A 115,343-nucleotide genomic window follows, 5' to 3' on the forward strand; every position below is an offset into this window, starting at 1 on the left:
GGGCAATCAAAATATGATGGGTAATCAGAATATGGTGAATAACCAAAATATGACGAGTAATCAGAATATGATGAATAACCAAAACATGATGGGCAATCAAAACATGATGAGTAATCAAAATATGATGGGTAATCAAGGTATGATGAATGGATATGGTCATCAGCAAACAACTCAAGAAACTAATATTATGGAAAATGCAGAAGCATATAAGAATAGATTGAGACAATTACCAGAAGTTCAAGCTTTAACAAGTGAAGTTGAAATAGCTAATCCTAATTCAATAATTCAATTTGGTCAACAAGCTAGTTCAAACATATCAAAAGTTTCAGATGAGCTTTTAAGTTCTATGAAAGAAGTTAAATCAGAAGAAGTTAGTGAAATGCTAGTTCATTTAACAAAAATAATGGACAAGTTCGATGTGAAAGAACTTGAAGATATAAAGGAACCATCTTTTATTGGAAAGATATTTAAAGCTGCTCAGACAAGCGTAGCTAAACTTTTCCAAAAATATGATACTATGGGGTTGGAAGTTGAAAAAGTATATGTGTTATTAAAGAGATATGAATCTGAAATAAGAGAGTCAAATAATAAGCTTAAAAGATTATATGATGGAAACATAGAGTTTTATCAATTACTAGAAAAGTATATAGTTGCTGGTGAAATGGCAATAGAAGAAATTAATTTATATATAAATCAATATGAATATAATAATCAAATAAACCAAGAAGAAAAACAAATGATGGTACAGAAGCTTGAGACAGCAAAAGAGATGTTAGATCAACGTGTGTATGATTTAAGAATAGCTGAAAATGTTGCAATACAGGCTGTACCTATGATTCAAAATATTCAAATGTCAAACTTTAATTTAATGAGAAAAATAAATTCATCATTTATAATAACATTGCCAATCTTTAAGCAATGCTTAGCTCAAGCCATAATATTAAAGAGACAAGAAATACAAGCTAAGTCAATTAAACAATTAGATGATAAAACAAATGAGCTTATACAAAGAAATGCTGCAAATACAGCTACTCAGTCAGCTAATATTGCAAGGATGGCATCTACAAGCTCAATTAGCATAGAAACTCTTGAAAAATCTTATAATACTATTATGAAAGGTATTGAAGAAACAAGAGCAATTCAAGAAGCGAATAAGCAACAAAGAGGTCAAAATGTTGTAAAACTTGAAAGCATTAAAGAAGATATGAAAAAGACTATAAAACTATAATTTATATAAAAGAGACCTAAATTATAGGATATATATAAATTTTAAGAGTAAGGTAAGTTATATAATATATACCTTACTCTTTTTTGTATCTATAATTATGAATATTATATTCTAGATTGATTTACTTATATAAGTCTGCTGCAAGGGTTATTAACATATTATGATTTACAACTTCAAAGTAAGAGTCTTTCTTTTTAATAACACCGTTTTTGCAAAGTGTTTTTAATGTCCTTAAAAGATGCCTATAACTTGTACCTAGTAACTTTGCTATTTCAGTCAAGTTTTCATCAAATATTGGTACCTTTATCCCATTAACATCAACACTTGTTCCTGTGGCTAAAATGTAGCTAGCTAATCTATTTTCCAAGGGATAAAGCAAGTTAATGGAACTATTTTTAGATAATCTATTTAATTTTTGGCTTAAAGACTCACACATAAAACGTAGAAATTTAGCATCATCTAGTAAATATTCTCTAACTTTTTGCAGAGAAAGTGCTATGCAGTAACTATCTTCTATAACCTGAATATTTGAATTAGCTGGTTCTAATTTCATAAATTCAACATCACCAATTATTTTTCCTGAATTGTAAAAGCATAGTAACATAGTTTTACCATTACTTAATGATGAATAAACTTTCCCTTTTCCTTCTACCAAGAAAAAAAGATAGTTTATACTCTCACCTTCTTTACAAATATGCTCACCTTTCTTAAATAAGAACAGTTCTACATAAGGCTGTATATCTTTACTAAAAAGCTCATTGATATTGAACTCTTCTATGTATTTGCTTACAGTTTGAGAGTTATATATTTTTTTCATAATTTTATTTATTTACCCCCTTATAAGATTTAAAAGATAATTTTTTCTTATTATTGTGACATATGTCATAATTACTTTCAACAATTTTATGGTAAATTAAGTTTAAAAGTTAAAGGAGGTACTAAAATGAACAATAAGTATGATAAAGTTGTAGAATCTGCAGAATATATAAGAGATAAAGTTACTAAATTCAAACCAAAAGTTGCAGTTATTCTTGGTTCAGGATTAGGTAACTTAGTTGATGTATTAGAGGATAAAGAATATATAAATTATAAAGATATTCCAAATTTCCCTCAATCAACAGTGGAAGGTCATGAGGGGAGATTGGTATTTGGAAAGATAAAAGGAATAGATGTATTAGCAATGCAAGGAAGATTTCATTATTATGAAGGATATACAATGAAAGAGGTTACTTATCCAGTATATGTAATGCAACAATTAAATATAAAAAAACTTATAGTAACTAATGCTTGCGGAGGAATAAATACTGATTTTAATCCTGGCACATTAATGCTTATAAAGGATTTTATAAATCTATTTGGTGATAATCCATTAATTGGAGTTAATGATAAAAGATTTGGCGTAAGATTTCCTGATATGTCTGAACCTTATAAACTAGAATTGATAAACAAAGCAAAATCATTAGCTGATGAAATTGGTATTGACTATAAAGAGGGGATTTATGCTGGGTTTATGGGTCCTTATTATGAAACTGCTGCAGAAATAGTAGCTATAGGTGGACAAGGGGCCGATGCTGTTGGGATGTCAACTGTTCCAGAAACAATAGCCGCTAATTATTTAGGGATAGATGTGCTTGGAATAGCATGCATTACAAACATGGCGACAGGAATACAAAAACAAAAACATTCACACAAAAGAGTTGTAGAAACAGCTGAAAAAGCTTCAGTTAATTTGTGTAAATGGGTAGCTAAGATAATAGAAAATATAGAATAAAAATTTATTTTGGAGGAGTTTTCAAAATAGTAAAAAGTGATGAATATTTTATGAAAAAAGTCCTCGAAAACCAAAAGTTATCAACAGATTAAAAATAGTAAGAAAATAAAACAAATCCTATATCTTAAATTATAAGATATAGGATTTGTTTTATTAAGTAGATAGAATCACTATATATTTTTAACCTTACTAGCCTCTTTTCCGAATAATTATTACAATAATGTATATTTATTTATTAATATATAAAAAATGTTATAAATTGCAATATATTGACATGGAGATACTATATGTTAAAATGAAATTAGTTATTAAATATAGTTATTATGTATGATAAAACTAGTAGTTAATAATAAATTTTATATTATGTATCTAATTTGGGAGGGATATTATGGCTATAAACTTAGGTGGAAATTTTAATCCGGGAATGACAAATAATCAAAATTCAGCAGGAGCATTAAATTTAAAGAAAAATGACGTTTTAAATTTAACTAAAAAAGAACCAGGACTTGAACAAGTAATACTAGGTGCTGGATGGGATGTAGCAGAAACGGGTAATAGTTTTGATTTGGATATATCAGCATTTTTATTAAATGCAAATGGAAAAGTAACTGATGTACAACAAAATGTTATTTTCTTTAATAATATGCAAGGACAAGGTATCCTTTTAGAAGGAGATAATAGAACAGGAGCTGGAGATGGGGATGATGAAAGAATTCAGATTGATTTATCACAAATAAGTCCAGCAGTTCAAAAAATAGTTTTCGTAGTAAGTATATTTGAAGCTATGAGCAAGAGACAAACTTTTGGAATGGTTGAGAATTCTTTTGTAAGATTATTAGATGCAAAAAATGGTGAAAGAGAAATCTGTAGATTTAATCTAAAAGAAAATAGTTCAACTGCAACTTCAGTAATATTTGCAGAACTTTACAGAAATAATGGGGAATGGAATTTTAAAGCTATAGGAGAAGGTAAAATAGCAGACTTAAATGGTATATTAAATTTATATATGTAATATAAGATTGGAGAATGTGAGATATGTTTGGACTTTTTAAGAAAAAATTAAATGAAATAGAAAATAAGCCTATCGAAAATACAAACACTCAAAATGTAAATACTCAAAATATGGGACAAGGTATATTAAATCTTCAAAAGAATGACATTCTTGATTTAACAAAAAGAAATCCATCCCTTAATAATGTGATAGTTGGTGCCGGATGGGATGTTAGTAGAAGAGGAGCAGATATAGATTTAGATTTAGTAGCTCTACTATTAGATGAAAATGGTAAGCTAATCAAGAGAAAAGGATTAGTATATTTTGGGTCAAAGAAATCACAAGGGATATATTTAACAGGAGATAACTTAACTGGAGAAGGTGATGGTGATGATGAGAGAATAATAGTTACATTATCAGATCTTCCACAAGAGTGTACAAAGGTTATTTTTTCAGTAGTTATATATGGTGCAAAAAGAAGAAGACAAAATTTTGGAATGGTACAAAATTCTTATGTTAGATTATTAGATGCAGATAACAGAGAAAAAGAAATTTGTAGATTTAACTTAATGGAGAATGGCGGAGATAATACAGGAATATTATTCGCAGAGTTATATAGAGAAGGATCAGATTGGAACTTTAAAGCATTAGGAAATCTATTACAGGTAACTATAGAAGATTTAGAAAGAGAATATAGATAATTTATTAAGGAGTGGAATAGATGGGAATAAATTTAGGTAACTTAGGTGGTAATTCACCTTTAAATAATAGTAATAATCAAGCAGCAAATATTTTAAATTTAGAAAAGAATACAGTTTTAGATTTAACAAAAAGAAATCCAGGTCTTGAAAAAGTAATACTTGGAGCAGGATGGGATATAGCAAGTGGAGGAACAGACTTTGATTTAGATATAGCGGCATTTATGCTTGATGCTAACAATAAATTCAATACTGTATCTAATGTAATATTCTTTAATAATAAAGTAGGACAAGGAATTCAATTAGGAGGAGATAATAGAACTGGAGCTGGAGATGGAGATGATGAAAGAATATCTATTGATTTAGGCGCCATAAGTCCAGAAATACAAAAAATTGTATTTGTAGTTACTATAGATAAGGCTAGAGAAAAAAGACAAACATTTGGAATGATTAATAATTCATATGTTAGGCTATTAGATGTAAATAATGGAGAGAGAGAAATCTGTAGATTTAACTTAAAAGAAAATGGATCTACAGCAACTTCAATAATATTTGCAGAACTTCATAGAGATGCTGGAGAATGGCAATTTAAAGCTATAGGAGAAGGAAAAATAGCAGATTTAAATGGAGTTTTAGCATTATATCAATAACATTATAATAATTATGAGGGTTTTGAGTGAAAATACTATGTTGATCTGACAAGATTGACATAGTATTTTATATAAGATTAAAAGATAGGAGTATAGAGAATTGTATAGTGGGTTAAATAAAAAAGAGGTAGAGAAAAGTAGGGATAAATATGGTCGCAATATAATCGTAGAAGCTGAACCAGAGACGTTTTTCCATAAATTCAAAGAGGCATTTGGAGATCCTATGATTAAACTTTTACTAGCAATTGCAGCAATACTTGCAGTAATGGCTTTTATGGGATATGCAGAATGGGGAGAGCTTGTTGGTATTGTTATATCCGTATTTTTAGTAACATTTATATCAGCTAAAACAGAAATGGCATCTGATAATGAGTATAGAAAGCTTAAAAGCAGTGCTGAAAAAGATATTTGTAAAGTCTATAGGGATGGTAAGGCTATAGAAATACCAGTTGATGATGTAGTAGTTTCTGATTTAGTGATTCTTGAGTTTGGTGATAAAATACCAGCTGATGGTATCTTAATAAGTGGTGATTTAAGAATTGATAATTCCGCTTTAAATGGAGAAGCGGAAGAGTGTGAAAAAATTGCTGTATCTAAAGATTATATATATGATGGAGAGGTTGCAGTTACAGGAGATATTTTTGTAGATAAATCATCTTTATTTAGAGGTGCTGTTGTATTTAACGGATATGGAGTAATGGAAGTTAAAAAGGTTGGAATGAATACTGTTATGGGTTCTATGGCAGAGGATATGGCTGAAGAAGATGTTGATAGTCCACTTAAGGTTAAGTTAACAAGCTTAGCTGACAAAATATCAAAGTTTGGTTATATTGGAGCTGTTGTTATTGCTTTAGCATTGGTATTCCATAAGGTACTTATAAGCGGAGGTATTAGTGCTTATTTAGATACTGGATTTGCATTTGTACTTAAAGATTTTCTTGAAACTATAATGCTTGCTGTTGTAATAATAGTAATGGCAGTTCCAGAAGGATTACCTCTTATGATTGCTATAGTTCTTATGAGGAATACAGCGAAAATGCTTCAAAGAAATGTATTAGTTAGAAAGCCAGTTGGAATCGAAACTGCAGGATCACTAAATATATTATTTAGTGATAAGACAGGTACAATAACAAAAGGAAAGCTTGAAGTTGTAGAATTTTTTGATGGTAACTTAGAGAATAGTTATAATAAAAGTAAAACAATTAAAGAACTAGTTTCTCTATGTATAGGTAAGAATACTACAGCAATGTTTGATGCAGATAATCGTGTTATTGGTGGTAATGCAACAGATAAAGCTTTATTAAACTTCTTAACAAAAGAAGAAATGGATAAGTATTCTAATATAGTAGTAGAAGAAACTCAACAATTTAATTCAAAAAATAAATATTCGGCAGCTCAATTAAAACATACAACTGTATATAAAGGAGCACCAGAGAAATTATTGGCTAATGCTAATAGATATGTTGATAGAAATGGAGAAATACAAGAACTAAATAGAGATAAGATAGAGAAAAAAATAGATCAATTAGCAGAAAAGGCAATGAGAGTACTTGCCTTTGCATGCAGCGACAGTGAATTAGTGTCTGATGAACTTCCAAATGATTTGGTGATTGTAGGGTTTGTTGGGATAAGAGATGATGTAAGACCAGAAGCAAAGATAGCCATAAAAGAAGTTCAAAATGCAGGTATACAAGTAGTTATGATTACTGGAGATAGGAAAGAGACTGCTGTAGCAATAGCTAAAGATAGTGGCTTAATAAATAGTAGTGATGATATAGCTTTAACATCAGATGAATTAAATAGTATGACAGATGAAGAAGTTAAAGAGATACTTCCACGTTTGAAGGTTATTTCAAGAGCTCTTCCAACAGATAAATCTAGAATGGTAAAATTGGCACAAGAATTAGATTTAGTTTGCGGAATGACAGGTGATGGAGTAAATGATGCTCCGGCTCTTAAGAGGGCAGATGTTGGATTTGCTATGGGATCTGGTACAGATGTAGCAAAAGAAGTTGGAGATATAGTTATATTAGATGATAACTTTAAATCAATAGAGAATGCGATACTATATGGTAGAACAATATATAATAATATATTGAAATTTATAAAATTCCAATTAACTATAAATGTAGCAGCGGTTGCTGTCTGTGCAATTGCACCATTTTTAGGAATAGAACAACCTTTGGGGATTACTCATATTTTATGGATAAACCTTGTAATGGATGGTCTTGGAGCCTTAGCATTAGGTGCAGAACCACCTCTTAAAGAGTATATGGAAGAAAGACCAAAATCAAGAAGTCAAAGTATTGTTTCTAAAAAGATGATGACTCAAGTTTTATTTGCAGGATTCTGGGTTACTTTAATTAGCTTTATATTCTTAAAAACACCATTCTTCTTAAGTTATTTTGGAAGTGAAGCAGAACTTATGACAGGATTCTTCTCAATGTTTGTATTTATGGCTGTAGCAAATGGATTTAATGTTAGAAATGAAGGCGTTAATATATTAGAAAATATTAATGAAAATAAAGGTTTCTTAAAGGTTATGGGAATAATAGTGTTAGTCCAAATTGGATTAACATATGTTGGAGGAGATTTCTTTAAATGTACTCCAATAAGCCTAAAGGGATGGTTATTAGTAGCTGGTATAGCGTTAACTATTATTCCATTTGATATGATAAGAAAAATTATAGTAAAAGCAAAAAATAACGGTAAGGAAAGAGATGAAGAAAAAGAATTTGCTGTTAGATAAAATTAGGTAAATAAAAAAGGGTGCTTATTAGCACCCTTTAGCTTGTCTTAAATTATTCTGCTATTTCGTTAGCCATAGCTTCTAATTGATCGTCAGTATATATAACTCTATGTACAAATTTTTCTAATCTAGGCATAAAGAATTGTATTAAAGGTCCTTGAAGTAATGCAGCGATTACAGTACCTATACCAATTACTCCTCCTAGTAAGTATCCAACAACAAAGAATGTTATATCCATAGCTATACGAACTACACGATATTGAAGTTTTGTCTTATCTGATAGTAAAAATGGTATTACATCATTTGGAGCAACTCCAAGCTCAGTAGCTTTAAGTAATGAAAAACCTATAGCGATTATTACGCAGCTAAGAACTAGTAATAACATTTTAAATACGATATTTAGGTCTTCAAAGTGCATGTCTCTAAAAACTTTAATCATTAGATCAATAAATGGACCTGCAGATATCATAGCAAGAACTGTACCTATATTTATGTAGTGTCTTGCAAAAATTAATATTATAACCAAGAAAGTAAATGTAATAACCATGTTGCCTATTCCAGGGGTTATACCTACAACCTTAGCTAATCCCTGAGTAAATACTGTAAATGGGTCAGAACCTATATTAGTTCCTATAAATATTGCTACACCTATTTGAATTATCCATACACCAAGAAAGAAGAATACTAGTTTCTTAATTAATTGTTTACAATCAAGCTTTTTCATCACTTAACCTCCGTATTAAAAAATATATAGTGCTCAAAATCACTCAAGCACGAAATAAAGAATATCACAAAAGTTTTAATAAATGAAATTAAGAAAATTTCAAATGTGCATGTTTACATATATCATTTACATAAAATATTTCAATGTAACAAGCATTTACATAAGTTTTTGTTAAGAAAATAATTGATTTATTAAAATAATGATAAATTTATTCTTGTATTTTATCTGTCATAAAATGTCCATAAACATTCATTTTCTGTCATAAGTTGCTGTGACAGAAACAACAAGTGTCACTACCTGGAAATTATGTAAGTAAAAAATATCTACTATAATATAATATATAAAAGTAAACATATAGATTGACAATGATTACATAACAGAGTATATTTTTTTATATACACAATGAAGTGTATAAGAGAGCAAAGGAGCTCCATAGATATCTATGGGGCTCCTTGTTTTTTTATATGGAAAAGTATAGGAGGATGTAAAATGAAAAACTTTGGGATTAAAACAAATATATATTTCGGTGAGGGTTCTTTAGAGTATCTACAAAATATAAAAGGTAAGAAAGTATTTGTAGTAACAGATCCATTCATGGTTAAGTCTGGAACAATTAACAAGGTTACTGATAATTTAATAGGAAGAGAATATAAAATTTTTAGTGATATAGTACCAGACCCACCAATAGAACTTATTGTAAGTGGGATAGAAGAGATTGGTAAGTTTTCTCCAGATACTATTGTAGCTTTAGGTGGAGGTTCTGCAATTGATGCTGCAAAAGCTATAATGGATTTTTCAAAAAAGATAGTAAATATTAAGGAAATAGAGTTTATTGCAATACCAACAACAAGTGGGACAGGTTCTGAAGTTACTTCTTTTGCTGTTATAACAGATAAGGAAAAGGGAGTAAAATATCCATTAGTTTCAGATGAACTATTACCAAACTCAGCAATATTAGATCCAGAATTAGTTAAAAGTGCACCAGATTTTATAACTGCAGATACTGGAATGGATGTTTTAACTCATGCAATTGAAGCATATGTATCAAAAAATGCAACAGATTTTTCAGATGCACTTGCAGAGAAGGCTGTAAGTTTAGTATTTAAATATTTAATTAGAGCATATAAAGATGGAAATGATATAGAGGCTAGAGAAAAAATGCATAATGCATCATGTCTTGCGGGACTTGCTTTTAATGCAGCATCTTTAGGAATAAATCATAGTATAGCACATGTCCTTGGAGGTAAATTCCATATTCCACACGGAAGAACAAATGCAATTTTATTACCTCATGTAATTGAATATAATGCTAATATTTTAGGATATACTTCTACAAATTATTCTCTTGCTGCAGATAAGTATGCAAATTTAGCAAAAATTGTAGGAATATCAAATTCTAATATAAGAGGAAATGTTAAGAGCTTAGTAAATGAAATAAAGAAAATGCAAAAAATTATGAATATGCCAACAACCCTTTCAGAATGCGGAGTTAAGAGTGATGAAGTTCTAAGACTGAAAAATGAAATAGCAGAAGTTGCACTTAAAGATGCTTGTACAATTACTAATCCAAGAGCTCCAAAAGATGTGGAAATAATAGACATTTTACAAAAAATTAAATAATATAAAAAAATATTGACAACTATTTACTTAAGCAATATAATTTAATTATCACAAAGGTGTGATATTTAAATTGAAAGCAACGGGGCTTCTTAAAAGATACTCTATCCAATGAAGGATTTATCTTTAAGGAGCTTTTTTTGAACAATGGATGAAAAGGTTTTATAGAAATTTAAATTTATTCAAATATATTTAAATTTCTAAGATAAAAGGTGGTATAAGTATGGGGAATGAAGAAAAGCAAAGAGTTGTCCAGGAATATGTTCCTGGTAAGCAGGTTACTCTTGCTCATATAATAGCAAATCCAACAGATGATATATTTAAAAAGCTTGGATTAGTCTTAGATAATAAAGATGCAATTGGTATTTTAACAATAACACCAAGTGAAGCATCAATAATAGCAGCTGATGTTGCAACTAAAGCTTCAGGAGTAACTTTAGGATTTATTGATAGATTCAGTGGATCAGTAGTTTTTACTGGAGATATAAGTTCAGTTGAATCTGCGTTAAGCGAAGTTTTAGATGTTTTAGGAAACTTACTACAATTTACATCAACTGTGATAACGAGGACTTAAGATATGAGCAGAGTTATATTTATAGGAAAAACAGGAAGTGGAAAGACCACTCTTTGTCAAAAATTAAATGAATTAGAAATTAAATATAAAAAAACTCAATCAGTAGAAATATATGATAATTCAATTGATACTCCAGGTGAATATTTAGAAAATAGAAATTTATATAGTGCGCTAATAGTAACAGCGGCAGATGCTGACATTATAGCACTTGTATATGATTCTACAGAAGATGAAGGATATTTTGCTCCTGGCTTTGCAAGTATGTTTTGCAAAGATGTTATAGGAATTATAACTAAGGTAAATAAAGTTTCTAAAGATAGAATAGAACTTGCAGAAGATAGAATAAAGCAAGCTGGAGTCTCAAGAATTTTTAAAGTTGATACTTTAGATGATGTAGGAGTAGAAGAATTAAGTAATTATTTAAAAGCGTTTTAATTTGAGGTGAATGGTTAAATGGAAAGAAACATAGTAATAGTCGACGATGAGCCTATTACAAGGATGGATATAAGAAGCATCCTAGAATCTAAAGGCTACAATGTAGTAGGTGAAGCAAATGATGGATTTAATGCAATAGAAGTTTGTAAAAAGTACAAGCCTAATCTAGTAATAATGGATATAGATATGCCAAATTTAGATGGAATAAGAACAAGTAAAATAATTACTAAGGACAATTTAGCTGGAGGAGTAATACTATTAACTGCCCATGAGGGTGATGAGTATTTAGAAAAAGCTAAAAGTGTAGGAGCATTTGGATATTTAGTTAAACCTATAGAAGAGAAATCTTTTATAAGAAATATTGAAATGTGTTTATCTAAAGTTTCAGAATTTGAAAAGTTAAAAAAAGATTTAGACAATGTAAGTAATAAATTAAATGAAAGAAAAATAGTTGAAAGAGCAAAAGGTATATTAATAAAGGAATTTAATATATCAGAAGACGAGGCTTATAGAAGAATTAGAAAACTTTGCATGGATAAAAGAACTACGATGGCAGAGATTGCTAAGGTAATAATATTAGGCTATGAAGATTAGTAATACAATTTATGATCTATGTAAAAAAAACACATATCTAAAGCCAAATGATATAGAAAAAATTATAGAGGTATCCAAAACAATAGGTGTTATGGCAGACTTTTATGATGGAGATGTGTTTATAGATGTTTTATCAATGGATAAAAATAAAGCAATTGTAGTATTTCATGCAAAACCAAGCACTGTAGAATCCATGTATGTAGAGGATATAACAGGTAAAGAAGCACTAAGAGAAAATGAGCCAGGTGTATTAAAAACTTTAGAAACTGGAGTTCCTTGCAAAGATATAACAGCAGTAACTCAAGAAAATAAAATCGTAAAGCAAAAGATACAGCCTATTATAAATGATAATAAAGTTATAGGTGTAATAATTGCAGAGAAGGATATAAGTGAAGAGGTTAAAGAAGATTTCAGAATAAAGAGTTCCAATGGAGAACTTGTTGATTTAATGAAGAATAACGATATTTTAACAGATAGCCTAGATGATGCTGTATTAATATTTGATAATACAGGCAAATTAATAATTAGCAATAAGAATGCTAGTGACATATATAAAAAATTAGGATATCTTGAAGATATAAAAAATATGAGTTATGATAATTTATCATTAAGTAAAATTAAATATGATGAATTAGTTAAAGAGCTTAAAGAAAAAAATAAAGTGATAGAAGAAATAAAATTTTCTGATTATTACTTTAAAATAACAAGAACCTTTATAAATAACGAGGGAGAATTTCAAGTTCTTAGTGTAATAAAAGATATTACATATATAAAAAGAAAAGAAAAAGAAATGGAACTTAAAGAGGTTGAAGTTAGGGAAGCTCATCATAGAATAAAAAATAATCTTCAAACAACTGTGGCTTTACTTAGAAGACAAAGTAGAGATTGCATTTATGATGAATCAAAGGAGACTCTAGATGAGAGCATAGGTAGAATATTAACAATTGCTACAACTCATGATTTATTATCAAGATGCAAAAATAATAAAGTAAGTATTAAAGAATCTATAAATTCAATTATAGATAATATAAATTCAATAGAATATAATAGTAAAATTAAAATTTCGATACAAGGACAGGATTTTGAAATTTATGGAGAGAAGGCAACGGCGCTATTACTTGCCATAAATGAAATAATACAAAATGCATATAAGCATGCATTTAAAGGTAGAGATAATGGAAATATTAAAATAATTCTAGATAAAGAAGATAATAATATTACAATAACTATCTTAGACGACGGAGTAGGATTTAATTTAAGCACTGTAAACTTAGGAGGCCTTGGAATGGGTATAATAAATAGTTATATCACAGAGGTATTAGGAGGACAGATAGAATTATATTCTGGACATGATGGCACAAAAACAATAATAAAATTTTTAAACAATTAAATATAAAGAATAACTATGAATTACGAAGACGTAGTTTGAATTGAGCAAAGAGGCTTAAGGTTATAGATAGATTAAATGGGAATTATAAATATTCCAATTTATTTACTGTAACTTTAAGCCTTTTTAGTTCCATAAAAATAGGAGGTGATTATATGAGAGAGGAAATGTTAAGTGTTGGAATAGATATAGGTACGAGTACAACTCAGCTTATATTTTCAAAATTAATAGTTGAAAACACAGCATCAAGTTTTTCAGTCCCAAGAATTTCAATAGTTGATAAAGAAGTTATATATAGAAGTGAAGTTTATTTTACTCCATTAGTATCTAATAATGAAATCAACGGAGAAAAGATAAGGGAAATAGTAGAAAAAGAATATAAAAAAGCTTGCGTAAATAAAGAAGATATACAAACTGGTGCAGTAATAATAACAGGAGAAACAGCAAGAAAAGAAAATGCAAATGATGTATTACATACATTAAGTGGATTTGCTGGTGACTTTGTTGTTGCAACAGCAGGACCTGATCTTGAAAGTATAATTGCAGGAAAAGGTGCAGGTGCTCATATATATTCAAAAGAACATTCAACTTCAGTTGTAAATATTGATATTGGTGGTGGAACAAGCAACCTTGCACTATTCACAAGAGGAGAAGTTAAAGAAACAGGATGCTTAGATATTGGTGGAAGACTTATAAAATTAGATAAAGTAACTAAAGAGATAACTTATATTTCACCTAAAATAGAAAAGATTATTAAAGATAATAATCTAGGATTAAAGATTGGAACAAAAGGGACAGTAGAAAATATTAAGCCTGTAGTAGATATAATGGTTAGACTTTTAGAAGAAAGTGTAGGCCTTAGGGAAAAAGAAGATTTGTTTGACTTTATAGTTACAAATAAATCAATTGCTTTAAATGAAAAAATAGAATGTATATCATTCTCAGGAGGAGTTGCAGATTATATATATAACGAATCAGAGATTGATGACTATTTTAAATTTGGAGATATTGGAATAATACTTGGAGAGGCAATTAAGACTTCAAGGTTATGTAGCAATTTAAAGGTAATAAAAGCTATAGAAACAATAAGAGCTACAGTTGTTGGTGCAGGATCTCATACAACAGAAATAAGTGGAAGTACTATTACTTTTACTGAAGATAATTTTCCAATAAAGAATTTACCAATATTAAAGCTTTCAAAGGAAGATGAAGAAAATGGACAAGAGTCTATAAAGAAAGCAATAAAGGAAAAGCTTAATTGGTTTAAATTAGAGAATGATATTCAAAGAGTTGCAATAGCTGTAGATGGAAAAAAGAGTCCTTCTTTTAAAGAAGTTTTAGAATATGCAAATGGACTTATAGAAGGAATGGAAGAATTAGTAGAGAGAGAGTTGCCACTTGTAATAGTTGTTGAGAATGATATGGCAAAGGTACTTGGGCAAACTATTTATTCATTATTAAATTTTAAAAAGGATGTAATCTGCATTGACAGCATTAAAGTTGACAATGGGGACTATATAGATATTGGAGGGCCAATAGCTGAAGGTAAGGTATTACCAGTAGTTATAAAAACTTTGGTTTTCAATTAGGATGAGAGGAGAACAACAGATGATTTTAAAAACTAAATTATTTGGACGTACTTATGAGTTTAAGAACTTATATGATGTAATGGCAAAGGCTAATGAAGAAAAATCTGGTGATAAGTTAGCTGGTTTATCAGCTGAATCATCAGAAGAAAGAGTTGCAGCTAAAGTTGTTTTAGCTAGTATAACTTTAGAAGATTTAAGAAATAATCCAGCAGTACCTTATGAAATAGATGAGGTTACAAGAATAATCCAAGATGGAGTAAATGAAAAAATTTACGAAGAAATAAAGTCATGGACAGTTTCAGATTTAAGAGAATGGATTTTAGATGATAAAACTACTTCTTTAGATATAAGAAGAATTTCAAGAGGATTAACTTCAGAGATGGTAGCAGCTGTAACTAAGCTTATGTCAAATATGGATTTAGTTTGTGGTGCTAAAAAGATTGAAGTTACAGCACACTGTAATACAACAATAGGTAAAAAGGGAACATTATCTGCAAGACTTCAACCAAATCATCCAACAGATGATCCAGATGGAATACTTGCATCTTTATTAGAAGGATTAACTTATGGTATTGGAGATGCAGTTTTAGGACTAAACCCAGTTGATGACTCTGTTGAAAGTGTTGTTAAAGTATTAAATAGATTCCAAGAAATAAAGGAGAAATTTAATATTCCAACTCAAAACTGTGTACTTGCTCATGTAACTACACAAATGGAAGCAATAAGACAAGGAGCACCAACTGACCTTATATTCCAATCAATAGCAGGTTCAGAAAAGGGAAATGAGGCATTTGGATTTAATGCAGCTACTATAGAAGAAGCTAGACAATTAGCATTAAAACAAGGTACAGCTTCAGGACCAAATGTAATGTATTTTGAAACTGGACAAGGATCAGAACTTTCATCAGAAGCTCACCATGGAATAGACCAAGTTACAATGGAAGCTAGATGTTATGGATTTGCTAAGAAATTTGAGCCATTCCTAGTTAATACAGTTGTTGGATTTATAGGACCTGAATATCTGTATGATGGAAAGCAAGTAATAAGAGCAGGCCTTGAAGATCACTTCATGGGTAAACTTTCAGGATTACCAATGGGATGTGATGCTTGTTATACAAATCATATGAAAGCTGATCAAAATGATATAGAAAATTTAGCTGTATTACTTACAGCAGCTGGATGTACTTACTTCATGGGAATTCCTCATGGTGATGATGTAATGCTTAATTACCAAACAACAGGATATCATGAAACAGCAGCACTTAGAGAAATGTTTGGATTAACAGCAATAAAAGAATTCGATGAATGGATGCAAAATATGGGCTTTATTAAAGATGGTAAATTAACAGATAAAGCTGGAGATGCATCAGTTTTATTAGGATAGGAGGATCATACGCCATGAATGAAAAAGAATTAAAATTAATGGTTGAGCAATTAGTAAGCCAGATGGTTGGAAGTGGTAATACTGACATAATAAATGAAGCTATAAATAAAGTTTCTAAGACAGTTATAGATACAGAAGGATGCCTTGATGACATTACTGAAATAGATTTAAAGAAGCAGCTATTAGTAAATAACCCAAAGGATAGAGATGCTTATTTAGATATGAAAGCTAGAACACCAGCTAGACTTGGAACAGGAAGAACTGGATGTAGATACAAAACTATAACTGCTTTAAGAGTTAGAGCTGACCATGCAGCAGCACAAGATTCAGTATTCTCATATGTAGCAGAAGATTTTGTAAAAAAGAATAATATGCTTTCACTTGAGACTTTATGTGAAGATAAAGATACTTATTTAACTAGACCTGACCTTGGAAGAAAGTTCTCAGAAGAAACTCTAAAATTAGTTAAAGAGAAGGTTGGAACTAACCAAAAGGTTGTAATAATGGTAGGTGATGGACTAAGTTCAGCAGCTATAGAAGCAAATATAGAAGATATTATTCCTTCAATAAAACAAGGGCTTAAGATGTATGGAATTGAACCAGCAAAGGAAATAATATTTGTTAAACATTGTAGAGTAGGAGCTATGGATCAAATTGGAGAAGCTACTGGAGCAGATGTTGTTTGCTTATTAGTAGGTGAAAGACCAGGACTTGTAACTGCGAAATCAATGTCAGCATATATAGCATATAAGCCAACTATAGGTATGCCAGAAGCAAAGAGAACTGTTATATCAAATATTCACGAAGGTGGAACAACAGCAGTTGAGGCAGGAGCTCATATAGCAGAATTAATTAAAACTATGCTACAGAAGAAAGCTTCAGGAATCGACCTTAAATAGATATTTAGGAGGAAAAAGTTTTGAAGAATGATGCAATAAAAGTAAATGTATTAAGTACAAAAATAATATCAAATGTTAGTCCAGAAATGGCTAAAAAGCTTAATTTAGAATCACATCATAAAAGTCTTGGATTAATAACTTCAGATTGTGATGATGTTACATACACTGCTTTAGATGAAGCTACAAAAGCTGCTGAAGTTGATGTTGTATATGCAAAGTCAATGTATGCAGGAGCAGGAAATGCTTCAACTAAACTTGCAGGGGAAGTAATTGGTATAATTGCAGGTCCAAGTCCAGCAGAAGTAAGAAGTGGACTTAACGCAGTTATTGATTTTATAGAATTTGGACCAAGCTTTATAAGTGCAAATGATGATGATTCAATAGTGTACTATGCGCACTGTGTATCTAGAACAGGTTCATACCTTTCAAAGGTTGCAAACATAAGAGAAGGAGAAGCATTAGCTTATCTAGTTGCTCCACCTCTTGAAGCAATGTATGCATTAGATGCAGCACTTAAGGCAGCAGATGTTGAGTTATGTGAATTCTTTGAACCGCCAACAGAAACAAACTTTGGAGGAGCATTACTTACAGGATCACAATCAGCTTGTAAAGCAGCTTGTGATGCATTTGCAGAAGCTGTAAGAAGTGTTTCAGAGAATCCATTAGGATTTTAGTAGGCAAAACTTATGAATGAAGCATTAGGCCTTATAGAAGTAATAGGATTAACTCAAGCTATTGTTGCTGCTGATGAAGCTGTAAAGTCTGCAAGTGTCAATATACTTGGCATTGAAAAAGTTACAGGTGGAATAGTAACAGTTAAGATTATAGGAGATGTAAGTGCTGTAACTGCTGCTGTAGAATCAAGTAAGTCAATGATTGAACATAGTGGAAACTTAAGAAGTGCACATGTAATCTCAAGACTTCATGAAGATGTATTTAGCATAGTAGAAGAAATAAATACTAATAATAGGATTTTTAAAGATCAATTAGATATTAATAAAAAAGAATCTAATGTTGTAGACAATGTAGAGATTCAAGGATTAGAAGTTGAAACTTTAATTACACAATCAGATATAGAGATTGAGAATGTTAAAGAAGATCTAAAAATTGAAGAAATACAGGTTGAAAACTTAGATATAGAGATTGAAAAAGTCCAAGAAGTAGATGAAATAGAAAAATTAGAAGTTATAGATGAAAAGGAAGATAAGGAAGATGTATTAGTTAATTCAGTAAAAAAAGAAGTGCCTAATACAGTAAATCAACTTAGCAGAGAAGAATTATTAAAAATGACTGTTAAAGAACTTAGAAGATTAGCCTTAACTTTAAAACCAGCAAAGACTTCAAGTAAAATAAAATATCTTAAAAAAGAAGAATTAATAGAGTTACTATTAAAACTAAGCAAAGAAGAGGGGCGTAATTAATGGAACTTTTAGATAAAGATTTATTATCCCTGCAAGAAGTTAGAACTTTAATTAAGGATGCCAAGGAAGCTCAAGAGAAACTAAGCAATATGAGCCAAGAAGAAATAGACAGAATTGTTAAAGCTATTGCAGACGCAGGATATGAAAATGCAGAAAAGCTAGCTAAAATGGCAAATGAAGAAACTGGATTTGGAAAATGGGAAGATAAAGTTATAAAGAATGTTTTTGCATCAAAGATGGTATATGAATCACTTAAAGATACAAAGACAGTTGGAATAATCAATGAAGATAAAGAAAATAAAGTTATGGAAATTGGTGTTCCAGTAGGAGTAGTTGCAGGACTTATTCCTTCAACAAATCCAACATCAACAGTAATTTATAAAGCTATGATAGCTCTTAAAGCTGGAAACTCAATTGTATTTTCACCACATCCAAATGCAAAAAATGCAATTTTTGAAACTGTTAGAGTTATAACAGAAGCTGCAATTAAAGCAGGATGTCCAAAAGGTGCAATTGGTTGTATGACAATTTTAACAATGCAAGCTACAGATCAATTGATGAAACATAAGGATACAGCATTAATTCTTGCAACTGGTGGAGAGGCAATGGTAAAGGCTGCATATTCATCAGGAACTCCAGCTATTGGAGTAGGTCCAGGAAATGGTCCAGCATTTATAGATAAGAGTGCTGATATAAGACTTGCAATTAAAAGAATAATTGATTCAAAGACTTTTGATAATGGAACAATATGTGCTTCAGAGCAATCAATTGTAATTGAAAGAGCAATGGAAGCTGAAGTTGTAAGAGAATTAACTTCTCAAGGAGCTCATATATTAAGCGAATTAGAAAGCAAAAAACTTTCAAAGTTTATAATGAGAGCAAATGGAACTATGAATCCTCAAATAGTAGGTAAGAGTGTTGAAGCAATTTGTGCTTTAGCAAACCTTGAAGGAGTTCCAAGTGGAACAAAAGTTTTAGTAGCTAGAGAAAGTAAAGTTGGACATGATGTTCCTTTCTCAAGAGAAAAACTTACACCAATACTTGCCTTCTATGTTATGGACAACCTAGAAGAAGCTATCAACATATGTAGAGATATTCTATTAAATGAAGGTGCTGGACATACATTTAGTATGCATGCTAATAATGATGAATTAGTTAAGAGATTTGCTCTTAAAATGCCAGTATCAAGAATGGTTTTAAATACACCAAGTACTCTTGGAGGAATTGGTGCAAGCACTGGACTAATACCTGCATTAACATTAGGTTGTGGTGCAATCGGTGGAAGTTCAACTTCAAACAATATAGGACCACTTGATCTTCTAAACATAAAGAGAGTTGCAGTAGGAACTTTAGAGTTAGATGATTTAAGAGGAAATGCACCAAAGAGTGCTGAGAACATTAGTCTAGATGACAAAGAAGAATTAATAAACTTATTAGTTAAAAGAATACTTAAAGAATTAAATTAATTTACCAAAATAAAAATAGCTTACAATAAAAAAATTATTAATAAAGAATAAAAAATAAAGTATATGAAAATTTAGGAGGAATTTATTATGGCAAACGCAAACGCATTAGGAATGATAGAAACTAAAGGATTAGTAGGAGCAATTGAAGCAGCTGACGCAATGGTTAAAGCAGCTAACGTACAATTAGTAGGAAAAGAACAAGTAGGTGGCGGATTAGTTACTGTAATGGTAAGAGGAGATGTTGGAGCAGTTAAAGCTGCAACAGATGCAGGAGCAGCAGCTGCTGAAAGAGTAGGAGAATTAGTATCAGTTCACGTAATCCCAAGACCACACTTCGAAGTTGATGCTATATTACCAAAGGTTACTGAATAGTTTAAATAAATCTTTATAAGATGTGCTACCTGAAATTAAGGTAGCATATTTTATAGATTTTTGATAGGAGATGTTAGTAATATGGCAGTATTAACGGAAAGTGAAATCAGAAACAGATTAAAAAGAGCAGATTTAAATGAGGTTAAGGAATTTGTCATAGAAAAAGGACAGATAATAACACCTTCTGCAAAATCATATTTAGCTGAAAAAAATATAGTTTTAAAATATAAGGGTGAAGAAGAAAAGAATAATTCATCTAAATATAGAGAGCAAAAAAGAGTTGAATTTAAAGAAATAAAATCAGAAGAGCCTAAAGAAAAAAAGTACAAGTATGTTACAGTTTTTGGGACAAAGCTTGATTATAAACCTGAGCATATGACACATTTAAAAGGAAATCTTCTAGTATTTAAGGACCATAAAAGAATAGCCTTTAGAGGTAAGATGGATACACTAGAGTCAAAAATTTTAGAGAGTCAAATTTTATGTCAAAAAAATGGGATACCAAAGCTTGTAGATGAGCTTCAAGAGATATTAATATTTGTAAGAAATATAGTAAGAGCAGAAGTTTTAGATGAAGATCTTAATGAATTTATTCTTTTAGGACTTAAAGAAGATGAATTAAGAGCTCAATCACATAATCCTAAAAAATACTTTGGTATAGGACATGAATTTCCAGATTACAGAATGGGTGAAGTAGTTGTTTCAATAAATAGCTTAAGAGCCTTAACTAGAGAAGTAGAGCTTGCTGCATTTGAAGCATTTAAAGGCGAATATGGAAGTGTTAATAGAGAAGATATAATAAGAGGATTAAATAGATTGTCATCAGCATTCTGGATTATGATTTTTAAAGTTAGAACAAATAAGTACAAGTAACCAGGAGGACGAAATGAAAGATCTATTAAATAGCATTATAGATGAAGTTGTAAAGAGAGTTAAAGATGAAGCATTTATAGAAGTAGAAGCTTCAGGAAGACATGTTCATTTAACTGAAAGAGATGTAGAAAGATTATTTGGAGCTAATTATAAGCTTACTAAGATAAAAGATTTATCTCAGCCAGGGCAATTTGCATGTAAAGAGAGAGTTACAATTAAGGGACCTAAGGGAAGTATTAAAAATGTTATTGTACTTGGACCTACAAGACCAGAATCACAGGTTGAAGTTTCTCTTACAGATGCGTTATCACTAGGTGTTAAACCACCAATTAAAATAAGTGGTGAACTTTTAGATACTCCAGGTATTACAATCGAAAGTGATAGAGGATCAGTTAATTTAGATAGAGGATTAATAGCAGCAAAGAGACATATACACGTCTCAAAGGAAGATGCTAAAAAATTTGAAGTTAAAGATAACGATTTAGTTAAAGTTAAGGTTTTTGGAGAAAGGCCACTAATATTTGATGATGTAGTTATTAGAGTAAGCGATAAGTACAATACTTTTATGCATATTGATTACGATGAAGCAAATGCATGTGGATTTAAATCAGGAACATTTGCAAGAATAATAAAATAGACACCTCATAAAGGAGGGAAAATATATGAATTATGATGATTTAATCAATTCAATAGTTGAAGAAGTATATAAAAAATTAAATGAAAAAGCTAATTCAATTATTAAAGATAAAATTATAGATAAGAAAAAAGCTATTGTGCTATGGGATGATAATTTAGATAATTATTCAAAGTTAAGCTCTAAGTATGAAGTAATATCATATGAAGAGGGAATAAGAGAATATGATGTAGTTATAATTTCATCATTATGTCTTAGAGGATTATCAAACTTAGCACAAGGTTCAAGTATATCAAGTGAAGAGAGATTTATCTTAAAAGCTATTATGCTTGGAAAAGAAGTATACGTAATGGAAAATGGTATAGAATACAGAAGATACAAGGATACTGCACCAGAAGAATTATATAAGAAATTTATTTCATTTGAAAGAGAATTAATAAGTTATGGTGTACATGTTATAGAAGATGTAGAGACTTTGTTACTAGATAAAAATAGTAAAGTTATTAAAGAGAGAGAAATATCAAATGTAGATATTGAGGAAAAAGTTATAGAACTTAGAAATAAGAAGCTTATTTCTGAAGGAGATTTAAAAAAGCCTCATATAAATGGAGCAAAGAAAATTATTGTTGATAAAAAGACAATGATAACTCCGCTAGCATCTGATTATATAAGGATACATCATTTAAAAGTAGAAAGAGTTTAAGAGAGGTACTACTATGGAGATAGGAAGAGTTGTAGGAAATTTATGGGCTACAAGAAAAGATGAAAAACTTAGTGGTCAAAGATTTCTAGTTGTAAAAATTTTAGAATCTAAAGATACTGTAAAAAATGGGTTATATGTAGCTTGTGATAGCGTAGGAGCTGGGAATGGAGATTTAGTTTTAATAACTAAAGGTGGTGCAGCAAGACAAGCTGTTGGTTCAAAAGATGTACCAATTGATGCGACGATTGTTGGCATAATAGATTCCCTTGATATAGACGATGAATAAGAGTATAGGGTCAATTGAATTTAGAAGTATAAGCAAAGGGATAGAAATTGCTAATGAGATGGTTAAGAGGGCGGATGTAGATGTAATTTACGCAAAAAGTATATGTCCTGGAAAGTTTATTATAATGATAAGTGGGGATGCTTCTGAGGTTCATGAGTCCGTTAATTATGGGTTAAAATTTGATAAAAAGTATATAGTTGATTCTTTTATTTTAAATAGAGTTCATGATGATATAGTAAATGGTTTAAAAAGTAAGTATAAATCAAAGGAGATTGAAGGCTTAGCTATTGGAATTATGGAGACAAATAAAGTTTGCGCTGGATTAGAAGCATTAGATAAAGCTTTAAAATCTGGAGATGTTAACTTAGTTAAGCTTCAATTGGCATTTGCAATTGGTGGGAAATTAGTTTATATATTATCAGGTACGTTAAGCAGTGTAGAGCATTCTATTAATACAGCTATTGAGGAAATAGAAGCTAAAGATATAGTAGCAACTTCAATTATTCCATCTCCAGAAGTGGAGTTTATTAGACACATAATATAATTTGAGGGGGAAAGCAAAATGAGTATTAATGAAATTATCATTTACATAATGGTATTCTTTATGGCTTTAGGAGCTATAGATAAATGTTTAGGAAATAAATTTGGGTTAGGTGAACAATTTGAAGAAGGAATAATGGCTATGGGTTCACTTGCAGTTGCAATGGTTGGAGTTATTTGTTTAGCGCCTGTACTTGCAAATGTATTAAGACCAGTAGTTGTACCAATTTTTAATGCATTAGGTGCAGACCCTGCTATGTTTGCAGGATCAATACTTGCAAACGATATGGGTGGAGCTCCTCTTGCTATGGAACTTGCAACTAACCCAGAAGCAGGTTTATTTGGAGGATTAATAGTAGGAGCAATGATGGGACCTACTATAGTATTTACTATACCAGTAGCACTTGGAATTATTGAAAAAAGAGATCAAAAGTATTTAGCTACAGGAATATTAGCTGGTGTTATAACTATACCAGTTGGGGCTTTTGTTGGAGGATTAGTTGCAGGCTTCCCAGCAATGATGGTTCTTAAAAACTTAGTTCCAATAATAATCTTTGCAGCAATAATTGCTCTAGGACTTATGAAGTTTGAAAAAGCTATGATAAAAGGATTTACTTACTTTGGTAAAGGTGTTGTAGTTGTTATAACTTTAGGTTTAGCTGCAGCTATTATAGAAGCATTAACAGGATTAGTAATTATTCCAGGAATGAATCCAATTAGTGAAGGAATTGCGATAGTTGGAGATATTGCAATAGTACTTGCAGGGGCATTCCCTCTAGTTTACGTAATAACAAAAGTATTCAAGAAACCTTTAATGGCACTTGGAAAAGTTTTAGGTATGAATGAAATTGCAGCAGCAGGAATGGTTGCAAGTTTAGCTAACAGTATTCCTATGTTTGGAATGATGAAGGATATGGATAATAGAGGTAAGATTATAAATGTTGCATTTGCAGTTTCAGCAGCCTTTGTATTCGGAGATCATTTAGGATTTACAGCAGGATTTAATCAAGATATGATTTTCCCAATGATAGTTGGAAAGTTAGTTGGTGGGGTAACAGCTGTTATCTTAGCTATGTTTATAGCAAATAAAGTATTATCAAAAGAAGAAGTTACTAAATAGAGGGTAAGGAGAAGAAGTAATATGGATATGAATAACTTAGATAAATCATTATTAGAGAAATTAGTAAGACAAATAATAGAAGAAAAAATTAATGGATCAAATGATTCAGTAGATTTTGAAAGACATAAAGACATAAGTGGAATAACTTCAGTAAAGCTTCAAACAGTTAAAGTTGATGAATCAAATAGATTAGATACAGGTAACCCAAATGATGTAGTTTATACTAAAGATGTATTCAATCTTAAAGAAAGTGAAAGATTAGGTTGTGGAATGATGGAAATGAAAGCTACAACTTTTGATTGGACTTTAAATTATGATGAAATAGATTATGTTATTGAAGGACATTTAGATGTAATTATTGATGGAAGAAAAATATCAGCAGATGCAGGAGAAATAATTCTTATACCTAAGGGTTCAAAGATACAATTCTCAGTTCCAGAATTTGCAAGATTTATGTATGTAACATATCCAGCAGATTGGGCATCACAAAACTAGAGTTATAAATTAAAAGCATTTATAAATAACACTTCTTTAAAAATCCTCTTTGAATAAAAGTCAAAGGGGATTTTTTAGCTTTACTTAATGAAACATACTATATTATATAAAAATAAAGCATACTATATTATATATATCTATAGTTAGTGGAAGGAATTATTATGAAAAGAATAAAAAATTTTGTTATAATAATATTATTACTGACAGTTTTTGGAGGATGTTATTATATATCATATGCTAATGATGATGGTGTTATAAAGTTTAAAACTTATAAAAATGAAAGATATGGGTTTTCTATAAATTATCCTAATTTTCTAGTGGAAGATAAGCCATCTACAAATAATGATGGAGTACTTTTTAAAAATAAGGATGGTACAGAAGAGTTAATAGTATTTGGATATAATAATATTGAAAATAAAAGCTTAAAGGAAACTTATGATGAAGAAGTTAGTTTAATAAATGATATAAAATATAAGAGTATGGGTGATAATTGGTATGTTATATCATGGGAAGAGGATGGAAGTATATATTATAAGAAGGTAGTAACTGGGAAAAGGTCAACAAATATATTTTCTTATAAATATCCAAGTAATAAAAAGAAATTATATGATGGAATAATAGAAGAGGGAATAAGAAGTTTTAAGACACCTCTTATTAATGAATATAACTAATTTATTATAACTAATGAATAGAGATTAATTTACTATATAGTTGGAGGGGTTTATGAAGAGAAAATTAAAGGAAATAGTATTTTCTTTATATATGTTTTTATTTGCATTAGTAACAAGTGTATTATTTGTATTAAATGCAACTATAATATATAGGATATGTATATCAGCTTTTAAATTAGAAGCGAGTACTGGAATTTCAGCAAATGCGCTTATGGAGGATTATACAAGGGTTATTAATTACTTAAGGAATCCTTTTAATAATAGTCTTAAGTTTGAGAATTTTCCTATGAGTGAACAAGGAGCATATCATTTTTTTGAAGTTAAAAACATATTTTTCGTAATAGAAATTTTGTTTGTTATATTTTGTATTATAGCTATAATACTTTATATAATGAATAGGATGAATGTTTTTAGTTTTCCAATGAGAAGTCTGAGCTACTTATTTAATACTACAATAATAATATTTGGATCACTTTTAGTAGGATTTTACATTAATTTTAATTATGTATTTAATAAGTTCCATGAAATATTTTTTAATAATGATTATTGGATATTTGATGAAAGAACTGATCCTATAATTACGGCATTACCAGAAGAATTTTTTATGATTTGTGGAATAGCATGCATAGTATTTACTATAGGAATTGCATTAGTTTCAAAATTAATATATATAAAATATAAAATATAAAAGAAAAACTCTAAAGTTATAGTACTTTAGAGTTTTCTTTTATATTATGTTAAAATCCTTCAAGCATTTATATATGGATTCTTCAGTAGATTGGAAATATACAGAATTATTTCTTAATTTCTCATTTGATATTCTAAGATCTCTATCTTTATCTTTGAATCTTTCAAAATCTTTAATAAGAAGTGAGGTTTCTCTATCTTTAATATTAAGGAATTCTAATACTTTAAGAGCTACATCATATGTTGAAAGATTATTTTCACTTCCAAAATTATAGTCTCCATAAGGTGCTTCAAGTAATTTTTCAAAATTTGATATAACATCATAAGCATAACTTATTCCACGAAATTCATCTGGCGAAAAGGCTAGAGGTTCATTTTTAATAAAACTATTTAAAATATTACATAGAATATTCTTGTTAATCTTTTTATCCTTTTCAGGTAATGAGAATAACCAAGTTAATCTTAGATTATAATAGGTATCTAAGATTTCTTTTATTGATTTTTCAGACCTAAGTTTAGATAATCCATAAACATTATTTGGAGAGGGGATAGTTTTCTCTGTGTAGGGCCCTTTCTCTAAATTACCATTATAAATTTGGTCACTACTTGCAAATACAAGAGTAGAGCCATTTAAGCTACATCCTTTAGCTATATTAAATGTACCTTCAAAATTTACTTTTTCACAAAGAAGGGGATCACTTTCACAAACACCAGTATCAGAAATAGCAGCAGAATGAAAGACTATATCAATTTTATTATTCTTAAAGAAATTAAATACTTTATTTTCATCTGTAATATCTAAAAAATTATGAGATCCCTTTATTACTTCATACTTATCTTTATAAGTTTCTATAAATCTAGAAGCTAAAAAACCATTACTTCCTGTAACTAAAATTTTTTTCATAATACACCTCATCCTTAATAATTTATAATAATATTTTAAATTTAAAGTTAATAAAAAACAATGAAAACACATGAAGGTATTAGAATTTTAGGAATTAAAAGAAAAACAAAGAGCAGAATATTACACTGCCCTTTTATATTAAAAAGTTAACATTCAACGAAGATAGGTGCTTCTATTAAAGTTGCAAAAATAAATTCATGTCTATGTCCATCTTCACAGTTTGTAACAGCAAATACAAAGTGAACATGCCTTCCTTCTCCAACAGGAATTGCAGGGCCAGTAAAAACGTCTATAAAGTGGAAATGATCGAAGAAATCAGTTCTTGTACATATTTTATGGACATGACTGTTTCCTCTTTTTATAGCTTGTCCACTAACTCCAGCAAAACGATGATTATGAACATCCTCTGATCCTAATTCAGCTAATCTTGTACTTCCTAAAAATTCGTGAACGTGTCTTTGTATATCATCATCACAATGTGATCTCATAAAATCAACTCCTAGATATTTTAGTTATAATACATAATATACTGGAAGTAGAATAAGTGTTACTATTTTTCATAATATTTTATAGAATTAAAGAAAGATATAATGGGATTAGATTTATTTGTTATAAGGGAGATATTAAGTATAAATCTCTTAATGAATTATGAAACTTTAAGGAACTTAAGTAAAACAAAGAGTAGCATATATGCTACTCTTTTATATTTTATATTAGAAAGTTATGCTTCAGTAAAAATAGGTGCTTCTATTAAAGTTGCAACAATAAATTCATGAACATGGCCATCTTCCTCTTCTGTAGTAGCAAATACAAAGTGAACATGTCTGCCTTCTCCAACAGGAATTGCAGGTCCAGTCCAAACGTCTATAAAATGAAAATGGTCAAAGAAATCAGTTCTTGTACATATTTTATGAACATGACTGTTTCCCTTTCTCTTAGCTTGTCCAGTAACTCCAGCAAAACGATGATTATGAACATCCTCTGATCCTAATTCAGCTAATCTTACACTTCCTAAAAATTCATGAACGTGTCTTTGCATATCATCATCACAATGTGATCTCATAAAATCAACTCCTATATATTTTAGTTACAATACATAATATACAGAAAGTAGAATAAGAGTTACTACTTTTCATAATATTTATAGTGTTAAAAATATAATAATTTATATATGATAGATAAAAAATAAAAATAATAAAAATACATTTTACAGTAAGTTACTATTATAAAATAATAGAACTTTGAATATTTATATAATGAAATAATGATAGATTGAAATCAATAGTAGAGGATGTTTAAATGAAATCAATATTAAAAGTGATGATTAATATAGGTGTATGTCTACTAATTTTTGGGGGAGGAGTTTTTGTAAAGGAAGTATTTGAAAAAAGCAATACTTCAGTATCTGTTAGAAATAGTATTCTAGTTTTAATTTATATAATAGGAGCAGCGTTATTTGTTATAAGAGATTTTTTAAAGGTACAAAATAAAAATTATATTATTAATAAAAAGATATTATATGAGTATAGAGAGGATAGGTTTAAAAATATAATTATTATCTTTGCGGTTATAAATATAACTATTATAACTGAATTATTAATGCTTTTTAATATAGATTATATGAAAATAATAGATAGCACTAATTTACTTATTCCATTATATACATTTTTATTTATATCAATTTTAGTATTTACATTTTATTTTATTACTTCATATAACTATAAGAATAAAATATTTGAAGAGGGGATTGAACTTTATACATCAGAATTTAAAAAGTTTAATGAAATAACTAAAATAGTATATGAGAGTACTATGTATGGAACTAGGTGCAAATATAAAATATTTTTTAAAAAAAGAAAAATAACAATCAATATAAATGAAAGTGATTCTAATTATATAAAAGAAATATTAGAGATGGGATCTAATATTAAAGTAGAATAAAAAATAGAAAGTAAAAAGTATGGAGAGTTATAGTAATATTTTAATAGATTAGAAAGATTCGATAATGTAAAAGTATTATTTTATGAGGTATAATTATAGAAATTAATGTTGTATAAATTCAGGAGGAAATTAATATGATTATTGAAATACTTAAGCTAAGTATAGTATTTACTATAGGAATAACTATAATTTTAATAGCTTTTGGACTTATAATAGGACAAGTAGAAAAGAAAAGTAATGAATTAATATATGGTACTTTTGGAAGGTCTGGAATAATTCTTACAGGAATAATTGGAACTACTATACATGAATTTAGTCATTATATAATGTGTAAGTTATTTTTTCACAAAGTAACAGAAGTTAAATGGTTTTCTATAAAATTAGATGGAAGTGGAGAATTAGGACATGTAAGGCATACTTTTAATCCAAAGAATATATATCAAAGAATAGGTAATTTCTTTATAGGTGTGGCCCCAATATTTGTAGGAACTTTGGTGATAATAATAGCTTTAAGACTACTATTACCGAGTACATACTTACAAATAGTAAAAAGTATCAATATAAATGAAATTTCATTATATATAAGTAGCTTAAATTTCATAGAGTTTTTCAAAGAATTATCACATGAGTTATTTATGATACTTAAGTGTTTATTTTCTATAGAAAATTTAGTATCTTTTAAATTTTGGATTTTCATAATTATATCTTTATCAATTAGTAATCATATGTCACTTAGCAGGGCTGATCTTAAGAAGTCTTTAGATGGGATAGGCTTTATATTTTTATTAAGTATATTAATTAGTGCTATTTGTATTTTGTTTGGAATAAATTTCAATAATGTTTTGGTAGAGGTAATTACTTTTAATAGTTTACTTATAGCATTTTTATCAGTAGGATTACTATTTTCAGTAGTAGCTTTGATACTTTCAAAGATTATATGTTTTAAAAGTTATTTATTATAAAAATAAAGAGCAGCTTTACTACTGCTCTTTAATATTAAATTTCAACACTTTGTTAGAAGAGAAGAATAAATTTTTATTTCTCTCTGATTATCATTACAGAGCGTGTCTTTACAGAAATTAGGGGGTGTAAAACACTTAAAGAAAATTCTGCTAAATCAGATTAAATAAAAATAATTAAAATTTATTAAAAACAAATTTATTTCTATGATAAGGTTGACTATTAGAAGACCGATAGATTAATTTGTTTATAAATAAAAAGTGATGATTATAAAGTTATGATATTGTAATTAGCTTATATGATAAACTTTATAAAAATAATTATTTTATATTAGCGTGTGAGTTTTTTGAGTTTATACTACATAATATAAAAAAAAGTAGAGATTTGTTACTACTTTTCATAATATAATTTATTTACTTTTATTGATTATAAGTTCTCTTATGGAATTCTCTTTAGAAGTCATATAATGGTCTCTTTTAGTTGCAAGAGATATATAAAAATCTATCGGATTTAAAAGAGGAATAGCTTTAATTTCAAGTCTTTTACTAACGGCCATATTTATAAGAACTCCAATTCCAAGTCCTGATGCTATAAGAGATTTTGCTGTTTGTATTTCATTAGTATAATATATTTTTTTAGGTGCTATATCATTTTTTATGCATAAATCCTCAAACACTTTATTATGTATATAAGAATTTCCAAGAACTATAAACTGTTCATTTTCAAGATCTTTGAAATTAATTTTTTTGCTTTTAGAGAGTGAATGTTTTTCACTTACACATAGCATAAATTCATCCTTTTTTAATATAACTGAATCTAAAGTCTCATCTGTAATTGGAGAAAGAGAACCAATCAATGATATATCAACTTTTCCAGTAAGCAAAAGCTCCTTCATAGCTAGTGAGCCAGTTTCTACAAACTCAATACACTCTGCAAAACCTTCTGTTAATAGATCCTCTATATAAATAGGAAAGAAATAAGCACCTATTATAGGGGGAATTCCAAGCTTTAATTTATTACTATTTATTTTTGATATTTCAAGTTTTGCTTCATTCATTTGATAGAGTATATTTTGAGCACGTTTTTCAAATACAATTCCCGCTTCAGTTAAAGAAAGTGCTTTTTTTGAGTGGTCTCGTATTATAAGTTTTGCATTTAACTCTTTCTCAAGCCTATGAAGAGACATTGTAATTGATGGCTGTGAAACATAGAGTGCTTCAGCAGTTTTAGTAAAACTTTTTGTATTACATAAAGAATGAAAGTATTCTAGATCTCTAAGATTCATATGTACAACTCCTTTTGTATTAGGATACACTAAGAATTTTATGAATGAATGAACAAAAAGTAAAAATATACTTATAGAAAAAGTAAAAGGTCATAATGAAAGAGTAAAATCTTTTATTATGACCTCAGAGTGTCGGCAAAGTCGATACTCTTTTGTTTTCAAGTAAAATAAGGGATGGTGATTTTATCAATGTACTTTATGATTAATAATTTGCATCCCAAATTTCTTTCTTAACAGCTTCTGTAGCATCTAGTATTTCTTTTCTATTTAAACCTTCTTTAACAGTTTCTGAAACAACAGATATAGCAACTAATTTAGAAGCTTCTTTAAGTTTTGAAACTGGTGGTAATATTGGAGCGCCAGGCTCACTAAGATCTTGAAGAGATACTATTCCGTGTGCTGCTGCAGATAGCATATTATCTGTAACAGTTTTAGCTTTTGCAACAATTATTCCAAGACCAAGTCCAGGGTATAATAAAGCATTATTTGCTTGACCTATAGTGTATGTTATTCCCTTATATTCAACAGGATCTGAAGGACTACCTGTAACTACTAGTGCTCTACCATCTGTCCATTTTATTATATCTGATGCCTTAGCTTCACAAAGTCTTGTTGGATTTGAAATTGGCATAATAGCTGGTCTTTCATTTATTTCTGCCATAGCACGAACAACTTCCTCTGTAAATGCTCTAGGAACTCCTGATGTTCCAATTAAAACTGTTGGCTTTACAGTTCTAATTATTTCTGCAAGGTCAGTTAAAGGTTCTTTTATTTCACCAATTTTTCTTGCATACTTTTCTTGACCATCTGTAAGTCCATCCATGTCTTTTGTAAGAAGACCTTGTCTATCAACTAGGTAGAAATCATTTTTAGCTTCTTCCTCTGTTAAACCACTTCTTATTTTTTCAAATAGTATTTGGTCAGATACTCCAACACCAGCAGTACCACCACCAAAGACTAATATTTTGTGATCTTTTACAGGTATATTAGTTACTTTGGCTACAGCATTTAAAGCAGAAACCATCATAACACCTGTTCCTTGGATATCATCATTAAAGGTACAAATTTTTTCTCTATACTTTTCAAGGATTCTTCTAGCATTATCGCGGCCAAAATCTTCCCAGTGAATAAGAGTATCAGGGAATAATTTTAATGAAGTAGAGACAAACTTATCTATAAAATCATCGTATTTATCACCTCTGATTCTACGATGTTTATTTCCTAGATAGAAAGGATCATTTAAAAGTTTTTCATTATTAGTACCAGCATCAATAACAACTGGAAGTACATTCTTTGGATTAACTCCAGCAGCTACTGTATATACAGCAAGTTTACCAATTGAAATATCAACGCCTTGAACACCCCAATCTCCAATACCAAGGACACCTTCACCATCTGTAACAACTATTAATTTTATCTCTTCAAGATCCTTTAAAGCTGATTTTAATGAAGATTCAATATTATCAGGATCATCAACAGATAAAAATACAGCATCTTTTGGAGTATCAAAAGTTCTAGAGTAATTTATTACTGCATCACCTATAGTTGGTGTATAAATTATAGGAAGAAATTCTGTAACATGCTTTCCTATAGTATAGTAAAATAATGTACGATTTATATTGTATAGATTCATAAGAAATAAATGTTTGTCTAAATTATCTTGTATAGACTTAGTCATTTCATAAACTAATACTTCTTGTTCTTCTATTGTTCTAACAGCACTAGGAAGTAATCCTTTTATATTGTATTTTTCTCTTTCTTCTTCTGTAAAAGCTGTTCCTTTATTTAAGAAAGGATTTCTTAAAATATCTTGTTCTTTTAAAATATTCATAATTAACACTCCTTTAAATTTAATATAATCCAATTACTTTCCACCATAATGAGCCAATTCCAAGCCATATGATGAAGTATAGTATTCCAAGAATAAAGTTTAAGCTCCACCATTTGTTTTGTGGAACATAACCAGTACTGTAAAGTAGAGGGGCAGGACCATTGCTATAATGAGTTGTTGAAGCGAATAGATTTCCAAAGAAAGCTAATGCTAAAGCTGCAAGCATTGGAGGTACACCTTCAGCAAGTGCAATACCAAGAAAAGCTGAATACATAGCACTTACATGGGCAGTAGCACTTGCAAAAATATAATGGCTATAGAAATATACTAAAAGTAAAACAATTAATATTATAGGCCAAGAAAAACCTGTTAAATCTGTTTTTACTATATCTCTAAGGTAAGAAATCAGTCCAAGTTTATTTAATTGATCTGCCATCATTACAAGTACAGAAAACCAAATTAGTACGTCCCAAGCTCCTTTTTCAGATTTTACATCATCAAAGCTTAATATTTTGAAAATTAAAAGTAATGATAATCCTATAAATGCTGTAAGGGTTGGATTAATATCAATTAAACTTCCTACTATCCATAAAATAAGAACTGTAATAAATATTAATGCCATTAGTATTTCATCTTTTTTCATTTTACCCATATTTTTAAGAGCATCTTCTGCAACCTTAGGAGCATCTGGAGTTTCTTTAATTTCTGGTGGGTAAAGTTTGTATATAACAAGTGGTATAACTATTAATGATATAATACCTGGAACAAGGGCAGCTAAAAACCAAGAAGACCAAGTTATATCAATTCCAAAACCTTCTGCAAGTGATTTAGCAAGTGGATTTGCAGCCATGGCTGTCATAAACATAGCAGAAGTAATTATATTCCCATGAAATTCAGAAAACATAAGAAATGATCCAATCTTTCTTGCAGTTCCATCCTTAGGATTAGATTTAAACGTTTTTGCAAGGGATTCAATTATAGGTGTTATAATTCCTCCAGCTCTTGCTGTATTACTAGGTGTTGCTGGTGCTAATATTAAATCACAAAATATTATAGAATAGCAAAGACCTATTGTTTTCTTGCCAAAATGTTTTACAAATTTATAAGCTATTCTAGATCCAAGGCCAGTTTTTATAAAGCCTCTTGATATAAAAAATGCCATAACTATTAGCCATATACTGCTTTGACTAAAGCCACCAAGAGCAGTATTTAATTTAACTGTATTAGTAAGAACTGATAGCGTTAGACCTATTATTGCAACTGCACCTATAGGAAAGGGCTTTAGTATGCAACCAGCTATAGTACCAATAAAAATAGCTAGCATATGCCAAGCAGTTATAGAAACTCCTGTAGGTGGTGGTATGAGCCATATTATTAAACCGATCACAATTGTTATTAAAAATTTTATATAAGTATTAGATAGCAACTGTGATGATTTTTTAGTATTATCCATATTTTAATCTCCTTTCAGGTATTTTATAGTTTTATTATAAAACGATAGTTTCCATAACAGAAATATTGTTTATTTATTTACTTATAAGTATTATTTATAACTAATGATTAGATTGTAAAAGTAATATTTAAGGAATTTTTAAATTGTATTTATATAAGAAAAATTAGATTAAATGTTAAAAATATATCTAAATATTAAATAAAATATTAAATACATAATTTATTCCCTTTTTTTATTATAAAATGTAATATAATCAAAAATGAGGTGATTATATGAAAAAAATAAATAAATTTACAATTGGTGTTATTGTATTTTTTCTTGTTGTAGGTATTAATCTTATTAATACCAAAAAAGTAAATGCAGCTGAAACAATTAAAAATAGTGTGTCGCAGCAATCAAAGACAGGCTGGATTACTAAAGATGGTAAAAGATATTATGTGCAAGCTGATGGAGAACTAGCAAAGTATTGGAATACTATAGATGGAAAAGGATATTACTTTAGTAGTGATGGACAAATGTTAACAGGCTGGATTACAAAAGCAAGTACTGGAGAAAGATATTATTTTAATGAAGATGGAGTAATGCAAACAGGATTCATTAAAGTTGATGGAAATACATATTATATGAACAAAGATGGTGCTATGGTAAAGTATTGGAATGACATAAATGGAAAGACATACTACTTTGATAGCAATGGAGAAATGATAACAGGATGGCTTAGAGAAATAAGCAACAATAAATGGCATTATTTTGATGAAAACGGTGTATTACAACCATCAAAAACAGGTTGGATAAATAGAGATGGTAAAAGATATTATGTACAAGCTAATGGAGATCTAGCAAAGTATTGGACAGAAATAGATGGCAAAATATATTATTTTACAGGAAATAATGAACTTATAACAGGATGGCTTACTGCTAACGATAACAAATATTATTTTAATAAAGATGGAGTAATGCAAACAGGATTCATTAAAGTTGATGGCAATACATATTACATGAACAAAGATGGTGCTATGGTAAAGTATTGGAATGACATAAATGGAAAGACATACTACTTTGATAGCAATGGAGAAATGATAACAGGATGGCTTAGAGAAATAAGCAATAACAAATGGCATTATTTTGATGAAAACGGTGTATTACAACCATCAAAAACAGGTTGGATAAATAGAGATGGTAAAAGATATTATGTACAAGCTAATGGAGATCTAGCAAAGTATTGGACAGAAATAGATGGAAAAACGTATTATTTTACAGGAAGCAATGAACTTATAACAGGATGGCTTAGAGAAACAAGTAACGGTAAATGGCATTATTTTGATGAAAATGGTGTATTACAACCATCAAAGACAGGTTGGATAAATAAATATGGTAAAACATATTATATGCAATCTAATGGAGAATTAGCAAAATACTTGAATGATATAGATGGTAAAACATATTATTTTAATGGCAGTGGAGAAATGTTAACAGGATGGATTCAATTTTCAAGTAATAATAAATGGCGCTATTTTGATAAAGACGGAGAAATGGCAAAATATTGGAATAATATAGATGGTAAGAGATATTACTTTAATGGCAGCGGAGAAATGTTAACAGGATGGCTTGAAGCTGCTGATGATTATTGGTATTATTTAGACCCTAAAGATGGGCATATGATGACTAATACTACTATTGATGGTTATTATATTTCAGAAGATGGAAAACGTGAAGAAAAACGCGAAGATAAAGGCGAAAAAGTAGTTAACTATGCTAAAAAGTTTTTAGGAACAAAATATGTATATGGTGGAACTACTCCTAGTGGTTTTGATTGCTCAGGATTTACTCAGTATGTATATGAACATGCATTAGGAATTGATATTAGTAGAACTACATATACTCAAATAAATCACGGCAAACCGGTATCAAGATCAGATTTAAAAGTTGGAGATTTAGTATTCCCAAGTGCAGGACACGTTGGAATTTATATTGGAAATGGTAAAATAATACATGCACCTCATACAGGAGATGTAGTTAAAATATCTAATATTTGGAGTTTTTATGCAGCAAGAAGAATAATAAACTAAAAAATATTTTATATAAATATGACTTAAAAAAGAGAATATGTATGAATAAGTTATTTTAAAAGATTTAGAACTAAAACAAAAGAGTGTCGAGCTTGTAGACATTCTGAAAGATAGCAAATATTATTTGCTATCTTTCTTTTTAGTACTAAATATATTAAGATTGGTGCACATCAAATCTAAGAAGCTGACACTTAGGAAACTCTCTAACTCTTATTTCTTCTAGAAGATCCTCAAGCTCATCTAAGCTAATATTTAAATATAAAGCCTTCTTAAAGCCTAATTCATGGATTTCTATAGAGTTCTCTTTTTTTATTATAAGAATTTTTCTATCTTTCTTAAATGATTGCACTTCAATAAAATCATTTATATTTAATAGAGGTAGTTTCCTAAATGTTCTAAATATAAGATCTTCTGAATTAATCATCTTTGTTCTCCTTCATAAATATTTATACCCTTTGGAATACTATACAGCTTTATGGTGTTTATTTGAAATACATAAACTTTATAGTAATTATTACATTTAGTTATATAAGATATTTTAATATTTCGTATATTTCTAAAATAATTGTTATCTTTATTAATTTGTTAAATTATTGTACACAGAATGGTAAAAAGAAATGGAGGTATTTGATATATAATAAATAATGTTTTATAAAAATAAAAAATATATATTAAGGAGAAATTATGGACTTTATAAAAATTTATAGTGATATTTTAAAAAAGAATATTGATAATCCAGATAAGGTAAGAAAAATTCTTAAAGCAGGATATAATTTAGAATACATAAATTTAAATTTATTTAGTGATAAGAACCTTCCAAAATCACTTAGGTATTTAGCTAAGCTTTGTATGAAGTTTACTTTAGAGCCATTACGTGATCCAGAAAATACAGCCTTTGTAAATGTATTTACTCCAACAGAGTTTTTACATGCCTTTGATATGCATCCACAACTTATAGAAGCATATTCATCTTATATATCAGGAACAAGATGTGAAGATATGTTTATTGATAAAGCTGAAAGTGTTGGGGTATCTGATAGTCTATGCTCCTATCATAAAACATTTTTAGGGGCAGCTATGAGTAATGTAATCCAAAAACCTAAATTTGCAATTACAACTTCAACTGCTTGCGATGGAAATGTTAATACATTTAGGTGCCTTGCAGATATTTACAAAATAGATAAGTTTGTAATAGATGTTCCTTATGAATACTCAAGAGATTCAGAAAATTATGTAGAGGAACAATTAAAAGAAATGGTGACTTTCATTGAAGATAATACTCATAAAAAATTAGATGAAAACAAATTAAGAGAGATTATCTTAAATGAAAATCAATCTGTTGATTATTACAAAAGATATTTAGAAAGCTTAAAAAATAAGTATTTCCCAAATACATTAACATCAGAAATGTTTAAGGTATTTACAACTCATCCTGGAATGGGAAGAGCAGATACACTTAAGTTTTATAAACTTTTAGCAGAAGATATAGAAAAATATCCAGATGTAAAGGCAAAAAAGAGATTGTTATGGGTTCATTTATTGCCATTTTACAGTGAATCAATAAAGAGTTTCTTAGATACAAATAAAGATTACCAATTGCTTATATCAGATATGAATGCTGATTATTTACATAAATTAGATGTTGATAACCCATATGGATCAATTGCTAAAAAGATAATCTTAAACTCATTTAATGGGCCATATAGTAGAAGAGCTAATAATATATTAGAGCTTTCCAAAGAACTTAATGCAGATGGAGTTATTAATTTCTGTCATTTTGGATGCAAGCAATCAAGTGGTGGTTCATTAATATTAAAAGATTTACTTGAAAAAAATAATATTCCAATGCTTAGCATAGATGGTGATGCAGTAGATAGAAGAAATAGTCAAGAAGGACAAAATAAAACAAGATTAGAAGCCTTCTTTGAAATGATTGATAGAAATGAGGAGGAAGTAAAAGATGATAGCTTGTATGTGCAAATATAGTCCTTTTGCAGTTTTTGATGGATTTTCAGAAGAAGGAATAATTATAGATAGTGAAATAGATCAATTTAATGAATCAGATACTCTTCTTCATCCTAATATGTGCTCTTATAGTAAGGCACTTTTAGATACAATAGCAGAAAAGAAAATTGATAAGGTATTTTTAGTTAATTGTTGTGATTCAATAAGAAGGCTTAAAGATACATTAGAAAAAATACCATCAATAAAATTTGTTTATATGATGGATCTTCCAAGAAAAAATAATTGCTGTGCTAAAAATATATTAAAAAATGAGATACTAAAATTTATAGATGCATATGAAAAATTTAGTGGTGAAAAGTTTGATGTTAGTAAATTCAATAAGGGACTTTATAAATATTTAGATTCAAATAAAAGCCCAGATAAGCCATACATTGCGGTTATTGGCGCTAAAGCATCAAAGGATTTTCTACATAAAGTAGAAGATTCTTTAGATTATCCATTAATAAATCATACTTGCTCTAGGGAGCATTATTTAACAGAAGTAAAAAACTTTAATGAAAAAGAAGAAGCTATAGCCTGGTATGCTGATGAAATACTAGGATATACTCCTTGTATGAGAATGGAAGATACTACAAATAGAAGAGCATTAACAGAAGATCCAAATCTTAAAGGGATAATATATCATACAGTTAAGTTCTGTGATCACTATTCATTTGAGTACATAAATCTTCAAAGAGGAGAAATACCAGTATTAAAGATTGAAACTGATCTTACAAATCAAAGTAATGGACAAATTAAAACACGTATAGAAGCATTTAATGAGCAGTTAAGTGGAGGAAATATTAAAATGAAGAAAATAATAGATAAAGATAAAATATATGTTATGGGTATAGATAGTGGATCAACTTCTACCAATGTAATTATTTTAGATAAGAATAAGAAAATTTTAAGTAGTATAATAGTAAAAACTGGAGCAAAGAGCATGGACTCTGCAAATAAGGCATTAGAGTGTGCCCTTAAAGAATCAGGACTTAATAAAGATGATATGACACTTATAGTTGGAACAGGCTATGGAAGATATAATATACCTTTTGTAGATGAGAATGTAACTGAAATAACATGTCATGGAAGAGGAGCACATTTTTTAAATCCTGAAGTTAGAACTATAATTGATATCGGAGGTCAAGATAGCAAAGCTATAGGACTTGATGAAAATGGTAATGTAAAGAGTTTTGTTATGAATGATAAATGTGCAGCTGGAACAGGAAGATTTTTAGAGATGATAGCAAAGACATTAGAAATAGATTTACAAAAGATGTCAGAGGAAGGGTTATCATATAAAGAAGATTTAACAATAACAAGTGTTTGTTCAGTATTTGCAGAATCAGAAGTTGTATCTTTAATTGCAGATAATAAAGAAAGAAAAGATATTATTCATGGAGTTAATAAGTCAATTGCTACAAAAACAGTTGGACTAGTTGAAAGAGTTGGAAGACATGAAAAGTATATGATGACAGGTGGAGTTGCTAAAAATAAAGGAGTAATTAAAGCTATAGAGGAAAAATTAAATAGCAAATTATTTATAGCAGATGAACCGCAAATATGTGGAGCACTTGGTGCAGCACTTATAGGACTTGATAAAATTTTAGAAGAAATATAATTAAAATAGCTTCAGAGAGTTATAAAATCTCTGAGGCTATTTTTTTATTATAGGGAAAGGTAATCTTAATTTATAATTATAGAAGTTTGTTTAAATTTGATATCTATAAGTATTAATTACTACAATATCCAACAAAAATAATAAAAAATTTAAAAAATTTTATTTTTTTATTAAATTAAAGTATTATAATAGAGAAATATGATTTATAATAGTAAGCTGGACTTAAATATGAGTAATTATGTTAATAATATAGATAGAAGGTGATAATATGACAGATAATAGATTTTTACCAATAAGTAAAAAAGATATGGAAGATAGAGGTTGGGAACAATGTGACTTTATAATAGTTACAGGGGATGCATATATAGACCATCATAGTTTTGGTACTGCAATTATTTCTAGAGTATTAGAAAATGCAGGATATAAGGTAGGAATAATAGCTCAACCAGATTGGCATAGCACAGATGATTTTAAAAAACTTGGTAGACCAAGACTTGGATTCTTAGTAAATGGTGGTAACATGGACCCTATGGTTAACCATTATTCTGTTAGTAAGAGAAGAAGAGATAAGGATTTATATACTCCAGGTGGAAAGATGGGAGCTAGACCAGATAGAGCCACTATTGTTTACTGTAATAAAATTAGAGAGGCGTACAAGCATGTAAATCTTATGATTGGTGGTCTTGAAGCAAGTCTTAGGAGACTAGCTCACTATGATTATTGGAGTGATACTGTAAAAAACTCAATACTTATAGATAGTGGAGCAGATCTACTTATGTATGGTATGAGTGAAAAGCAAGTAGTTGAAATTGCAAATTGCTTAAATGATGGATTTGAAGCTAAATATGTAAGACACGTAAATGGTACTTGTTATGCAGTTGAATCATTAGATGAAGTTTATACAGATTATGTTGAGCTTCCATCTTGCGAAGAGGTATCAGAAAATAAGAGAAAGTATGCAGAAGCATTTAAAAAGCAATACGATGAGCAAGATCCTATAAGAGGAAAGCAACTTATTCAAAAGCATGGTAATAGATATGTTGTTGTAAATAAACCAGAGATGCCACTTACAAGAGAAGAACTTGATGAAGTTTATGCACTTCCATATGCTAAAAGCTATCATCCTGTTTATGAAAAAGATGGTGGAATTGCAGCGATTGAAGAAGTTAAGTTCTCAATAGTAAGCTCAAGAGGATGTTTTGGTAACTGTAACTTCTGTGCTATAACTTTCCACCAAGGTAGAGCAGTTCAAAGTAGAAGTGAAGAATCAATACTTGAAGAAGCAGTTGAAATAACAAATATGAAAGACTTTAAGGGATATATTCATGATGTTGGTGGTCCTACTGCAAACTTTAGAAAGCCAGCATGTAACCATCAGCTTACTATAGGAGCATGTAAGAACAAGCAATGTTTAACTCCAGGTGTATGTAAGAACATGGATGTAGATCATACTGAGTATTTAAACTTACTTAGAAAGATAAGAAAACTTCCTAAGGTTAAGAAAGCATTCGTTCGTTCAGGTCTTAGATATGATTATATAATGGCTGATAAGAATGATACATTCTTTAGAGAGCTAGTAGAGCATCATGTAAGTGGTCAACTTAAAGTTGCACCAGAACATGTAGCACCAGAGGCTCTAAAGTATATGGGTAAACCATCAGGAAAAACTTACGATAACTTTAGAGAAAAATTCTTTAAGATAAATAGACAGCTTGGAAAAGAGCAATACTTAATTCCATACTTAATGTCAAGTCATCCAGGTTGTGGATTAAAGGAAGCAGTTCAACTTGCAGAATACTTAAGAGATACTAAGTATCAACCAGAACAAGTTCAAGACTTCTATCCAACTCCAGGAACAATGTCAACTACAATGTTCTATACAGGACTTGATCCATTAACAATGAAGGAAGTATATGTTCCAAAAACTAGAGAAGAAAAGGCTATGCAAAGAGCGCTTTTACAATTTAAAAATCCTAAGAATTATAACTTAGTTTATGATGCTTTAGTTAAAGCTGGAAGAGAAGATTTAATTGGTAATGGACCAAAATGTTTAATTCAATCAAAAGAAACTAGATATCTTGCAAGTACTAGAGGCTTTGGACATGGAAATTCTTCAGGATATAAGGGAAAGAAGAAAAACAACTCTAAAGGCAAAGATAATGATACTAGAAGAAGTAGTAAATCAAACAGTACTTCTCAAAATAAGGGAAGAGGAAAAGCTGGAAATAGAGAAAAATTTGCAGATACTGATCCAAGAGGAAAGAGAGATCAAAGACCAAAGGATGACTCACCAAGGTATAAAGGTAAAAAGAGTAGAGGACCTGCAAGACTTAGAGTTAAAAAGAAGAGATAAAAAAGAAAAAGCATATTTAGAATTAATTCTAAATATGCTTTTTAATTATATTAAACTGAAAATGCATCAACAGTTTTATGTTCATATGGACACGTTTTTTTAGAGTGTTTAATTATTCTTTTCTTTGAAAGATAAGAACATATTGAATCAATGTATTTAGACGGATCAGATGAGTTCATACTATCATTTAGCAGTAAAGTAGCTTTTAAGTGGCTATAAGACACTGAATTTAGCATTGCATCAATTTCATGAGATGTAAAAGGCTTACCAGGATTTGATGATAAAAATAAGTTAACATCATTAGCTAGTGAGTAAAGTACTTTATCTTGATTATCATTTACTTTTGTATTCATTTAAATCACTCCTTAATATAAAATTCAATCTATTTTATTTTACTATTAGCATTTACAAAAAAAGTTGTCCATGTAAATGTTTACTATAATATAAGTATAGCAAATACTTAAGAAAAATCAATGAGAAATATAAAAAGATTTATTTAAAATTTATATGATAATATATGAAAAAAGATGCATTAACTATGCATCTTTTCTCATATATTATATTTCTACTTTTTCTAAATTACTTCTTCTATTATCTAGAGGATTAAGGTTTATATGGTGAATAGTTTCACTATCACTTGGCTTCATAATGATTCTATCTAAATGGATTCTTCCATCTGGTGTGTTAGCTATAACACATATATCATTATTATTTCTATAGTAAACCCAGCTATAATCATCGTTTACTACAGTATGTAAGTCTGATGATGATATTAATGCTTTTGCTTGTTCTTTTCCGTATTTATCTTTTAGACTTATAGCAAATGTATCAGCATCTATCTTTTCATATTCATTTTTTGTATTTCTTTGAACTATCTCTAAGTTACATCTTCTGTTATCTAGAGTATCTCCATTTATGTGTCTAATTGGAGTAGTGCTAGAAACGTTTAGTATTATACTTTGTAAACTTTGCTTTAAAGGTTTATTCTTCTTATTTTTTTTAGTATTACTTATGCTTAATACTAGATAATTATTAAAATCTTTATTCCATTCAGCAAACCAAGTTCCAATAGATTTAACACTATCAAGGTCTGAGCTATCTATTTTAGCAATAAGTTCATCACCATTTTTCTTTAATATTGTTATAAAAGTAACGCCTTCTTCTGTCTTAAAATTGTTCTCTATATTTTTGTAATTATTTTTAATTTTAAACACCTCTTCTTATATTAATTAGCATCACTAAGTATATCAGAATTAGGATTAAAAAGATATATAATAAAAAAATAGAGACTTAAAGATAATATTTTTACAATTACTATATTAAATTGATATAATAGATATGTTGTAATGTAGACTTAGATATGGGGGGGACAATAATGGATATTATAGATTTTAATAAGGTATATAGGGATAAGATAGAGAAGAAAGCATATGAGAGTCTAAGTGTTGTAAAACTTGATGATGATAGCTATTTAATAAATGATAATAGTTCATTTTCAGATGATATAGAGTATGATTTTATAAAGGATAGTAGATTTAACGAAGAACTTGCAAATCAAATAAAAGAAATGAAATGCAAAGAAGGAGATTGTCTAAGCGTTACTATAAAGTACTATAATGAGAATGATAGAAATGTATTAGAACTTGTAAATTTATCAAGTGAAGAAGTTATAGAACTTAATGTAGATATGAATTTAGATTATGATACAAGAGGAAAAGTAGTGAATTTTATAGCTTATAATTTAGATAAGGATGATTTAGCAGTTTCATTTTATCTTCATTATAATTTTGAACTTTTACGTGACTTAGTTGAATCAATATAAAAAATTATATTATAAAAATCTAATATAATGGTTAGAAATTATACATATTATGATGATTTTAATATTTAAACTAAAAAAGATAATTAATTTAAATTAATTATCTTTTTTAGTTTAAATATTATTAAGATCAATAGTATTACAGTCTATATCAGGATATAAAGTTTTATCTACTGGTAATACTTTAAATATACTATCATCTTTTTTAAATTTACTATTTGAAGTAAGTTTATATCCATACATTCTTGGAAGATTTATAAATTCTACAAGTTTATTATCTTTTATAAATCCAAGCATAACAATATTTTCATCATGGCTTATATTAAAATTTTTATTATAAGTAGTAACATTTTCATCTTTTAAAATATCTCTTGGATTTGAATAAGGATTAAAAGCAAATAAAGTATCCCAATCAAATTTTGTGATTTTAGATAAGTCTAAATAAGCAGATGAGTCTATAGATTTAATAATTTGATTTTTCAAATCTATGTTTTCTTTTGTTATATTAGATTTAACAAATAAGATATAGAATAATGAAAGTACGGTTATAGTTAGTAATGATATGAATAATTTCTTTTTTAACATATAATCCTCCAAAAATAAATATAAATTGCTTAACTTATATCAAAATTATACCATAATTAAAATTAAATGTAATAATAAGATGTGAAGTATTAAAAGGTGATAGATAGAAAATAGTATAATTTTATTGTCACCCAATTAAGAAAAATATGGTTGACAATATAAAAAACAAAAGGTATTATTTTAATATACTTTGACAATCAAAATATATTTGGAGGAATTTTTATGAATTTAAAGACAAGAGATTTAACGCTTATTGCGATGTTTGCAGCGCTTACAGCTATAGGAGCATTTATTAGAATACCACTTCCTATAGTTCCATTTACACTTCAGTATTTCTTTTGTGCATTAGGTGCAATTATTCTTGGAAGTAAGAAGGGTGCTCTTGCACAAATATTATATGTAGGAATTGGACTTATAGGTATTCCAGTATTTACAAAAGGTGGAGGACCACAATACATACTTCAACCAACTTTCGGATACTTGATAGGATTTATATTAGGAGCATTTATAATTGGAAAGATAACTGAAAATATGAAAGAGTTAAATATAAAGAAAATTTTTATAGCATGTATTATGGGACTGTCTGTAGTTTATTTATTTGGAGTAATTCATATGTTTATTATTTATAATTTTTACTTAGGACAAGCTATGGGTGTATGGACAGCTATTACTGTTGGAGCAATATCATGCTTACCTAGTGATTTATTACTAAGCTTTATAATTTCATTAGTTGGATCAAAAGTTGTACCTACCCTTAGAAGACTAGGTTATGCAGATGCAAGATAAGGAGAAATAGATAATATGGATTTTATAAATGAAATAAAATTAAAAGTTTTAAATGGGTATAAGGTAAGTAAAGATGATGCTTTAAAGTTATATTTAGAGAAGCCTGAAGAACTTTATAAAGCTGCCAATTGTATAAGAGAAAAACTATGTGGTAATAAAGTTGATCTGTGTTCTATTATCAATGGTAAAAGTGGAAAGTGTACAGAAAACTGTAAATATTGTGCTCAATCAATTCACTTTAATACTGGCGTAGAAGAGTATAAATTATTACCTTATGAAGAAATAAAAAAGAGTGCTAAGGAGAATGAAGAGGGTAATCTAGACAGATTCTCTATAGTAACTTCTGGAAAAGGATTAAAAGGAAGAGAGTTTGAAGATGTTTTAGGTTACTATAAAAAATTAAATGAAGAATGTAATATAAAGCTTTGTGCTTCTCATGGAATATTAGATAGAGATTCATTATTAAAATTAAAAGAAGCTGGAGTTTTAAGATATCATCACAATATAGAAACATCAAGAAATTACTATAAAGAGATATGTACTACACATACTTTTGATAACAGAATTAATACAATAAATTTTGCGAAAGAGATAGGATTAGAAGTTTGTTCAGGTGGAATTATAGGGCTTGGAGAGACAATAGAGGATAGAATAGATATGGCAATAGAACTTAGAGAGTTAAATATAGTATCTATTCCAGTTAATGCTTTAATGCAAATAAAAGGAACTCCTCTAGAAGATAATGTTCCATTAAAGGAAGAGGAGATATTAAAGACTATAGCGTTATTTAGATTTATAAATCCTAAAGCTAATATAAGACTTGCAGCAGGAAGAAATCTTTTAGAAAACTATGGAGAAAAAGCATTTAAGGCTGGGGCTAATGCAACTATATCAGGAAATCTACTTACTACATGTGGTAGTAATATTAAAAAAGATAGAGATATGATAAAGGCTTTAGGATTAGAAGTAAAGGAAGATACTGTTTAAGAGAGGTAAATATAATGAATTTAGTTGAAAAAGACTTAAAATATATATGGCATCCATGTTCTCAAATGAAAGACTATGAAACATTAAAACCTATAGTAATAGAAAAAGGTGAAGGCGTATACCTTTATGATATAGATGGTAATAAATATTTAGATGCAATAAGTTCATGGTGGTGTAATTTACTTGGTCATTCTAATAAAAGAATAAATAAAGCAATAAATGATCAAGTAAATAAAATAGAGCATGTTATATTTGCAAACTTTTCAAATATACCAGCAATAGAATTATCAGAGAGATTAGTAAAGATAACTCCAGATAGATTAGAAAAATTATTCTTTGTAGATAATGGATCAGCAGCAGTTGAAACGGCTCTAAAAATGAGTTTTCATTATCATCAACAGCTAGGAAAAGTTAAAAAGAAAAGATTTGTAGCAATAACTGATGCTTATCACGGAGAGACTTTAGCTGCATTATCAATGAGTGATTTAGATATATATAGTAAAGTATATAAACCTCTTATGCTTGATACTATAAGAGTTACTGGACCAGATTGCTATAGATGCTCATTTAATAAAGATAGAGATACTTGTAATAGTGAGTGCTTTATTGATATGCAGAAAAAAATAGAGGATAAGCATGAAGAAATATCAGCAATTATAATAGAACCAATGCTTCAAGGTGCAGCTGGTATGAAAATATACTCTCCTATGTATTTAAAGAAATTAAGAGAATTATGTGATAAATATGATATAAATTTAATAGCTGATGAAATAGCTGTAGGATTTGGTAGAACAGGAAAAATGTTTGCTTGTGAACATGCAGATATAAGTCCAGATATTATGTGTATATCAAAAGGTCTAACAGCTGGATACTTGCCAATGGCAATTACTATGACATCAAATAAAATATATGATGTTTTTTATGGAGATTATAATGAGAATAAAGCATTTTTACATTCACATACTTATTCGGGGAATGCTCTTGGATGTGCAGTAGCTTTAGAGGTACTTAAGATATTTGAAGAAGAAAATATTTTAGAAATGGTAAATAAAAAGGGAAAATTACTAAATGATTTATTAAAAAAGGAATTAAGAGATCATCCACTAGTTGGAGAGATAAGAAATATTGGTATGATAAATGGAATAGAGCTCGTAAGAAACAAGAATACAAAAGATGGATTTCCAAGCGAGATGAGAGTAGGATATGAAATATTTAAAATAGCATTGAAAAAGGGAGTGTTACTTAGACCTCTTGGAAATGTAATATATTTTAATCCTCCTTATGTAATTAGTGAAGAAGAAATGATAGAATTAGTTATTAAGTGTAAAGAAAGCATTGATTTATGGGAAATTACTGAAAATAATGATACACTATCATATAAGGGAAAATAGGATATTAGATTTAGCCTTAATGAAGTAATATAAGATTAAAGAATAATAAAGAAGGTAAAAAATATTTAATTCCTCAAAAAATTATTATTTCTGAGGAATTAAATTTACCTAGTTTCTTGAAATATAGTCTATAATAGAACTGAAATTGAAATTTATACTTACATTTAAAAGTAGATTATTTAAATTCGCAAGCAGAAGAAGGTGGAAGTGAGAAATTATTGTAACCTATTTTTATATCTACTAAATCATTAAATAGAATATCTCCAGTACAATTATAGATAGTTAAATTCTTTTTAATAGGTGTATCCTTATTCATTATGTGCAAGCAATTTGAAGAAGTACCATTTACAAATACCATGTTTTTATAAATTTTATCAATGTCTATAATTTCACTACTATGATAAGAACATACAAATGTATCCTTAAATATTCCTTTAATTACGTTAAATCTGCAATTAGGATTTAACGGAATAAAATCACCATTAATAAATGCATCACGATATTTATTCCATAAACTTAGATAGAATTTTAACATCTTATAATGTTCTTTAGGAATCCTATCAATAAGCATTGAAATTTGAGGGACACTAAAAAGTACATTTATTAATTGAAGTGAAGCACTTTCAACTGTATCTTTATAATTCCACATTATCATATCTGAATGAACAGCTGAATTTCCTGATATTAATCGTATATCAGTAACTCTAATACGGTTTTCTAAATCATCTAGTGGACAATCAACAGCTCTAAATATATTTCCATAAGTCCTCATCATTGGTCCATTATATGTTTGCCTAAATTCTAGCATTATATTGGGTTTTATGTTTTTAAGTTTACTTATACAGTCTTTTAAAAGTCTATCAGAGGCTTCGGTTATTGATGAATAATCTCGTCTGTTATCGTATTCATTTCCACTAAATGGAGTAACAACAAACTCATCAACAAAATCAAGCTTAAATCCATCTAAGTCCCAATTTATAAGTGCAGTTTCATAAATATTTATAATATAGTCACGTACTTCTTTATAACGAGGATCTAAAACATACCAATCACGATTATTTTTAGGGTCTATAATCATATCATTAAATTTTTCGAAGGCTTTCGAGTATTTGCCAATGAATGGAACACTATACCATACAAGTATATTCATACCTTCTTTGTGTACATTATCAGTAAAAGTTCTCATTTCCTTAATTTTAGAAGAAGATTGCCAATCTCCACAATAAGCATATCCACGGTTATTATTATCTGTTTGCCAACCATCATCAATAATAATTGATTTTAATCCAAGGTCTTTTGATAATTTACATTGATTTATTAATTCTTGTTCATCAAGAATTTGGTGAAAACTATACCATGATGAATACATTGCTTCCTTTGCAAGGGGAGGAACATATGCAGGAGTATTATTTTCTAAGCTTTCCCACCAAAGTGATACATCAGACAATGAGCTAAAATAAGGAATTTTTCTTCTATCAATTCGTATATCTAATGAGTAACTCTTTGTCTTTGTATCACAATTTTCAAATAGCTTAATAGAATATTCAAATTCAGCTGTTTCTTCAGAAATAACAGATTGAAATTTAATTGTATTTAGAGTATCTGACAAAGCAAACGTAAATCTATTTTCGTTACTGTTAGACATTAAACATTCAATAGGGGCACCTGTAAAGGCATTACAGGTATTTAAGTTATTAAACCAATCTAGATTTAATGACTGATTTAAATGTATTTTTGGATTCCATTTATAATGTATATCTATTGCTGGTATAAATAGTTTAATAGTAAGCTCTGGGAAAATAATTTCTTTATCATTATTAATATCTATAGTGATATATTCGATACCACTATCATCAATTCTATAGGTTTTATTTATATTTACTTTTGATTGATCATAAGAAATATCAAATTTGAGTCCATTTATATTCATAGTAGCCTCCTTAAAATTTTATATTAAACGTATCTTAATAAAGATAATAAAGGAAACTATACAATTTTAAAATGTGTTTTTATGACATAAATATATGTAATTTTCTAGTTTTTAGAAAATTTAAGTTTATATTCACTTGGTGGAATACCTATAATTGACTTAAAGGTTTTACTAAAATAAAATTGATCAGAATAGCCACAGAGTTCAGAAACTTCTTTAACAGTAAAATCATTATTCTCTAATATAGTACAAGCATTTTTAATCCTAATATTTGTGATATAAACTATTGGTGAGATCCCAACCTGCTTTTTAAAAACACGACTAAAGTAAGTAGGGGAGACGGAAAATTTATTGGCTATGTCATTAACATTAATATCTTCAGAAACATGTTTTTCTATATAATCTTGAGAGACTTTTACAATATCATCTATATAATTATTTTTATTATGAATTTTAGAATACTCATCAATTAACTCTTTAAATATTATAATTAAATTCGAAGATAAGTCAGTATAATTCCTAGAAATAGATATACATTCATCTATTTTAAGTTCTATATCTGATAGATTATTTCTAATTAAATAATCTAAAGTACATTTATTAATCATATTTTTAAAACATTTTTCTATTTCCATCTGAGTAGCATTTTCTTCACTAAGCTGTTTAATTAGCTTATTGCATTCGTAAATAAATCCATCTTTTTGATTATTTTGCAGGAAAATTTTAAGTCTTTTTTCTATATTGTCGGTAAGAAAAAATCTATTAATATGAGTATGAATATCTATTTTAGAGCAATCTAAAAGATTAGATTTAGAAAAAATAATATTTTTTCTAATAATGGTTCTAACTATTTGACTTCTAATTCCTATATCTTCAATATGCTTAATTGCTCTACTTATACCAATTGTCATATTTATACCTTTACTTTCAGAACAATCTATAACAAAGGAAGCAAACTTTTTAATGGGATTTATATCAGTATTGTTTGTTGCGAAAATACATATAGCTTCATTGCTAGATTTTCCTTTAACCAGAAAAACTTTTTCATCGTCATATATATAATTTCTTGAAATTTTAATTAAATCAATATCATCAAAAGCTTGACAAAAAGGTGTAGCATAATCGATTGTAAAACTTGCATAAGGACCAGCATTAAAAATAACAACATAGTAATTTTTATAATTAAAATTTATATTAATGGTAGGATGATTTGTTACAGTAGAGTTAATTAAGTCTTTTACTATATGTTTCTCGTAGTCATTTTGGTTCATGGAAATCTTCTTTTTAAGATTTTGTAAAATAGTATTTATATCATCTACTAAAATAGGTTTTAGTAAATATTCATCAACACCAGTAGTAATAGCTTCTCTAGCATAATCAAAGTCTTTATAACCACTTATTATTACGAATTTAGTATCTAAATTTTCTTGTTTTATCTTTTTAATCATATCAATACCACTAAGTATAGGCATACTTATATCAGTAAAGACGATATCAGGTTTAAATTTAATAATTTTTTCATAACCATCTTGTCCATTAATTGCAGTAGCTACAATATTTATGTTACCATCGCATTTTGATATTTTATTACATATATCTTTTAATATTAATTGTTGATCTTCTGCTACAACTATATTAATCATTTTCATTCATCCCCTTAATGATAATTTCAGACCCTATATCTGTATTAAATATTTTAAGTTCAACATTATTTTTATAAAAAATAGAAAGACGAGAATATATATTCTTAAGTCCTAAGCCACCTATCTTTAAATCTTTATATATACTGTTAAATTCATTTAAGTTATATTCCTTTATAAATTTATTAAAATCATCTAAAGAAGATTTTTTAAAGCCATTTCCGTTATCCTTTATAGATATAATAAAACCATCTTTTGTAACAGTGCAATTTAATTCTATATACCAGGGTGGTAGAGAATCTTTAAAAGCATGTTTAAAGCAATTTTCAACAAGAGGTTGTATAGTTAATTTTGGAATGATTAACTCATATGCCTCAATAGGAATATTTATTTTATAATTAAAGTTATCTCCATTAGATATTTTCATAAGTTCTAAATAATTAGTTACATGATTTACTTCATCTATTAATTTAACATTGTAATTATTAGAGGTAACATAACGCATCATGAAGGATAATTCCTGACACATCTTAGTTGTAACTTCGCTACCATATATTTCGCTAGCGGCACTTATAGCATTTAATGTGTTATATATAAAATGTGGATTAATTTGTGCTTGAAGTGCTGTGAAGTTTGCATTTACTTCACTAATTTTAGATTCATAAGCTAATGCCATAGAAGATTTAAGTTTTATTACCATTTGATTGAAAGATTCATTTATTACTTGAAATTCATTAAAATCATTGTTTTTAATACATAGCTTAGTATCTTTATCTAAACTAATCTTATTTATATAATCTATTAATTCTTGCAAAGGACTTGAGAGCTTTTTAGTAATAAAAAATATAATGCTAAGGGTTGTAAAAAGTATTACTGATACAAAAATAATAGTTGAAATAATGAATTGAAATTTTTGACTCTTAATATAAGCGTTATTTGACAGTAAAACAATATTAAATTTTGTATAATCAGAATATGTAGAAGCATAACTATACTCACTAGCTGAATAATTTGTATTACCTTTTTTTAAGTTATATTCTAAATCTTCTATTAGGTCTTTTTTTATAACTGAAATATCTTTATTAAATGGATATATAACATTAAAATTATTATCAAAAATTACAATCTCTTTATTATTTTTAAATGTTTCTTGATTACATATATTTTCAAGTGCTTTATATGAGGCCTGTACCTCAATTATGGTATTTTCAGTAATTGTATTACCACTAAAATTTTTATAAATAGAGATTACAGAAGAAGAAATTGGATTCCATTGATTTCTGTGTGGTGGTAACATAATGGAGGAGTGATTATTTTTTAAACTATATAAATAATCATTTTTTTTTAGTTCTTTTTTGATATAATCATTATCTTTTAAATACCATCCTGAATAATAAAAATAATCCTTTTCAGTATTAAATAAAAGTACATTTGAAATATTAGGAAAGAATAAAATACTTCTAAGATTATTTTCAATAATTTGTTTCATATGTATTTGTTCAATTTCAGGTACCGTATTGTCAGTACTATTTAATACTTGTAAGGTTGTCTTAAGCTGAGGATTATGAATTAATGAATTAAGAGCTGTATCCAATTCGTTGTATAACTGATCGATCTGGCTAGATACACTTTCTAATACCATTTTAGAACCTTGCTGTTCTGATTTATTTAGATTTTTAATGGTAGAAAAGTAGTAAAACATCGATGCTAAAATTATTATTATGCTTACAACTACAGTAATATTTACAAATAATTTATATCTAAAATTTTGTTTGTGCAAAATAAGCCTCCTTTTGATAACGTTTTCTGAAAGGGTTTTAAAGCATTAGTACATATCAAATTTAATTTCATATAATTTGATTTTATGTAATTTTTATACTTCCACATTATTTTAATATGCTTTGAAAAATAAATCAATAAGAATGTAAAAAAAATACATACAAGATAAGTAAAAAATTACATTTAATAATCTTAATTAGATTAATATAATGAAAATGTAAACAATTAAATTAGAAAAATATAAATGGGGGTATTAAAATGAGAAAAATATTTAAACATGGTATTACAGCACTTACAGCAGGATTAGTATCATTATCAATGGTATCTTGTAGTGGTGGAAGTGAGACTACATCAAATGATGCTTCAAAGGGAGGGAAGACTATAACAATTGGTATGAAAGCAACTCAAGTTGAAGTTTCAAACATAGAATATCATAAAGAAAAGTGGGAAGAGAAAACAGGAAATAAATTAGAAATACAAGCTGTTGATGATAATCAATTTGAACAATTAATGCTTACGAAAATGGCATCTGGAGGTATGTGGGACTTGTTTATAGGGGATACTGGAACCCAATCAGATAAGTACAAACATGCTGAAAATTTAGTTGATTTATCAGGAGAAGAGTGGGTTAACAATTTAAGTGATTTAGGTAAAGAGTTTGTTACAGTAGATAATAAAATTTACTGTTTCCCAAATGGCGGAGTTAATTCTTTTGGAATAGTTTATAACAAAGAGGTATTTAAGAATAATAACATAGAAATTCCAAAAACATTTGATGAATTCGAAGCTGTATGCGAAACATTAAAAGCTAAAGGGATTACGCCTTTAATGATATCAATGAAAGACGGATGGACTGTAAATCAAATAATGAATGCAGAATGGCCAAATATATTAGCTAAGAATCCAGATATACTTGATAAATTAAATAAAAATGAAATAAGATGGGATGAGGTTCCAGAGTTTGTAAATTTATTTGAAAGAATGAAAGGATGGGTTGATAAAGGATATTTAAATAAAGATTTATCAACAACTAGCTACGAAATGGCACAAAAGGAAATTGGATCAGGGAAAGCAGCTATGATGTATATGGGTGACTGGGCAGATCCAGAGTATGCAAAAACAGAACCTAAGGCAAAGGACAATATTGGTATGTTTGCTGCTCCAACAAAGGATGGAAAGAGTTATTTAGCTGCAGCTGGTCCTGGTGGAGTGTATATTTCAAATAAGAGTAAAGAAATAGATACTGCTAAGGATTTTGTGAAATATATGGCATCAGAAGAAGCTATTAAATATGATTTAGAGAAAAAAGGTTGTACATCAGTTTGGAAGAATATAAGCAATGATAAGTTAAGTGGTACATTATCAGATTCACAAGTTTATTTTGATAAGGGTATGAGTCAAAAACATTATAATCAAACTTATGTAATTATGCCGTCACCTGAAGCTGAAAGTGCGTTACTTTCTGTATTATTAGGACAAAAATCACCAGATGAAAGTGCAAAAATTTGGAGTGATGAAATGGTGAAAGTAGGTAAACAATTAGGACTTGAAGGATTCAGTAAATAATAAATTTTTTCGCCAGCTAAGGGTTTTTAGCTGGCGAAATTATAAAGGAGAGTAATAAATGGGAAAATTAGAAAAAAAATATTATCCTTTGTATTTAATGATACCAGCATTAATTATTTTCACTATATTTTATATAGGATCAATAGTAGGTGGATTTATATTTTCTTTTACAAATTGGAATATATATAATTTCAGCAATCCACAGTTTGTAGGGTTAGAAAATTTTAAGGACTTATTTACATCAACAAGCTTTATGCCAGCACTTTGGAATGTGGTTATTTTTGCAATTATAACTACAATAGTTAAAGTTTCACTTGGACTTTTAATAGCGATACTTTTAAATAATAAGTTTAAAGGAAGAAATTTTTTCAGAGCAGTTTCATTTTTACCTTGTACAATAGGTACATTAGTAATCGGATATGTATTTAGCTTTATACTGCAACCAGAGACAGGGGTATTAAACATAATTCTGCGAGGAATAGGACTAGAGTCTCTTGCTATGAATTGGCTTGGAGATCCAAATATAGCCTTATATTCTGTTGCAGGAGTAGAATCGTGGATATGGATAGGATTTAATGTTGCTATTATTTTAGCTGGATTGCAATCAATACCTTCTGAACTTTATGAAGCAGCTCGTATTGATGGAGCTACAAGATTCCAGAGGTTTAAGGAAATTACATTACCACTTTTAAGACCAACGATAAATACTACAATAACACTATGTGTTATAGGAGGATTTAATGTATTTGACATTATAATGTCTATGACAAATGGGGGACCAAATGGAGCAACACAAGTTATTAGTAAATTATCTTATGATGCAATGAGAACAGGAACTATGGGATATGCATCAGCAATAAATGTTGTGCAATTACTTCTTATATTACTTGTTATTACACCTTTACTTAAAACTCTTAGACGAAGGGAGTATCAATAATGGCAATTTCAAAAAAGAATAGAAAAATTGGAAATAAAGTAGTGATATATGCACTATGTTGTACTATGGCAGTTATAGTAATAATGCCATTATACTTAGTTTTACTAAATTCATTTAAGACAGTTCCAGAGTCAGCAGTTGTAGGGCTAAGTTTACCTGAGAAATTCATGTTTGAAAATTACCCATATGTAATTAAAGAAGGAAAACTTATAAGGGCATTTATAAATAGTATATTTATAACAGGAAGTACTGTATTAATAACAGTTTTAATAGGATCTGCAGCAGCGTTTGTTATATCTAGAAGAACCGATAAAATAGCAAAATTAACATCAAATTATTTTTTAATAGGATTAATAGCACCAATAGCATTAATTCCAGAAGTAGCAATTGTTAAAGCGCTTGGATTAAGTGGAAGTTATGCAGCTGTAATACTTATTCATGTAGCTGTCAAATTACCTTTAAGTATTATGCTTTACTCAGGATTTATGAAAAGTATACCTAAAACTTTAGATGAAGCTGCTATGCTTGACGGATGTTCACCTATCAAAATGTTCTTTAAAGTAATATTCCCACTTTTAAAACCAGCTACATTTACAAATATAATAATAATATTCATGGGAGTTTGGAATGACTTTCAAATTTCATTATACTTCATTACAGATGCAGCGAAGAATACTCTTCCTATGAGCATATATAATTTCGTAGGATATATGACATATAAGTGGAATTATGTTTGTGCATTCATTATATTAACTATACTACCAATATTAGTTATATATGTGTTTGCTCAAAAGTATATAGTAGATGGGATGATAGCTGGATCAGTTAAAGACTAAAAATTTAACAGAATAACTTAGGAGGTAGAAATGAAAATTTTAAAAGGAAATTTAAAAAGAATTATATCTTCTGCAATAGCTGTTGGAATGTTATCTAGTATGGTAGCTGAGGCTAAAGTTTTAACATCAAGTAAAGACAAAGCTCAAATTATTGTAGATTATAACACCAGTATTGGAACTGGTAGTAAGTATTTATTTGGAGGGTCTGGAATACCGCAGCCTAATGAACAATTAGCATGGTCTTTAATGAATAATGAAATGGGTGTTAAGTTAATAAAAGTACCTGTAGATTTAGCAAGATTATATCCAAATGATAATGGTGAAATTGATACAAATGTAAAAGAAGAATATTTACATGTAGCATCTGGACAGTTAACAAGAGCTAAGGGGGCAGGAATGGATGTTATGCTGGAATTCATTAATTTACCATCATGGTTAGATTTAAATAATGATAAAAAATTTGATGATGAAGGCAAATATACATCTATGATTAAAGAATTTTTAAATGAAGCAAATGACTATAAGGACATAATAAAATTTGTAGAAATAGTCCCAGATTCAGCATTAAGTAGCAATGATTTTATTGATGTTTATTTTAAAACAGCAAAAGCAGTTAGGTCTGTAAGTGCTAACTATAAAATTGGTGGACCTGGATATGTACTTACTAGCAAAGGCGATTCTAGACTTGGAAAAATAGAAAATCTTTTAAATGAATACAAGAATGAAAAGGATAAAAGTTTGCTCCAATATGTATCTGTTAGGGCATATGATGTAAACGTTAATTCAGATGAAAAAGATTATTTTGGTGAATTTAAAGAAGGAAGAAAAAGTATTAGAAGATGGTCTGGAAATGCAGATTTACCTATTTATATGACAGGTTGGACAACTGTTTCCAAAAACTCAAATACTCCAGATGAGAACATAACTGGAAATGTGGGAATAAAGCAACAGGCATCAGCTTTATTTAAAGGGATGAGAGATGGATGGAGTGGAATTTTATTTAATAGTACTACATCAAATAAGCAATCTCCTTCAAGTTACACATATAAAGTAAATGAAAATGGCGATGTTATATTGAATCCTTTTGCAAAAGCTTGGAATTTACTTTCAAATAAGCTTAAGTTAGGGAATGGGGATTTTAAAGTTGTTTCCACAGATATGGGAAGTAACTGGATTGTAGATGATTCAATAGCTATGATAAATAGTTCAGGAGAACCAGTTATATTAGCAACAAACTTTAGTGATGAGAAGAGAAATATTACTTTAGAGCTTAAAAATATTCCATATGAAGATGGAGATGTAGAGCTTGAATGTTATGTTGCAAGTGAGGGGAAAGATGTAAATTCTCCATATGTAAAAGTGGCTGGAAAGGTTGTAAATGGTATATTAAATGCAACTATTCCATCTATTCCGTCAAACGGTGCAACAGGTATCATTGTTAAGAATGGAAGACATAAAGTATTACCGGCACAAACAATATATGAATTTGAAAGTCAAGATAATCATTTTGGAGGAAATACTGAAATTACATGGAAGACCGGAGCTTCATTTAATAGAATTGTAAAAAATTTTAATGGAGTAGATAACTTTGTTACTTTAAGAAAAGTTCAGGCAGATGGAGATGGAACTTATAGAGCATTACTTTATGTATTAGAAAACAATTCAAGGATTAATGTTTCTGTAAATGGTAATGAATCTAAGATTATAGATGCAAGTGATGGAAACTTAAGTAATCCTGTAGAATTTGATATTAATTTAAATGCAGGAAATAATAATACTATTAAATTTTGGACCGATTCTGGTGAATTAAATGCTGATAAACTAGTACTAGTTCCTAAAGATATAAAGCTATCAATTGGTTTTCAAAATCTTGATAAACTAGGAGCAGAGGGAAGTGGGGATAATAAGAGGTACATCCTTCCATTAGAGCGTAAAGACTTTACTATAGATGGTAGAATATTTCCAGAAAACTCAGGCACATCAAATAAATTAGAATATACATCAAGTAATCCAGAGGTTGTAGCTGTAAGCAATTCAGGATTACTAACACCAATGAGTATTGGAGAAGCAGTAATTACTGCAAATATTCAAGGAAACAATGATATTTCTAATTCATTTAAAATAGTTGTAAAAAATGCTGTTGCAAGTATAGCTGTTAATCCAAAGAATATAACAATGAAAAAGGATGAAGAGGCAGTTATTAAAGCAACTATAAGTCCAGAAAATGCAGAAACTAAAGATATAGTTTGGACAACCTCTAATTCAAATGTAGTAAAAATTGAAAAAGAAAATGGAAATGAAATAACTATAAAAGCAATTTCAGAAAGCGGAAATGCAATAATAACTGCAAAATCTGTAGATGGTGGTTATGAGGCTACTTCTTCAATTACTGTTGTTAAGCCAATTGATGGTGGAAGTATAAATATTGATTATGGAAACACAATAGCAGAAGGTTCTAAAGATATATTCGGAGTAACTCATTATCCAAGCATTAATAAAAAGGATAATGATATTGGAGATCATTCGAAGGCTTGGGAAATGTTAAGAGATGATATGGGCGTTAAATTTATGAGAGCAGATGCTCGTCTTCAAGAAATATTACCAATTTGGACTAAAACTCCAAATACAGATTGGGCTAGCAACTCAGATATTAAACCAGGTCAACCAAGTTATGTTGAAGCCGATTACTACTATGTTAAAGGCCCTGATGGTGTTAAGCGTCAATTCTCAGTTGAAGGGTATAAAAAAGATATGGAGTATTATAGAAGCCATGGACAGTATTTAAATGGAATGTCAAATCCTGAAAATTGGAATACTGATAGACTTATGAGTTGGGTTAAAAAAGCTAAGGAAATGGGATTTGATGTTATGGTAATGACATTCCAGATTCCTGAATGGTTAGCATCAGGATATCCACTTCCAGGTGCACCGCATACAGAGAAAGCTTGTAATAGTGCTCCAAAGGATTGGGAAATATTTAGAGATATAGTTAAAAAGATATATATAATGCTAAAACCATATGCTGATTATTATGAATTGTTAAACGAGCCACATTGGTATATTCCACAAGGAGGAGATCAACGTAGGCCAGATGGAACTCCATATCCATCAAGTAATAAAGTTAACTTAATTGCAGCAGATACAATGTATCAAGCAATTGATGCTATGTATGAAGCAGAGATAGAGCTTACAGGAGATCCTAACGCAAAACCAACAATGAAATTAGGTGGAGGATCAGATGATAGCTGGGGCGGAGAATATGGAGTTCTTGGAACCTTATTTTCAAAGGAATATGAAAATTGGCATGATAGAGTAGAATTTGTATCTATTCATAAATATGGATCAAGACCTGCAAATCAAGATACATCAAATGAAGGAGCTAATAGTAGAAATCTTAAATATTGGCTTAGAGATAAAACAGGGAAAGAAATGCCTATATTTTTAAATGAATATAATGCAAGTACAGGACAACCTCATGAGTATCACACTGGAGCTAAAAGTATGTCATATCACGGAAGAAATTTAATTGATATGATTATTGATGGTTATTCAGGTGGAGGATATTATACAAGCTATCCAAGTGATGTTCCTATGGATGATTATGAAGCAAGTAAAGGGTGGATTGAAAGAGGAAAGGGAGTTTATGCATGGAATAATGGTTCCCCAACCCTTGCAACATTTACTAAAACATGGAATCTACTATCAAAAAAATTAGGACTTGGAGATGGAAATTTTAAAGTTAAATCTACAGAAGTTAAGAATAGCAAAATAAGTGATGGAATAGGAGCTATAAATATAGCAGGGAATCCTATTGCCTTCTTAACAAATTATTCAAATGAAGAGTATGGAAATGTAACAGTTAAAATGAATAACTTACCTTTTAAAAGTGGAGCGAATATAAAAGCAAAGGTTTATTCAATGACAACTAGCTCATCAATAAATATTAAACCAGTAGAAAACACCTTAAGAGTAAATAAGGATGGCTCCGTTGAAGTCACAATTGATTCAATTGGAGCAAATGGAATAGCTGGAATAATTTTAGAAGGGGATACAATTAGTACAAAAAATAAAACTTTAGAGTTCGAATCATATATGAATACTTTTACAGGTAATTCTAAAATTTTAGTAGAGGAAGCGGCATCAAATGGTAGATGGTTATCAGGAATTTCTGATGGAGAAAACAACTCAGTTACACTTTCAATAAATGCTAATAAAAGTGGTAGATATAAAGCAAATATCTATTATGAAGGAAAAGAAAACTTCAAAATGAATTACAAGGTTAATGATGGGGAGAAAAATTCTGTAAATCTCGATAAGACATTGGGAATTTCAAAAAAAGAAATTGAGATTGCAGTTAAAGAAGGAATTAATAAGATTAAATTTTATTCAGATGAAAAAAAATCAGGAAACCTAGATAAATTGGATATTAGTGATTTTTATGAAGAAGAAAAACCAGTAGTAAATAAAGATGTTCTTAAAGAGCTAATAGAAAAAAATAAAGATAAAAATGAAGAAAATTATACTGAAGAAAGCTTTAAGAAGTTCAAAGATGCCTTATCTAAGGGAGAAAACGTATTAAACAATGAAAATGCAACTCAAAATGAAGTGGATAATGCAATAGAAGAAATAGAATTAGCAATTAAAGGTTTAATAGAAAAGCCAACTGACGAAAAGCCAGTAGTAAATAAGGATGCTCTTAAAGAACTAATAGAAAAAAATAAAGATAAAAATGAAGAAAGTTATACTGAAGAAAGCTTTAAGAAGTTCAAAGATGCCTTATCTAAGGGAGAAAATGTATTAAACAATGAAAATGCAACTCAAGAAGAGGTGGATAATGCAATAGAAAAATTAGAATTATCAATTAAAGGTTTAATAGAAAAGCCAACTGACGAAAAGCCAGTAGTAAATAAAGAGGTTCTTAAAGAGCTAATAGAAAAAAATAAAGATAAAAATAAAGAAAGTTATACTGAAGAAAGCTTTAAGAAGTTCAAAGATGCCTTATCTAAGGGAGAAAATGTATTAAACAATGAAAATGCAACTCAAAACGAGGTGGATAATGCAATAGAAGAATTAGAGTTAGCAATTAAAGGTTTAGTTCTTAATAAAGAAGATAGTAGTAATAATAATGAAAATAATAGTGATAATGATGCAAATAGTGATAATAATTCAAATGAAAGTAATAATGATTTAGAAGATGATAGTAATAAAAATAATTTACCTACAACAGGAAGAAATCCAATTTTCCCTATAACTATTGGAATTATTGCTTTAGTAGGTGGAGTTATTGTATACAAGAAAAGAGTTATAAGCTAAGATAAAAGAATTTATATTGGAGGATATTTATGGATAAGTTTATATTAAATATAGTACACAGGCCGGAAATGGTTCCTGAGTATTCACAAAAAATAACTGATCAGGGAAAAGAAGAGGATATTACTAGAGAGAGTTTAATTACCGAATCCCTTGATATATTTAAGCTTCAGCAGGAAATTGCTCATGAAAATGGATTTAAGACAACAATTCAAATGACTTATGCAAGTTTATTTAATGAAGAAGCTATAAATCTTGCAAAGGAGCATCATGAAAAGTATGGAGATGAAATATCACTTACATTGCTAGGTCTTCCATGCAAAGAGTTCCGTGATAAATATAAAACTAAAGATTTTTGTATTTGGATGTTTTCAATGGAGGATAAAATTTCGATAGTAAATGATGTATTTAGTAAATTTTATGAAGTATTTGGTTTTTATCCGGAATCAACAGGATCATATTACATGGATGCTGAATTAACTAATTACATTAAAAGTAAATATCCTACTGTAAAGTGTGCTGTTGCAACATGTTGGGAAGAAGGGCCAAAGGCGTATAGAACATGTAATAATTCTTGGTATACACTATTTGATGGAGGTCCATGGAATCCATGGATTCCATCAAAAGCTAATACTCATGCGCCAGCAGCTAATGAGTATGAGGATAGTGGAATAGTTGCGATTCCTCACCTTTCAAGAGATTTAATTGCTTGTTTTGATGGAAATGGATCAAATTTTGGTACTCATCCACAAAATGTTTTAAGAGGTATGATTTATAAAGATGGTAAATATCCATATCTTTATAATTTAATAGATCAATACAGATCTCTTAAAAAATATAACAATGGCTATTCTTATAATATGATGTTTGTAGGTCCTGGATGGATGAATAAGATGGGACGATGGGAAGCGCCATATGAATTATTAGAAAAAAGTTATCGCGATGGCATGGCATATTATGCAAAACTTAGAGATGAAGGAGAACTTACAGAAATGACAATGACTGAGTTTGCAAAGTGGTATAGGGAGAATAAAACTTATACTGAGCCAGAATGTGCATTATGGAAGGATATTCTTTATGGTTCAGAAAAACAATTATTCTGGTACAGTGATCCATATATGCGTACATGTATAGATATGAATCAAGGTGGAGCATTAATTGATTTAAGACCATATGTTGCAAAATTAGAGCGTCCAGTTGGAATTGGAACAAAGCATGTACAAGATGCATCATACCCTTACTTAATACAAGCAATGTATCGTGCAGGTTATTTTACACATTATGCCGGAGAAGGAACAATAAGAAGTTGTAAGTTAACTTATGATGGAGAAGAAGTTGATTTATGCTTATGTCGTACAAAGGCTAAATTTTCACAAAAGGGAAAGAATAGAATTTTAACTCTTAATCCAGTGGAAATTAAATTTAATAAACTAACAATAGAACTTATTTCAGAATTTACATTTGCAGAGGATACTGGAGAAATAGTAGTATCACGTAAGATTACAAAATCAAGTATTGAGGATGCTAAAGTTCAAATAAATGAATATATGACTGCATGCTATGGAACGACGGAATATCCAGAAGATATGCTTGGAATTACATTAAGATGTAGAAATGATGAAGAGGAAAAGGAAATTACTTATGGATATAAATGTCGAGAAGAGGATATAAATAATTTAAAATTAGTAGAAGCTATTGTTCCACAAGTAGATACTAAGATATCATTAAAGGCTTTAAATTGCAATGTTAAAGGATATATAAAAGAAGGCTATGCTTTCTCACCAATGTTTACAATTGGACTAAGTAAAGAAATAAAAAACAATGAGGAGTTGATTACATGTCTCAAGCTGGAAAAGGTAGATTAAATTATAGGTGTCCATCATGTTTTATGAGAGATTTAGATATTGATATGTTTTACGAGAAAGAAAAGGATGAATATTATTGCTTAAGATGTCAATTTACAGGCAATGAGGAAGATGTTAAGAAATTAAATGAAGTGGCAAGATTTCGTTATAGAAAAATGATGGAGAGAATAAAAGAATTTGAATAGTAAATATTGTTTAATATAAATAAATTATTAATAGCTAAGCATTTCAATGCTTAGCTATTTATTTTAAATAAATAGTAATAATAGAAGAAACATAGTAGGAAGAAATAAAAGCAGTAAAAAGCAAGTTGAATTTTATTTTAATATTTTCTGTTAATAATACTATATAAGTATAAAACAAATATTTCATAAGAGGGTTAATTTTATGAAAAAGAATTGGATTATAGAAATTACTAAAAATAATGATAAACTATCATATAAGGGAAAGTAGGAATTTAGTTATTATAATAAACTTTTAAATTTATAAAGCAAATTAAGTATTATAGAAGGTTAAATTAAAAGTTTGTAAATAAAGTGTGAACATGTGGGAAAAGTCTCAAAATGATGATAGACTATTGTAAAAGGTAAAATAAGTTTAGAATTTAGAGTGAGTAAATTTAGAATTTATAATGTAATTTTAGTAGTATAGAAGATTAAATTAATAATTTACTTATAGCAAATATATGGCTTTAACAAATAGTAGGATTGAAGGTGAAGATAGTGAGAAGTGGAATATTTGTAACAGGAACAGATACAGAAGTAGGAAAGACGTTTATTTCCTCATTATTAGTAAAGGGATTAAGAGATTATGGAATTGATGCGGGATATTTTAAAGGGGTATTAAGTGGTGCTATAGAGATGGATGGTAAGTTAATACCTGGAGATGCACATGAAGTTTGTGAAATGTCTGGACTTAAAGAGGAGTATAACAATATGGTTTCATATACATTAAGAAATCCATATTCACCACATTTAGCAGCGCATATTGAAGAGGTTGATATAAACTTACAGAAAATTATATCCGATTATAAAAATATGATGGAGAAATATGAGTTTTTAGTGGTAGAAGGTAGTGGAGGTATTGTCTGTCCAATAAAAATAGAAGGAGACGAAATAATACTTCTAGAAGATATTATAAGAGATTTAGGATTATCTACTATATTAGTTGCAAGAGCTAGTCTTGGAACTATAAATCATACAATACTTACTGTAAATCATTTAAAGAATATTGGAATAGAAGTTAAAGGAATAATAATAAATGGATATGATGAAGATGATATAATACATAAGAATAATAAGAAAGTAATTGAGAGACTTACAGGTATAACAAATATATGTACAGTATCAAATATGGATAAAAATAGTATTGATGAAGGAACTGTATTAAATATTCTTAGATTAATGAAGAAGGCTAATATATAAATAACAGGTTTTATATGGAGAGATTTAATGCAAAAATAAAAAAATTATATAAATAAAAGAGTAACATTTAGATACTCTTTTTTTGATTGATAAATGATTTGTTTTATCAATTGATAATAATTAATTCTAGATTAAATTATGGCAAAATAGAGCATTTGAGCATACAATATATTATCAGTTGATAATAAAGGGGTAAGTCTTATGGAAAAAAGGTATAGTGAATCTAATAAAGTAACGGTAATCTCTATAGTGCTAAATATATTTCTAACAATAATAAAGATTTTTGCAGGTATAATAGGGAAATCTAATGCAATAATAGCAGATGGTTTACATTCTGCATCGGACATAGTAACTTCAATAGGAGTATTAATTGGAAATAAAATATCTAGAAAGCCTAAAGATGTTGAGCATCAATATGGACATGAGAAGGCTGAGACTCTAGTGGCCTTTATACTATCTACGGTTTTAATAATTGTAGCTTTAGATATAGGAATACAAGGAATAAAAGCTTTGCTTAATCCTAGTACTTTAAGTACTCCAACTATTCTGCCACTTATAGTATCAGTAATATCTGTATTAGTAAAAGAATACCAGTATCGAATAACAATAAAAGTAGCTAAGAAAATAAATTCACCATCTTTAAAGGCAGATGCTTGGCATCATAGGTCTGACGCATTATCATCAGTAGCAGCCTTTATAGGAATTGGAGGTGCAATTTTAGGCTTTAAGATACTTGACCCTATTGCCTCAATTACAGTAGCTTTAGTAGTAGTAAAAGTAGGTGTTGATATATTCAAAACATCTTGTAATGAATTAATGGATACATCTATTAATCCTAAAGATTTAGAGCTTATAAATTCAATTGCAAATAACTATAGTGATATAAGAGGAATTAGTAATATAAAATCAAGAAAGCATGGGTCGTATGCATATATTGATATGAGTATATTAATTGATTGCAATAAAACATTATATAGTGCTCATGAAATTTCTCATAAATTAGAAAAGCTTATAATATCAGAATTACCTTATATTAAAGAGATAAATATTCATATAGAACCATATTCAAAAGGTTAAATTTGGTAATATAAATAACAGCTTTATATATTTAGGTTTTAGAGCATCATTTTTATGATGCTCTTTTATGTATGTAAATTTGTATTTAGATATATATTTTATAGATTTTGTAGACTGTGATAAAAATGCAAATATTATGTGCCTATAGTTATATTGTGTAGAATTAAGTGTGTATTATAAGAAACTTTTATATAAAGCTAGTATAAAAATAAAGCACACTTAATAAAGAATGGAATTATTATAAATTTATAAAATGAAAAAAGTTAGTAATAATAATGGGTTTATAGTATGCATAAAAAATGGCATAAGTATTGCTAGTAATATAAATAAAATATAACTAGAAAGAGGGATTAATATGGATAATTTAGAATTAATATCTTTTCAAATAATAAGCAATGTAGGAGAAGCTAAATCACATTTATTTGAAGTTTTAGAGCTGTCAAGAGAAGAAAAATTTGAGGAAGCAGAGAATAAAATAAAAGAGGCTGAAGAATCAATATTAAAAGCACATGAGTCACATTTTTCTTTAATACAAGAAGAAGCAAGTGGAAATAAGGTTAGTATATCAATGCTTTTAATGCATGCTGAAGATCAGCTTATGAATGTAGAGATGCTAAAAACATTTGCAAATGAGATGATTTTAACTCATAAGAAATATAGTAATAAATAATTATTAATATAATACATAGATAAATTATTAAGTATTACAAGTGAAGTGCATCCAAAATGTTAGATAAAGTTTATAACATTTTGAGGTGCATTTTTCATGTCAAAATATTCTTATTATGAAAAGTTAGAAGCTGTTAAAGAGTTATTGAATGTTATATGTCTTGAGGGCAAAGTGCAAAGATATTAGGAACAACTTCTGAATAGATACGAAGATGGGTTAAAAGATATGAAAAGTTTGTTCATATAGGATTGAAGCTAAAAAAGGAACTTATTCTGGCGATTTTAAATTTTCTGTACTAAAATATATGCAAGAGAATCATTTATCACTATCGGAGACAGCAGTTATCATATTAAGTGCAACACATAAAATGGGTAAAAAAATATCGTAAGCGTATTTTAAATCTAGATAGTATAAAATAATTAATAAAGTAAACAAAAGAGGTGTTGTATGTATAAAATAGGAGAAGCTTCAAACATAACTAAAATATCAACTCGTATGCTTAGGTACTATGATAAGGAAAATATATTAAAACCTAGTTATATAGGTGATAATGGATATAGATATTACACAGATGAAGATTTTAGTATAATATCAAAAATAAAAAATTTAAGAAGATATTACTTTTCTTATGAAGAAATAAAAGACATACTAGATAATAATAAATATGAGAGTATGGATATATACATAAATAAGATTGAAGAAATAAAGAAGAATATAAATAAATATGGACATTTAATTTCAGAGTTAGAAGAAAAAAAGAAAATAAAAGAGATAAATGTAATTATAAATAATTACGATGTTAACGTATGTGAAAAGCAACCATTTAAAGCTTTATGCAAAAAAGCCACTATCAATTGTGAAGATATAGAAAAATTTATAGAATCATCATATAGTATAATTTCAAAAAATAAGGTTACTAAACTAGGAGCTTATTATGTGATGTTTTATCAAAATGAAAATTTAGATGAAAATATATTTGAAATAGAATATTATCAACCTATCATAAATCATAAAAAAATAGATGGTTTTGATACTAAAATAGTTGAAGAAAATACATATATTAGCACAACTCATTATGGGTCTTATGAAATGCTAAGTGATGCATACAGTGCTTTATATAACTGGTCTAGAAACAATAACTTTGAAATTAAAGGGAATTTTATGGAAAAATACTTTGTAGATTCTTCGTTGACTTCATCGAGTTATGAATTTGTAACTGAAGTATCTGTAAAAGTTCAAAAGTATAGTTGACCTTAACATTATGATAACCTTTATACTTAATTTATAAGAATAAGGGAGGTTTGTTATGAATAAAAAAATACTTACACTAGGTTTATCATTACCAGTACTATTAACAATAAAGGGATTTACTAATGAATATGAAATAAAAACTATTAAAGAGCAAGATAATTCTAGCTACTATATGCCACTAGAAGATGAAGAACATGAAGGAACTTGGTTACAATGGCCTCACAGTTATACTTATGGTAAAGCGTATCAAAATGGGATAGAAGAGATATGGGTAAAAATGACTAAGTATTTATCAAAATGTGAAAATGTACACATAGTAGCTTATAATAATAAAGAAAGAGATAGAATAGAGAAATTATTAGAAAAAGAAAATATTGATATGAACTATGTATATTTTTATATTTATGAGACTGATGATGTGTGGATAAGAGATAATGGACCTATATTTGTTTATAATGAAAAAGATGAACTTGCAATATTAGATTGGGGATTCAACGGTTGGGGAAAAAAGGAACCATACAAGAAATCAGATAAAATACCTAGCAAAGTGAGTATGGATTTAGGTATTAAAAATATAAGTTTAAATGAAGTAGTTTTAGAAGGAGGAGCTATGGAATTAGATGGGAATGGAACTTTCCTAGCGACCAAAAGCTCTATAATAAATAAAAATAGAAATAAAGCTTTAAGCCAAGCTGAAATAGAAGATTATATAAGACAATACTATAGTGTTGAAAAATTTATATGGTTAGACGGTGTAGTTGGCTTAGATATAACAGATTTCCATATTGATGGATTTGCAAAATTTTATGATGAGTCAACAATTATAACTTTAGACAAAGAAGGATTAAGAGATTGGGGATTGAGCCGAAAAGATATTAAAATATTATTAAATGCAACAAATGTAAATGAAGAAAAGTATGACTATGTATATCTACCACTTACAAAAAATAATGTAAAATTAAAAAATGGAAAGAACTTAGGATATCAAGGTTCATATATGAACTTCTATATAGGTAATGATGTTGTATTAGTTCCAAATTATAACGATTCTAATGATGAAATTGCAAATGAGATTATACAAGAGTTATATCCTGATAGAGAAGTTATTGGAATAGATATAAGAGAATTATATAAAGATGGTGGGATGATTCACTGTGTAACTCAACAACAGCCTATAGAATTAGCTAAAAATAAATATTAATTAGATTATAATTTCTATAGTATTTGAACTTATATTAGATAAGTATTGTAATATATATTTATATAAAAAGATTAGACAGAATTAAATTTGTGTGTATCTGTTTGCTTAAAAATACTTAAATCAAAATCATCCAATATTTGGGATTTAGATTATTTTGTACTACTTTTTATTTACCATTTAATTAGCACACAGAATAATAAATGGATATTATATAATGTTGATGAATAAAAAAGGATGTTTTAAATGATTAATGAGGTGATTATATGATCATTACAGGTATAGGGTTGCAAGTTGAAAAGGTAACTCAAGGCTCAGTAGATGATAATAAAAATATTATTTTTGATTCTATTGTAAATAATTTGAGTTCAAATATAACCTATGATTTAGAGACTGGTATAATAACAATAAATAAAAATGGTGCTTATTACATTTCATGGATGATATCAGTACAAACTGCACTAGGAAATCCGGCATTAAAATTTTCAATAATAACTTCAGACGGTAGGGAAGTTAGTTCTGGATCACCTATGAAAACTGGAGAGGTAGGTGGATTTACTCTTATAGAAATTGTTAATGCACCAGCTACAGTTAAATTAGTAAATAAAACTGGAGAGATGGTTAGCTTTGCCACATTTACTGATGTAAAATCAAATTTAATTATTTTAGAATCAGTTGAAAGTGGTATTGATCAAGCAGCTTCAAAAGGAGTAACAGGAGGACAGGGAGCGATAGGGACGACAGGAGTAACAGGAAAACAAGGATTGATGGGAACAACAGAAGCAACAGGAGAACAAGGTCTGATTGGGACAACAGGAGCAACGGGAGAGCAAGAACAAATAGGGACAACAGGAGTAACAAGAGAACAAGGATCAATAGGGCCAGTAGCTCCATATACAAAATTTGGTGGAATGATTGCTCAGACACAATTCCAAAAAGGACAGGCGATTTCAGTAAATGGAATAATTCCATTTGATACAACTATAGTTCCATTTTCAGGAATAGTGAGAAATGGAGGCTCTTTTACAATAAATACGCCAGGAGTATATTTAGTAGATTGGTCAGTAGTAGTTGGAGGAGAAACAATACTTGGAGAAATTTCAGTATCATTAAACGCAACTGAAAATAAAATTGTGACTTCAACAGTTCCAGCTGCCTTATCAGCACAATTATGCGGAAGCTCAATAGTAACAGTAGAAAATACAACTATGTTGACACTTATAAATACTAGTACAGGAGTCATTCAATTATCAGATGCAGTTTCTGTACAATGTAATATTAGAATAACAACATTAATGCCTTAGAATAGGATAAAAGGAAGTGCCGATATAAGCACTTCCTTTTTTAGCTGTTTAATATTGTATTTAAATCATCAAGTAAAACTTTAAGGTCATAAGCATCTCTTGGTATTAAGACTCTATATCTACCTTTGTCATCTTCTTCATATTTATTTTTTAAAGCACTAAAATATTTTTTAATTTCACTAGATTTTTTTTCACCTAGTTGTTTTTCTTTATCTGAATCTAAGGTAATCTTGTGGAATTTTGCTGTTTCTTTTTTTTCAGATACTCCATCTTGATTTTCAATTTTTATATAATCATTTATATTTTTCATCTATATCACCTCTAAGTATATTTTAACACTAAAAATAATATAAGATTTAAAATAACAAATTGTTTTACTATAAATTAATAATGTTCAGTTAAAAGAAACTATTATTAGTTTTATATGATATAATAATTATTATTCTAAAAGGAATTTAAGGAGACAAATAGATGAGAAATTTAAAACTTACATTACAATATGACGGAACAAGATATAAGGGTTTTCAGAAGCAAAATCAAAAAGGAAGCAATGTAGTAACTATACAAGGTAAATTAGAAAATGTTTTAAGTAAAATGACAGGTGAAGAAATAAATGTTATAGGGTGTGGTAGAACTGATAGTGGAGTTCATGCAGAAAATTATATAGCTAATTTCACAACAAATAGTATAATGACTTGTTATGAAATGTTTAAATATTTATTAGAGTATTTACCAGAGGATATAGCAATAAAATCAATTAAAGATGTTAGTGAAAGATTTCATTCAAGATATAATGTTAAATCAAAAACATACGTATACACTATAGATAATAATACATATAGAAATGTTTTTATGAAAAAATATTCATATCATATAGAGGATAAATTAGATGTAGAAAAAATGAAAGAGGCTTCTAAGATGTTAATAGGGACTCATGATTTTGAAAGTTTTACTAGCCTTAAGGGTAAGAAAAAGTCAACTATAAGAACTATAAATTATATAAATATAAATGAAAAAGATGGAATGATTGAAATTGAAGTAAATGGAAATAGCTTCATGTTAAATATGGTTAGAATATTAGCTGGAACTTTAATAGAAGTTGGATTAGATAAGATAAAGGTTAAAGATATAAATGAAATTATAGAAGCTAAGGATAGATCAAGAGCAGGATATAGAGCACCTGCACATGGGCTATGTTTAAAAGAATTACAATATTAATTAAAAGGATATGGTATAAATATTTATACCATATCCTTTATTATGTAATAAGGGTGCAATTAAAATGAGCTACTTATTGTGAGAAAGCTTTGAACGTTTAGTAAATTTCTTTCCATTAGCGTGACTACCAATTTTCTTACCATGTTCTATTCCGATTTCTGCACCTTGCTCAGAATACATTTTTCTAAGCTCAGCATTAGTTTTTGGGTGATCTTTTAATCTGTTTTTGTTATTATCCATTTCAAAAATCCTCCTTAGAGCTATAATAATGTACAAGATTAGTTTGCCTAAATATCAATATTTTATTTGCTTTAAAACAAGATTCATGTTATTAAATTTATGATAAAATAGAAGAAGTTTGTATAAGGGGGAAAGTTATGATTATAAAAGATGAAATTTATGGAAGTATAGAAATCGAACCAGTATTAGAGGAACTTTTAAATACTAAAGCTGTAAAAAGGCTTAAAAATGTACATCAAGGTGGAGCAAATTATTTAGTTAATCCTAAATGTAATGTTACACGCTATGAGCATTCTGTAGGTGTCATGATACTTATAAAAATTATGGGTGGTTCAATAGAAGAGCAAATAGCAGGACTATTACATGATATTTCTCATACTGCATTTTCCCATGTTATAGATTATGCGTTAGAATGTAGCAATGAGGATTACCATGAGAAAATATTTTTAGAAGTTATAGAAAAATCTGATATACCAACTGTTCTTAAAAAATATGGATTTGATTATAAAGATATTTTATTAAATGAAGAAAAGTGGACTATATTAGAAAGGAAAGCTCCAGATCTTTGTGCAGATAGAATTGATTATACATTAAGGGATATGTTTGCAGATGAAAAGATATCTAAAGAAGAGATTAATAAGTTTATAAATTCTTTAATTATATTCAACGGAGAAATAGTTATAGATTCATTAGATATGGCAATATGGTTTACAGAGCTTTATTATAAAGAAGTTATAGATTATTTCATGGATCCATTAAATATTTATGCTTCTGATAGATTATCTAAAGCAATAAAATTAGCAATTGATAATGGAGAAATTAAATTAAAAGATATGATGAAGACTGATGACGAGATTATAGAGAAATTAGAAAAATCTAATATAGATGAAGTAAGAAAACTTCTTTTATCATTACATAGTGGTGTAAAAGTAATAGAAGATACAAAAGAATGGGATATAGTAATTAATAATAAAATAAGATTAATAGACCCTAAAGTATATTATAAAGAAAAAGCTTTTAGAGCCAGTGAAAAGTCTGATTATATAAAAAATTTAAATAATAAAGCATATAATAGATCAAAAGAAGGTACATATGTAAAAATTATAGAGAGTTAAAGTAAAAAAAGTTGATGACTAATTGTCATCAACTTTTATATTAATCTTGGTATAGATAATCTCTAGTTAAAGGTAAATCGTTATTTACACCCTTTGAGTATAGTGTTTGATGTATATCTATAGTCCAGTAGTGGAATGCAGCTGCACATGAAGCTAAGTAAATGTACCACATTCTTAAGAATCTTTCATCAAACATTTCTCTTTCTTCAGCCATATGTTCTTCAAAGTTTTTAAGCCATTCTTGTAATGTCTTCATGTAGTGAAGTCTTAAACTTTCTACATCAAGAACATGGAAATTAATGTCTCCAGCAATGCTAATTTCTTCTCTTAGAGTTGGGATATATCCACCTGGGAATATATAAGTAGTTATCCACTTGTTACCTTCAGTTTCAACTAAGTTTGTTATATTGTGAAGTAGGAATAATCCACCTTCTTTTAAAACAGCATCAACATTTTTATAGAATAATGGAATGTTTGCATGACCAACGTGTTCTACCATACCTACACTTACTACTCTATCAAAAACTAATCCAGATTTAGCTAAATCTCTATAGTCCATTAATTTAACTGTAACTAAATCTTCAAGACCTTCTTCTTTAATTCTTTGAGTTGCTTTTGCAAATTGTTCTTCGCTTAAAGTTATACCCATAGCTTTAACTTTATAAAGTTTAGCAGCTTCTATTATAAGGTATCCCCATCCGCATCCAATATCAAGAAGTGATTGTCCTTCTTGTAAGTTTAATTTCTTTAATATATGATGTATTTTATTCATCTGAGCATCATAAAGAGTGTCATTTTCATTTTTAAAATATCCACATGAATAACTCATCGTTTTATCTAGCCATAAACTATAGAAGTCATTTCCTATATCATAGTGATGTGCTATATCTTTTTTTGATTTTAAAAGTGAAGGAGCTTTAATTTTTCCAGCAAGCTTTAATAAGATGCTTTCATTTAAGAAACTATCTTTGTTTCTCATCATGCTTTCAAATATTTCTTGTGGATCTCCTTCAAAATCTATATCTCCATCCATATAAGCTTCACCTAAAGCCACACTAGCATCAGATAATAAATCTTTTTTACTTGGGAATTTATTTATAACTATAGTGAACTTTGGTTCGCCTTCACCAATTTGTGTTATTTCTCCATCCCATAATTTTAAATTGAAAGTTTCGTCAGCTAAATGTTTAGCGAATGACTTTACTATACTTTTATTCATTTCCATGTTTTACACCTCATTTGTTTAACTGTACCTTGAAAATTATAGCCCTTATCAGTTTTTACTTTAATTCCTAAAATTATTCGCATATAACTATTTTTGTTAATGTAAATGATATCTTAAGTGAAATGCTATTAAAATCTTAAGTTTACTCTGGTTTACTAATTTTGAATATTATTTGAATGAGGAGAAAATGCTTAAATAGGAGCTTGTAAAGGTAATACCAATTTTGAAGTTTCAAAAAATACATATAATAAGTTTTTGTGAATATTGTGGTAAAATTTTTAGGTAATTCTTAAATTGTAGATACATATCGTAGTTTATATGAATATTATTCGATAAATATGAAATAAAATTAATAATGGTTAACAAATATATATTTAGATGAATAATAAGTATAGATTGTAAATAAATTAACCTAGTATAACAAAATATTAGAAAATATATTAATATATATATGTAAACAAAGAATATAGGGGGAATTAAATATGAAAAAAATAATAGCTTTATTACTTTCAAGCATGCTTGCCTTTACATTAGTTGCTTGTGGAGGGGAGAAGCCAAGTGCTGTTGTAGATAAATTCTATACAGCTTTAAAGGAATGTAACAAAGATGAATTGAAAACATTAACTAATAAGGATTTAGTTAAAGAGGCTACTAAAACAGAGATAACAAAAGAGCAAGAGGATACAATAAAAAAGGTTCTTTCAAGTATTAATTTTAAAATAATGGGTACTGATGAAAAAGATAACGAGGCTACAGTAGATGTGGAAGTAACAGCAATTGATGGTAATGATATAGCAACTAAGTATATTAAATCAAGTCTGCAAACTTCATTAGAAGCTTCTTTAAAAGGGGAAAGTGAAGAAGAAATAACTAAGAAATGTAGCGATATTCTAATAAAACTACTTAATGAAAAAGATTTAAAAAAGTCTACTCAAACTATTAAAGTTAATTTAGAGAAAGTAGATGGAGAGTGGAAGATAAAAGACCCTGAAAATGTACTTTTAGAAACATTTAATTTAAAAAATATGTCAGACTTCTTTAAGGAGTTTTCAGAGAATAAGCAAAAGTAATTAAATTACACTCACATAATATATTGTACAATTTATTATGTGAGTGTTTTTATATATAATAATAAATAAAATATATTTAAAGGAGATTAATGTTATGTATGATATGCCATTATATAGACCACCAAGTGAAGCTTATAGTCTTATTATTCAGGTGACACTTGGATGCTCTCATAATAAATGTAATTTTTGTAGCATGTATAAGACTAAAAGATTTTCAATAAAAGAATTAGATATAATAAAGAAGGAAATAGATGAATTTAGAAGAATGTACGACAATGTAGAAAGAATTTTCTTAGCAGATGGGGATGCTTTAATCATTCCTATGGAAAATCTTAGAGAAATATTAAAATATATAAATAAGGTTTTTCCAGAATGCAAGAGAGTAACTATGTATGCTTCTCCAAAATCAATTAAGAACAAAACACTAAATGAATTAATTGAACTAAATAAGTTAGGATTAAAAATGGTGTATATGGGAATAGAGAGTGGAAGTGAAGTAGTATTAGAAGAAATAAATAAAGGTGCAACTAGAGACGAGTTAATAGATTCAGGCAAAAAAATAAAAGAAAGTGGGATACTTTTATCAGCTACAGTAATTGCTGGTATTGGAGGAAAGACTTATTCCCATATTCACGCAAAGGATACTGGAAGTTTAATAAGTAAGATTTCACCAAATTATTTAGGGGTCTTAAGTCTTATGGTGGAAGAAAATACTGATATTTATGATGATATTAAAGAGGGTAGATTCCAGCTATTAAACAGTATAGAGATATTAAAAGAAATAAAAGAATTACTTATTAACATAAATACAGAAGAGAAAATAATATTTAGAAGTAACCACGCTTCTAATTATGTAAGTCTAAAGGGAACATTAATGGAGGATAAAAATAGACTTATTTATGATATAGACTGCTGCATTAAAAATCATAAATTAGCAAAAGAAGAAGATAGAAGATTATAAAATTACTGCTCTTAAAAATAAGAGCAGATTTTTTAAAAAAGTTAATTGTAAAATATTTCCTGATAAAATATAATATAAATATAAAGTAAAGTTTGATAAAGGATTAATGAATAAGATAAGGAACTTAAAGGGTTAAGAAAGGTATAGGGGGAATAGGAGTGAAAAAATGAATTAGGTGAAAAATTTATGGGGTAATAGAAATATTATGTTTAATAGGAGTGGAAAAATGAATTATAAGTATAAAAAAAGTATGTATATGATAGTACTTGTTATGATTATGGTTTTTATTGTGGGTTGTACTCCTAAGAGTGAAGAGTTTAGTATTAATGATTTGGCATACAGTATGGAAGAGAGAAATTATGAATTTGAAATTATAAATGCAGAAGATGACTTCCTATCAGGTGATAAAAAAATACTAAAGATAGATAAAGAACAGATAGATATATATGTATATAAAAATAATAAAGCTATGGAAAAGGATGCAAGCTGTATAGGAAATGTCAGTGAATACAATAATGGAAAAGAAAGCGTTAAAGTAGATTGGGTAGCAACACCTCATTTTTTTAAACATGGCAACATAATAGTTATTTATGTTGGTGAAAATATAGAAATTATAAGTTCATTAACTGAGATATTTGGAAGAGAATTTACAAATGATAATCATGAGGATATAAAGGCTAAGGAGAATAGTTAAATTGTATATTTTAAATTAGAGAACCACTAGGAGGAAAAAAATGCTTCTTAGTGGTTCTTCATTTCTAGGTGGACATTAATATAATAGTATTATAGGATTATATATTAAGAGGTGATTTTTAATGGAGAGGATTATAAGACCTGTATGGGCTGAAATAGATTTAGATAAAATAGCATTTAATATGAGAAACATTAAAAAACTTGCAAAAGATAAAGAGGTAATAGCAGTAATAAAAGCAGATGCTTACGGCCATGGAGCTGTAGAGATTGCTGAAGTTTTATTAGAAAATGGAGCTTCAAGATTTGCTGTTGCAATAATAACAGAGGCTATAGAGCTTAGAGAAAGTGGTATTAAAGCACCAATTATGATATTAGGATATACACCTATAGAGTTTGGAGAAGACTTAATAAAATATGATATAGAACAAACAGTATATGATTTAGAATATGTAAAACAATTATCAGAGATAGCTTTAAAAATGGGTAAAAAAGCTAAGGTTCATATTGCATTAGATACAGGAATGGGAAGAATAGGATTTATGCCAGATGATAATAGTTTAAATGAAGTTTTAGAAATTGCTTCTTTAGATGGTATAGAAATAGTAGGCATATTCACTCATTTTTCAACAGCTGATGAAGAAGATAAAGAATATACTAATTATCAATTCTCAAAAATACAAAACTTTATAAAAATGCTTTCAAATAATGGAGTAAATATACCAATAAAGCATGTATCAAATAGTGGAGCTATAATAGATTTACCAGAGACTTATTTAGATGCAGTTAGAGCTGGAATTATATTATATGGATACTATCCTTCTGATGAAGTTAATAAAGAAAGACTTTCTATAAAACCAGCATTAACATTAAAAGCAAAGATAGGACATGTTAAAAAATTAGAAAAAGACATGTATATAAGTTATGGCAGAACATTTAAAACTGAAAGAGATAGTATAATTGCAACTCTTCCAATTGGATATGCTGATGGATATTCAAGACTTTTAAGCGGCAAAGCTAAAGTTATCGTAAATGGAAAAGTTGCAAATGTAGTAGGTAGAATATGCATGGATCAATGTATGATAGATGTTACAGATGTTGGTGAAGTTAAAGTTGGGGATGAAGTGATTATCCTTGGTGAAGATAGAGAGTTAAAGTTTAATGCCGATGATATGGCAGAACTTATTGGTACAATAAATTACGATATACTTTGTATGATAAAGCATAGAGTGCCTAGAGTATATAAAAAGAATAATGAAATAATTAAAGTTAAAAATTATTTTTAGATTAAATATAAGTTATAATATAAGGAGATGAAATTAGAGAGAGTAGGTGATTCTTTGATTTTTTCATCCTTTAAAATAAATGAGGAAGAGAAGATACATGTGCAAATAGAAAAGCACATAAAAGACAGCATAGAAAAGGGACTACTTCAAAAAGGAAGTAAGCTTCCTTCAACAAGAGAAGTTAGTAAAGTGCTTTCAATAAGTAGAAATTCTGTTATTTCAGCCTATGAGATATTAGAGAGTGAAGGTATTATAGAAAGTGTAAAAGGAAAAGGGACCTTTGTAGCTATAGAAAATAAGAGTAGTAAAGGCGACTTATATATAGATTGGGAAAATATGATAAGTGATTATGGCAATATTTGTGAAGAATTAGATGTTGTAAAGAATGAACTACCTTGGAAAAAAGGTATGATTTCTTTTAAAAGTATTGCCCCCGATGAAAGTCTTTTTGACTTAGAAGAATTTAAAAGAGCATTTTTGAATGTTTTTTCTATAGAGGGAGATAAGCTTTTAAACTATGGATATGCAAAAGGATACAAACCACTTATAGATTATTTAAAAGAGTATATGAGCAAAAAAGGAGTTTATGTAGATGGAAAAGATATATTAATAACAAATGGATTTACAGAAGGTTTTGATATATTATTAAGTACTCTTACAAATACAGGTGATATTATAGTTTGTGAGGAACCTACTCATAATACAGCAATAAAGATTATGAAATCTCATGGCCTTAATATAAAGCCTGTAAAAATGGATTCTGACGGAATAAATACGAAATTATTAGATAAAACATTAAGTGAAGAACCTGCAAAGCTTGTTTACCTAATACCTTCATATCATAATCCAACTGGAATAGTTATGAAGGGAGAAAAGAGACAAGAAGTTTATAAGATTTGCGAAAAGTATAAAGTACCAATATTAGAAGATGGATTTAATGAAGAGTTATTATATTCAAGTTCTCATGTGGCACCTCTTGCATCTCTTTGTGCAAAGGGGAATGGAATTGTATATATTGGTAGCTTTTCTAAAATACTTTTTCCAGGCCTTAGAATTGGATGGGTTTTTGGAGATGAAAAATTAATTAATAAACTAGAAAGCGTAAAGAGAGCAAGGAATATTCACTCATCATTTTTAGACCAGGCAGTATTCCATAAATATATGGAAAGTGGCGCCTTTAAAAGATATATGAAAAAAATAAGAAAGCATTATAAGGATAAGTATAACTTTACTCTTATTCAAGTGAAAAAATATATTCCTCATGAATATATACTAGGAGAAGGGGGATTACATATCTTTATAAAGCTAAAAGGCGTAAAGGGACGTGATGTCTTAGAAGAGTGCTATAAAAGAGGCGTAGTATTTATGCCTGGAGATATATTTTATAGCAATGATGATGGTTCTGAGAGAATAAGGCTTGGATTTTCTAGAGTTAGTGAAGAAGATATTGAAAAAGGAATAAAAATAATTGGAGAAGTTGTCTCTGAAATAACGGCTAAAAATAAAAATTAATACTATAGAAGTATATAACAGGTGAGGAATAATTCCTCACCTGTTTTCATCTTCATGTTTATTAATTAAAAAGTTTGGAATAGTATTAGATGGTTTAGTATAACCACATTGAAGGGAAGATTCATTTTGGTTACATAATGTATTTAATGTATTATTTTTAGGGTCTATATTTATATTAAAGATATCTTCCATCCATTTAGGTGGAGGGTCTAATTTACTAGAATCTTTTATAAATTCTCGTTTATTTTTTAATTTAAAGAAAGGATTAAGTTTTTTTAGCTGATGAAGAGAATAAGGAGGAGAGTCAGTGTAATTATGAGCTGGACATATAATAAGATGATTAGGCAATTTTGATATTTTGTATATGCTATCGTAATGGTCATCATAGTTTCCAGTAGACATATCGCTTCTTCCAGCACTATCTAAGAGAATTGTATCACCGGTTAAAAGTTTATCTTCAAATATTATACACATACTATCTAGAGTATGTCCTGGTGTATGAAAGAATTTTAGAATAATGCCATCTATATTCATGATTTCATGATTTTTAATCTTTTTATTTATTGATACACAACTTGTATGCTCATTCATTATGAATTTACAGCCTGTAATTTCTTTAAGAGATAGAGAGGCACTTATGTGATCACAATGAGTATGGGTATCTATTACAGCCTTTAAAACTCCATTTTTCTCTTTTATAATATCTAAATATTTATCTATATAGTCAAGCTTTGGATCGATTAAGACACAACTATTATTATTAGGATTCAATATAAGATAACAGCAGCAATAATCAAAGTTTAAATTATAGAATTTCATATAATTCCCCTTAAAATTGTTATACTTTAGTATATGTAAAAATTAAAGACTGGGTGAAAGATACATAATAAAAAGTCACCTAAATAAATATATAGGTGACTTTAAATATGTTTAACTATTTGTTTCTATACTTTTCAAGTTCAGCATCAAGATTATCTTTTTCAAGGGCTGCAAATTCATCATCTAATGATGGTGTTTTTAAATCAGATAATCCTTCTGCATAGCTTTCTTCTTTAGTAATTTTTCTTTCTATATCATCTAAGTTTATAGAATTACTTTTAGTCTGTACATTTGCCATTATTTCATTAACTTGCTTTGTAGCATTTGCAGTGTTAAGTCTTGCGGCAGCTTCATCTCTATAACTTCTTGTCTTAGCTATTTCATCTTGAAGTTTATTTAAGTTTTCTTTTAAAGTTTGAGCCTTTACAGCTAATTCATCATAAGATTTCTTTAGTGTTTCATATTTTTTATCTGAATCAAGCTTTAATTGAAGGGCTTTCTTTGCAAGGTCCTCATTTCCTTTGCTCATAGCTAGTCTTACTTTTTCATCATATTCTGCTGAAGCACTTTTAGCTTTTTCCATTTCTTTTTGTGTATCTTTTAGATTACCAAAAATTTGAGCTGAAGATATTTTTGCTTTGTTTAAGCTTTCCTCCATATCTCTAATCTTTTGATCTAATAATTCTATTGGATTTTCCATACTGTCAAGTGCTGAATTTGTTTTTGCTTTCATCATGTTAGATATTCTATCAAATATACCCATAAATAAGCCTCCTTTTTCTTTTGATTATTATAATTATAATGCTTAATCTATTTAAAGCAATCGATATGAATTATAATTCATAAATTATTAATTAAAGAAGAAATAATATATAACAAATATTATAATTGCAATAACGCAAAGAATTACTATTGCCTTAAATATAAATGACATTCCTCTTGAATGACCAAATGATGAGAAGCCTGGTATAAAGCTAAAGCTTCTTCTTCCATAATTATAATCGCCCGTATTCATATTAGGACTTTGGCTAGTTCCAGAATTATTATTGCTACTATTGTTTTCGTTATTATTATTTGAATTTCCATTAGTAGTATTATTAGGACCATTATTATTATATTTATCGGATGTATTAAACTTAGAGTTTACCTTATCATTTGAGTTAGTAGAACTCTTTGGGTTACTATATTTATCAGATGTATTAAACCTAGAATTTGATTTAGTACTCGATGAAGAACTAGTAGATCCTCCCTCACTGCTAGAAGGTGAACTACTATAATGTGATGAACTTCTAAATCCAAGTTCGTATGCATATACAGGATTTTTCTTATTATCATATCCATTTGATGTATTAAACTTTGAGTTTGATTTAATATTTGATGAAGAAATAATAGAACTGTCACTTAAAGAGGATGAACTATTATTGCATGATAAACTATTATTACTTAATGAACTTTTAAAAGTAGCTGCATTTACGGGAGTAGCAGTGAATAGAATATTTGCTAAAAAAAGTACAGTAAATAAAACAAGAAATTTAATGATTATATTTTTATTGTTTTTCATTAATATTTAAGCTCCTTCCTAAAATACCGTTAAATTTAATTTACTATAAAAAACATACAATTATAAAAACAATCTATTAACATTTTGTTTTATTTTGTTAAATTCACATTTAAACAATGGAAAAAGTATTAAAATTGATAAGAGGTGAAGCATAATGAATATAGATAAGGCTAAAGATATTATAAAAAGTGAAAAAGATCACTTAGGAGAGGATTATACTAATATAACCTTTTCTATAAATGATATTATGGAGTTTGAAGAAGGTACAGATATAAAAACAAGATATTTTGTTAAGAATATAAAGATACTTGATAAATATATGGAGATGTTAGATCAAGGAGAAAGTAAATTAAACAAAAAGAAAAAAGTATTATTTTTTACTGTAAATGACGCTGATTCAAATGAGATAAATAATGTAGTTAATGAAGTATTAGATTATAAGAAAAAATATGAGAATGTTATAGAAAAGCTTAGATGCTGTTCTAAGTGTCAGTGTTTAAAATGTTTAAGAAATTGTCCATTTCATGCTTGTTTGTCATGTGGACAAAAGGGTAGGGTAACTGAATGTGATAAAGAAAAGTATAATATAACTATGTTTGAAAATACTTATGCAAACTTATATAATTCTGAAACAAATGCATATGATTCAGTTGAAGTACTTGGACAAGTGGACATACTTACAGAGAAAACATCCTTTAGAGTAATTAATTCAAATGGAGATTTTTTAATTCTTACATATGTTCATGATATGCAAGGTAAGGACAATTACGGTGCTGTTAATGATAAGGAAGTGTTTAATTTTATAGCAGATCTTTATGAGAGAAATGTTGAAGATTTAGTATAAATATTAGTATAAATAAAAGAGGAGCCTCTAAGTAAACTTGCTTAGAGGCTCTTCTTTTGGTGTAAAAATTCTTAAGATATTTAACTGTTAAGAAATAGTATCCATCTTTTAAAGTTTATTTCTCATTTTCTTTAAATGGAAACAGTAATCCTAAAAGTGAGAAAACTAATCCAGTAAGCATAATTGAAAGTATTTTTGTAATTTTAAAAACTTCTGTATATGCTCCTTCTGAATAAAAAATAGTAAAAATAGTATTAGAACATATGATTAATAATATCCCAATTACTATAAGTGTTATTTTCTTTTTCATATATTCCTCCTAGCATTAACTGAAAAAACTTATATAGAATATATATGAGTATTTTATGAAATTATATATATTATTATTTTTATTTAAATAATAAAAAACCTCTAATGCATATTGCTTATAGTATAAATTGAAAAAATAAGTATTAAAAAAGCATATTAAACATATAGGAAGATAATAATGATATAATTAAGTAATCTTATTATAGAAAAGGTGATTAATTTGATAAATGAAAATTCCATTAGAAAGGTAAAGAAGAGTTATTATAAAGATTTTAGAATTCCTCTTTATGATAGTTACTGTTTCTCTAATATACCAAATACAATAAAAAATTTATTTGGTATAGAAAATAAAAATGGACTCCCAATTGATACACTAGGAGGAGAAAGAGTTAAATCAAACAAAGTAATATTCTTACTTATAGATGCTTTTGGTTGGAGCTTTTATGAAAAATATAAAAATGATTCTAGCTTTATGAAAAAGATAGAGAAAAAAGGAGTAGTATCAAAGATAACATCACAATTTCCATCAACAACAACTGCTCATATTACAACAGCACTTACAGGATTACCCGTTTATAAGCATGGTCTTTATGAGTGGTTTTATTATGAAAATGAAGTTGATGATATAATAACAGCCTTTCTATTTAAAGAAGCTAGGTCTAATGAATATGAAAGTTTAAAAAAGAAAAATATAGATCCTAAATCATTTCTTCCATCAGATAATATATTTAAAGAATTAAAGGGTAATGGAGTTAAGAGTAGAGTATATCAGCCGTCTTATATAAATAATAGTATTTATACTAAGACGATGTGTGACGGTGCAGATATAATCGGATATGAAAAATATGATGATTTATTCAATGGAGTTTACAATGATCTTAAGGAGAATGATGATAAAGAATATTATTATATTTATCTACCAGAAATAGATTCTGTAGCTCATGAGTTTGGGTGTAGTTCAGAAGAATTTGATTTAAAGGTAAAAGAGTTCTTAAAAAGCTTAGATAGGTTTTATGAAAATATAGAAAAGGATATAGAAGATATCTCTATATTAATTTCAGCAGATCATGGACAAATAGAAACAGATTTAAATAAAAAGAATTATTTAAATGAGATAATACCAGATATAGAAAAGTATTTAAAAAGAAATAAGAATGGAGATTTATTATCTCCAACTGGATTTTGTAGGGATTTATTTCTTATGGTAGAGGAAGAATATATATTAAAGGTTAAAGAGATTATTGATGAAAAACTTAATGATATTGTAGATGTATTTACTTATGATGATTTATTTAAAATAGGATTATTTAAAGAAGATAGTAAAAGGCTAAAGGAGAGATGTGGCAATCTTTTATTAATTCCAAAAGGAGATAATAATATATGGTGGCATGAAGAGGGAGTCTTTGATATTTCCTTAAAAGGAGTTCATGGTGGAATAAGTAAAGAGGAAATGGAGATACCATTTCTTTATTATAGAAAAGGTGAAAAAAGTGACTAAAAAAAGATTGCTATATATTATTTTAACAATAGTAACTATGATTCTTGGATTAGCTTCGAGAAAATATGGGAGTTTGTTACCAAACTTTTTAAGGGAATATTCAGGGGATGCTCTTTGGGCTTTGATGGTGTACTTTGGATTTAGTTTTGTATTTATAAAATTATCAATTAGTAAAAGAGGAATTATTGCATTAGTTTTTTCTTTTGTTATAGAGTTTTCTCAAATTTATCAAGGTGCATTGATTAATAAAATAAGAGCAACTACATTAGGTGGACTAATATTGGGTCATGGATTTTTGTTTAGCGATCTTATATGTTATGCAGTTGGAATAATTATTGGTTTAGTAATTAGTATAGTGTTAGAGAATAAAATAGGAAAATAAAAAAACTCTTTGGATTAGTGTAATCCAAAGAGTTTTTATTATATATCTTTTAAAAAGCATATATTTTTTTATATTTTTTCAAGAAAAATATAGACACTATTATCGTAGTTAACTCAGCGAAGGGAACTACTAGCCAAAGGCCATTAATATCAAATAATGGTGGCAATAATACGCATCCAAGTATAACAAATATAAATGCTCTTGCAGCAGAAATTAATGAAGATATTTTTCCGTTTGAGAAAGCGGTAAATAATCCTGAAGCAAATATATTTACACCTACAAATAAGAAGGCGAATGAAAAGATTTTTAAACCTTCTAAAGCTAAGTCAAATACTGGATCGCCAGGTTTTACAAAGATACCTACTATATTTTTAGAAAATACTATTGATATTACAAAAATTATTATTGAAGAAACTAGTATGAAAATTTCAGAGTATTTATAAGTTTCTTTTAATTTATTTGAATTATTAGCACCATAATTATAACTAATTAGTGGTGATATCCCTGAAGCAAATCCTAAGTAAGTTGAAACTAATAAAAAGTGTGCATAAAGAATTATTGTAAGAGCTGCAACACCAGTCTCTCCAGCATATTTAAGTGCAAGCATGTTAAATAAAAGTGTAGTAATACCAGTAGATAATTCAGTAACCATCTCTGAGGACCCATTAATTAATGTATTTAGTAACAGTTTAAAATCAAATACTATTTTTGTAAATTTAAGAGTAGATTTTGATGATAGGAAGTACCAAACTCCAAAAATTAAAGATATCAGTACTCCTAAAACTGTGGCAAGTGCTGCACCAGCTATACCAAGTCCTAATATTTTTATAAATACATAGTCAAATACTATATTTATAACTCCTCCAATAATAGATATATATAAGCTAAATTTAAAATCTCCATCAGTTCTTATATAATATTCTGCTAAAGATTTTAATATAAATACTGGTGTAAATAAAGCAATTATACGTCCATAAGAAATACAGTAATCAATAAGCTTATCTGTCGCTCCAAGAAAAATAGCTATATCTTTTATAAACAAAAACATTACTATTCCTGATATAAGTCCTAGTATAAGAGCAGAAAAGCTTAAAAAGGAAAAAGCTTTATTTGCTTCTTCTAATTTACCTTGTCCAAGTTTTTGTGCAATTATTGCACTTCCGCCAGTACCAAACATTACTGCTATTGCAAACACTACACTTATAATAGGAAGGACAATATTTATACTTGCTAATGCATCAGATCCGACGAATATAGATACAAATACTCCATCTATAATTGTATATAAAGATATAAATACCATTGAAACAATAGCTGGTGATACGAATTTTAAAAATTCAATAAATGTAAGTTTTTTACTAAATAAGTTTTCCATAATGATTCTCCTTTGAAGTATATAAAAGCTCTAATTCTATAAGTTTTAGTTATTAGAATTAGAGTATGTGTTATAATATGGTTGTATTATAAAGTGTATAGTTACTATACAGTCAAGGTGTTTTTTATAAAATTATAAGGGTGGAAGTTTATGAATGAGAAAAAAGAAAAATATTTAACTATAAGTGAGTTTGGTAAATTATGTGGAGTTACAAGAAAGACTTTAATATTCTATGATAAAGAAGGGATATTTTCTCCAATTTTTAAAGATAGAAATGGATATAGATATTATAGTTTAAAACAATATGATACGTTCAATATAATTTTAGACCTTAGAAAGATAGGTGTAACTTTAGAAGATATAAAATTATATTTGGATGAAAGAGCTCCTGAAAAATGTATAGATTTATTGGAAGAAGAAAATAAAAAAATAAAGAAAAAAATTGAAGAACTTAACCTTATATCTAAAGTTATAAATAATAAAATTAAATTAACAAAAGAAGGCATAGAAGAAATAAATAATCTAGATGTATCTATAGAAGAAAGAGAAGAAGAATATATTTTATATTCAAAGATAAAATCAAATAATCAAAAAGATTTAATGATGGACTTGATTAATTTCGTTAATTATTGCAATGATGAAGGAATTGATTATGGATATTCAATTGGGGCAACTGTAAGCCAGGAAAATATACTAAATAAAAAATTTACTATTTGCGATAAGTTTTTTGTAAATGTTAGTAAGGAGTATAAGAAATATAAAAAAGATAAGCTTTTAATAAAGCCTAGAGGATTATATGCAATAATAAATCACAAGGGAGATTATTACTGTACAGATAAGTCTTACGAAAAGCTTCTAAAATATATAGATGATAATGGATATAGAATTTGTGGAGAATCCTATGAAAATTCTTTACTTGATTATTTTTCAATAAAAGATGAAAAAGATTATCTAACAGAAATATCTATTAGAGTAGAGAAAGAATAATGAATATTTAATGGTATTATGTAAGCGTTAAAAAAGGAAAAGTACAATAGTGAATTTTGAAAAAAATAATTAAATTTAAATTTCGTAACTTTTGTTACAGAATTAAATATGAGTATTTTAGTATACTTTCTTTTGTCAGAGGACAAAGATTAGGAAATAAATTTACATAATTATTTAATAAAGTAACTAAGGAGGAAATATAAATATGGGAATGTTTTGTTTTCAATGTCAAGAAGCAGCAGGATGCACAGGTTGTACAGTAAGAGGAGTATGCGGAAAGACAGAAGATGTAGCTAAGGCACAAGATTTACTAGTATACGTAACAAAAGGTCTTGCTATAGTAAGTGATGAGGGAAGAAAAGTTGGAATAATAGATACTAATGTTGATAGATACATAACAGAGAGCTTATTTACAACAATTACAAATGCAAACTTTGATAAAGAAGCAATTTTAAATAGAGTAAGAGAAACTTTAAAACTTAGAGAGTCTTTAAAAAATAGAGTAATAAAAGCTGGTGGAAAAGTTGGAGAAGTTGTAATTAAAGGAGGATTCTTTAAGAAGTTATTTGGTATGCAAACAAAAGAGTTTATAATGCCAGATGCAGCTACATGGAGTGGAGAAGATGAAATAGCTTTTGTTGCAAAATCAGAAACAGTTGGAGTATTAGCAACTGAAAACGAAGATATAAGAAGTTTAAGAGAACTTATAATGTATGGGTTAAAGGGTTTATCTGCATATATGAAGCACGCTATGAATTTAGGATATGATGATTCAGAAATTCATGGATTTATGGCAAAGGCATTAGCAGCTACTTTAAATGATGATTTAACTGTAGATGATTATGTTGCATTAGCTTTAGAAGCAGGTAAATATGGAGTAAATGGTATGGCTTTATTAGATAAAGCTAATACTGAAAGCTATGGACATCCAGAAATAACAAAGGTTAATATTGGAGTTAGAAAAAATCCAGGAATAATAATATCAGGTCATGACCTAAGAGATTTAGAAATGCTTTTAGAACAAACACAAGGAACAGGGGTAGATGTATATACTCATAGTGAAATGTTAGCAGGACAATATTATCCAGCATTTAAGAAGTATGATAACTTTGCAGGAAACTATGGAAACGCATGGTGGTTACAAGATAAAGAATTTGAATCTTTTAATGGACCAATACTTATGACTACTAACTGTGTAGTACCTACTAACAAACCATACATGAAGAGATTATTCACAACAGGTGCTAGTGGTGTACCAGGATGTAAGCATATAAAGGCAGATAAAGATGGAAAGAAAGATTTTAGTGAAATAATAGAATTAGCTAAAAAGTGTAAGGCACCAGTAGAAATTGAAACTGGAGAAATAATTGGTGGATTTGCACATAACCAAGTATTTGCATTAGCTGATAAAGTTGTAGATGCAGTTAAAAGTGGAGCTATAAGAAGATTCTTTGTAATGGCAGGATGCGATGGTAGAATGAAATCAAGAAACTACTACACAGATTTTGCTAAAAATCTTCCAAAGGATACAGTAATTCTTACTGCAGGTTGTGCTAAATATAAATACAACAAATTAAACTTAGGAGATATCGGTGGAATACCTAGAGTATTAGATGCTGGACAATGTAATGACTCATACTCATTAGTATTAATTGCACTAAAATTAGTTGAGGCATTTGGATTAAATGATGTTAATGAATTGCCAATTAGCTATAACATAGCTTGGTATGAGCAAAAAGCTGTAATAGTATTACTTTCATTATTACATTTAGGAGTGAAGAACATACATTTAGGACCAACGTTACCTGCATTCCTTTCACCGAATGTAGCTAAAGTACTAATTGATAACTTTGGAATTGCAGGAATATCAAATGTTAGCGATGATATAAAAATGTTTATGGAAAGCTAATAAGTTATAAGGAATAAAAATTAAATTTATTGAAGGAGTTATATTAAATAATATAACTCCTTTTGTTATTTTTTTGTACAATTTTCATGTTCACAATTGATTAATAAAGTTTACCGATTGACAATAAATGCAGTATATGGGAAAATGGCAGTATATTGGGTAAAAAAATTGTCGAAAGATAAGGGGTTGGAGATTATAAGTAAGAAAAGAGTTATAAGCTTATTTCTGTTAAGTATATTTTTAATAAGCAATTTTTTTTGCGTAAAAGTTAGTGCTGAGGAAAAAGATAAATATTTAAAATTTACAAATTTGACAATAAAAGATGGTCTATCTCAAGGATCAGTTTATGCAATTCATAGAGATGAAGATGGATACATGTGGTTTGGAACAAATGATGGTTTAAATAGATTTAATGGGTATGAGTACGAAGTAATAAAATCTGACGATAAAGATCCAAATACATTATTTCCAGGAATCATAGGCTCAATAGTAGATGATAAAGAAGGTTATCTATGGGTTGGTACAAGCTCTGGTCTTTCTAAATTAAATAGAAAAACCTTATCTGTAGAGAGAATAGAGGCCGACGTTAATGATCCTAAAAAAACATCCAGTAAGCATATTTGGGACTTGTATATTGATAGCGCGGAAGACTTATGGGTAGGAACAGAAAATGGATTAAATAGATATGATTTTAAGACAAAAGAGTTTAAAAAATATTTTAGTTTTAGCAATGATGAAAGTACATTAAGCGATAATTTTACTACCTCTATTGCAGAAGGATTAAATGGCGAGATTTGGGTTGGAACAAGAAATGGATTAAATATATTAAATAAAGAGACTGGAAGGGTAGTTAGAATTCCAAATGATGAATTGCCAAGTAGTAATATAGTAAAACTTTATAAAGACTCTAATGATAACATGTGGGTAACTACACAAAATAAAGGAATAGTTAAGTTTGATTTAAAGACAAATAAGGTGGATAAACTAGAAAGTTTAAATAAATTATATGGCTCTGAAAAATTTGCAGTTAACAGCATGTATGAAGATCTTCATAATAATATGTGGCTTGGAAGTAAAGGTGGGCTTATAAAATACTCTATGAATGATGGAAGTGTGGAGAGTTATACAAATAAACCTTACGATCCAGAGAGTTTAGTAGATAATAGTATACAAAGTGTTTATAGAGATAATGATGGACTTATATGGATTGGTACCTATAGTGGAATAAGTATATTAGATCCAGATCAAGAGTTTACTCATTATAAAAGTCAGCCAGGTGAAAAGAATACTTTAAGTGGAAATAGTATTGGCGGTATTTATGAAGATGATGATGGAAACCTGTGGATTGGGACTACAAATGATGGTCTAAATAAATTTGATAGAGAAAAAGATGAAATAACCCATTATAAATTTGATCCTAATAATGATAACAGTATACCAAGTAACACTGTCTTCCAGGTAACTGGGGATAAGAAGGGGAATATATGGGTAGGAACAAAGGAAGGATTATGTAAGTTAGATCCTAAAACGGGTAAGATAAAAAGATACCAGCATAATGCGGGTGAGAATTCAATAGTAGATAATGATGTTAAGGAAGTTTTTATTGATAATAAAGGATATATTTGGCTTGGAACTAGAAACGGGCTGGATGTATTTGATAGTGATAAAGAAGAATTCACTAATTTAAATAGTATTATTATAGATAATAATGTAGGAGAGACATTTATAAGGAGAATATTCCAAGATTCAAAAGGAAATTATTGGATTGGAATGGGGTGGAATGGAGGACTTATAAAACTTGATTCTAACAGAAAATTCCTAAAAAATTATAAGGTTGAAGAGGGAACAGATAATTCTTTAAGCAATAATGCTATTAAAGGTATTAATGAAGACAAAGAAGGAAACATATGGATTAGTACTTCAGTGGGGATTAATAAACTAAATCCTAAAACAGAAGAATTTACAGTTTATACTGAGAAGGATGGACTTGCAAATAACTATGTATATGGAGTGCTTATAGATGATGAAGATAATGTATGGGTTAGTACAAATGGTGGATTATCTAAGTACAATCAGAAAAAAAATTTATTTAGAAATTTTACTTTTATAGATGGAATACAAAGCAATGAATTTAATGGTACTGCTGAATTTAAAAGTAAAAATGGAGAAATGTTCTTTGGAGGAGTTAATGGAGTTACAGCATTTTTCCCAAAAGATGTATACAGAGATAGACCTACTGATTCAAAGGTTACAATATCTAATTTCAAAGTTTATAACAATAAGGATATAAGATTAAACAATGACAGTGTAGTTTTAGAAAACGATGAAAATACATTTTCTTTTGAATTTTTCCTTCCAGACTATAGAGGTATCAGAGAAGGAAAATACGAATATATGCTTGAAGGATTTGATAAAGATTGGGTATATTCAGGTAAAAGAAATTATGCAAGCTATACTAATATAGAGCCAGGAAAGTATACATTTAAAGTTAGGGCAAGAGATAGAAATGGTGAAATTAGTGAAGTGAAAAATGTTAATATAAAGATTAAGAAGGCTTGGTATAAATCTACATTGGCCTACTGTATCTATTTTATAATATTTATTAGCTTAATTTATTTTATTATAAATTATGTGAAGATACTAAATGGATTAGTTAAGCAAAGAACTGAAGAGCTTAATAAAGAACTTTTAGAGAATGAAAAAATATATAACCAATTATTAAAGTATGAGAAATTTAGAAACACATACTTAGTCAACTTGTCACATGAGCTTAGAACTCCTCTAAATGTTATCTTATCAAGTGAACAGCTTATAACTTCATTAAATAAAAAAGAAGATAATATAAATAAGCGTGATTTAAATAAGTATATGAATATAATAAAGAAAAATTCAAAGACTCTTTTAAAGGTTATAAATGATTTAATTGACAGTTCTAAGATTAGTGCTGGAGCTTATAAGTTAGATATAGGGGAAGTAGATATTGTTTATTTAGTTGAAGAAGTAGCACTATCTATGAAAACTTATATAGAAAGCAATGATCTTGAGCTTATAATAGATCCAGAAATTGAAGAGAAGATTATAGAATGTGATAAAACAAATATAGAGAGATGTGTTATAAATCTTATCTCTAATGCTGTGAAATTTACAGAAGCGAAGGGTACAATATTTGTAAGTATTAAAGAGAATAAAGATAGTATCGATATAATAGTTAAAGATACTGGTATTGGAATACCTGAAGAACAAAAAAATATAATCTTTAATAGATTTGCTCAAGTTGAGACACAAGTTTCAAGTAAACATTGTAGCAGTGGAATAGGACTTACATTAGTTAAGAGCTTAGTAGAGCTTCATAATGGTAAAATAACATTAATAAGTGAAGTAGGTAAGGGAAGTGAGTTTATAATAACTCTTCCAATAAAGTATAAAAAACAAAATAAAGATGATTAATTTAAAAGAAGTTATGCTCACCTTAGCATAACTTCTTTCTTTTTAATAAAAAATTCATATAGAGAACATACGAAGAAAATATAAAAGTATTAGAATAAATATATAAATAGATTAAGGAGGGATTATATATGAGTTTAAGAGCAAGAACTAAACAATTAGAAGAAAAACTTAGAAAAGAATATAGAAAACTCGGAAAAGAAGATGGGGAAGCTTCAATAGAAGAAATGGAAGATGCAGTTACAGATTACTATAGAGGAGAAGGTAATGCTATTGAAGATCTATATGATTTTCTAGAAAGAAACTGCTAAAATTACATAGTTACTAATCAATGTCTTTTATTGATATTGATTAGTAACTAATTATAATAATTAATTAAATAGTAATTACTTATTATTAAAAGTATGATATTATTTAAGCAAATAAAATAATTTCTTGAATTAAATTATCTTTACTATATAACTATATTCTTATATAGTTATATAGTAAAGATGAAAATTTAATCTTAAAATAAGCTTATTAACTGTTCTTAACTACTATATGGATATTATTTATATTATATTTCTATAATAAATATAGAATTTTAGCAATTTTTAAACTTATAAAAATAATATAGATAAGAAGAATCTATTTGGAATAAATAGATTTTAAATGAGTATAAGTGTTATTAGTTTATTTAAAATGGCACAACTATTTAGAGACTTTTTAGTAGATAATAAAGATTAAGGTTTCAGCATGATGAAAGGTAGAGAGAAATATGTATAATGATTTATTACATTTAATTAAGGATAACAATTTAAGTAAAAGACTTTTAAAAAGTGGATTTGGACTTGAAAAAGAAAATTTAAGAGTGGATTCTAAAGGAGAGCTTGCATTAACAAGACATCCTAAAATTTTTAGTGAGGATAATCCTTATATAAAGAGAGATTTTTCAGAAAGTCAAGTTGAAATGGTAACACCAATATGTAATTCAATAGATGACGTTTATGATTTTATGGAGAATTTGCATAATATAGTATCAACAAGCTTAAAGGATGAATATCTATGGCCACAAAGTAATCCACCTATAATTCCAAAGGATGAAGAGATACCAGTTGCAGTACTTAAAAATGAAAAGGAAATTAAGTATAGAGAAGGCCTTGTAGCAAAGTATGGAGCTAAAAGACAGCTTGTAAGTGGAGTTCATTTTAACTTTTCTTTTAATGAAGAACTATTAAAAGAAATTTATAAATTAACTGAATGCAAAGAGAGTTATAAAGATTTTAAAAATGATATTTACTTTAAGGTAGGAAGAAATTTAATAAAGTATAAGTGGTTTTTAATATATCTAACAGGAGCTAGCCCAGTATTCCATAAAAGCTATAAGGGAACATGCAATAAGCAATCTAAGAGACTTGGCAAAGATGATTACTATTTTAAAGGAGTAAACTCTTTAAGAAACAGTGAGTGTGGATATAAGAATGCAGAAGATTTTTATGTTTCTTATAATAATGTAGAAGAATATGTTGGGGATATAAGAAGACTTATATCTGACAATTGTATACAAGGTGCAAGAGAGTATTATAGTCCTATTAGATTTAAGACTAAAGAAGATGGAGATATGCTTCAAAATCTTTTAGAACATGGAGTTAAGTATATAGAAATTAGACTTCTTGATTTAGATCCATTATGTAAGATAGGTATAAGCAAAGATACATTAAATTTAATTTTCTTATTTGTATTATTTACTGTATTTACTGAGGATCAAGAATATACAGTTAAATTACATGATGAGTATGTAGAAAATGATAATAATGCTATAGAAAATCATGAATATCACTTAATAAACCTTAACGGAGAAAAGGTTGGATTAAGACAACAAGGACTTAAAGTATTAAATGAAATAGAAAATATAGCTAATACTTTATTCCCAGATAATGAAGAACTTAAGAAGGTTATTAATATTTCAAGAGATAGATTCAATAATTATAAAGATACAATTGCAAGTCAGCTTATTAATGGAATGAAAGAGTCAAATTATATTGATTATTTCATGAAGCTTAGCAAAGAGTATTTAGAATACAGCAAGAAAAATGTATTTAAGCTAAAGGGATATGAAGATTTAGAACTGTCTACTCAAATATTAATTATAGATAGTATTAAAAAAGGTATAGAGTTTGAAGTGCTAGATAGAATGGATAACTTTATTTCATTAAAAAAAGGTAATCATATAGAATATGTAAAACAAGCTACAAAAACATCAAAAGATAGCTATATAACAGCTTTAATAATGGAGAATAAGCTTGTTACTAAAAAAGTATTAGAAGAAAATAATATAAGAGTTCCAAAAGGTGATTACTATAATAATGTTGAAGATGCATTAATGGATTTTTATAGATACAAGAATAAACAAATTGTAATTAAGCCAAAATCAACAAACTTTGGAATTGGTATTACTATATTCAAAGGTAATTTCTCAGAAGAAGAATTTAAAAGAGCCTGTGAAATAGGTTTTGAAAATGATAATGAAATATTAATTGAAGAATTCATTCATGGAAAAGAATATAGATTTTTAGTTATAGATGATGAAGTTGTTGGTATACTTCATAGAGTTCCAGCTAATGTATTAGGTGATGGAAATAGCACTATAAGGGAACTTGTAAATGAAAAGAATAAAGATCCACTAAGAGGAAAGGGATATAAAACACCACTTGAAAAAATATCTTTAGGTGAAGCAGAAGAAATGTTCTTAAGAGAACAAGGAAAGAATTTTGACTATATACCTAAAAAAGATGAAATTGTGTATTTAAGAGAAAATTCTAATATAAGCACAGGTGGAGATAGTATAGATTTTACAGATGATATTCATGATAGTTATAAAAAAATAGCAATAGATGCAGCTAAGAGTGTTAATGCTAAAATAACTGGAGTAGATATGATGATAGAAGATATAAAGAAGGAAGCTTATGAAGAGGGCTATGGCATTATAGAAATAAACTTTAATCCAGCTATTCATATACACTGTTATCCTTATAAAGGATTAAACAGAAAAGTAGGAGATAAAGTATTAAACTTGCTTTTTGAGGAGACAAATTAATGGATGAAAGAACAAGCGAGATTTTAAAGGCTATAGCTCATCCAGTTAGAATAAAAATAATAAAGCAGTTATATGACGGTCCAATTTGTGTTTGTAATTTAAATAAAAATATAGATTATTCTCAGGCTAATATTTCAAAGCATCTTAAAATATTAAAAAATGCAAGGATCGTTGAGTCTACAAAAGAAGGTATGTATCAGTATTATAAATTAACAAATAGTAAGGTTATGGAAATAATATATTTAGCAGAAGAAATAGTATGTAATTAAGATATAAAACAAAAGAAAAAGAGGAGAAATATAAGTAGAATGAAGATTATAAATCCATATGGATATGAAGGTAAATTTTTAAAAGGAAACCTCCATACACACAGTAAGAATAGTCCTTGCGGTTTTTATAGAACTGATAGAATCGTAGAAATGTATACATCATACAAAATGGAATATGATTTTCTAGCAATAACAGATCATTATACATTGACAGATGTTAGTGAATTTAAAGACAGGGAAGACATATTGCTTATTCCAGGAGTGGAGTATAAAAGAAAAGATCATCAAACTTTAGGGATAAATATTAAAGAATATAACGATGATTTAGATAATGATACTAACCATCAAGAATTATTTAATAGCGTAGATGCTCAAGGTGGAATAAATATAATATGTCATCCCCATGTTATTAGAGAAGATTATTGGACATTAGAGGAATTATTAAAATTAGATAATTACACAGGTATAGAGATTTTTAATAATAATGTTAGAATGGATTGCAAAGGTAGAGCTATTGCAACAGACTTATGGGATAATCTATTAAGCAGAGGGAAATATGTATACGGATTTGCAAATGATGATATGCATATTTTTTCAAGAGTTGGTGGAGCCTATAATATGGTATTAGCTGAAGAGAAAACTATAGATAGTATAATAAAAGCAATAAAAAGAGGAAGTTTTTATGCTAGCTTTGGAATTACTATAGAAGATATACAGCTAAAGGATAATATAATATCATTAAAAAATGGAGATAGAAGAGTACCACATATATATTTTAAGTTTATTGGTAAAAATGGAAAGTTACTTAAAGAGGAAAAAGGTAATGTAGCTACATATGAGATAAAAGGTGATGAAGGATATGTTAGAGTAGAGGCTTACAGAGAAGACGGTGCAAGGGCTTGGCTTCAACCTTTTATAATTGTAAGATAAATTAAGAATATTTTGAAAATTCACTTGAAATGATAAAATCCATATGATATACTTAATTTGTAAATTAAATAAAGATTCGAATAATTAGATATTTTCTGTTTTTAGAGTTTGTTCCAATTACATAGAAAAGGCTAATTATTAAGGAACTTTATATGTTTTGGAGGAATGAAAAATGGAAGATAAGACTATTCAATGTAGAGATTGTGGAAAGGAATTTGTTTTCACTGTAGGAGAGCAAGAATTCTATAAAGAAAAAGGATTCGAAAACGAACCTACTAGATGCCCAGAATGCAGAAAAGCTAGAAAACAAAGATTCAACAATAGATAATATTAGTTAACTACAAGTCATAGAACTTTAAGTTCTATGGCTTTTTTTATGATTACACTTTTAAATTTCTTTGATATAATATTTCTATAAATCATAAGAAGAGAGGCAAAAGAATAATGGACAGTTATTTATTTAATAATCATATAAATGTTGCTAGAAGCTTTAAAGCAGAAGGTAATAGATTAAAGGCTCTTCAATTTTATAAAAAAGCTTATAAATTAGAAGAAGGAAGATGCGATATAGAGCTTCTTTTAGATATGGCACTTTTATATCATGAATTAGAGCAGATAGATTTAGCAGAAGAAAAATATAGGGAAGTATTAGATATAGATAATAAAGAAGAAAGAGCTTATTATGGACTTGGAACTCTTTATGATGAAGATGGATTCTTTGAAGATGCAAAGGAATATTATAAGAAGGCAATAGAACTTAATGAAAATTATGATAAGGCATATTTCTTTTTAGCTAATATATATGATGAAGAAGGAGAAAAAGAAAAGGCAATAGAGCTTTATAAAAAAGTTTTAGAGATAAACCCAAGAGACCTTTGGGCCAATGCTAATCTTGCTTGTATAATGGAGGAACTTGGAAGGCTTAAAGATGGAGAAGAATATAATAAAATAGCATTAGATATAGAGCCTAAACAATTTAGAATATTATTTAATATGGGTGTAATACAGAAAGGATTAGGAAATATTGAAAAAGCAAAGGAATACTATGAAAAATCAATAGAAAGTAATCCTAAATATCCATATAGTCATTTAAATTTAGGAGTAATTTATAGAGAAAATGGGAACTATAATAAGGCTATAGAAATTATATCAAAGGGAATAGAAGAAAATCCCGATGAAGGATTTTTATATTATAATAGAGCATGTTTTTATGCTTTGATCGGTAAAGCTACAGAGGCACTAGATGGTGTAATAAAGGCAACTGAACTTAATGACTTTTTTATAGAATATATGAAAAAGGATAAAGAACTTGACTCTATAAGAAATTTACCTAGATATATAGATATGTTTTTATAGTAAATATACTAGAAATAAGGTGAATTTAAATGGGAATAATTAAGAAAATTCTATATATGATATTAGGATTTATATGTCTTATAGTAGGTGCTATTGCATCTTTAATTCCCTTAGTACCTGGTTTTGTAATAATTGGATTTGCTGGAGCTTGCTTTGCTAAAGGCTCTAAAAGGTTTAAAAATTGGCTTAAAGGAACCAAGGTATATAAAAAATATTTAGAGAAACATATGAAAGATTTTATAGATAAATAGAAGGAACTGTCTTTAAATAGGCAGTTTCTTTTTTATATTAATAATACAAAGTGAAAAGCTATTCTTAATACTTTTTCTTAGTGAGGTTTATTTTCTATAAACTAATAATACAAGTTACTATTAATTTATTAAAAAGGGTAAATTTAAATTAATTTTGTAATTACCCTTTTTAATATGTTTTTATATAATTTTCATTAAATTTTAAAATCAAATTTAGTTCTGAGAGAACTTCTTTTATTCTTTTATTCTTTGTAAAAAAATTAACAAAATATTAAAAATAATATTGATAATCATTATCAAGTGTGATATATTATTCTAGTAATTAATGGAAGGGAGAGATTTATTATGATGATTAATAAGAGATTAATTAATCTTTGCGGTGAATCAAAAAAATACATAGGACTTACGGTACTTTCAAATTGGATTGTAGCTGTATGTAATTTAGTTATGATACTTTTAATTGGTGAAATAATAAACAAAGTATTTTATAACATGAAAGCCTTAGAAGGAGTAGGGTTTAGGGAGTTTATAAGGGATAACATAGGTATATATTTAGGAATATTTATGATTTTATTAATTATAAGATTTTTTTCAAATATATTATATGGATATTTTTCAAATAAATCTTCAGATATAGTAAAAGTAAAACTTAGAGATATGATCTATGATAAATTACTTAGACTTGGATTAGATTATAATAAAAACTTATCTACATCATCTATTGTTCAAAGTGCAATTGAAGGGGTTGAAGCTTTAGAAATATATTTTGGTAAATACCTGTCTCAATTATTCTATGCATTACTTGCACCAATAACTTTATTTTTTGTAATTTCATTTATATCATTTAAATCTGCGATTGTATTTATATTATGTGTACCTTTAATACCAATATCAATAATAGCGATTATGAGATTTGCAAAAAGATTACTAAAAAATTATTGGAATAACTATTCAAATTTAGGTGAAACATTCTTAGAAAATCTTCAAGGACTTACAACACTAAAAGTATTTAATATTGATGGAAAAAGACATAAAAAAATGAATGAAGAAGCGGAAAGCTTTAGAAAAATAACAATGAAGGTTTTAAGTATGCAGCTTAATTCAATAACAGTTATGGACTTAATTGCCTTTGGAGGAGCTGCACTTGGGTCAATAGTTGCCTTAATTTCATTTAAAAATGGTCAAATAAATCTTGGACAAACAGTAATTATTATTTTATTATCATCTGAGTTCTTTATTCCACTTAGGCTTCTTGGATCATTCTTCCATGTTGCAATGAATGGGATAGCGGCATCAGATAAGATATTCGAATTATTAGATAGTAAAGAAAGAGCTAAGGAAATCATAGATGATATTAGCAATTTAAATAATATAGATATTAATGTGAAAAATATTACCTTCTCTTATGATGGAAAAAGAGATGTAATTAGTGATGTTTCATTAAATATAAAGAATAAAGGATTTACATCTATAGTTGGAAAGAGTGGAAGTGGAAAGAGTACTATTGCAAATCTTTTATTAAATACTTATGAAGTAAATAAAGGTGAAATATTATTTAATAATACAAATCTTAATAATATTGCCTTTGATGATATATACGAAAAGATAATGCTTATAAATACTAATAGTTATATATTTAATGGGACTATATTAGATAACTTAAAGATTGCAAAAGAAGATTTAAGTGATAATGAAATTCAGTATGCGTTAGAACTTTCTAATTTAAAATCTTTTGTAGATAATCTTAAAGATGGAATTCATACAAAGGTTGGAGAAGGAGGTTCTCTTTTATCAGGAGGGCAAAAACAAAGATTAGCCCTTGCAAGAGCAGTGCTTGCAGATAGAGAAATCTATATATTTGATGAAGCAACATCAAATGTAGATGTTGAGTCAGAGGAAATAATATGGGATGCAATTAACAAATTAGCAAAAGAAAAGACAGTAATAGTAATCTCACATAGATTAGCAAATGTAAAAAATGCAGATATGATATATGTTCTTGATGATGGACAATTAGTTGAAAGCGGTAGACATGATGAGCTTTTAAGAAAAGAAAAATATTATTTCAATATGATAAAAGAACAAGAATTTTTAGAAAGAAGAGAGGTAGTATAAATGAACAGAAAATCAGGATTTTATCTTATGAAAAGATTAATTTTAGAATTAAAACCTTTAATACCTGTTATGTTTATAACTATATCTATGGGAGTGCTAGGATTTTTAGCATCTATTTCAATAACTTCCTTTGGAGCAGTTGCCATAGTTAGTTTAATAAATGAAGGTTTAAAAATAGCATTTACTACTTCTTTAATAATAATGGCAATATGTGCAATTTTAAGAGGCCCTCTTAGATATGCAGAGCAATTATCAGGTCACTATATTGCATTTAAAATTCTAGTTATTTTAAGAGATAAAGTATTTACAGTTCTTAGAAAACTTGCACCAGCTAAACTTGAAAATAAAGAAAAAGGTAATTTAGTTTCCTTGATTACATCAGATATTGAGCTTTTAGAAGTATTTTATGCTCATACAATAGCGCCAATTTCTATAGCCATAATAACAAATACAATTATAGCTATAGTACTATATAGTATTAATCCTTATTATGGTTTGGCAGCAGTAATTCTATATCTTACTATTGGTCTTTTTATACCATATTTTACATCAAAGATAGGTAAGAAATCAGGATTAGAATATAGAAATAAATTTGGAGAAACAAATTCATATCTTTTAGATTCTCTAAGGGGCCTTAGGGAAGTATTAGTATTTAAAAATGGTGAGAAGAGAAGAGAAAACATTCATAAATATTCAACAGAACTTAATGAAAAACAAAAGAAAATAAAATTACATGAAGGAATTATAAGAGCTACAACAGATTTTACTATAATGATTGGAATGATGGGATTTGTAGTACTTGGAATATATTTATATTTAGAGGGAGCAATTGGCTTTGGAAGTATGATTATAGCCATAGTTATACTAGCATCATCTTTTGGACCAGTAGTTGCCTTAAGTAATCTATCAAACAATCTATTACAAACATTTGCATCAGCAGAGAGAATATTTAATCTTTTAGATGAAAAGCCAGAAGTTATTGAAAATGAGGGAGAGAAGCAATTAGAAAATACAGATATAGATTATGAGAATGTTACTTTTGGATATAAAGGCAGAGAAGATGTATTAAAAAATATAAATATGAAAATCAAAAAGGGAGATAGCATTTCTATTGTAGGTGAAAGTGGAAGTGGTAAGAGTACCTTTGTAAAATTACTTATGAGATTTTGGGATGTTAAGTCAGGACAAATTGAATTTGGAGGAGAGAATGTAAAAACTCTTGAAACAAATGCACTTAGAAAACATCAAGTTCTTATGAGTCAAGAAACATATTTATTTAATGAAACAATCGAAGATAATATAAAAATTAGTAATCTAAAAGCTACTGAAGCTCAAGTTAAAGAAGCTGCAAAGAAGGCTGCTATTCATGATTTTATAGAAAGTCTTCCAAAGGGATATAAGACAAAGGTTGGAGAACTTGGATCTAATCTTTCATCTGGAGAAAAGCAAAGGATAGGTCTTGCTAGAGCCTTTTTAAGTAAGGGTGAAGTACTTATTTTAGATGAACCAACTAGTAATTTAGACACATTAAATGAAGGTGTAATTTTAAATTCTATAAAAGAGAACAAAAAGGATAAGACAATAATATTAATAACTCATAGGAAATCAACTTCTTCAGTATGCGAAAAAGTATTTAGGGTGCAAAATAAAAAATTAATAAGAGAATAGTTTAGGAGCGGTTAAAATGAATAAGATAAAAAAATGTTTATATGTTACTGTAGGAATTATCTCTTTTGGATTAGGAGCAATAGGAGTGATACTTCCAATATTACCTACAACTCCTTTCTTACTCCTTTCATCCTTTTGTTTTGTTAGAGGATCAGATAGATTTGATAGATGGTTTAAGGGAACAAAACTATATAAAAAGCATTTAGAAAGCTTTGTAAATAACAGAGTTATGACAATGAAACAGAAAATAACAATATTATTATTTGCAGATGCTATGTTAATGTTCCCTCTTATTATATTAGATTCAATTATGGCAAAGGTCTTAATAGTAGCAGTTATGCTAACTAAGTATTGGTACTTTATGTTTAAGATAAAAACTGTAAAGAAAGAAGATTTAATGAAGGATGTAGCGTAAGAATGGCAAAAAGAAGCAGGATAGAAAAAGAAAAAGATATTGTTAAGTTTATGATAGAAATTTATTGTTCTAAGAAACATAAGACAAAAGATAATAAGTTATGTGATGAATGTACAGAGCTATTAGAATATGCACATAAAAGATTAAGTTATTGTAAGTTTGGAAATGAAAAAAGTTCTTGTAGCAAGTGTCCTATTCACTGTTATAAGAAGGATATGAAAATGAAAATAAAAGAAGTTATGAGATTCTCAGGGTGGAGGCTTATAGTGTATAAACCACAGGAGTTCATAAGGCATATTTTTAAATAAGGGAGAAGAAGTTTATGAGAAACAAAATAATAGCATTAACTATTGTAGGAGCTATGACATTTTCAATTACAACTCCAGTAACTGCAACTACTTTAAATGAAATAATAAAAGAGAATGATTCAAAAGAGGAAAAAGATCTTCTTAAAGATGGTAATTATAAAATAGAAAATGATGCACTTCATATAACAGAAGATAAAGAATCTATGGCTAGAAAATTTCTTGAAAAAGAAAGTAGCATAAGAGTAAAAGATGGACAACGGTTTCTATCAATAACATTTTCAAATAAAAGTATGATGAAAAATGTTAAAGTAACTGTAAATGAAACGGTAGCAGAAATTAAAACAACAAATGAAACAGATAATACAATTACATATGAATTTAAGATAAACTCTATCAAAGATAAAATTATAGTAAGTGCATCGCCTTTCCCTTCAATGAAAGTAGATTTTAGATTGGTATTAAAAGAAGATACACTTGAAAAAGAAGGAGATTTAACTACACCAGAAGAGAATCCAGGAGATGGTAATCAAGAATCAGACAAGCCAGATACTAATAAGCCAGAAAATAATAAACCAGAAACTGAAAAACCACAAGAAAAACCAGATACAAGTAAGCCAGAAGTAGAAAAGCCAAGTAATAAACCAAATAATACAACTGGATCTAATAATACTCAAACTCAAAATAAAGAGTTATATAAGATGCAAAATGAGATATTAACGGATAGTGAAATAGGCTATGGAGCAGCTAGAGGAGCTATAGCTAAAACAAATTATATGGAAGTTAGGAATGGTAAAAAGTATATAACTATGAGTATTTCAGGAACTGATTTAATGTCTAATATAAGAGTTATAGTAAATGGCAAATCAGTTAATTATACAGTTTTAAAGAATGATAAGAGTAATAACCTAATGGATATAGAATTCTTAATAGGTTCACTAGATGATAATGTTAAATTCAAAATGCATATAGATGTGTTAGGTGAAGATATAGACTTTGGAGTAAAGTTTTTAAAGGATACCTTAACTCAAATAGGTTTTTTACCAGTATCTAAGTCAAGTACAAATCTATCAATACCAAATGCTGAAGAACTTTTAGCTACAACTAAATCAAAATCAGATGATGAAAAAGAAGCTGAAGATAAAAAAGCTAGTAAGAGTAACGAGAAAACTAGCAAAAAGAATACAGCAAAGGAAAGTTATAAAGAATATACTATAAAAAATGAAATCATAAGTGATAGCTCAGTTGGACGTAAGATGGCTAGAAAATATTTAAATGAAACTGCATTATTAGAGGAAGTAGATGGAGTAAAATATATTACTTTAAGATTTTCAGGAATGGATCTTATGAATGATATAAAGATAAAAGTAAATGATGAAGATATAGATATGGAATTAGTAGATGAAGATGCTACAAATAACGTAAAGGCTTATAGATTTAAAATAAATAATATAAATGATGATATAAAAGTCTATGCGTATATAATACCAATGAATATGGATATTGATTTTGGTGTTAAGCTTTTAGAAGATACTTTGAAACTTGTAACTGAGTATACTCCAGAGGATGTAACAATTGACGGAAAGAAACTTAAGACAACTTTAGCTGCAAGCTTTGGTGGTGGAATGTTCTTACTTGGTATAGGAACAAGTGCAATTGGAACAAATGTTATTAGAAGAGTAAAAGTAAAGAAAAAAGAAAATTAGTACAGTAGTGTAAAGTAAACTTATTTTACATGTAAATAAAATGTACACAAAATATTATGGGGATATTAGTTTAATGATGAAAATTAACAGGTAGATTTTTAGTAGAATCTTTGATATAGCTTGTCCTAGAGGCGATATGAACTATGTAGTTAAACTTTGAAATAAATATGGCATATCATTTGCTAAAGAATTATTATATAAGGTTTAAGATTGATAATTCTAGGGAGGTTTTAATATGAAAGGTTTAACTATAAAGGATTTAAAGATAGGGGATAAGGATTTTTTTCAAAAAACTATAACTGAAACAGATGTATATCTATATGCAGGGATAACAGGGGATTTGAATCCAGCTCACATAAACGAAGTTGAAGCAGAAAAAGGAATGTTTAAAGGAAGAATAGCTCATGGAATGCTTACAGCTGGACTTGTTTCTACAGTATTAGGAATGAAGATACCTGGACCTGGAACAATTTATTTAGGTCAAGAGTTAAAGTTTACAGCTCCAGTAAAGTTTGGAGATACAATAAAAGCAGAAGCAGAAGTTATTGAAATAAATGAAGAGAAGAACATAATATCACTAAAAACTACATGTACAAATCAAGATGGGAAAATTGTTCTAACAGGAGTAGCTAAGGCTATGCCTCCTAAATAAAAGCATTAGTTTATAAAGTAGAAATTTATTAAATTATGAGAAATATTTTAATCTTTGCAATATAAATTTCAAAGACTAGAGTATTTCTCTTATTTTTTATTTAAAATTATTTATATTAGTATAATTTAACTTATGTTAGCCTTATAATTAAGATAATTAGAAAGTAAAAAATTATACAAATTCAAATTAATATAGATTAATTCTTTTGAAATAGGGATTTCTATATTATTAACTTTAAAGTTAACAATATTATTAAGGAGGGCTATTTTGTGGAAGATATGAGGGATGATATTTATATTGATATTTTGAATACTGTAATGGATTCTGTAAATGAATGGGTGGTTGTAGTAGATAGGGATGCTAAGATTACTATGATGAGCAAGGCTTATAAAGAATTCTTAGGAGAGTATGCTCCAGAGGGTAAGCATGTAACTGAAGTAATTGATAATACTAAAATGCACGAAATTGTGAAAAGTGGGAAATCTATAATTGGAGATATACAATATATTAGAGGAAATAGAATGATAGCTATGAGAGTACCTGTAAAAAAGGATGGATTAATTATAGGTGCAGTAGGTAAAGTTATGTTTAAGGATATAAGTGATTATTATTCATTAGGCAAACAAATAACCAAGTTAGAGAAAGAATTAGAATATTATAAAAATGAACTTGGAAATGAAAGATCTGCAAAATACTTCTTTTCAGATATAATTGGAGACTCTGAAGAAAATACTAAGGTTAAAGAAATAGCAGCAAGGGCAGCAAAGACAAGTTCTAATGTACTTATTATTGGAGAAAGTGGTACAGGGAAAGAACTATTAGCTCATGCAATACATAATGCAAGCTATAGGAGACAAGGTCCCTTTGTTAAGATAAACTGTGCAGCAATACCAGAGGAATTAATTGAATCAGAACTTTTTGGGTATGAGGAAGGTGCATTTACTGGAGCAAAAAAGAGTGGAAAAAAGGGAAAGTTTGAACTAGCTAACAATGGAACAATATTATTAGATGAGATAGGTGATATGCCTTTATCATCTCAAGTTAAACTACTTAGGGTTCTTCAGGAGAGAGAAATTGAAAAAGTAGGAGGAAATGTTGTTAAAGAGATTGATGTTAGAATAATATCATCTACCAATAAGAACTTAAAGAAAGCAATAGAAGAGGGACAATTTAGAGAAGATTTATATTATAGATTAAATGTTATAAGAATTAGTGTACCTCCTTTAAGAAATAGAAAGAAGGATATAGAGCCTTTATCAAATATATTAAAACGAAAAGTAGCAGATAAGCTTGGTATATATGTAGAAGGTATATCAAAAGAAGCTATGGAAAGATTAAAAGAGTATGATTGGCCAGGAAACATAAGGGAGCTTGAAAATGCAATTGAAAGGTCAATTAATATGTTAGATTCAGATATTTATATACAGGAAAAGCATTTGCCTGAGAAGTTAATACAAAAGAAGAGTAAGTATATAAGAGATACTAAGGGAAAATATTTAAAAGATATAGTTGCAGAGGTTGAGAAGGAAGTAATAAGTGATTGTTTAAAGGATGTAGAGTGGAATAAAAATAAGGCTGCTAAGATTTTAGGAATAAGTAGAGTTGGGTTGTACAAAAAGATAGAATACTATAATTTAAGTGATGCAAAATAAAAATACATGTAAATAAACTTTACAGTTTGAAGAAACATATATAAATAGCTGATTCTTGAAAAAGCAATATAAAACTGTAAACAAAATAAACATAACTAAATATTATATATTAAGCTCTAGAAAAGTGTAAATGCTGATGTTTACAGGCTTTTCTAGAGTTTTTTTATATGTAAATAACCTTGGCATACTAATTGCTATTTAATATTGTATAGAATTTAAGGAGGTAATTTAAATGTCAAAGGTAAAATCACTTAAAGAAGCACTACATATGATAAAAGATAATTCTACAGTAGCAGTTGGAGGGTTTATAGGGGCTGGACATCCTGAAGAAATAACATCAGCTATAGAAAAGAAATATCTAGAAACTGGACATCCTAAAGATTTAACTCTTGTATATGCAGCAGGTCAAGGTGATTCAAAAGAAAAGGGATTAAATCATTTTGGATACGAAGGTCTTGTTAAAAAAGTTATAGGTGGTCATTGGGGATTAGCACCTAAGCTACAAAAATTAGCAATTGAAAATAAAATAGAAGCTTATAATCTTCCACAAGGAACTATAACGCATCTTTTAAGAGATATAGCAGCTAAAAAGGTAGGTACATTAACTCACGTCGGTTTGAAAACGTTTGTAGATCCAAGAGTAAGTGGTGGAAAACTAAATAGTAAAACTGAAGAAGATATAGTTAAGTTAGTGGAGATAGAAGGAGTAGAAAGGTTATTATATAAATCATTTCCTATAGATGTAGCAATAATAAGAGCAACCTTTGCAGATGAAAAGGGAAATTTATCTCTTCAAAAGGAAGTTGCTACATTAGAAGGGTTATCTATGGCACAAGCTGCAAAAAACTCAGGGGGAATAGTAATAGCCCAAGTTGAAAAAGTTGTAACAGATGGAAGTATAAAGAGTAAGGAAGTAAAAATACCTGGAATATATGTTGATGCTATAGTGGTAGCTAAAGAAGAAAATAACATGCAAACCTTTGGAGAAAAATATAATCCAGCTTACAGTGGAGAAATAACAATTCCTTTACATGAAGTAGATGATATGCCACTAAATGAAAGAAAGATAATATCAAGAAGGGCAGCAATGGAGATCTTACCTAATTCAATAGTAAACCTAGGAATTGGAGTTCCAGAAGGTGTTGCAGTAGTTGCTAACGAGGAAGGAATAAAAGATAGTATGGTGCTTACTGTAGAGTCTGGACCTATTGGTGGAATACCAGCAAGTGGATTAAACTTTGGTGCTTCTCTTAATGCAGAATGCGTAATAGATCAAGCTTATCAATTTGATTTTTATGATGGTGGAGGATTAGATGTGGCTTTCCTAGGTCTTGCACAATGTGATAAAGATGGAAACATTAATGTAAGTAAGTTTGGTCCTAAGATAGCAGGTTGTGGTGGGTTTATAAATATAACTCAAAATGCTAAGAAAGTAGTTTATTGTGGTACTTTTACTGCTGGAGGTCTAAAGATAAAAGTTGATGATAGAAGGTTAGTTATTGAAAAGGAAGGTAAAATAAATAAATTTATAGATGAAGTAGAGCAAATAACTTTTAGTGGTAAATATGCTAGTGAGCTTGGACAAAATGTTTTATATATAACTGAAAGAGCTGTTTTTGAACTTGGAAAAGATGGATTGATTCTTACAGAGATAGCACCAGGAGTAGACTTACAAAAAGATATATTAGACAATATGGACTTTAAACCTATTATATCTAAAGATTTAAAAGTTATGGAAGAAAAAATATTTAAAGATGAGCTAATGAACTTAGAGCTTAAAACAAATAAGGAAGTGTTAGTTTAAAACACAAAAGGGGGATAAGATGAAAAAGAGTAGAGGAATAAGAGTAGTAATTGCATCATTAGCAATTCAATTAGTTATGGGAACTATCTTTATGTGGAGCTTGTTTAATATACCTTTTGCTGAAAAGTTTGGCTGGGATAAAAGTTCTATAGTGTTTACTTTTTCAGTTATGATATTTTTCTTTACATTCTCAGCTATATTTGGTGGTAGATTACAGGATAAATATGGACCTAGAAAGATAGCAACAATAGGAAGTATCTTATTTGGTGCAGGAGTGATACTTTCTAGTACAGCAAGTGAAGTATGGCAATTATATTTATATTATGGAGTGATAGCAGGGATAGGAGCAGGTTTTGTTTATGTGTGTCCAGTGGCTACTTGTGTTAAGTGGTTCCCAGATAAGAGAGGTCTTGTAACAGGACTTGCAGTAAGTGCCTTTGGATTATCAGCATTAGTTTTTAAGCCTATAGCAATACATTTTATTAATGTTGCTAGTGTTCCAGGAGTTTTCTTATATTTAGGAATTATCTATACAATCTTAGCAATAATTCCTGCACAATTTCTTTCACTTCCAGATGAAGATGTTGAAGCTAATAATAAAAATACAACTAATGATAAAAATGAAATTAATATTACTCCTAAAGAGATGTTAAGTCATGGAAAGTTTTATGTGTTAGCTATGATGTATCTGTTTGGTGGAACAGCATGTTTAACAGTAATTGGACTAGCTAGAGATATAGGAGTTGAACTAGCTAATATAACTCCAGAGGCAGCAGCAAATGCAGTTGCAGTAATATCACTGTTTAATGCTGGCGGAAGACTTTTCTGGGGTATGATTTCAGATAAGTTAGGAATAGAAAAATCAGCTGGAATAATTTATATTATAATGACATTATCAATGGCTTATACTGCCTTTGGAGATTTAAGTGGAAATAAATACTTTATTGTATTAGGCTTTATGGCAATAAGCTATGGAGGAATGTTAACTATATTCCCAACTATTATGGCGGCTTATTATGGAACTAAGAATTTTGGAGTTAACTATGGAATAATCTTTGCAATATATGGACTAGGAGCTGTAATTGGACCTATGACAGCTACAGCTATAGGGCTAAAGCTAACATTTATAGCATCTACAATATTATGTTTTATAGCGGTACTTGGAGCTTTATATATTTATAAGAACAATACAATTAAGATAACTAGAGAAATGCAATTAGATTAAATATAAAATGATTTTTATGAACACGGAATTTTATGAATACGGATTTTATAGATTAAAGTATGTTAAAGATTTTAAAGTATTCAAATTTATATGGGAATAGATAATATAAACATTTATTTTAAAAACATATATTTATAAAGAATACAGGATTTTTAAAGTGCTTTATAATAGATATATATAATATAGAAATAAAAGAGTTAAGAAGTTTCAATTTCTTAACTCTTTTTAAATGTATGTAGAATGTTATTCAATTTATTCTATTAGAATATATGTAATTGCTTAAATTAAAATAGTTTATTTAATTTTTTTAATATGTTTATGTATACGTAAAATATAATACAGTAGGAAAACAAAAGAATATATTAAGACATCACTTAACTTTCCCTTTGGAATTTTAGGAACAAATAAAACCATTATATGAATATAGATTAATCCATAAAAAACATAAGCTGAACGTTGAATTCTCTTCCATTTCTTATAAGGCATCTTCCTTCTTACAGATGGAAATGATGTAATCATTAAAGGAATCATCAAACAAATCATTACTATTGTTATTAGTGTTGCTATTAATTTGTATGTTGAAAGAGAGCTTGGATTAGTGAAAAGAACAGGGAAGTAATAAAAACCATATAAAACATTGTGTCCTAATGTTAATATACATGCTATTATAGATAATTCAGCACGGATACTCATAAGTCTTTTTGTTATAGTTAAAGACCTACTTAAAGCACCGGTATACATTACTATAGTAAACAATGCTAAAGAGATTGTCCCCCTAGAAAAAATGCTAATTAAATATTTATTTACAAACTCGGGGAAATAAACATTTAATTTCATTCTTGAATAAGTAATAAAGAAAATTGCAATTAATGCTGCAATTAAATAAAGAATATTTGCATATGATTTTATCTGTTTATTGAAGAAAAAACCTAAAACAGATAAAATTAGAATTGAAATAATAAGTAACATAAAGTCCTCCTTTGTAATTGAAAATCATTATCAATTGAATTATATATTGAGTTTCTGATTTAGTCAAGAAAAATAATTTATTGAAAAAACAAAATACATATAATAAAATTAGAATGTAATGTAAATGGAATACTATACCTACAAAAATGTTTTAGAAATATAGAATTAATTACATTACTAAATATATTATGTAGAACAGTCAATTTAGTAAATTATTATACGGACATTTAAAAAACTTAGAAGTATATTTGAAGCTAGTGATGTGAGAGCGTATATTATTAATTCATAAAAAATAGTAGGCTTTTACATCATTTTTTAATACAAATTATAAAGATACATTTTTAATAGCTTAAAAATATATCTTATAATAAAAGCTTTTACTGAGAAGATGAGATTTTTAAAAGATTTTGAAATTTTAAGAATTATAAATATGTTAAGAGGTTTAAGTTGATAAAAGGAGTATAATAGGAATAATAAATTGAATTAAGGAAGGAAATAAAGATTTATGAAATCATTAGTTTTAGCAGAAAAGCCTTCAGTTGGAAGAGAACTTGGAAGAGTTTTAAAATGTAATAAAAAAGGAAATGGATTCCTAGAAGGAGATAAATATATAGTAACTTGGGCACTTGGACATTTAGTAACTTTAGATGCACCAGAAGGATATAACCCAGAATGGAAAAAATGGTCTATGGAGACATTACCAATGCTTCCAAAGCATATGAAGCTTACAGTAATTAAAGGTAGTGGAAAGCAATATAAGATAGTAAAAGATCAAATGGTTAGAAAAGATGTTAATGAAATAATCATTGCAACAGATGCTGGACGTGAAGGAGAGTTAGTTGCTCGTTGGATTATAGAAAAGGCTCATGTAAAGAAGCCTATTAAGAGACTTTGGATATCATCTCAAACAGATAAAGCAATAAAAGATGGATTTAAGAATTTAAAGGATGGAAGAGCATACGATAACCTTTATCATGCAGCAGAATGTAGAGCAGAGGCAGACTGGATTGTTGGTCTTAACGTAACAAGAGCATTAACTTGTAAGCATAATGCACAGCTTTCAGCAGGTAGAGTTCAATCACCAACTTTAGCTATGATAGTACAAAGAGAAGAGGATATTAGAAACTTTAAACCAAAGGAATATTACACTATTAATGTTAAAACAGATAGATGTAATTTCACTTGGATAAATAAAGATAATAATTCAAGAGTATTTAATAAAGATTTCTCAGATAAAGTAGTCTCAAAGCTTAGAGGCGGAGAAGGAAAGATAATAGATGTTAATGAAAGTCATAAAAAAACATTCTCACCAAAGCTTTATGATTTAACAGAGCTTCAAAGAGATTGTAATAAGATATGGGGATACTCAGCAAAGCAAACATTAAACATAATGCAAAGACTTTATGAAAATCATAAGCTTTTAACATATCCAAGAACAGATTCAAGATATATATCTAAAGATATAGTAGCTACAATTCCAGAAAGACTTAAAGGAATTGCTGTAGGTGAATATAGAATGATAGCTACAGACTTACTTAAGACTAAGATAACAGGAAATAAGAGCTTTGTTGATGATGCAAAGGTTTCAGATCACCATGCTATAATTCCAACAGAAGAGAGAGGAAACTTAGCAAATCTTAGCTCAGAAGAAAGACATGTTTATGATTTAGTAGTTAAGAGATTCTTATCAGTGCTTATGCCTCCATTTGAATATATACAAACAACTCTTACTGGAGAAGTAAATGGAGAAAAGCTTATAGCAAAAGGTAAAGTTGTAAAATCAAAGGGATGGAAAAAGGTCTTTGATAGAGAAGATGATGAAGAAGATTCAGATATAAAAGAGCAAGAGCTTCCTAAGATGAATAAAGGTGATTCATTTAAAGTTAAAGAAGTAATAGAAAAGAAGGGTGAAACAAAACCACCTGCAAGATTTAATGAAGGAACACTTTTATCAGCAATGGAAAATCCTCAAAAGTACATAGCTGTAGATAAAGAGTCAGCTAAGACTTTAGGGGAAACAGGTGGACTTGGAACTGTTGCAACTAGAGCTGATATAATAGAAAAGTTATTTAACTCATTTGTTATAGAGAAGAAAGGAAAAGAAATATTCCCAACTTCAAAGGGTAAGCAACTTATAGAATTAGTACCTAATGAACTAAAATCACCTCTTCTTACAGCAAAATGGGAAGGTGAACTTGATAGAATTTCAAAGGGAAAAGAAGATCCTAATTTATTTATAAAGAATATGAAGAACTATTCAACTGCATTAGTTGAAGCTGTAAAGCAAGAAAATTCTAAATTCCATCATGATAATTTAACAGGTAAGAAATGTCCAGAGTGTGGAAAATACATGCTTGAAGTTAAAGGTAAGAATGGAACTATGAATGTATGTCAAGATAGAGAATGCGGACATAGAGAAAATGTAGCAAGACTTACTAATGCAAGATGCCCTGAGTGTAAGAAGAAGTTAGAGCTTAGAGGTAGTGGAGAAGGCAAGATATACGTATGTCCAGGTACTAACTGTAACTTTAGGGAGAAGGAATCTCAATTTAAGAAGAGATTTGATAAGAATGGTAAGGTAAATAAGAAAGAAGTAAATAAGATAATGAAGCAAATGAAGAAGGAAGCTGAAGAGGATATAAATAATCCATTTGCAGCACTTTTAAAAGATTTTAAATAGATAGTATTTATAGCAGGATAGTTAATAAATAATATTAATTATTCTGCTATTTGTTTAGAATTTAATATATAATAAGAGAATCTAGAAAATGATTAGGAGATAATAATATGAATGGAACTAATAGAAAAGATATAAAGATTGGACTTGAAGTACTAGTTGTTAAGAAGGAAGATCAACGTACTGGAAAATTAACTAAAGGCGTAGTTAAGAGAATTCTTACAAATTCAGCAATTCATCATAGAGGTATAAAAGTTATGCTTGAAGATGGAACTGTTGGAAGAGTACAAGAAATACCAGCAAAATAGTAAAGTTTATAAGAAAAGTTATGAAGAAAATCTAAAAAAGAGGGTATTTATATATTATAATAGCTTTAAAATATATAAAGTACTAAGAGGTGAATGGGTTTGAGTAATAAAGAGAAAATTAAATGTCCAATTTGTGGCGAAGAGATGAAAGAGTATGATTATGCTTATGATAATAAAGTTTACGGA

General features: G+C 28.3%; 105 protein-coding genes (1 of these 105 running past the window's edge). 81 read left to right on the forward strand and 24 right to left on the reverse strand.

Annotated features, from left to right (window positions below; genetic code table 11):
• The coding region (locus ACQPUW_RS04370) for a toxic anion resistance protein (RefSeq protein WP_430836280.1) at nt 1-1,228 on the forward strand (1,228 nt) is incomplete at its 5' end.
• Between the two features lie 121 nt (nt 1,229-1,349).
• On the opposite strand, the gene yeiL is transcribed toward ACQPUW_RS04370, so the two are convergent.
• Nucleotides 1,350-2,045 carry a transcriptional regulator YeiL gene (yeiL, locus tag ACQPUW_RS04375; RefSeq protein WP_430836281.1) on the reverse strand — a complete coding sequence of 232 codons (696 nt, stop codon included), beginning with the start codon at nt 2,043-2,045 and terminating at the stop codon, nt 1,350-1,352.
• A 126-nt stretch (nt 2,046-2,171) separates the two neighbouring features.
• On the opposite strand from yeiL, the gene ACQPUW_RS04380 reads away from it, so the two are divergent.
• The 5 genes from ACQPUW_RS04380 to ACQPUW_RS04400 all read left to right on the forward strand — a co-directional run bounded on the left by ACQPUW_RS04380 (nt 2,172) and on the right by ACQPUW_RS04400 (nt 8,087).
• The gene (locus ACQPUW_RS04380) at nt 2,172-2,999 is read left to right on the forward strand and encodes a purine-nucleoside phosphorylase (RefSeq protein ID WP_430836282.1); all 828 of its coding nucleotides are present in this window, start codon (nt 2,172-2,174) and stop codon (nt 2,997-2,999) included.
• A 388-nt stretch (nt 3,000-3,387) separates the two neighbouring features.
• The gene (locus ACQPUW_RS04385) at nt 3,388-4,011 is read left to right on the forward strand and encodes a TerD family protein (protein WP_430836283.1); all 624 of its coding nucleotides are present in this window, start codon (nt 3,388-3,390) and stop codon (nt 4,009-4,011) included.
• 23 nt (nt 4,012-4,034) lie between these two features.
• A complete protein-coding gene (locus ACQPUW_RS04390; protein WP_430836284.1) occupies nt 4,035-4,691 on the forward strand; it encodes a TerD family protein in 657 nt (218 codons plus the stop codon).
• Between the two features lie 20 nt (nt 4,692-4,711).
• A complete protein-coding gene (locus ACQPUW_RS04395) occupies nt 4,712-5,338 on the forward strand; it encodes a TerD family protein (protein WP_430836285.1) in 627 nt (208 codons plus the stop codon).
• Between the two features lie 100 nt (nt 5,339-5,438).
• Nucleotides 5,439-8,087, forward strand: coding sequence for a calcium-translocating P-type ATPase, PMCA-type (locus ACQPUW_RS04400; RefSeq protein ID WP_430836286.1), 2,649 nt, complete (start codon nt 5,439-5,441; stop codon nt 8,085-8,087).
• 52 nt (nt 8,088-8,139) lie between these two features.
• On the opposite strand, the gene ACQPUW_RS04405 is transcribed toward ACQPUW_RS04400, so the two are convergent.
• Nucleotides 8,140-8,811, reverse strand: a complete 672-nt coding sequence (locus ACQPUW_RS04405; protein WP_430836287.1) for a YczE/YyaS/YitT family protein — start codon at nt 8,809-8,811, stop codon at nt 8,140-8,142.
• Between the two features lie 489 nt (nt 8,812-9,300).
• On the opposite strand from ACQPUW_RS04405, the gene ACQPUW_RS04410 reads away from it, so the two are divergent.
• The 21 genes from ACQPUW_RS04410 (at nt 9,301) to ACQPUW_RS04510 (ending at nt 26,559) form a co-directional block, all read left to right on the forward strand.
• Nucleotides 9,301-10,431, forward strand: a complete 1,131-nt coding sequence (locus ACQPUW_RS04410; protein ID WP_430836288.1) for a 1-propanol dehydrogenase PduQ — start codon at nt 9,301-9,303, stop codon at nt 10,429-10,431.
• Between the two features lie 220 nt (nt 10,432-10,651).
• Nucleotides 10,652-11,002 (forward strand): BMC domain-containing protein, encoded by a 351-nt coding sequence (locus ACQPUW_RS04415; RefSeq protein WP_430836289.1) that lies wholly within the window; start codon nt 10,652-10,654, stop codon nt 11,000-11,002.
• 3 nt (nt 11,003-11,005) lie between these two features.
• A complete protein-coding gene (locus ACQPUW_RS04420; protein ID WP_430836290.1) occupies nt 11,006-11,437 on the forward strand; it encodes a EutP/PduV family microcompartment system protein in 432 nt (143 codons plus the stop codon).
• An 18-nt stretch (nt 11,438-11,455) separates the two neighbouring features.
• A complete protein-coding gene (locus ACQPUW_RS04425; RefSeq protein ID WP_430836291.1) occupies nt 11,456-12,031 on the forward strand; it encodes an ANTAR domain-containing response regulator in 576 nt (191 codons plus the stop codon).
• On the forward strand, nt 12,021-13,421 hold the full coding sequence (locus ACQPUW_RS04430) for a histidine kinase N-terminal domain-containing protein (RefSeq protein ID WP_430836292.1): 1,401 nt from the start codon (nt 12,021-12,023) through the stop codon (nt 13,419-13,421). Before ACQPUW_RS04425 ends, ACQPUW_RS04430 begins: the two co-directional genes overlap by 11 nt.
• Before the next feature lie 152 nt (nt 13,422-13,573).
• A complete protein-coding gene (eutA, locus tag ACQPUW_RS04435) occupies nt 13,574-15,007 on the forward strand; it encodes an ethanolamine ammonia-lyase reactivating factor EutA (RefSeq protein ID WP_430836293.1) in 1,434 nt (477 codons plus the stop codon).
• Nucleotides 15,008-15,026: 19 nt separating this feature from the next.
• Entirely contained in the window at nt 15,027-16,391 is a 1,365-nt protein-coding gene (locus tag ACQPUW_RS04440) for an ethanolamine ammonia-lyase subunit EutB (protein WP_430834485.1), read from the forward strand.
• Between the two features lie 14 nt (nt 16,392-16,405).
• Entirely contained in the window at nt 16,406-17,290 is an 885-nt protein-coding gene (eutC, locus tag ACQPUW_RS04445) for an ethanolamine ammonia-lyase subunit EutC (protein WP_430836294.1), read from the forward strand.
• Between the two features lie 20 nt (nt 17,291-17,310).
• Nucleotides 17,311-17,964, forward strand: coding sequence for an ethanolamine utilization microcompartment protein EutL (eutL, locus tag ACQPUW_RS04450; RefSeq protein WP_221858812.1), 654 nt, complete (start codon nt 17,311-17,313; stop codon nt 17,962-17,964).
• Between the two features lie 12 nt (nt 17,965-17,976).
• Nucleotides 17,977-18,711: a BMC domain-containing protein gene (locus tag ACQPUW_RS04455; RefSeq protein ID WP_430836295.1), complete on the forward strand. Its 735-nt coding sequence runs from the start codon at nt 17,977-17,979 to the stop codon at nt 18,709-18,711.
• Complete coding sequence (locus ACQPUW_RS04460; RefSeq protein WP_430836296.1) at nt 18,711-20,177, forward strand: acetaldehyde dehydrogenase (acetylating); 1,467 nt, start codon at nt 18,711-18,713, stop codon at nt 20,175-20,177. The genes ACQPUW_RS04455 and ACQPUW_RS04460 overlap by 1 nt, the downstream gene beginning before the upstream one ends.
• An 87-nt stretch (nt 20,178-20,264) precedes the next feature.
• Complete coding sequence (gene eutM, locus ACQPUW_RS04465) at nt 20,265-20,549, forward strand: ethanolamine utilization microcompartment protein EutM (RefSeq protein WP_195971225.1); 285 nt, start codon at nt 20,265-20,267, stop codon at nt 20,547-20,549.
• Nucleotides 20,550-20,630: 81 nt separating this feature from the next.
• Nucleotides 20,631-21,422 carry a cobalamin adenosyltransferase gene (locus ACQPUW_RS04470; protein WP_430836297.1) on the forward strand — a complete coding sequence of 264 codons (792 nt, stop codon included), beginning with the start codon at nt 20,631-20,633 and terminating at the stop codon, nt 21,420-21,422.
• 13 nt (nt 21,423-21,435) lie between these two features.
• Nucleotides 21,436-22,059 carry an ethanolamine utilization phosphate acetyltransferase EutD gene (gene eutD / locus ACQPUW_RS04475; RefSeq protein WP_430836298.1) on the forward strand — a complete coding sequence of 208 codons (624 nt, stop codon included), beginning with the start codon at nt 21,436-21,438 and terminating at the stop codon, nt 22,057-22,059.
• Nucleotides 22,060-22,084: 25 nt separating this feature from the next.
• Nucleotides 22,085-22,759 (forward strand): TIGR02536 family ethanolamine utilization protein, encoded by a 675-nt coding sequence (locus ACQPUW_RS04480; protein ID WP_430836299.1) that lies wholly within the window; start codon nt 22,085-22,087, stop codon nt 22,757-22,759.
• A 13-nt stretch (nt 22,760-22,772) separates the two neighbouring features.
• The gene (locus tag ACQPUW_RS04485; protein ID WP_204595424.1) at nt 22,773-23,045 is read left to right on the forward strand and encodes a EutN/CcmL family microcompartment protein; all 273 of its coding nucleotides are present in this window, start codon (nt 22,773-22,775) and stop codon (nt 23,043-23,045) included.
• The gene (locus ACQPUW_RS04490; protein ID WP_430836300.1) at nt 23,038-23,589 is read left to right on the forward strand and encodes a BMC domain-containing protein; all 552 of its coding nucleotides are present in this window, start codon (nt 23,038-23,040) and stop codon (nt 23,587-23,589) included. The genes ACQPUW_RS04485 and ACQPUW_RS04490 overlap by 8 nt, the downstream gene beginning before the upstream one ends.
• A gap of 18 nt (nt 23,590-23,607) precedes the next feature.
• Entirely contained in the window at nt 23,608-24,705 is a 1,098-nt protein-coding gene (gene eutH, locus ACQPUW_RS04495) for an ethanolamine utilization protein EutH (RefSeq protein WP_430836301.1), read from the forward strand.
• A 27-nt stretch (nt 24,706-24,732) separates the two neighbouring features.
• A complete protein-coding gene (locus ACQPUW_RS04500; RefSeq protein WP_204595440.1) occupies nt 24,733-25,200 on the forward strand; it encodes a cupin domain-containing protein in 468 nt (155 codons plus the stop codon).
• A gap of 161 nt (nt 25,201-25,361) precedes the next feature.
• Nucleotides 25,362-25,871: a hypothetical protein gene (locus ACQPUW_RS04505; protein ID WP_430836302.1), complete on the forward strand. Its 510-nt coding sequence runs from the start codon at nt 25,362-25,364 to the stop codon at nt 25,869-25,871.
• A gap of 52 nt (nt 25,872-25,923) precedes the next feature.
• Nucleotides 25,924-26,559, forward strand: coding sequence for a TIGR01906 family membrane protein (locus ACQPUW_RS04510; RefSeq protein ID WP_430836303.1), 636 nt, complete (start codon nt 25,924-25,926; stop codon nt 26,557-26,559).
• A 39-nt stretch (nt 26,560-26,598) separates the two neighbouring features.
• Here the strand turns inward: ACQPUW_RS04510 and ACQPUW_RS04515 are convergent, their stop codons facing one another.
• From ACQPUW_RS04515 to ACQPUW_RS04525, 3 genes are all read right to left on the reverse strand, one after another.
• Nucleotides 26,599-27,462, reverse strand: coding sequence for an SDR family oxidoreductase (locus tag ACQPUW_RS04515; protein WP_430836304.1), 864 nt, complete (start codon nt 27,460-27,462; stop codon nt 26,599-26,601).
• Nucleotides 27,463-27,608: 146 nt separating this feature from the next.
• On the reverse strand, nt 27,609-27,950 hold the full coding sequence (locus tag ACQPUW_RS04520; protein ID WP_430836305.1) for a YmaF family protein: 342 nt from the start codon (nt 27,948-27,950) through the stop codon (nt 27,609-27,611).
• Nucleotides 27,951-28,183: 233 nt separating this feature from the next.
• On the reverse strand, nt 28,184-28,525 hold the full coding sequence (locus ACQPUW_RS04525) for a YmaF family protein (protein WP_430836306.1): 342 nt from the start codon (nt 28,523-28,525) through the stop codon (nt 28,184-28,186).
• A gap of 236 nt (nt 28,526-28,761) precedes the next feature.
• Here ACQPUW_RS04525 and ACQPUW_RS04530 point away from each other — a divergent pair, with 236 nt between their 5' ends.
• Together ACQPUW_RS04530 and ACQPUW_RS04535 are read left to right on the forward strand one after the other, a co-directional pair.
• Nucleotides 28,762-29,403: a hypothetical protein gene (locus ACQPUW_RS04530; RefSeq protein WP_430836307.1), complete on the forward strand. Its 642-nt coding sequence runs from the start codon at nt 28,762-28,764 to the stop codon at nt 29,401-29,403.
• A gap of 134 nt (nt 29,404-29,537) precedes the next feature.
• On the forward strand, nt 29,538-30,365 hold the full coding sequence (locus ACQPUW_RS04535) for a hypothetical protein (RefSeq protein ID WP_430836308.1): 828 nt from the start codon (nt 29,538-29,540) through the stop codon (nt 30,363-30,365).
• 407 nt (nt 30,366-30,772) lie between these two features.
• Here the strand turns inward: ACQPUW_RS04535 and ACQPUW_RS04540 are convergent, their stop codons facing one another.
• The 3 genes from ACQPUW_RS04540 to ACQPUW_RS04550 all read right to left on the reverse strand — a co-directional run bounded on the left by ACQPUW_RS04540 (nt 30,773) and on the right by ACQPUW_RS04550 (nt 34,932).
• On the reverse strand, nt 30,773-31,648 hold the full coding sequence (locus ACQPUW_RS04540) for a LysR family transcriptional regulator (protein ID WP_430836309.1): 876 nt from the start codon (nt 31,646-31,648) through the stop codon (nt 30,773-30,775).
• A 202-nt stretch (nt 31,649-31,850) separates the two neighbouring features.
• Nucleotides 31,851-33,479: an NAD-dependent malic enzyme gene (locus ACQPUW_RS04545; protein ID WP_430836310.1), complete on the reverse strand. Its 1,629-nt coding sequence runs from the start codon at nt 33,477-33,479 to the stop codon at nt 31,851-31,853.
• A gap of 19 nt (nt 33,480-33,498) precedes the next feature.
• Nucleotides 33,499-34,932, reverse strand: a complete 1,434-nt coding sequence (locus ACQPUW_RS04550) for an anion permease (RefSeq protein WP_430836311.1) — start codon at nt 34,930-34,932, stop codon at nt 33,499-33,501.
• 272 nt (nt 34,933-35,204) lie between these two features.
• On the opposite strand from ACQPUW_RS04550, the gene ACQPUW_RS04555 reads away from it, so the two are divergent.
• Nucleotides 35,205-37,001 (forward strand): NlpC/P60 family protein, encoded by a 1,797-nt coding sequence (locus ACQPUW_RS04555; RefSeq protein WP_430836312.1) that lies wholly within the window; start codon nt 35,205-35,207, stop codon nt 36,999-37,001.
• Nucleotides 37,002-37,155: 154 nt separating this feature from the next.
• On the opposite strand, the gene ACQPUW_RS04560 is transcribed toward ACQPUW_RS04555, so the two are convergent.
• Nucleotides 37,156-37,425 carry a hypothetical protein gene (locus ACQPUW_RS04560; protein WP_430836313.1) on the reverse strand — a complete coding sequence of 90 codons (270 nt, stop codon included), beginning with the start codon at nt 37,423-37,425 and terminating at the stop codon, nt 37,156-37,158.
• A gap of 260 nt (nt 37,426-37,685) precedes the next feature.
• On the opposite strand from ACQPUW_RS04560, the gene ACQPUW_RS04565 reads away from it, so the two are divergent.
• The 3 genes from ACQPUW_RS04565 (at nt 37,686) to ACQPUW_RS04575 (ending at nt 42,979) form a co-directional block, all read left to right on the forward strand.
• The gene (locus ACQPUW_RS04565) at nt 37,686-38,987 is read left to right on the forward strand and encodes a 2-hydroxyacyl-CoA dehydratase subunit D (RefSeq protein WP_430836314.1); all 1,302 of its coding nucleotides are present in this window, start codon (nt 37,686-37,688) and stop codon (nt 38,985-38,987) included.
• Entirely contained in the window at nt 38,962-40,626 is a 1,665-nt protein-coding gene (locus ACQPUW_RS04570) for an acyl-CoA dehydratase activase (RefSeq protein ID WP_430834586.1), read from the forward strand. The genes ACQPUW_RS04565 and ACQPUW_RS04570 overlap by 26 nt, the downstream gene beginning before the upstream one ends.
• Before the next feature lie 268 nt (nt 40,627-40,894).
• A complete protein-coding gene (locus tag ACQPUW_RS04575; protein ID WP_430834585.1) occupies nt 40,895-42,979 on the forward strand; it encodes a YgiQ family radical SAM protein in 2,085 nt (694 codons plus the stop codon).
• A 50-nt stretch (nt 42,980-43,029) separates the two neighbouring features.
• On the opposite strand, the gene ACQPUW_RS04580 is transcribed toward ACQPUW_RS04575, so the two are convergent.
• Both ACQPUW_RS04580 and ACQPUW_RS04585 read right to left on the reverse strand, forming a co-directional pair.
• Complete coding sequence (locus ACQPUW_RS04580; RefSeq protein WP_430836315.1) at nt 43,030-43,332, reverse strand: hypothetical protein; 303 nt, start codon at nt 43,330-43,332, stop codon at nt 43,030-43,032.
• Between the two features lie 204 nt (nt 43,333-43,536).
• The gene (locus ACQPUW_RS04585) at nt 43,537-44,163 is read right to left on the reverse strand and encodes a hypothetical protein (protein ID WP_430837275.1); all 627 of its coding nucleotides are present in this window, start codon (nt 44,161-44,163) and stop codon (nt 43,537-43,539) included.
• A gap of 191 nt (nt 44,164-44,354) precedes the next feature.
• Between ACQPUW_RS04585 and ACQPUW_RS04590 the strand changes: the two genes are divergently transcribed.
• Nucleotides 44,355-44,801, forward strand: a complete 447-nt coding sequence (locus ACQPUW_RS04590) for a hypothetical protein (protein ID WP_430836316.1) — start codon at nt 44,355-44,357, stop codon at nt 44,799-44,801.
• 111 nt (nt 44,802-44,912) lie between these two features.
• Here the strand turns inward: ACQPUW_RS04590 and ACQPUW_RS04595 are convergent, their stop codons facing one another.
• Nucleotides 44,913-45,383 (reverse strand): hypothetical protein, encoded by a 471-nt coding sequence (locus ACQPUW_RS04595; RefSeq protein WP_430836317.1) that lies wholly within the window; start codon nt 45,381-45,383, stop codon nt 44,913-44,915.
• A gap of 222 nt (nt 45,384-45,605) precedes the next feature.
• Between ACQPUW_RS04595 and ACQPUW_RS04600 the strand changes: the two genes are divergently transcribed.
• Genes ACQPUW_RS04600 through bioA form a run of 3 tightly spaced genes read left to right on the forward strand, consistent with a single transcriptional unit; the run spans nt 45,606 to nt 48,547 of the window.
• Nucleotides 45,606-46,169, forward strand: a complete 564-nt coding sequence (locus ACQPUW_RS04600; RefSeq protein ID WP_430836318.1) for a biotin transporter BioY — start codon at nt 45,606-45,608, stop codon at nt 46,167-46,169.
• A 15-nt stretch (nt 46,170-46,184) separates the two neighbouring features.
• Entirely contained in the window at nt 46,185-47,156 is a 972-nt protein-coding gene (gene bioB / locus ACQPUW_RS04605; RefSeq protein WP_430836319.1) for a biotin synthase BioB, read from the forward strand.
• Between the two features lie 14 nt (nt 47,157-47,170).
• The gene (gene bioA, locus ACQPUW_RS04610) at nt 47,171-48,547 is read left to right on the forward strand and encodes an adenosylmethionine--8-amino-7-oxononanoate transaminase (RefSeq protein ID WP_430836320.1); all 1,377 of its coding nucleotides are present in this window, start codon (nt 47,171-47,173) and stop codon (nt 48,545-48,547) included.
• A 175-nt stretch (nt 48,548-48,722) separates the two neighbouring features.
• Here bioA and ACQPUW_RS04615 read toward each other — a convergent pair whose 3' ends face one another.
• The 3 genes from ACQPUW_RS04615 to ACQPUW_RS04625 form a co-directional block, all read right to left on the reverse strand.
• Nucleotides 48,723-50,477 carry a glycoside hydrolase family 36 protein gene (locus ACQPUW_RS04615; RefSeq protein WP_430836321.1) on the reverse strand — a complete coding sequence of 585 codons (1,755 nt, stop codon included), beginning with the start codon at nt 50,475-50,477 and terminating at the stop codon, nt 48,723-48,725.
• A gap of 104 nt (nt 50,478-50,581) precedes the next feature.
• A complete protein-coding gene (locus tag ACQPUW_RS04620) occupies nt 50,582-52,120 on the reverse strand; it encodes a response regulator transcription factor (RefSeq protein ID WP_430836322.1) in 1,539 nt (512 codons plus the stop codon).
• Entirely contained in the window at nt 52,113-53,897 is a 1,785-nt protein-coding gene (locus ACQPUW_RS04625) for a sensor histidine kinase (protein ID WP_430836323.1), read from the reverse strand. Before ACQPUW_RS04625 ends, ACQPUW_RS04620 begins: the two co-directional genes overlap by 8 nt.
• Nucleotides 53,898-54,154: 257 nt before the next feature.
• Here ACQPUW_RS04625 and ACQPUW_RS04630 point away from each other — a divergent pair, with 257 nt between their 5' ends.
• From ACQPUW_RS04630 to ACQPUW_RS04685, 12 genes are all read left to right on the forward strand, one after another.
• Nucleotides 54,155-55,462 (forward strand): ABC transporter substrate-binding protein, encoded by a 1,308-nt coding sequence (locus tag ACQPUW_RS04630; RefSeq protein ID WP_430836324.1) that lies wholly within the window; start codon nt 54,155-54,157, stop codon nt 55,460-55,462.
• A gap of 58 nt (nt 55,463-55,520) precedes the next feature.
• The gene (locus ACQPUW_RS04635; RefSeq protein ID WP_430836325.1) at nt 55,521-56,399 is read left to right on the forward strand and encodes a carbohydrate ABC transporter permease; all 879 of its coding nucleotides are present in this window, start codon (nt 55,521-55,523) and stop codon (nt 56,397-56,399) included.
• The gene (locus ACQPUW_RS04640; protein ID WP_430836326.1) at nt 56,399-57,235 is read left to right on the forward strand and encodes a carbohydrate ABC transporter permease; all 837 of its coding nucleotides are present in this window, start codon (nt 56,399-56,401) and stop codon (nt 57,233-57,235) included. Before ACQPUW_RS04635 ends, ACQPUW_RS04640 begins: the two co-directional genes overlap by 1 nt.
• A 30-nt stretch (nt 57,236-57,265) precedes the next feature.
• Nucleotides 57,266-62,548, forward strand: a complete 5,283-nt coding sequence (locus tag ACQPUW_RS04645; RefSeq protein ID WP_430836327.1) for an Ig-like domain-containing protein — start codon at nt 57,266-57,268, stop codon at nt 62,546-62,548.
• A 29-nt stretch (nt 62,549-62,577) separates the two neighbouring features.
• Complete coding sequence (locus ACQPUW_RS04650) at nt 62,578-64,410, forward strand: hypothetical protein (RefSeq protein WP_430836328.1); 1,833 nt, start codon at nt 62,578-62,580, stop codon at nt 64,408-64,410.
• Nucleotides 64,383-64,595, forward strand: coding sequence for a hypothetical protein (locus tag ACQPUW_RS04655; RefSeq protein ID WP_430836329.1), 213 nt, complete (start codon nt 64,383-64,385; stop codon nt 64,593-64,595). The genes ACQPUW_RS04650 and ACQPUW_RS04655 overlap by 28 nt, the downstream gene beginning before the upstream one ends.
• 528 nt (nt 64,596-65,123) lie before the next feature.
• Nucleotides 65,124-65,834 carry a dethiobiotin synthase gene (gene bioD, locus ACQPUW_RS04660; RefSeq protein ID WP_430836330.1) on the forward strand — a complete coding sequence of 237 codons (711 nt, stop codon included), beginning with the start codon at nt 65,124-65,126 and terminating at the stop codon, nt 65,832-65,834.
• 201 nt (nt 65,835-66,035) lie between these two features.
• Entirely contained in the window at nt 66,036-66,911 is an 876-nt protein-coding gene (locus ACQPUW_RS04665; RefSeq protein WP_430836331.1) for a cation diffusion facilitator family transporter, read from the forward strand.
• A 355-nt stretch (nt 66,912-67,266) separates the two neighbouring features.
• Nucleotides 67,267-67,581, forward strand: coding sequence for a PTS lactose/cellobiose transporter subunit IIA (locus ACQPUW_RS04670; protein WP_430836332.1), 315 nt, complete (start codon nt 67,267-67,269; stop codon nt 67,579-67,581).
• Between the two features lie 447 nt (nt 67,582-68,028).
• Nucleotides 68,029-68,832 (forward strand): MerR family transcriptional regulator, encoded by an 804-nt coding sequence (locus ACQPUW_RS04675; protein ID WP_430836333.1) that lies wholly within the window; start codon nt 68,029-68,031, stop codon nt 68,830-68,832.
• A gap of 55 nt (nt 68,833-68,887) precedes the next feature.
• Nucleotides 68,888-70,033 (forward strand): agmatine deiminase family protein, encoded by a 1,146-nt coding sequence (locus ACQPUW_RS04680; RefSeq protein WP_430836334.1) that lies wholly within the window; start codon nt 68,888-68,890, stop codon nt 70,031-70,033.
• A 263-nt stretch (nt 70,034-70,296) separates the two neighbouring features.
• Nucleotides 70,297-71,334 carry a hypothetical protein gene (locus ACQPUW_RS04685; protein WP_430836335.1) on the forward strand — a complete coding sequence of 346 codons (1,038 nt, stop codon included), beginning with the start codon at nt 70,297-70,299 and terminating at the stop codon, nt 71,332-71,334.
• A gap of 40 nt (nt 71,335-71,374) precedes the next feature.
• Here ACQPUW_RS04685 and ACQPUW_RS04690 read toward each other — a convergent pair whose 3' ends face one another.
• Nucleotides 71,375-71,644 (reverse strand): hypothetical protein, encoded by a 270-nt coding sequence (locus ACQPUW_RS04690; RefSeq protein ID WP_430836336.1) that lies wholly within the window; start codon nt 71,642-71,644, stop codon nt 71,375-71,377.
• 161 nt (nt 71,645-71,805) lie between these two features.
• Here ACQPUW_RS04690 and truA point away from each other — a divergent pair, with 161 nt between their 5' ends.
• Nucleotides 71,806-72,552, forward strand: a complete 747-nt coding sequence (gene truA / locus ACQPUW_RS04695; protein ID WP_430836337.1) for a tRNA pseudouridine(38-40) synthase TruA — start codon at nt 71,806-71,808, stop codon at nt 72,550-72,552.
• A 69-nt stretch (nt 72,553-72,621) separates the two neighbouring features.
• Here the strand turns inward: truA and ACQPUW_RS04700 are convergent, their stop codons facing one another.
• Complete coding sequence (locus ACQPUW_RS04700) at nt 72,622-72,792, reverse strand: hypothetical protein (protein ID WP_430836338.1); 171 nt, start codon at nt 72,790-72,792, stop codon at nt 72,622-72,624.
• A gap of 137 nt (nt 72,793-72,929) precedes the next feature.
• Between ACQPUW_RS04700 and ACQPUW_RS04705 the strand changes: the two genes are divergently transcribed.
• Nucleotides 72,930-73,907, forward strand: a complete 978-nt coding sequence (locus tag ACQPUW_RS04705; RefSeq protein WP_430836339.1) for an HD domain-containing protein — start codon at nt 72,930-72,932, stop codon at nt 73,905-73,907.
• A gap of 40 nt (nt 73,908-73,947) precedes the next feature.
• Here ACQPUW_RS04705 and ACQPUW_RS04710 read toward each other — a convergent pair whose 3' ends face one another.
• On the reverse strand, nt 73,948-75,132 hold the full coding sequence (locus ACQPUW_RS04710; RefSeq protein WP_430836340.1) for a class I SAM-dependent methyltransferase: 1,185 nt from the start codon (nt 75,130-75,132) through the stop codon (nt 73,948-73,950).
• A 482-nt stretch (nt 75,133-75,614) separates the two neighbouring features.
• On the opposite strand from ACQPUW_RS04710, the gene ACQPUW_RS04715 reads away from it, so the two are divergent.
• From ACQPUW_RS04715 to ACQPUW_RS04735, 5 genes are all read left to right on the forward strand, one after another.
• Nucleotides 75,615-76,202 carry a DUF5105 domain-containing protein gene (locus ACQPUW_RS04715; RefSeq protein ID WP_430836341.1) on the forward strand — a complete coding sequence of 196 codons (588 nt, stop codon included), beginning with the start codon at nt 75,615-75,617 and terminating at the stop codon, nt 76,200-76,202.
• A gap of 94 nt (nt 76,203-76,296) precedes the next feature.
• Nucleotides 76,297-77,163: a radical SAM protein gene (locus ACQPUW_RS04720; protein ID WP_430836342.1), complete on the forward strand. Its 867-nt coding sequence runs from the start codon at nt 76,297-76,299 to the stop codon at nt 77,161-77,163.
• 226 nt (nt 77,164-77,389) lie between these two features.
• Nucleotides 77,390-77,857, forward strand: coding sequence for a hypothetical protein (locus ACQPUW_RS04725; protein ID WP_430836343.1), 468 nt, complete (start codon nt 77,390-77,392; stop codon nt 77,855-77,857).
• A gap of 121 nt (nt 77,858-77,978) precedes the next feature.
• The gene (gene alr, locus ACQPUW_RS04730; RefSeq protein WP_430836344.1) at nt 77,979-79,139 is read left to right on the forward strand and encodes an alanine racemase; all 1,161 of its coding nucleotides are present in this window, start codon (nt 77,979-77,981) and stop codon (nt 79,137-79,139) included.
• A gap of 54 nt (nt 79,140-79,193) precedes the next feature.
• Nucleotides 79,194-80,651, forward strand: a complete 1,458-nt coding sequence (locus ACQPUW_RS04735; RefSeq protein ID WP_430837276.1) for a PLP-dependent aminotransferase family protein — start codon at nt 79,194-79,196, stop codon at nt 80,649-80,651.
• 36 nt (nt 80,652-80,687) lie between these two features.
• Here ACQPUW_RS04735 and ACQPUW_RS04740 read toward each other — a convergent pair whose 3' ends face one another.
• From ACQPUW_RS04740 to ACQPUW_RS04750, 3 genes are all read right to left on the reverse strand, one after another.
• Nucleotides 80,688-81,470 carry an MBL fold metallo-hydrolase gene (locus ACQPUW_RS04740; RefSeq protein ID WP_430836345.1) on the reverse strand — a complete coding sequence of 261 codons (783 nt, stop codon included), beginning with the start codon at nt 81,468-81,470 and terminating at the stop codon, nt 80,688-80,690.
• A 115-nt stretch (nt 81,471-81,585) separates the two neighbouring features.
• Nucleotides 81,586-82,233: a PspA/IM30 family protein gene (locus ACQPUW_RS04745; protein WP_430836346.1), complete on the reverse strand. Its 648-nt coding sequence runs from the start codon at nt 82,231-82,233 to the stop codon at nt 81,586-81,588.
• Between the two features lie 87 nt (nt 82,234-82,320).
• Nucleotides 82,321-83,031: a hypothetical protein gene (locus ACQPUW_RS04750; RefSeq protein ID WP_430836347.1), complete on the reverse strand. Its 711-nt coding sequence runs from the start codon at nt 83,029-83,031 to the stop codon at nt 82,321-82,323.
• Between the two features lie 154 nt (nt 83,032-83,185).
• Between ACQPUW_RS04750 and ACQPUW_RS04755 the strand changes: the two genes are divergently transcribed.
• On the forward strand, nt 83,186-83,875 hold the full coding sequence (locus ACQPUW_RS04755) for a hypothetical protein (RefSeq protein ID WP_430836348.1): 690 nt from the start codon (nt 83,186-83,188) through the stop codon (nt 83,873-83,875).
• A 115-nt stretch (nt 83,876-83,990) separates the two neighbouring features.
• On the opposite strand, the gene ACQPUW_RS04760 is transcribed toward ACQPUW_RS04755, so the two are convergent.
• A complete protein-coding gene (locus ACQPUW_RS04760; RefSeq protein ID WP_430836349.1) occupies nt 83,991-84,185 on the reverse strand; it encodes a hypothetical protein in 195 nt (64 codons plus the stop codon).
• 219 nt (nt 84,186-84,404) lie between these two features.
• Here ACQPUW_RS04760 and ACQPUW_RS04765 point away from each other — a divergent pair, with 219 nt between their 5' ends.
• Together ACQPUW_RS04765 and ACQPUW_RS04770 are read left to right on the forward strand one after the other, a co-directional pair.
• Nucleotides 84,405-85,682, forward strand: coding sequence for an alkaline phosphatase family protein (locus tag ACQPUW_RS04765; RefSeq protein WP_430836350.1), 1,278 nt, complete (start codon nt 84,405-84,407; stop codon nt 85,680-85,682).
• Complete coding sequence (locus tag ACQPUW_RS04770) at nt 85,675-86,064, forward strand: DUF2809 domain-containing protein (protein ID WP_430836351.1); 390 nt, start codon at nt 85,675-85,677, stop codon at nt 86,062-86,064. The genes ACQPUW_RS04765 and ACQPUW_RS04770 overlap by 8 nt, the downstream gene beginning before the upstream one ends.
• A 49-nt stretch (nt 86,065-86,113) precedes the next feature.
• Here ACQPUW_RS04770 and ACQPUW_RS04775 read toward each other — a convergent pair whose 3' ends face one another.
• Nucleotides 86,114-87,439, reverse strand: a complete 1,326-nt coding sequence (locus ACQPUW_RS04775) for an MATE family efflux transporter (protein WP_430836352.1) — start codon at nt 87,437-87,439, stop codon at nt 86,114-86,116.
• A 150-nt stretch (nt 87,440-87,589) separates the two neighbouring features.
• Between ACQPUW_RS04775 and ACQPUW_RS04780 the strand changes: the two genes are divergently transcribed.
• The 19 genes from ACQPUW_RS04780 to ACQPUW_RS04870 all read left to right on the forward strand — a co-directional run bounded on the left by ACQPUW_RS04780 (nt 87,590) and on the right by ACQPUW_RS04870 (nt 111,203).
• On the forward strand, nt 87,590-88,426 hold the full coding sequence (locus ACQPUW_RS04780) for a MerR family transcriptional regulator (RefSeq protein WP_430836353.1): 837 nt from the start codon (nt 87,590-87,592) through the stop codon (nt 88,424-88,426).
• Between the two features lie 205 nt (nt 88,427-88,631).
• Nucleotides 88,632-90,335: a hydroxylamine reductase gene (gene hcp, locus ACQPUW_RS04785; RefSeq protein WP_430836354.1), complete on the forward strand. Its 1,704-nt coding sequence runs from the start codon at nt 88,632-88,634 to the stop codon at nt 90,333-90,335.
• A 168-nt stretch (nt 90,336-90,503) separates the two neighbouring features.
• Nucleotides 90,504-93,782 (forward strand): ligand-binding sensor domain-containing protein, encoded by a 3,279-nt coding sequence (locus ACQPUW_RS04790; protein ID WP_430836355.1) that lies wholly within the window; start codon nt 90,504-90,506, stop codon nt 93,780-93,782.
• Between the two features lie 128 nt (nt 93,783-93,910).
• Nucleotides 93,911-94,090 carry a hypothetical protein gene (locus ACQPUW_RS04795; RefSeq protein WP_430836356.1) on the forward strand — a complete coding sequence of 60 codons (180 nt, stop codon included), beginning with the start codon at nt 93,911-93,913 and terminating at the stop codon, nt 94,088-94,090.
• A gap of 446 nt (nt 94,091-94,536) precedes the next feature.
• A complete protein-coding gene (gshAB, locus tag ACQPUW_RS04800) occupies nt 94,537-96,855 on the forward strand; it encodes a bifunctional glutamate--cysteine ligase GshA/glutathione synthetase GshB (RefSeq protein WP_430836357.1) in 2,319 nt (772 codons plus the stop codon).
• Nucleotides 96,855-97,124, forward strand: coding sequence for an ArsR/SmtB family transcription factor (locus tag ACQPUW_RS04805; protein ID WP_430836358.1), 270 nt, complete (start codon nt 96,855-96,857; stop codon nt 97,122-97,124). Before gshAB ends, ACQPUW_RS04805 begins: the two co-directional genes overlap by 1 nt.
• A 39-nt stretch (nt 97,125-97,163) precedes the next feature.
• Nucleotides 97,164-98,054 carry a hypothetical protein gene (locus tag ACQPUW_RS04810; protein ID WP_430836359.1) on the forward strand — a complete coding sequence of 297 codons (891 nt, stop codon included), beginning with the start codon at nt 97,164-97,166 and terminating at the stop codon, nt 98,052-98,054.
• 172 nt (nt 98,055-98,226) lie between these two features.
• Nucleotides 98,227-98,382 carry a zinc-ribbon domain-containing protein gene (locus ACQPUW_RS04815; RefSeq protein WP_204596320.1) on the forward strand — a complete coding sequence of 52 codons (156 nt, stop codon included), beginning with the start codon at nt 98,227-98,229 and terminating at the stop codon, nt 98,380-98,382.
• Between the two features lie 116 nt (nt 98,383-98,498).
• Nucleotides 98,499-99,410, forward strand: coding sequence for a tetratricopeptide repeat protein (locus ACQPUW_RS04820; RefSeq protein ID WP_430836360.1), 912 nt, complete (start codon nt 98,499-98,501; stop codon nt 99,408-99,410).
• Nucleotides 99,411-99,439: 29 nt separating this feature from the next.
• The gene (locus ACQPUW_RS04825; protein WP_204596322.1) at nt 99,440-99,661 is read left to right on the forward strand and encodes a DUF454 family protein; all 222 of its coding nucleotides are present in this window, start codon (nt 99,440-99,442) and stop codon (nt 99,659-99,661) included.
• A 345-nt stretch (nt 99,662-100,006) separates the two neighbouring features.
• Nucleotides 100,007-101,776: an ABC transporter ATP-binding protein/permease gene (locus ACQPUW_RS04830; protein WP_430836361.1), complete on the forward strand. Its 1,770-nt coding sequence runs from the start codon at nt 100,007-100,009 to the stop codon at nt 101,774-101,776.
• Complete coding sequence (locus tag ACQPUW_RS04835; protein WP_430836362.1) at nt 101,777-103,444, forward strand: ABC transporter ATP-binding protein; 1,668 nt, start codon at nt 101,777-101,779, stop codon at nt 103,442-103,444.
• A 16-nt stretch (nt 103,445-103,460) separates the two neighbouring features.
• Nucleotides 103,461-103,859 carry a YbaN family protein gene (locus ACQPUW_RS04840; protein WP_430836363.1) on the forward strand — a complete coding sequence of 133 codons (399 nt, stop codon included), beginning with the start codon at nt 103,461-103,463 and terminating at the stop codon, nt 103,857-103,859.
• A gap of 2 nt (nt 103,860-103,861) precedes the next feature.
• Nucleotides 103,862-104,167 carry a nitrous oxide-stimulated promoter family protein gene (locus ACQPUW_RS04845; protein WP_430836364.1) on the forward strand — a complete coding sequence of 102 codons (306 nt, stop codon included), beginning with the start codon at nt 103,862-103,864 and terminating at the stop codon, nt 104,165-104,167.
• A 14-nt stretch (nt 104,168-104,181) separates the two neighbouring features.
• The gene (locus ACQPUW_RS04850) at nt 104,182-105,870 is read left to right on the forward strand and encodes an NEAT domain-containing protein (protein WP_430836365.1); all 1,689 of its coding nucleotides are present in this window, start codon (nt 104,182-104,184) and stop codon (nt 105,868-105,870) included.
• A 235-nt stretch (nt 105,871-106,105) separates the two neighbouring features.
• Complete coding sequence (locus tag ACQPUW_RS04855) at nt 106,106-106,522, forward strand: MaoC family dehydratase (protein ID WP_430836366.1); 417 nt, start codon at nt 106,106-106,108, stop codon at nt 106,520-106,522.
• Nucleotides 106,523-106,800: 278 nt separating this feature from the next.
• Nucleotides 106,801-108,174, forward strand: a complete 1,374-nt coding sequence (locus ACQPUW_RS04860; protein ID WP_430837277.1) for a sigma-54 interaction domain-containing protein — start codon at nt 106,801-106,803, stop codon at nt 108,172-108,174.
• Nucleotides 108,175-108,406: 232 nt separating this feature from the next.
• Complete coding sequence (locus tag ACQPUW_RS04865) at nt 108,407-109,978, forward strand: acyl CoA:acetate/3-ketoacid CoA transferase (protein ID WP_430836367.1); 1,572 nt, start codon at nt 108,407-108,409, stop codon at nt 109,976-109,978.
• Nucleotides 109,979-109,997: 19 nt separating this feature from the next.
• Nucleotides 109,998-111,203, forward strand: a complete 1,206-nt coding sequence (locus tag ACQPUW_RS04870) for an L-lactate MFS transporter (protein ID WP_430836368.1) — start codon at nt 109,998-110,000, stop codon at nt 111,201-111,203.
• 294 nt (nt 111,204-111,497) lie between these two features.
• On the opposite strand, the gene ACQPUW_RS04875 is transcribed toward ACQPUW_RS04870, so the two are convergent.
• On the reverse strand, nt 111,498-112,172 hold the full coding sequence (locus tag ACQPUW_RS04875) for a ferric reductase-like transmembrane domain-containing protein (protein WP_430836369.1): 675 nt from the start codon (nt 112,170-112,172) through the stop codon (nt 111,498-111,500).
• A 505-nt stretch (nt 112,173-112,677) separates the two neighbouring features.
• Between ACQPUW_RS04875 and ACQPUW_RS04880 the strand changes: the two genes are divergently transcribed.
• The 3 genes from ACQPUW_RS04880 to ACQPUW_RS04890 form a co-directional block, all read left to right on the forward strand.
• Complete coding sequence (locus ACQPUW_RS04880) at nt 112,678-114,852, forward strand: DNA topoisomerase III (protein ID WP_430836370.1); 2,175 nt, start codon at nt 112,678-112,680, stop codon at nt 114,850-114,852.
• Nucleotides 114,853-114,959: 107 nt separating this feature from the next.
• Entirely contained in the window at nt 114,960-115,157 is a 198-nt protein-coding gene (locus ACQPUW_RS04885; RefSeq protein ID WP_430835452.1) for a YwbE family protein, read from the forward strand.
• 99 nt (nt 115,158-115,256) lie between these two features.
• Nucleotides 115,257-115,343 carry the 5' portion of a hypothetical protein gene (locus ACQPUW_RS04890; RefSeq protein ID WP_430836371.1) on the forward strand. 54 nt of this gene lie beyond the right edge of the window, so the window shows 87 of its 141 coding nt (coding positions 1-87); it begins with the start codon at nt 115,257-115,259; its stop codon lies off the right edge, out of view.

The sequence above is a fragment of the Clostridium sardiniense genome (assembly GCF_050584765.1).
GTDB lineage: Bacteria > Bacillota > Clostridia > Clostridiales > Clostridiaceae > Clostridium > Clostridium sardiniense_A.

Coding starts and splice junctions, on each gene's coding strand:
- ACQPUW_RS04830 (WP_430836361.1), top strand. CDS start 100,007: ATGATGATTAATAAGAGATTAATTAATCTTTGCGGTGAATCAAAAAAA.
- ACQPUW_RS04565 (WP_430836314.1), top strand. CDS start 37,686: ATGGACTTTATAAAAATTTATAGTGATATTTTAAAAAAGAATATTGAT.
- ACQPUW_RS04840 (WP_430836363.1), top strand. CDS start 103,461: ATGAATAAGATAAAAAAATGTTTATATGTTACTGTAGGAATTATCTCT.
- ACQPUW_RS04615 (WP_430836321.1), bottom strand. CDS start 50,477: ATGAATATAAATGGACTCAAATTTGATATTTCTTATGATCAATCAAAA.
- ACQPUW_RS04710 (WP_430836340.1), bottom strand. CDS start 75,132: ATGGAAATGAATAAAAGTATAGTAAAGTCATTCGCTAAACATTTAGCT.
- ACQPUW_RS04570 (WP_430834586.1), top strand. CDS start 38,962: ATGATAGCTTGTATGTGCAAATATAGTCCTTTTGCAGTTTTTGATGGA.
- ACQPUW_RS04630 (WP_430836324.1), top strand. CDS start 54,155: ATGAGAAAAATATTTAAACATGGTATTACAGCACTTACAGCAGGATTA.
- ACQPUW_RS04405 (WP_430836287.1), bottom strand. CDS start 8,811: ATGAAAAAGCTTGATTGTAAACAATTAATTAAGAAACTAGTATTCTTC.
- ACQPUW_RS04805 (WP_430836358.1), top strand. CDS start 96,855: ATGGATGAAAGAACAAGCGAGATTTTAAAGGCTATAGCTCATCCAGTT.
- ACQPUW_RS04555 (WP_430836312.1), top strand. CDS start 35,205: ATGAAAAAAATAAATAAATTTACAATTGGTGTTATTGTATTTTTTCTT.
- ACQPUW_RS04875 (WP_430836369.1), bottom strand. CDS start 112,172: ATGTTACTTATTATTTCAATTCTAATTTTATCTGTTTTAGGTTTTTTC.
- ACQPUW_RS04560 (WP_430836313.1), bottom strand. CDS start 37,425: ATGATTAATTCAGAAGATCTTATATTTAGAACATTTAGGAAACTACCT.
- ACQPUW_RS04540 (WP_430836309.1), bottom strand. CDS start 31,648: ATGAATCTTAGAGATCTAGAATACTTTCATTCTTTATGTAATACAAAA.
- ACQPUW_RS04530 (WP_430836307.1), top strand. CDS start 28,762: ATGAAATCAATATTAAAAGTGATGATTAATATAGGTGTATGTCTACTA.
- ACQPUW_RS04700 (WP_430836338.1), bottom strand. CDS start 72,792: ATGGATAATAACAAAAACAGATTAAAAGATCACCCAAAAACTAATGCT.
- ACQPUW_RS04670 (WP_430836332.1), top strand. CDS start 67,267: ATGGATAATTTAGAATTAATATCTTTTCAAATAATAAGCAATGTAGGA.
- ACQPUW_RS04590 (WP_430836316.1), top strand. CDS start 44,355: ATGGATATTATAGATTTTAATAAGGTATATAGGGATAAGATAGAGAAG.
- ACQPUW_RS04715 (WP_430836341.1), top strand. CDS start 75,615: ATGAAAAAAATAATAGCTTTATTACTTTCAAGCATGCTTGCCTTTACA.
- ACQPUW_RS04575 (WP_430834585.1), top strand. CDS start 40,895: ATGACAGATAATAGATTTTTACCAATAAGTAAAAAAGATATGGAAGAT.
- ACQPUW_RS04595 (WP_430836317.1), bottom strand. CDS start 45,383: ATGTTAAAAAAGAAATTATTCATATCATTACTAACTATAACCGTACTT.
- ACQPUW_RS04885 (WP_430835452.1), top strand. CDS start 114,960: ATGAATGGAACTAATAGAAAAGATATAAAGATTGGACTTGAAGTACTA.
- ACQPUW_RS04825 (WP_204596322.1), top strand. CDS start 99,440: ATGGGAATAATTAAGAAAATTCTATATATGATATTAGGATTTATATGT.
- ACQPUW_RS04780 (WP_430836353.1), top strand. CDS start 87,590: ATGAATGAGAAAAAAGAAAAATATTTAACTATAAGTGAGTTTGGTAAA.
- eutA (WP_430836293.1), top strand. CDS start 13,574: ATGAGAGAGGAAATGTTAAGTGTTGGAATAGATATAGGTACGAGTACA.
- ACQPUW_RS04410 (WP_430836288.1), top strand. CDS start 9,301: ATGAAAAACTTTGGGATTAAAACAAATATATATTTCGGTGAGGGTTCT.
- eutC (WP_430836294.1), top strand. CDS start 16,406: ATGAATGAAAAAGAATTAAAATTAATGGTTGAGCAATTAGTAAGCCAG.
- ACQPUW_RS04880 (WP_430836370.1), top strand. CDS start 112,678: ATGAAATCATTAGTTTTAGCAGAAAAGCCTTCAGTTGGAAGAGAACTT.
- ACQPUW_RS04860 (WP_430837277.1), top strand. CDS start 106,801: ATGAGGGATGATATTTATATTGATATTTTGAATACTGTAATGGATTCT.
- truA (WP_430836337.1), top strand. CDS start 71,806: ATGAGAAATTTAAAACTTACATTACAATATGACGGAACAAGATATAAG.
- ACQPUW_RS04415 (WP_430836289.1), top strand. CDS start 10,652: ATGGGGAATGAAGAAAAGCAAAGAGTTGTCCAGGAATATGTTCCTGGT.
- ACQPUW_RS04850 (WP_430836365.1), top strand. CDS start 104,182: ATGAGAAACAAAATAATAGCATTAACTATTGTAGGAGCTATGACATTT.
- ACQPUW_RS04665 (WP_430836331.1), top strand. CDS start 66,036: ATGGAAAAAAGGTATAGTGAATCTAATAAAGTAACGGTAATCTCTATA.
- ACQPUW_RS04525 (WP_430836306.1), bottom strand. CDS start 28,525: ATGAGATCACATTGTGATGATGATATGCAAAGACACGTTCATGAATTT.
- ACQPUW_RS04815 (WP_204596320.1), top strand. CDS start 98,227: ATGGAAGATAAGACTATTCAATGTAGAGATTGTGGAAAGGAATTTGTT.
- ACQPUW_RS04380 (WP_430836282.1), top strand. CDS start 2,172: ATGAACAATAAGTATGATAAAGTTGTAGAATCTGCAGAATATATAAGA.
- ACQPUW_RS04535 (WP_430836308.1), top strand. CDS start 29,538: ATGATTATTGAAATACTTAAGCTAAGTATAGTATTTACTATAGGAATA.
- ACQPUW_RS04680 (WP_430836334.1), top strand. CDS start 68,888: ATGAATAAAAAAATACTTACACTAGGTTTATCATTACCAGTACTATTA.
- ACQPUW_RS04490 (WP_430836300.1), top strand. CDS start 23,038: ATGAATAAGAGTATAGGGTCAATTGAATTTAGAAGTATAAGCAAAGGG.
- ACQPUW_RS04580 (WP_430836315.1), bottom strand. CDS start 43,332: ATGAATACAAAAGTAAATGATAATCAAGATAAAGTACTTTACTCACTA.
- ACQPUW_RS04425 (WP_430836291.1), top strand. CDS start 11,456: ATGGAAAGAAACATAGTAATAGTCGACGATGAGCCTATTACAAGGATG.
- ACQPUW_RS04655 (WP_430836329.1), top strand. CDS start 64,383: ATGTCTCAAGCTGGAAAAGGTAGATTAAATTATAGGTGTCCATCATGT.
- ACQPUW_RS04455 (WP_430836295.1), top strand. CDS start 17,977: ATGAATGAAGCATTAGGCCTTATAGAAGTAATAGGATTAACTCAAGCT.
- ACQPUW_RS04480 (WP_430836299.1), top strand. CDS start 22,085: ATGAATTATGATGATTTAATCAATTCAATAGTTGAAGAAGTATATAAA.
- alr (WP_430836344.1), top strand. CDS start 77,979: ATGGAGAGGATTATAAGACCTGTATGGGCTGAAATAGATTTAGATAAA.
- ACQPUW_RS04720 (WP_430836342.1), top strand. CDS start 76,297: ATGTATGATATGCCATTATATAGACCACCAAGTGAAGCTTATAGTCTT.
- ACQPUW_RS04675 (WP_430836333.1), top strand. CDS start 68,029: ATGTATAAAATAGGAGAAGCTTCAAACATAACTAAAATATCAACTCGT.
- ACQPUW_RS04385 (WP_430836283.1), top strand. CDS start 3,388: ATGGCTATAAACTTAGGTGGAAATTTTAATCCGGGAATGACAAATAAT.
- ACQPUW_RS04430 (WP_430836292.1), top strand. CDS start 12,021: ATGAAGATTAGTAATACAATTTATGATCTATGTAAAAAAAACACATAT.
- ACQPUW_RS04745 (WP_430836346.1), bottom strand. CDS start 82,233: ATGGGTATATTTGATAGAATATCTAACATGATGAAAGCAAAAACAAAT.
- ACQPUW_RS04515 (WP_430836304.1), bottom strand. CDS start 27,462: ATGAAAAAAATTTTAGTTACAGGAAGTAATGGTTTTTTAGCTTCTAGA.
- ACQPUW_RS04750 (WP_430836347.1), bottom strand. CDS start 83,031: ATGAAAAACAATAAAAATATAATCATTAAATTTCTTGTTTTATTTACT.
- bioB (WP_430836319.1), top strand. CDS start 46,185: ATGGATTTTATAAATGAAATAAAATTAAAAGTTTTAAATGGGTATAAG.
- ACQPUW_RS04795 (WP_430836356.1), top strand. CDS start 93,911: ATGAGTTTAAGAGCAAGAACTAAACAATTAGAAGAAAAACTTAGAAAA.
- ACQPUW_RS04855 (WP_430836366.1), top strand. CDS start 106,106: ATGAAAGGTTTAACTATAAAGGATTTAAAGATAGGGGATAAGGATTTT.
- eutD (WP_430836298.1), top strand. CDS start 21,436: ATGAAAGATCTATTAAATAGCATTATAGATGAAGTTGTAAAGAGAGTT.
- ACQPUW_RS04705 (WP_430836339.1), top strand. CDS start 72,930: ATGATTATAAAAGATGAAATTTATGGAAGTATAGAAATCGAACCAGTA.
- ACQPUW_RS04510 (WP_430836303.1), top strand. CDS start 25,924: ATGAAGAGAAAATTAAAGGAAATAGTATTTTCTTTATATATGTTTTTA.
- ACQPUW_RS04485 (WP_204595424.1), top strand. CDS start 22,773: ATGGAGATAGGAAGAGTTGTAGGAAATTTATGGGCTACAAGAAAAGAT.
- hcp (WP_430836354.1), top strand. CDS start 88,632: ATGGGAATGTTTTGTTTTCAATGTCAAGAAGCAGCAGGATGCACAGGT.
- ACQPUW_RS04835 (WP_430836362.1), top strand. CDS start 101,777: ATGAACAGAAAATCAGGATTTTATCTTATGAAAAGATTAATTTTAGAA.
- ACQPUW_RS04550 (WP_430836311.1), bottom strand. CDS start 34,932: ATGGATAATACTAAAAAATCATCACAGTTGCTATCTAATACTTATATA.
- ACQPUW_RS04600 (WP_430836318.1), top strand. CDS start 45,606: ATGAATTTAAAGACAAGAGATTTAACGCTTATTGCGATGTTTGCAGCG.
- ACQPUW_RS04650 (WP_430836328.1), top strand. CDS start 62,578: ATGGATAAGTTTATATTAAATATAGTACACAGGCCGGAAATGGTTCCT.
- ACQPUW_RS04635 (WP_430836325.1), top strand. CDS start 55,521: ATGGGAAAATTAGAAAAAAAATATTATCCTTTGTATTTAATGATACCA.
- ACQPUW_RS04470 (WP_430836297.1), top strand. CDS start 20,631: ATGGCAGTATTAACGGAAAGTGAAATCAGAAACAGATTAAAAAGAGCA.
- bioA (WP_430836320.1), top strand. CDS start 47,171: ATGAATTTAGTTGAAAAAGACTTAAAATATATATGGCATCCATGTTCT.
- ACQPUW_RS04460 (WP_430836296.1), top strand. CDS start 18,711: ATGGAACTTTTAGATAAAGATTTATTATCCCTGCAAGAAGTTAGAACT.
- yeiL (WP_430836281.1), bottom strand. CDS start 2,045: ATGAAAAAAATATATAACTCTCAAACTGTAAGCAAATACATAGAAGAG.
- ACQPUW_RS04505 (WP_430836302.1), top strand. CDS start 25,362: ATGAAAAGAATAAAAAATTTTGTTATAATAATATTATTACTGACAGTT.
- ACQPUW_RS04775 (WP_430836352.1), bottom strand. CDS start 87,439: ATGGAAAACTTATTTAGTAAAAAACTTACATTTATTGAATTTTTAAAA.
- ACQPUW_RS04760 (WP_430836349.1), bottom strand. CDS start 84,185: ATGAAAAAGAAAATAACACTTATAGTAATTGGGATATTATTAATCATA.
- ACQPUW_RS04545 (WP_430836310.1), bottom strand. CDS start 33,479: ATGAATATTTTAAAAGAACAAGATATTTTAAGAAATCCTTTCTTAAAT.
- ACQPUW_RS04390 (WP_430836284.1), top strand. CDS start 4,035: ATGTTTGGACTTTTTAAGAAAAAATTAAATGAAATAGAAAATAAGCCT.
- gshAB (WP_430836357.1), top strand. CDS start 94,537: ATGTATAATGATTTATTACATTTAATTAAGGATAACAATTTAAGTAAA.
- ACQPUW_RS04520 (WP_430836305.1), bottom strand. CDS start 27,950: ATGAGATCACATTGTGATGATGATATACAAAGACACGTTCACGAATTT.
- ACQPUW_RS04810 (WP_430836359.1), top strand. CDS start 97,164: ATGAAGATTATAAATCCATATGGATATGAAGGTAAATTTTTAAAAGGA.
- ACQPUW_RS04420 (WP_430836290.1), top strand. CDS start 11,006: ATGAGCAGAGTTATATTTATAGGAAAAACAGGAAGTGGAAAGACCACT.
- eutH (WP_430836301.1), top strand. CDS start 23,608: ATGAGTATTAATGAAATTATCATTTACATAATGGTATTCTTTATGGCT.
- ACQPUW_RS04740 (WP_430836345.1), bottom strand. CDS start 81,470: ATGAAATTCTATAATTTAAACTTTGATTATTGCTGCTGTTATCTTATA.
- ACQPUW_RS04500 (WP_204595440.1), top strand. CDS start 24,733: ATGAATAACTTAGATAAATCATTATTAGAGAAATTAGTAAGACAAATA.
- ACQPUW_RS04865 (WP_430836367.1), top strand. CDS start 108,407: ATGTCAAAGGTAAAATCACTTAAAGAAGCACTACATATGATAAAAGAT.
- ACQPUW_RS04640 (WP_430836326.1), top strand. CDS start 56,399: ATGGCAATTTCAAAAAAGAATAGAAAAATTGGAAATAAAGTAGTGATA.
- ACQPUW_RS04440 (WP_430834485.1), top strand. CDS start 15,027: ATGATTTTAAAAACTAAATTATTTGGACGTACTTATGAGTTTAAGAAC.
- ACQPUW_RS04645 (WP_430836327.1), top strand. CDS start 57,266: ATGAAAATTTTAAAAGGAAATTTAAAAAGAATTATATCTTCTGCAATA.
- ACQPUW_RS04845 (WP_430836364.1), top strand. CDS start 103,862: ATGGCAAAAAGAAGCAGGATAGAAAAAGAAAAAGATATTGTTAAGTTT.
- ACQPUW_RS04725 (WP_430836343.1), top strand. CDS start 77,390: ATGAATTATAAGTATAAAAAAAGTATGTATATGATAGTACTTGTTATG.
- ACQPUW_RS04870 (WP_430836368.1), top strand. CDS start 109,998: ATGAAAAAGAGTAGAGGAATAAGAGTAGTAATTGCATCATTAGCAATT.
- ACQPUW_RS04755 (WP_430836348.1), top strand. CDS start 83,186: ATGAATATAGATAAGGCTAAAGATATTATAAAAAGTGAAAAAGATCAC.
- ACQPUW_RS04820 (WP_430836360.1), top strand. CDS start 98,499: ATGGACAGTTATTTATTTAATAATCATATAAATGTTGCTAGAAGCTTT.
- ACQPUW_RS04395 (WP_430836285.1), top strand. CDS start 4,712: ATGGGAATAAATTTAGGTAACTTAGGTGGTAATTCACCTTTAAATAAT.
- ACQPUW_RS04620 (WP_430836322.1), bottom strand. CDS start 52,120: ATGATTAATATAGTTGTAGCAGAAGATCAACAATTAATATTAAAAGAT.
- eutM (WP_195971225.1), top strand. CDS start 20,265: ATGGCAAACGCAAACGCATTAGGAATGATAGAAACTAAAGGATTAGTA.
- ACQPUW_RS04685 (WP_430836335.1), top strand. CDS start 70,297: ATGATCATTACAGGTATAGGGTTGCAAGTTGAAAAGGTAACTCAAGGC.
- ACQPUW_RS04690 (WP_430836336.1), bottom strand. CDS start 71,644: ATGAAAAATATAAATGATTATATAAAAATTGAAAATCAAGATGGAGTA.